The organism is Sphaerisporangium aureirubrum (assembly GCF_042658925.1).
In the GTDB taxonomy this organism is placed as follows: Bacteria; Actinomycetota; Actinomycetes; order Streptosporangiales; family Streptosporangiaceae; genus Sphaerisporangium; species Sphaerisporangium aureirubrum.
Map to the genome: position 1 here is coordinate 1 of NZ_JBHSRF010000023.1, position 111,710 is coordinate 111,710.

The window sequence follows — 111,710 nt, forward strand, 5'->3', positions numbered from 1 at the left end:
GTTCGAGCGCGCCGCCGAGCTGGCCGGGCGCGGCGACGTCAAGGCGGCCCGCCTGGCCGCCGCCGCCCGGCACGCCGCCACCGCAGGCGACCCGCGCCGCGCCCGCGCCCTGCTGGACCGGCTCGGCACGCTGACCCTCACCGCCGAGACCCGCGGCCAGGCCGAGCTGCTGCACGGCGGCCTGGAACTGCGCGGCGGGGAGACCGGCAACGCCTGCGACAAGTTCCTGGCGGCGGCCGGGTGGCTGCTGGACCGCGACCGCGAGCTCGGCGTGCGCGCCCTGGTCCGCGCCGCCGAGGCCGGGTACTTCGCCGGGGACATCCAGCGGTTCCTCGCCATCGCCCACCGCGCCGCCGCGCTGCGCCGCCCCGACGACCGGGCGGCCACTCAGCTGATGTTCGACTACCTGGCGGGCATGGCCGCCACCTTCCGCGGGCGGCACGACGAGGCCGCCGGGCCGCTGCGCCGCGTGATGCGGCTGTCGGCCTCGGTCCACGACCCGGCGATGCTGGTGTGGGCGGGGGTCGCCGGCCTGATGCTCGGCGAGGACGAGCACGCCCTCACCTTGGCCACCCGGTCGGTGGAGAGCGCCCGCAGCCACGGCGCCGTCGCGGCGCTGCCGCAGCTGCTGGAGTCGGTCATCCACGCCGAGTTCTGGATGGGGCGCTACGCCTCGATGGCCGTGCACGCGCTGGAGGGCCTGCGGCTGGCCCAGGAGACCGGCAGGCTCAACTCCGCGGGGCACCACCTGGCCTGGTTGTCGCTGGTCGCCGCCGTGCAGGGCGACGAGGAGACCTGCCGCATCCGGGCCGGGGCCGCGTTCGAGCTCGCCGACGCGCACGGGCTCGGCCTGCCCGCCGTCCTCGGCGACTGGGCGCTCGCGCACGTGGACCTGGCCGCCGGGCGGGTGGCGGAGGCGGCGGCCCGGCTCGGCGCGCGGCGCAGGCGCGACCACCTGGTGACGCGGGTCATGGCCATCCCGACGTTCATCGAGGCCACCGCGCGCACCGGGGACCGGCGCAAGGCCCAGGTGGCGCTCGGCGTGCTGGACCGGTGGGTGGGCAGCACCCGCAGCCCCGACCGCCGCGCCCTGGCGATGCGCTGCCACGCGCTGCTGGCCGGGCCGGGCGAGGCCGAGGCGCTGTTCGGGGAGGCGCTGGAACTGCACCGGCAAGGGGCGTGCGAGTTCGAGACGGCCCGCACGCGGCTGCTGTACGGCGAGGCGCTGCGCCGCGAACGGCGGCCCGGGACGGCGCGGCAGCACCTGCACGGCGCGCTGGAGACGTTCGAACGGCTGGGCGCCCGGCTGTGGGCCGAGCAGGCGCGCGGCGAGCTGCGCGCGGCCGGGCAGTCGGTACGGCCCGCCCGCCCCCCGCTGGCCGAGCCGCTGACCGCCCAGCAGTCGCAGATCGCCCGCATGGTCGCCGAGGGCGCCACCAACCGCGAGGTCGCCGCCCGCCTGTTCCTCAGCCCCCGCACGGTCGAGCACCACCTGCGCAACATCTTCGTCAAACTCGGCGTCCGCTCCCGCGTCGAACTCTCCCGCCTGCTCTCCTGACCCCCGGCGGAGGTCATCCCGCGCGCCGCCCCGCCCGGCATGCCCCGGCCGCGCCGCGCCTCACCTGGCGGGCTCAGGCCTGCAGCGCACCGCACGGCGGGCTCGGGCCGCCGTGCGGTTCTCACCGTGTCGGCGGGAGGCCGGTGATTTCACCGATGCGTGAGTGACAGCGCGATCGAACAATTGCGACCGGCAGCAGTCAACGGAACCCCCGGCACCGTCCCCCCGGTGTCCCGCCCCCTGCCGTACGGCCCTGCGGCCGTCCCGCGGAGTGGTTCCCTCCTACCACCAGGGAGCACACACGTGCAGCCACGCCCCACCCTCTCCCCCCGTTCCCGCGTGATCGCCAAGGTCGGGCTGGTCCTGACGCTGGCCTGCGGCGGCCTGGCCGCCGCACCCGGCGCGCAGGCCGCGGCCGGCCCCTACGAGCGCGGCCCGGCGCCCACCAACTCCAGCATCGAGGCCTCGCGCGGCCCGTTCGCCACCGCGCAGACCTCGGTGTCGTCACTGGTCACCGGCTTCGGCGGCGGGACCATCTACTACCCGACCGACACCAGCCAGGGCACCTTCGGCGCCATCGCCATCTCACCCGGGTACACCGCCCGGTGGTCGAGCCTGAGCTGGCTCGGCCCCCGCCTGGCCTCCCAGGGCTTCGTGGTCATCGGCATCGAGACCAACACCATCTACGACCAGCCGGACAGCCGCGGCCGTCAGCTGCTCGCCGCGCTGGACTACCTGGTGCAGAGCAGCTCGGTGCGCTCCCGGATCGACTCCTCGCGCCTGGCGGTGGCGGGTCACTCGATGGGCGGCGGCGGCACGCTGGAGGCCGCCCGCTCGCGGCCCTCGCTGCAGGCGGCCATCCCGCTCGCGCCGTGGAACCTGACCAAGAGCTGGTCGACCGTCCGGGTGCCCACGATGATCATCGGTGGCGAGACGGACTCGATCGCCCCGGTCAGCTCGCACTCCGAGCCGTTCTACAGCAGCATCCCCGCCTCCTCGGAGAAGGCGTACATGGAGCTGAACAACGCCTCGCACTTCTTCCCGCAGAGCCCCGATACCACCATGGCCAAGTACATGATCTCGTGGATGAAGCGGTTCATCGACGACGACACCCGCTACGAGCAGTTCCTGTGCCCCCGCCCCTCGGGCCTCGCCATCGAGGAGTACCGCGACACCTGCCCGCACGCGTAGCCCGCACCCGGTGACGACGGCGGCCGCGACCCGGCCGCCGCCGTCATGCCCCGCGCCGGCGTTCCTCGCGCTCCTCCAGCAGGCGGGCGGTCTCGTGGGACACCTCGGTCGCCAGGACCGCCGACACCACGTCGATCAGGTGGCTGGTGAACAGCCGGTCGTCCTTGGCGGGGCCGCGGGCACGGCGGGACAGCTCGACGTAGGTGAGCCGGATGGCGGTGAACCGCTGGTGCAGCCGGGCGACCGCCACCGGCGACAGCAGCGGGGCCACCAGCTCGCGCCACCGGTGGATGCTCTGCGCGGGATCGGCGTCCGGCACGCGCCCGGCACGGTGCACGAGCTGCTCCATGATCCGCAGATACGCCCGGCCGCCGTCGGGGTCGGCCAGCTTGGCGGCCATCGGGCGGACCAGGGCGGCCGACAGCGTGCGGCGCGCCTCGCCGTGCGGCAGGGCGCCCCTGGCCTGGTACTCGTCCAGCAGCTGGTGGCGGCGCGCCTCGATCTCGGGCTGGTGCTTGACCAGCACGGCGCGCAGCACGCCGTCGCGGTCGCCGAAGTGGTACTGCAACGCCGTGGTGTTGCGCTGCCCGGCCGCCGCGGTGATCTCGCGCAGCGACACCGCGTCGATGCCGCGCTCGGCGAACAGGTGTTCCGCGGCGGCGACCAGCCGGGCGGCCGTGGTACGCGGATCGGGGGGCATGGGCGTCCTTGTCTGGCGGGGGAGGGACCGTCTTGCCGGTGGGCGGGACCATGGTTATGGTAATCAGGCAATTGCCTTAAATGCTGTGTCGGCCGAATGAAACGGCCGTCGGGCGGGGCGGCGCGGCGGGCGGACCGCCGACGAGAGGAGCCCGATGGCCATCGATTTCACCCTGGCCCCCGAGCACGAGGAGATCAGGCTGCGGGTGCGGGAATTCGTCCGTGACACGATCATCCCCGCCGTCGAGCCGTTCGGCGAGGACCGGCACGGGGCCGTACGCGACGAATACCTGCGGGTCATCATCGGGCTGCGCGGCAAGGCCAGGGAACTCGGGCTGTGGCTGCCGCACATGCCGGAGGAGTGGGGCGGCATGGGCCTCGGCCACGTGGCGCTGGCCATGGTGCAGTCCGAGGCGGCCAAGACCCGGCTCGGGCCGTGGATCCTCAACTGCGCCGCGCCCGACGAGGGCAACATGCACACCCTGCTGCACTGGGGCACCGACGAGCAGAAGGACAAGTACCTGCGGCCCCTGCTCGCCGGCACCGTCATGTCGTGCTTCGCGATGACCGAGCCGGAGGTCGCCGGGTCCGACCCCACGCTGATCCGCACCCACGCGGTCAAGGACGGCGACGAGTGGGTGATCAACGGCCACAAGTGGTTCATCTCCAACGCCCGCCGGGCCGGGTTCGCCATTCTCATGGCCCGCACCGAGACCGACGTGGCCGAGGGCACCCGGGGCGCCACCACCGCGTTCCTGGTCGACCTGCCGCAGCGGGGGTGGGACGACGTGCGCGAGGTGGAGACCATGCACGGCTCCACCGGCCACAGCGAGATCGTCATCACCGACCTGCGCCTGCCGGACGGTCAGATCCTCGGCGGGCGCGGCAACGGGCACCGCCTCGGGCAGTACCGCCTGGGCCCGGCCCGGCTGGCGCACTGCATGCGCTGGATCTCCCAGGCCGAGACGGCGCTGGACATGATGGTCGACCGCGCGCTCAAGCGCTACAGCCACGGGTCGCTGCTGGCCGACAAGCAGGGCGTGCAGTGGCTGATCGCGGACTCGGCGATGGAGCTGTACCAGTGCAAGCTCATGGTGCTGCACGCCGCCTCCAAGATCGACAAGGGCGAGGACTTCCGCACCGAGGTGTCGATGGCCAAGCACTTCGTCGCGGGCAGCCTCAACCGCATCGTCGACCGGGCCATCCAGGTGCACGGCGCGCTCGGCTACTCCACCGACACGCCGCTGGCGTCGATGTTCCAGCACGCCCGCTGGGCCCGCTTCGCCGACGGCGCCGACGAGATCCATCAGATGCGCATCGCGGAGCGTACGATCGCGGCGTACCGGGCCACCGGCTCCACCAGCGCCGCCACCGGAGGACTGCCACTGTGACCGCCGAGATCCCCGCACCCGCCAACGTCGTGCGCGCCGACCGGCTGGAGGGCGTGGTGGCCCTGGTCACCGGCGGCGGCAACGGCATCGGGGCCGCGGTGGCGCGGCGTCTCGGGGCCGGCGGGGCGCGGGTCGTGGTGGCCGACGTCGACGAGGACGCCGCCGGGCGGGTGGCCGCCGAGATCGGCGGCGCGCACGTCCGGTGCGACGTGTCCCTACCGGCCGACAACCAGCGGGCGGTGGCCGCCGCCGTCGACTGGTACGGGCGGCTGGACCTGGCGTTCCTCAACGCCGGGGTCGTCTCGGGCTGCGGGCTCGGTGACGACTTCGACCTGTCGCGCTACCGGCTGGCCATGGGGGTCAACCTCGACGGGGTCGTGTTCGGCGTGCGGGCCGCGATCCCGGCGCTGCGGGCGGCCGGTGGCGGCACCATCGTGGCGACCGCCAGCATGGCGGGCATCGTGGGGATTCCCAACGACCCCATCTACGCCGCCAACAAGCACGCCGTCATCGGCCTGGTGCGCTCCCTCGGCCCCGAGCTGCGGCCGTCCGGGATCAAGGTGCAGGCGCTGTGCCCGTCCTTCGCCGACACCGCGATCATCGGCGACAGCAAGCCTCTGCTGGAGGAGATGGGCTTCCCCATCCTGGAGGTCTCGGCGGTGGCCGACGCGTTCTTCCGCCTGCTCGACAGCGACGGCACGGGGGAGTGCTGGTTCGTGGTGCCCGGCCGCGAGAGCGAGCCGTTCACCTTCCGCCGCGCCCCCGGCCCGCGCGTCTGACACCGGAAATTCGCTGGAGATGGGCGGGCGGACCTCATAGCGTTTCCCGGTCAGGCGCCGCCGGGGGATTTGTGCCCCTATGTGCGCGATGTTCGGTACGGACGAGGTGACACGGTGGAGCACGGCGGATGGGCCGACGAACGGTTCGGGGCGGTCGCGGACGCCTTCGCGCGGAACCTCGCCGAGCACGGTGAGCACGGCGCGGCCGTCACCGTCTTCGCCGGCGGGCGCGAGGTGGTGAACCTGTGGGCCGGGACCGCCGACGAGCGGACCGGCCGGCCGTGGGACCAGGACACGGTCGTCCCGGTCTTCTCCTGCGCCAAGGGCATCGTGAGCGTCTGCGCCCACCTGCTCGCCCAGGAGGGACGGCTGGACCTCGACGCCCCGGTGGCCCGGTACTGGCCGGAGTTCGCCCGCGGCGGCAAGGAGAAGATCACGACGCGCATGGTGCTCGGGCACCGCGCCGGGCTGCCCGTCCTGGACCGCGTGCTGAGCTTCGCGGAGATCACGGCGTGGACCCCGGTGGTCCGGGCGATCGAGGAGCAGGAGCCGCTGTGGGAGCCGGGAGCCGCGCACGAGTACCACGGCCACGTCTTCGGCTTCCTCGTCGGCGAGGTGATCAGGCGCGTCACCGGCCTGACACCCGGCGCCTACTTCCGCGAGGCCGCCGGGGACCGGCTCGGCCTGCGGGCGTGGATCGGGCTGCCGGACGAGCGGACCGGCGACCTGGCCCGCCTCACCGAGGCCCCCGGCAGGCCCCCGATGCCCGGCCCCGAGACGCTGATCACCCGCATGGTGACCATGAACGGCGCCCTCGCCTTCCCCGGCCTGGACGAGCCCCACGGCTGGAACGACCTCGCGCTGCTGCGCGCCGAACTGCCCGGCGCCGGGGCGGTCGCCTCGGCGCACGGCCTGGCCGGGGTGTACGCGGCGGCCGTGACCGGCCTCGGCGGCTCCCCCCGGCTGCTCACCCCCGGCACCCTCACCGGCGCGCTGGCAGAGCTGTCGTCCGGCCCCTCCTGGTCGGGCTTCCCCGACGTCGGCGCCCGCTGGGGATCGGGCTTCCTGCTCGACGCCCCCCGGTTCCGTCCCATGCTCGGCCCGCGCAGCCTCGGCAACGACGGCGCCGGCGGCCAGTTCTCCTTCGGCGACGACGAGCACGGCGTGGGCTTCGCCTACGTCACCAACCACATGATCGGCCACGGCGACGGCCGCGCCTCCCACCTGGTCACCGCGCTACGGGAGTGCCTGACCTGACCGTCTCATCCGGCGATCCGGCAGAGACAGGCGCCATACACGCAGCCCAAGGAGTCCAGTCATGACCGGCCTCGGCGACATCGCACTGCTGGCCGGCGCGGGGCTGCTCGCCGGGGTGGTCGGCACCGCGGGCGGCATCACCTCCTTGATCTCCTATCCCGCCCTTCTCGCGGTGGGTCTTCCCGCCCTGCCGGCCAACGTGGCCAACATCGTCGCGCTCGTCGCCTGCTGGCCTGGCTCGGCCCTCGCCTCACAGCCCGAACTGGCCGGCCGCGGACCGTGGCTGCGCCGCTGGATGCCGCTGTCGGCCCTGGGCGCGCTGGCGGGCTCGTTGCTGCTGCTGTCCACGCCGTCGGGTGTCTTCGCCCGCGTCGTGCCGTTCCTGGTGGCCGCCGGTTCGCTGGCCCTGCTCGCCCAGCCCCGGCTTGCCGCCCTCCATCGGCGCGGCCGTCCTCCGGGAGCGGGCGGCGTGGTCCTACCGCTGGGATTGATCGCGATGTCGGTGTACAGCGGCTACTTCGGTGCCGGGGCCGGCGTGATGGTCCTCGCCCTCTTCCTGATCACCTCCGAGCCCCGTCTGGCCACCGCCAACGCCCTGAAGAACATGGTCCTCGGCGCCGGGACGCTCGTCTCCGCCGCCGCCGTCGCCGTTCTCGGCCCTGTCGACTGGACGGCCGTCGCGCCGCTGGGGCTGGGCATGTTCTTCGGCTCCACGCTCGGCCCCCGCCTCGCGCGCCGCCTGCCGGCCACTCTGCTGCGCCGGCTGGTGGCCTTGATCGGCATCGCCCTGGCGATCCAGCTGTGGATCAACCCGAGCGGCTGACCTGCCACGCCGGCGACCGCACGGACCTTTCCGGAGTCGTGATCACGTGGCTGGAAAAGGACTGGACGGGATGATGTTCGGACTTGTAGCTTGCACCTGACTGCGACACCGCCTGAGGAGGTGAGACCCCATGAACGCTGTAGCGATGTGGGTGCTCCCCCTTCCCGTCACGGTCGGGCGACGAATGACATAGGTGTCGCCGGGAGCGCCGCCAACAAAGGCACTCCCGAAAGGCAACACCTATGCACTCTCAGCGGTTCACCGCCGAGCCGTCGTCGGACGGCACGGCCGAGCGCGACGTCACCGCGGGCCACCTCTCCGAACTCTCGTCGCCGGCCTCCGGCGCCGATCGCGCGCCCCTCATCTTCGATGTGATCATCGCGGGGTGCGGGCCGACCGGTGCGACGCTGGCCGCCGAACTGCGGCTGCACGATGTGCGGGTCCTCGTCCTGGAGAGGGAGACCGAGCCCGCGTCGTTCGTCCGCATCGTCGGTCTGCATATCCGCAGTCTTGAGCTGATGGCGATGCGCGGACTGCTGGATCGCATTCTCCGGCATGGAAGACAGCGTCCGGCCGCCGGTTTCTTCGCCGCCATCGCCAAACCCGCGCCGAAGGGCCTGGATTCCAAGTACGCCTATCTGGTGGGCATCCCGCAGCCGGTCATCAACAACCTGCTCGAAGAACACGCGATCGAACTGGGCGCGCAGGTCAGGCACGGTTGTGCGGTCGCCGGTCTCGCGCAGGACGACGAGGGCGTGACCGTCGAGCTGGCCGACGGGGAACGGCTGCGTACGCGCTACCTCGTCGGGTGTGACGGCGCGCGCAGTACGGTGCGCAAACTGCTCGGCGTCGGCTTCCCCGGCGAGCCCTCGCAGAACGACACGCTCATGGGCGAGATGAAAGCGGGGGCACCGCAGGAGGAGATCGCCGCCAGGGTGAGCGAGATCGGCGAGACCCACAAGCCGTTCTGGCTCAGACCCTTCGGCGAGGGGGCCTACAGCGTCGTGATCCCCGCCGCGGGGGTCAGCGACCGCGCGGAACCGCCCACCCTCGAAGATTTCAAACAGCAGCTGCGCGCCATCGCCGGAACCGATTTCGGCGTGCACTCCCCGCGCTGGTTGTCCCGCTTCGGGGATGCCACCCGGCTGGCCGAACGTTACCGGGTCGGGCGGGTGCTGCTGGCCGGCGACGCGGCGCACATCCATCCGCCCATCGGCGGTCAGGGCCTCAACCTGGGGGTTCAGGACGCGTTCAACCTCGGCTGGAAACTGGCCGCGCGGATCCGTGGCTGGGCGCCGGAGACACTGCTGGACACCTACCAGGCCGAACGTCGTCCGGTCGCCGAGAACGTGCTGGACAACACCCGCGCCCAGAGGGAACTGACGTCTGGCGAACCGGGCCCGCGGGCGGTGCGCAGGCTGCTCACCGAACTGATGGACTTCGACGAGGTGAACCGCCATCTGATCGAGAAGATCGCCGCGATCGACATCCGCTACGACTTCGGCGACGGCCCCGACCTGCTCGGCCGCCGCCTGCGCGACATCGACGTGAAACAGGGCCACCTCTACGGCCTGCTGCGTCGCGGCCGCGGCCTGCTGCTGGACCGCACCGAACGCCTGACCGCCGGCGGCTGGTCCGACCGGGTCGACCACCTCGCGGATCCCACCGCGGCACTGGATGTTCCCTGCGTCCTGCTACGCCCTGACGGCCACGTCGCCTGGATCGGCGACGACCAGCAGGACCTGGACGACCACCTCTCCCGCTGGTTCGGCGAGCCCGCCGACTGATGAAGTAGCACCTGACCTGCGGTGACGGAGGGTCCCGGCGGGTGCGGTCCCGGTTCGATCAGGACGTGGGGCCGGACCGCGCGGCAGGACCGTGGATGATCTGTTCCAGGCAGTCGCGGAACAGATCATCCACGGTGCGGCCGGGTTGGAAGTACTCGGCCACACCGGCCATCACGGTGGGGTACGCCGCGGCGTACGCGGCCATGTCGAAGCCGTCCAGGGCGTCCGCGTCGGGGCGGCCGGCCTGTTCCTCCAGGACGTAGCCGACGGTGAAGCGCAACACCGTCAACACGATCAGGCGAGCCTGCCGCAAAGGAATGCCCCGCGCGACCAGCGTGCTCATCGCCAGTTCGGAGATGGCGGCCATCTTGAGGGACAGCTGGGAGGCCGCGATGATCCGGGCTCCGTCCGGGTGGGCCAGCAACGCGCGCCGCAGCCGCGCGGCCAGGCCGATCAGCCAGTCCTGCCAGCACTCCTCCGGGGCGGGCGACACCATCTCGGGGAACTGCTGCTCGAGAATCGCCTCGGCGATCGCGGTGACCAGCGCCGCCTTGTTCGGGATGTGCCAGTAGAGGGTCGGCGACTGTACGCCGAGCCGGGCGGCAAGTTTGCGCGTGGTCACGCCGTCGAGACCCTCGGCGTCCAGTAGCGCGACGGCCTCGGTGACGATCCGCTGCTTGTCCAGGGCCAATTCCCGGCACCTCCCTACCGGACTCTATCAGTGATAGAGTTCTCTATCAGTGATAGAGAGCTCTGCCATGGGAGGCAACGATGAGACACGGGCACTCGCTCCGCGACCTGCTGCACTGGGCGACCCATCGCATTCCGGGGATTCCCGCGCACACCGAGCAGCCGGCCGGGCACCAGGGCCAGGCCCGCCACGGCCATGGGCGGCGGCACTCGCTCACGCACCACCGTTCGCACCACCGTTCGCACCACCACGGGTTCAACCACGCTCCGGCCCGTCCGCCGCGCGTCCTGGTGGCGTGGCAGACGCGGATCGCCCGCCTGTTCGGTCAGGAGCTGGGATGAAGGCGGCGGTGCTCCACGAGGCCGGCGCAATCCCGCGCTATGAGGACTTCCCCGATCCGGTGGCCGGCGACGGCGAGGTGATCATCGACGTCAAGGCGGTCGCCGTCGAGAACGTCGACAAGGCGATCGCGGCCGGCACGCACTACGCCAGCGAGAAGTACATCGGCCGGTTCCCGGCGATCCCCGCCTTCGACGGCATCGGCGCCCTCCCGGACGGCACCCTCGTCGGGTTCGGCAACATCCGCCTGCCCTACGGCGCGCTCGCCGAGAAGACCGTGGTGCCCCAGGGCTCCTACATGCCGATCCCCGACGGCATCGACCCGGCGGTGGTGGCCGTGATGGCCTCGGCCGTCACCGCGATGTCGATGAAGACGGCCGCGGGGTTCGTTCCCGGGGAGACGGTGCTGGTGCAGGGCGCCACCGGGGTCGCCGGGCGGCTCGCGGTCAAGGTGGCCCGGCTGCTGGGCGCCGGCCGGATCGTCGCCACCGGCCGCGACGACGACCAGCTGCGCGAGGTGCAGGCCATCGGCGCCGACACGGTGATCAACACCGCGGTCTCCGACGAGGCGCTGACGCGGGCGTACCTCGACGCCAGGGAGGACGGCTACGACGTCGTGGTGGACTACCTGTGGGGGAGGCCCAGCGAGATCCTGCTGCGCGCGCTGGTGCCGCGGTCGTTCGCGTTCGGCAAGCCGACCCGGGTGGTCCAGATCGGCGAGTCGGCCGACACCGAGATCGCCCTCGCCGGGTCCAGCCTGCGCACCTCCGGCGTGGAGATCTACGGCGCGGCCAAGGGCCTCGACCCGCAGACCATGGGCGAGGTGTACCAGCAGATCGTGACGTGGACACGGTCCGGCGAGCTCACCTTCGACGTGGAGAAGGTCCCGCTGAGCGACATCGAGACCGCCTGGCAGCGAACCGACCTCAAAGGCAGGCGACTCGTCGTGATGCCATGACCGGCCGCGCCCACGGCACGCCAGCGATGATCAGGAGACCGCCGGAATCCGGTCCGATCCTCCTCGGGTCTAGCGAGGGTGGGGTGAGGGGTGGGGGAGGGCCGCGGCGGCGAGGGAGGCGGAGCGGCCCTCCGCGCGGGCCACGACGCGGCCGGCTCTGACGCGGACGGCTGCCTCGGTGTGGTCGGAGACGGCGGGGATTCCCGCGGCGGCGGCGAGGGCGCCGGTCTCGTCGTGGACCACCTGGAGGGGGGGCCAGGCGTGCGGGGGGAAGGCCTGGCGCAGGGGGGCGCACAGGTCGGTCACGATCAGGCGGGCCAGGGGGGCCAGCTCGCCGGGGGCGCCGCTGACCAGGACGGCGGTGACCTGGGTGCCGGGCGGTGCGGCGCGCACGGCCTCCTCGGCGGCCTCCAGGCGGTGCAGGCCGAGGATCGCCACCACGCCGTCGCCGGTCAGGTCGGCGGGGGAGCGGCGCACCGCGTCCGTCGCGGGCGGCGGGGACCACCGGTCGTCGGCGGCGCGGGCCGGGGGGACGGCGGGTACCAGGAGCCAGCCGCCGCCGAGTTCCAGGTCCGCCAGTTCCCGGCAGACGGTGACGACGTCGAACGGTTCGAGGAAGCCGGGTGCCGCGGCGGCCAGCTGCCCCGCGCCGTGCAGCGTGGTGAGCACGGCCTCGGCCACCCGCACCAGGCGGGCGGCGGGCGCCCCGGCCGGGCGCAGCCGCTCCAGGGCCAGGCCGAGCAGGATCGCGTCGAGCTTCATCAGCTGCGCGAACGACCGCCGGATCCGGTCGTCGCCGAGGATCTCCGGCATCAGGTCCCGCGCGAGCCGCGCGGGACCGTGCTCGTCGGTGGCGAGCGGAAACCGCGCCACCCACTCACGGGCGAACACCCCGATGGCCTCGCGCGCGGTGACCTCCGGCCCATCGGACGGCGCCCCGAAGGCTCCGGCCCGGCCGTCCGGCCTGGGTGTCTCCCCGGCAGGCCGGTGCGGGCCCGGCGTCCCGAACGGGCCCGGTTCCCCTGGTAGCGACTGCTCGGCGTCGGCCTGGTCGGCCAGTACGGCGAAGTACAGGGCCCGTTTGCCGGGGAAGTTGGAGTAGACGGCGCCTCGGGTCAGGCCGGCGCGGTCGGCGATGGCGTCGATCTTGGCGTCGCGGAAGCCTCGCTCGGCGAACTCGTCTCTGGCGGCGGCGAGCACCATGGCCCGGTTGCGCTCCTGAGTCTCCGCCCGGGTGAGCCGCCCCATGGTCCTCCCGCCCCTGTTGTCATCTGTTGTCATCACGCGTCGATCGACGATACCGTCAACCTTTCAGATGATGAGATCATATGATCTGAACATTCGAAAGACGGAGGGCTCATGACCGACGACATCCCGGAGATCGACCTCACCGACATCCAGGTGATCCGCGACCCGTTCACCGCCTACGGGGACGTCAGGGAGCGTTCACCGCTGGCCCGGCTGCGGATCCCGGGCATCGGCCCGGTGTGGACGCTGACCCGGTACGAGGGGGCCCGCGCGATGCTGGGCGACCCCCGGTTCGAGATCAACTCCGGCAGCTTCCTGCGGCCCGGCGTGCCGGAGGACTGCCTGCCGTACATGCGGACCATGTCGGAGATGGAGGGCGCGGAGCACGCGCGGCTCCGCAAGCTGGTCGCGCCCGCGTTCAGCCCGCGCCGGGCCGAGCAGTTCCGGACGAGGATGGAGCCGATCGTGGCGCGGCTGCTGGACGACCTGCCCGGTCACGCGGAGGACGGCGTGGTCGACCTGCTCCGGCATTTCGCCAGGCCGCTGCCCATCGACGTCATCTGCGAGCTGGTCGGCATCCCCGACTCCGACCGTCCGCGGTGGCGGGAGTACGGCGCGGTCATCGCGTCCGGCTCGGGTCAGGGGCTGGCCGAGGCGCTGCCCGGCATCATCGCCGGCGCCAAGGAGGCCCTGGTGCCGCGGCGCGCGGAACCGGTGGACGACCTGCTGTCCGACCTGGTCCGCGCCCAGGCCGACGACGGCGACCGGCTGAGTGAGACCGAGATGGTGACCATGGTCTGGCTCCTGGTCCTGGCGGGCCAGACGCCCTTCAACCTCATCGCCAACGCCGTCGCGGCCCTGCTCTCCCACCCCGGCCAGCTCGCCGCCCTGCGCGCCGACCCCGCCCTCATGCCCCGAGCCGTGGAAGAACTCACCCGCTGGGGCGGCCCGATCCTGCTGGCGGTCCCCCGTTACGCCCGCGAGGACGTGGAGCTGTACGGCGCGGAGATCCGCAAGGGCGACCCGATCACCGCCGCCGTCGCCTCCGCCAACCACGACCCCCGCGTCTTCCCCGACCCCGCCCGCCTGGACATCACCCGCCCCGCCCCCTCCGTCTCCCACCTGGGCTTCTCCCACGGCCCCCACTTCTGCCTGGGCGCCTCCCTGGCCCGCGTACAGACCCAGGCCGCCCTGACGGCCCTGCTCCACCGCCACCCGGACCTGGCCCTCACCACCACGGTGGAGGAGATCCGCGCCCTGGACCCGGGCACATGGCGGCTGACCTCTCTTCCGGTCGCGCTTAACGGCAAATCCACCCATATATAAATCTACAAAGTAAAGGGCTTCGGATTGGTGCAAAACACATAGAAAACGCCCAAACCATTCACCAGGTGGGGAAGAGCCCCGTCAGCGACATAGACGAGTGATTCCCCGCCTCGGTGGCGCTGGCCGACCTCGCCCGTCGAGCCAGTTGCTCCCAAAGCAAACCATCCAATTTTTGGAGTAATTGGCGTACCATGACGGAGACGACCGCACGTGATCATCATCGGTGCGGGGACCGGCGGCCTGCGCCTGGCGCAGAGATTCCAAGGAGCATCGATGATTCTCGTGACCGGAGCGACGGGCAGTGTCGGACGGCATGTCCTCGCCGGCCTGGTGGCCATGGGACACCCGGTCCGCGCGCTGTCGCGCACTCCCGGGCAGGTGCGCTTCCCGCGGGAGGCCGAGGTCGTTCAGGGTGATCTCGGTGAGCCGGAAGGGCTGCGTGAGGCGCTGCGCGGGGTGCGCGCCGTCTATTTGATGGCGATGGGCGGTGTGCCGGTCCCGTTCGCGGAGCTCGCCGAGCGCAGCGGTGTGCGGCGGATCGTCCTGCTGTCCACCTGCGACGTGCTGGACGGCGTCGAGCGGCAGCCGGACGCGGTGGCGCGGGTCCATGCGGCGTTCGAAGAGGCCGTGGCCGGGACCGGTATGCGATGGACGTTCCTGCGCCCCAACGAGTTCGCCGGCAACAGCCTGCACTGGGCCCCGCAGATCAAGGAGGGTGACGTCGTCCGCATTCCGTATCCGCTCGCGTGCACCGCGCCGATCCATGAGCGGGACATCGCGGCGGTCGCGGTGCGTGCTCTCACCGAGGACGGGCATCACGGGGCGAAGTATGTCCTGACCGGTCCTGAGGCCATCACGCACGCCGATCAGGTCGGCGCGATCGGGGCGGCGATCGGGCGTGCCCTGCGCGTGGAGGAGATCCCGGTGCGCGATGCTCGCGAGCAGATGACCCGTTACGCGCCGCCCGCGATCGTCGACGCGGTCCTCGGCCAGCTGGCGGCGGCGATCGAGCGGCCGCCCGTGCTGACCGGCACCGTCCAGGAGGTCATAGGCCGGCCGCCGTACACGTTCGCCGACTGGGCCCGGGAGCACGCCGGCGACTTCGGCTGACCGACTGGTTACGCTGGCGCCGACTCTCTCATCGAGACAGGGGTTGGCGTTGTCAGGCGATACCAGGCGGCAGATGGTCGACCGGCTCATGCTGGCGCTCACCGATCTGCAGAGCGTCTCCGATCAGGTCGATCAGGCCGTCAGTTCCGTTCTGGGCCTCAACCGCACCGACGCCCGCTGCCTGTCGTGTCTCATCACCCGGGGCCCGATGGCGGCGGGCGATCTGGCCGAGGCCGCGGGCGTCGCCCCCACCGCGCTCACTTACGCCCTCGACCGGCTCGCGCAGGCGGGCCATGTGGAACGGGCGCGGGATCCCGCCGACCGCAGGCGTGTTCTCATCACCGCCACCGCCAAGACGCGTCAGTTCGCCGAGCGGATGTGGAGCCAGACGGTCACCGAGACCGAGCAGCAGATGGCGAAGTACACGACGCAGCAGCTGCGGCTTTTGACCGGGTTCGTCGACGAACAGATCGAGGTGCAGAGACGGCAGGTGCTGCGCATCCGCGACGATCCGAGCCCGGGGTGAGGTCTGGCTGTCCGGCGTTGGCGTGTCCGCGAGCGCTGCGGCCCGTGATCACCTACCCCGGTGGCGGGGTGGTGCCGTTCAGGGTGCGGCCGAAGGCGAGGAGGGTGAAGCCGGGGATGGGGGCCCAGTCGCGGTTGGGGAGGCGGGTGAAGCCTTGGGCGAGGTAGAGGCGCTGGGCGGTCTTCATGGCGGGCTGGGTGGACAGCAGGAGTGAGGTGGCGCCCCGGGCGGCGGCGCGGTCGAGGACGGCGCGGATCAGGGTGGCGCCGACGCCCCGGCCCTGGGCGTTCGGGTCGACGGCCAGGGCGCGCATCTCGGCCTCCTTGGGGCCGGTGGCGAGTTCGCTGCCTGGGTGGTAGGGGTCCATCATCGCGGTGCCGAGGATCTGGTCGTCCTCGACGGCGACGAGCACCTCGCCGTGGCCGTTGGTGCCGAGGGCGCGCAGCATGCCGGCGTAGGCGGGGTGCGCGGTGAGCAGTCCCTCGGCCTCGTAGGCGGCGACGCGCAGTTCGCCGACGGCGGTCATCTCCCCGGGGTGGGCTTCACGCACGATCATGAGTCCCATCAAACCAGGTCATTCGCGGGTGCGGGCCGCCGGGCCGCGGCACGATCTTTCCGTGCTGTGGTGCGGCGTATGGGAGGGGATGGGTAGGAGCGGGGGTGGGGTGGGGGATTTCGGAGGGGGCGCGTGATCTTCTTGGTGTCGCTCATGGCGGCATGTCTTCTGGGGCTGGGGTTCGTCGCGCAGCAGCACGCCGCCTACCGGGAGCCGCTGGGTGAGATGCTGCGGGTGCGGCTGCTGGTGCATCTGATCCGGCAGCCGTTGTGGCTGGCGGGCATCGGGCTGATGTTCGGCGGGCAGTTGCTCGGGGCGCTGGCGCTCTGGGAGGCGGACGTGTCCCGGGTGGAGCCGTTGTTCGCCACGAGCCTGATCTTCGCGCTGGCGGCCGCGCACATCGTGTACCAGGAGCATCTCGGTCCGGCGGAGTGGACGGGGGCGGTGCTGGTGAGCGGGGGTGTGGCGTTGTTCCTGGCGTTCGGTGAGCCGCACGGGGGGCGGTCGCCGGCTCCTTCGTCGGCGCACTGGGTGGTGGTGGCGATCACGGTGGTGGCGGCGGTCGTGCTGGTGCTGGCGGGGCTGCGTCGTTCGTTGCCGGTGAAGGCGATGTTGCTGGCGGCCTCGGCGGGCATCCTGTACGGGCTGCAGGACGTGCTGACCCGTAGTTCGCTGCTCACGTTGCGGCTGGGGCCGGGGGCGCTGGCCACGTCGTGGGAGCCGTATGTGATCCCGTGTGTCGCGGTGGTGGGGTTGCTGCTCAATCAGAGCGCGTTCGACGCGGCGCCGTTGCGGATCTCGCTGCCCGCGACGACGGCGGCCGAGCCGATCACCGGCATCGTGCTGGGCATCGTGATCTTCGCTGAGCGTCTGGAGCTGAGCGCGTGGGCGCTGGCGGCGGAGGTGATCGGCCTGATCGCGATGGTGACGGGGATCGTGTTGCTGGGGCGGTCGCGGTTCCTGGTGAAGTCCGGGGCGGGGGATCGGTGATCGCGGTCGTGCTGGCGGTGTTCGCCGCGGCGAGCAACGCGGTGGCGTCGGTGTTGCAGCGGCTCGCGGCGCGGCGGGTGCCGGAGCGGGTGGCGATGCGGCTCGGCCTGATCTGGGCGTTGCTCCGGTCTCCGGTGTGGTTCGGGGGGATCGGGGCGCTGATTTTGGGGTTCGCGTTCCAGGCGGCGGCGTTGTCGCAGGGTGGGCTGGCGTTGGTGCAGCCGGTGCTGATCAGTGAGCTGCCGTTCACGATGATCTTGGTGTCGCGGGTGTTCGGGATCCGGCTGGGCGGACGGTCGTGGCTGGCGATCGGGTTGCTGACGGGTGGGCTGGCGTTGTTGTTGTTCGCGGCGTCGCCGCGGCCGGGTGACGGCGGGCCGGACGTGCTGGGGTGGGTGATGGCGACGGCGGGGACGCTGGCGACGGTCTGCGCGCTGGTGCTGGTGGCGCGGGTCACGGTGGGGGCGGGGCGGGCGGTGGCGTTCGGGGTGGCGGCGGGGGTGGGGTTCGCGTTCACGGCGACGTTCATCAAGCAGGCGACGATGGTGCTGGAGGAGGACGTGTCGGTCCTGCCGGTGACGTGGCAGGTGTACGCGATGGTGGTGGCGGGGTTGTGCAGCCTGTTCCTGCTGCAGAACGCGTTGCAGAGCGGGACTCTGGTGGCGGCGCAGCCGGCGTTGACGCTGAGTGATCCGGTGGCGTCCATCGTGTACGGGACGACCATGTTCGGCGAGGAGATCCGTACGGGGGTGTGGATCCTGCCGGAGCTGACGGGGATCGCGTTGATGGTCTGCGGGAGTTGCCTGCTGGCGCAGTCGGCGTGGTTCATCGGCACGCCTCAAGCAACTCCGGTTGACACTCCTTATTAGTCAACTAAAGTCACTTAAATATTCCTTGTGCTTCCTGCGCCTCCGGCCGGCCGCCACTCGGTTGATCAGTGGGTACGGCGGCGGGGCCACGGCGATGGCGATGCGCGGCCCGCTTAGCTGCGCTATTCGACCGAGGTCGAAACTCCTCGCACTCAGGCAACGGCTTCCACTTCACTAAAGGCTGTGCGCCCGATCCGGTTTGCCGGATCGTGTTCGGATCGTGTGCAGGCAGCCACACCGCCCGGCCGGCCGGCGTGTGGGCCACGGATCGGGGACAGGCCTCGATCCCTCGACCTGGCGAGCGACCCTCGCCGTGAAGGGATACCCGATGACCACGCGCGCCCTGTGGAGAGCGACGTCCACCCTGCTCCTGGCCCTCACCGTCGGGCTGGGCCTGGTCGGCATCTCGGCGAGCCCGGCATCCGCGCACGACGCCGTGGCGGTCGTGTACGTCAACGGCCTGACGGCGGGGAGCAGCAGGGTCTACAACAGCCACCAGACGATCTCGGCCTGCGACACCCGGGGGGACGCGCACCCCGTGATCGCCTGGTACGTGACGAGTGACGGCGTCATCCGCCAGCTCACCGACTGGACGGCCCACGACGGGTGCCCGACGACGAACGCCCCGGCCGGTCTCACGATCGTCCGCAACCAGGTGTGTTACGGCTACCCGGCCGCCGTCGGCTGCGGCGCCTGGGTCAACCACTAGCGGGACCACCTCGACCGGGGACACGTCGAGTGAAGGGGTGCCGGACCGGTGGCGGCCGGCACCCTGCCCGCGCCGCCCGGCGGGACCGCCGGGGTGACCGGCGGATGCTCTACGAGCGCGCACGCACGGCCCACTGTTCCTGACTGATCAACGGTTTCGGGTGGTCCGTGGCCGGGGCGCTTCGGTTTGGAGACCGCTGTGTTTCGCAGCCGTCCGGCCCTGATGGCTGCCGCTTACCCGCCGGCCCGGACGCGGGCGGCGGCTTGCACGGTGTGCGACAACAGGAGGGCGGTCGTCACCGGACCCACCCCGCCCGGGACCGGGGTCAGGGCCGCGGCCACCGCGCCGACCGACGCGGCGTCCACGTCTCCTGCCAGCCCGCCGTCGCCGGTCGGGTTGGTTCCGACGTCCACGACCACGGCGCCGGGAGAGACGTACTCGGCGGTGATCAACCCGGCACGTCCGACGGCGGCCACGACCACCTCGGCCGCGCGGGTGACGGCGGCCAGATCCCTGGTCCGCGAATGGCAGATGGTGACGGTGGCGTTCCGATCGAGAAGCAGGTGCGCGGCGGGCTTGCCGACAACCGTGGAACGCCCGACCATCGCGACGGGCCGTCCGCTCAACTCGATGCCGTGATGATCGAGGATGGCGACGACGGCTTGAGCGGTGGCGGGGGCGAAAGCGGGCAGACCCGCGGCCAGGCGGCCCAGTGAGGCCGGGTTGGCTCCGTCGACGTCTTTGCCTACGTCGATGGCCAAAGCCATCTCCTGGGCGTTGACGCCTTCGGGGAGCGGCGTTTGCAGGATGACGCCGTGTACGGCGTCGTCGGCGTTGAGACGAACGAGCGTGCCGGCGATTCCGGCCGCCGCGGCGTGCGGTCCCACGTCGATCACGTCACAGTGGACGCCGGCCTTCTCGGCGGCCCTGGCGATGGACCGGACGTACCATGCGCTGGACTCGTCGGCCGTGGCGACGACGACCGCGAGCGTGGGCGGTCTTCCGGCGGCGGTGAGCTCGGCGGCCCGGGCCGCCGTCTCTGCTCGGATCTCGGTGGCCAGCTCCTTGCCGGACAGTGCGGTGGCGGTCACCGGACGATCTCCTCGCGGACGGCGGCGGTGACCCGCTCGGCGCGCGTGGCCAGGTCGTCCACCTCCGCGGCTCGGGCCGTCAGGCCGGTGCGAACGGACGCGTCCTTGATCCCGGACAGGTTGACCTCGATGTTCACCCGGGCCGTGGTCGCCGCCGCGCGGGCGGCCTCCGTCGCGGCGGCCACATCGGTGATGACGTTGCGGTTGCCGATCAGCAGGAGCTCCTCGGCTGAGTCGATGACGGCGGATGCCAGGTCGATCACGCCGGCGGGAGGTCGGGCGGCTCCTGCCAGAGCGGCGGCGATGGCGGCCGAACGTACGGATCTGTCCGACTCGCTGTCTTTCGGCAGCTTGTAGGCGTCGGTGACGGCGGTGAACGCCGCCGCGTCGTCCTCGGCCAGCTGGAGGGCCTGGGTGCGGAGCGCGTCGGTCTCGACGATGATCTGTTCGATCCGGTCCTGGTGCTCGGCGTACTTGCCGCCGGTGGTGTAGCGGGCGACCATGCCCAGCAGCGCCGCCGCCTGCGCCGCGTGTAGTGCCGCCGACGCGCCCCCACCTGGAGCCGGTACGCGATCGGCGAGTCTCACGAGGAAATCACCGAGTTTCTCATCGCGCATCATGGGCGCTCGTCCTCGTAGGTAGCAGGGTCACGGGTACAGGTCGAAATCCTGCCACGGGTGACCCGAGACAGGCGGCACAGCCGAGCCGGTGACGGGCTCTCGTTCGATCCGGATGCGTCTGACGGAGCGGGCCGGCGTCCCGCTGATGGGCGTAGCCGGTGTACCGCAGGCGGGCGGGGCGGTGAACAGGGCGGAGGCCGCCGCCACCTGGCGCGCGCGGTGGCGGGGGTCGGCCAGGTGGTCGAGGGCGGCGAGCAGGGCCGCGGCGCCGGGGGCGTGCGTGGTGAGGCCTGCCCGGGCCATGGCCAGGGCGCCGTCGCGGCCGTGGCCGGGGATGGGGCGGTGGGAGACGACGGGCAGGCCTGCGGCGAAGGCCTCCACGCAGGTCAGGCCGGCGGCGTTGTCGACCAGGGCGTACGCCGCCGCCATGAGCTCGGGCAGGTCGTCGCGCCAGCCCAGCACCGGCCCGAGCCCGGCGGCGGCCAGGCGGCGGCGCAGCCGGGCGTTGCCCCCGCACAGCACCACCGGGGTGTAGCGCCCGGACGCCGCCAGAGTCCGGGCGGTGGCGGTGACGTGTCCCGCTCCCCACGCGCCCGCCGACACCAGCACCAGACGGTCGCGCGGCCCGGCCCCGACGCGCGCGCGGATCCCGCCGGGCCGGGCGGGGGCGTGGAAGGCGGGCCGTACCAGCGGGGCGTAGGTGCTCGCGGGGCGCCGGGTGAGCGCGGTGACGCGCGCCGCGGCGTCGGGGGACGGGCACAGGTAGCGGTCGTTGCCGGGGTGCAGCCAGAGCAGGTGGATCGCGAAGTCCGTCACCAGCACCGTGCTCGGCGCGTGCAGGGTGCCGCGGGCCCTCATCAGGCCGGTGACCTGGGCGGCCAGGTGGAACGTGGAGACGACCTCGCCTGGGGCGAAGTCCGCCGCGATCCGCGCCAGCCGGGCGGCGGCCAGCCGGGCCAGCGGGGCGGCGGAGGGGCCGCGGGTGTGCCGCCGGGGGACGAAGAAGACCTGGTAGACGATCTCGTAGATCCAGGGTGTGCGCAGGACCGTGGTGCGGTACCACCAGCGCAGCAGCGGCCCCAGCCGCAGGGGGAGCAACCGGAGGACGTCGATGACCAGTACCCGCGCGCCGTCCAGAGTGAGGCGCCTGGCCAGTTCGCCGGCCACCCCGTCGTGTCCGGCGCCCATGGACGCGGTGAGGACGAGCACCCGCCGGGCGGTCATTCTTCCCTCCCCGGACGGGGGCTGACCGGGTGCGCGCGGTGGCCGCGTGCGCGGCGGTGGCGGGCGGGGCCGCGCTGGCGTACGCGGCGCCCGCGGCGACGTGGCTCGGCGGGGTGCGGCGGCTGGTGCCCGCGCTGGCGGGGGAGGGGGACCGGGGTCATGTGGCGCTGACCTTCGACGACGGGCCCGATCCGGTGTCCACCCCGTGTTTCCTGCGGGAGTTGCGGCGGCTGGACTGCCGGGCCACGTTCTTCGTGCTGGGGGAGACGCTGGAGCGCCATCCGGAGTTCGGCCGCCGGATCGCCGCGGAGGGGCACGAGGTGGCGGTGCACGGGTGGCGGCACGTCAACGCGCTGCTGGCCCGCCCCGGGGCGGTGGCCGGGGAGATGGCGGCGGCGGCACGGCTGGTGCGGGACGTCACCGGGGCCCGCCCGCACTGGTACCGGCCGCCGTACGGCGTGCTCAGCGCCGAGGCGCTGGCGGCGGCGCGGATGCTGCGGCTGCGGCCGGTGCTGTGGACCGTGTGGGGGAAGGACTGGACCGCGTCGGCCACCCCCGGTTCGGTGCTGGCCGCCGTGACGCCCGGCCTGCGCGGCGGCGCCACCGTGCTGCTGCACGACTGCGACCACACCTCCGCCGCCGGGTCGTGGCGTTCGGCGCTCGGCGCGCTGCCCGAGCTGGTGGACCGCTGCCGCGCGGAAGGGCTGGCGGTGGGGCCGCTGGGCGAGCACGGCGTCCGGCGGCGGGATGGCCACGGGTCCTCCTGGAGAAGCGGGTGCCAGGTCACGGTCTCCGCGCCGGGACGGCGATAAAGCCGGGAAACGGGAAATGTTCGGCTAATTGAGGGTCCCGGCGGTACCGCGTGCGATTCGCGGCACGTTATTCCGGTGGTAATGGAAAAGGCTCGTCCTGGAATCGGTAATGAGGCGGTACCCTTGCTGTACCTGGTGCCGGGCGGGATGTGGCCTCCGGCGGGTATGGCCGGTGACCTGGCAGTTTACGGAGCCGTGCGCTGGCAATAGAGAAGCCATGTCATCGGGGCGGGACGTCATTTCGAGAGCGGGCCGGGAGAATTTCCCGGTCGCCTCGCGCGTGCTGACCGGCCGATATCGGGACCATCTTTTCGCCGTGTACGGTTTCGCGCGCCACGTGGACGACATCGGCGACGAGAACGATCCGCGGGACCGGCCGAGGCTGCTGGACGAGATCGACGCCGACCTGCGCCGCCTGTACGCCGGGCGCGGCCCTCGGCACCCGGCGGTCCGGGGCCTGACCCGCACGGTGCGGGAGTGCGCGGTGCCGGCCGAGCCGTTCCACCGGCTGGTGGAGGCCAACCGGCGCGACCAGGCCGTAACCCGGTACGAGACGTTCGACGACCTGCTGGGGTACTGCGCGTTCTCCGCCAACCCGGTCGGGCACATCGTGCTGCACGTGTTCGGCGCCGCCGAGGCCGCCCGGGTGCCGCTGTCGGACCGGGTGTGCTCGGCGTTGCAGGTCATCGAGCACTGCCAGGACGTCGGCGAGGACTACCGCCGGGGACGGATCTACCTGCCCGCCGAGGACCTGCGCCGCTACGGCTGCGCCGAGCGCGACCTGGCCGGGACGGCCACCCCGGCGCCGCTGCGGCGGGTGGTCGCGGTGCAGGCCGCGCGGGCCGCGCGGCTGCTGGACGCCGGGGCGCCGCTGCTGGCCTCGCTGAGCGGGTACGCGCGGGCCGCGGTCGCCGGGTACGTCGCCGGGGGCCGGGCGACGGTCGCGGCGCTGGAACGGTCCGGCCACGACGTGCTCGCGGGAACCGTCCGGCCACGCCGCGCCCGGGTGGCGGGCGCGTGGCTGCGCGCGCTGGTGACGGGGAGGTGACCCGGTGACGGCGTCCCACGCCTACCGGCACTGCGAGCGGATCGTCCGCACCCGGGCCAGGAACTTCTCCTACGGCATCCGCCTGCTCCAGGCCCCCAAGCGCCGCGCGCTGAGCGCCGTGTACGCGTTCGCGCGCCGCATCGACGACATCGGTGACGGGCACGGCCCGGCCGACCAGCGGCTGGCGCTGCTGGCCGCGGCCCGCCGCGCGCTGCACGCCCGCCGCCCGAGGCACGGCGACCTGGTGATGGTGGCGCTGTTCGACGCGGCGCGCCGCTACCCCATCCCGCTGGCGGCGTTCGAGGAGCTGATCGACGGGTGCGCCGCCGACGTGAACGGCGCGACGTTCGCCGGGTTCGACGACCTGCTGGGGTACTGCCGCCGGGTGGCCGGGTCGGTGGGCCGGTTGTCGCTCGGGGTGTTCGGCCCGGCCGACCCCAAGGCGACCGCGCCGCTGGCCGACGCGCTCGGGGTGGCGCTGCAGCTCACCAACATCCTGCGCGACGTGCACGAGGACCGCCTGGCCGGGCGGGTGTACCTGCCGGCCGAGGACCTGGAGCGGTTCGGCTGCACCCTGGCGCTGGACGACGCGGGCCGGTTCACCGACCCGCCGGACCGGCTGGACGCCCTGATGCGGTTCCAGACCGCCAGGGCCCGCGACTGGTACGCCCAGGGCATGCGCCTGCCGCCGCTGCTGGACCGGCGCAGCGCCGCGTGCACCGCGGCGATGGCCGGGATCTACCGCGGCCTGCTGGACCGCATCGCCGCGTGCCCCGCCGAGGCCCTGGCCGGGCGGTCGTCCCTGCCCGCCTGGGAGAAGGCGATGGTCGCGGCCCGCGCCCTGGCCGGAGCCGGACGGTGAACCCCCGCACGCCGGACGGCGGGACACCGCGCGTACACAGCGGGCCGTCCCGCGTCCCTGCCCGCACGCCGGGCGCGGGGACGCCGCGCGTCCGCAGAGGGGCCGGGCGGTGAGCGGGCCGCCGGTCGCGGTCGTGGGCGGGGGGCTGGCGGGGATCGCCGCCGCCGTGGCGCTCGGGGAGGCGGGGCACCGGGTCACGCTGTACGAGGCGCGGCCCCGGCTGGGCGGCGCCACGCATTCGTTCGCGCGGGGCGACCTGATGGTCGACAACGGCCAGCACGTGTTCCTGCGCTGCTGCACCGCCTACCGGGGGCTGCTCGACCGGATCGGCGGGGCCAGGCGGGTGCGGATGCAGGACCGGTTCGACGTGCGGGTCCTCACCCCGGGCGGCCGGGAAGGGCGGCTGCGCCGCGCGGCGCTGCCGGGGCCGTTCCACCTGCTGCCCGCGCTGGCGACGTACTCGCTGCTCGGGCCGGGGGACCGGATGCGCGCGGTGCGCGGGTCGCTGGCGCTGGCCCGGCTCGATCCCGCCGACCCGCGGCTGGACCTGGTGGACCTCGGCACCTGGCTGGACGGGCACGGGCAGCGCGGACCGGCGCGGCACGCGGTGTGGGAGCTGTTCACCGTCGCGGCCCTCAACGTCACCGCCGACCACGCGGCGCTCGGCGCGGCGGTCAAGGTGTTCCGCACCGCGCTGCTCGGCCGGGCCGACGCGGCCGACATCGGCGTCCCCGCCGTGCCGCTCGGCGAGCTGCACGGCACTGCGGCCGAGCGGGCCATCGCCCGGCGTGGCGGCCGGGTGCGCCTGTCGGCGAAGGTCGGCGCGGTGCTGCCCGGGCCGGCGCTGATGGTGGACGGGCGGCGGGTGGAGGCCTCGGCCGTGGTGCTGGCCGTGCCGCACGAGCAGGCCGCCCGGCTGGTGCCCGACGGCGCGGCGCCGGGCCGGGACCGGTGGGCGGGCCTGCGGTCCAGCCCCATCGTCAACGTGCACGCCGTGTACGACCGGCGGGTCACCGGCCTGCCGTTCGCCGCGGTCGTCGGCTCGCCCGTCCAGTGGATCTTCGACAAGACCGGCGTGGCGGGGCTGGACCGCGGGCAGTACCTCACGGTGTCGGTGTCGGCCGCCGACCGGTGGATCGACCTGCCGTCCGCCCGGGTGCGCGCCGAGTTCGACCCCGAGCTGCGGCGCATCCTTCCCGCCGCCGCCTCCGCGCGGCTCACCGACTTCTTCGTCACCCGTGAGCGCCGCGCCACGTTTTGCCAGGGCCCCGGCAGCGGCGCCCTGCGCCCCGGCGCCGCCACCCGGTGGCCCGGCCTGTACCTCGCCGGCGCGTGGACCGACACGGGCTGGCCCGACACGATGGAGGGTGCCGTGCGCAGCGGACTCACCGCCGCCCGCCTGGTCCGGCGCCATTTGCGCGAGGGGGCCGCGTCATGACGCCGCTGGTGCCCCCGGCGTTGCCCGCGGCCCGCGAGCTGGTCGCCCCGGCGCTGCGCGCGGCGGTCGGCCTGCTCGATCCGGTCACCCGGCGGGTCGCCGCGTACCACCTGGGCTGGGCCGACCACGAGGGCCGCCCCGCCGACGCCGGCGGCAAGGCGCTGCGCCCCGCGCTCGCGGTGTTGTCGGCCCGCGCGGCCGGAGCCCCGCCGGATCTGCCGTCCGCGGCGGCGGTGGAGCTGGTGCACGCGTTCTCGCTGCTGCACGACGACATCATGGACGGCGACCGCGTCCGCAGGCACCGCCCGGCCGCCTGGACGCTGTTCGGCCGGTCCGAGGCGATCCTGGCCGGGGACGCGCTGCTCGCGCTGGCCGGTGAGCTGCTCGCCGCCGCGGGCACCCCCGGGCACGCCGCGGCGGCGCACTCGCTGAGTGCGGCGACCCGCCGCCTCATCGCCGGGCAGGCCATGGACCTGGAGTTCGAGCGGCGCGCCGAGGTGGGCCTGGAGGAGTGCCTGCGCATGTCGGCCGACAAGACCGGCGCGCTGCTGGCCTGCTCCTGCGCCATCGGGGCCCTCGCCGCGGGGGCACCCCCCGCGCTGCCGCAGGCCCTAGCGGCGTTCGGCGCCGAGGCAGGGCTGGCGTTCCAGCTGGTCGACGACCTGCTCGGCATCTGGGGCAGCCCCGAGACCACCGGCAAGCCGGTGCTGTCGGACCTGCGGGCCCGCAAGAAGACCCTGCCCGTGGTGGCCGCCCTCACCGGCGGCACCCCCGCCGGGGCACGCCTGGCCGGCCTGCTCGCCGGCCCCGGCCCGCTGGCGGAGTACGAACTACGCGAGGCGGCCCGCCTGGTGGAGGACGCCGGCGGCCGAGCCTGGGCCGAAGCCGAGGCCAAACACCGCCTGGACGTGGCCCAGCGCCACCTCGCCGACGCCGTCCTCCCCCCGTCCGTCCGCACCGAGTTCCTGGACATCGCCGCGTTCATCACCGCCCGGGACCACTGACATGACCGCCGACACAAGCCCGGCGAACACAACCGCGGCACAAACCACTACACCGCCCACCACAGCCGACACGAACGCCGACACGAGCCCGGCGAACACAACTCCGGCACAAACCACCACGCCGCCCACCACATCGGCGCCCCCCACTGCCACCACACACCTCCCCGCCGCCGGATATATCCCCGGCGCCGGACATGTCTCCGATGCCGGACACGCGCTCGGGGCCGCGTGTGAGCACCTGATCGGGCTGCGGTCACCGCAGGGCTGGTGGAAGGGGGAGCTGGAGACCAACGTCACGATGGACGCCGAGGATCTGCTGTTGCGGGAGTTCCTCGGGGTGCGGGACGACGGGGACACCGCCGACGCGGCGCGGTGGATACGGTCACAGCAGCGGGACGACGGCACGTGGGCCAACTACTACGGCGGGCCGGGCGACCTGTCCACCACCGTCGAGGCCTACACGGCGCTGCGGCTGGCGGGGGACCCGCCGGGCGAGCCGCACATGCGGGCCGCGGCGGCGTTCGTGCGGCGGGGCGGGGGGATCGGGGCCGCGCGGGTGTTCACGCGGATCTGGCTGGCGTTGTTCGGGCAGTGGCGGTGGGACGACCTGCCCGCGCTGCCCGCTGAGATGATCTTCCTGCCGCCGTGGTGCCCGCTCAACGTGTACGACTGGGCGTGCTGGGCCCGGCAGACCATCGTGCCGCTGACCGTCGTGGCCGCGCACCGGCCGGTGCGCCCGCTGCCGTTCGACCTGGCCGAGCTGCGGACCGGCCGCCCCGCGCGGCGCGGCGGCCACGGCGGGGCGCTCGGCGTTCTGGACCGCGTGCTGCGCCGCTACCAGCGCCACCCGCTGCCGGGCCTGCGCCGCGCGGCGCTGCGGCGGGCCACCGAGTGGATCGTGACGCGGCAGGAGGCCGACGGGTCGTGGGGCGGCATCCAGCCGCCGTGGGTGTACTCACTGATCGCGCTGAACCTGTCCGGCTACGACGTCGGCCACCCGGTGATGCGGCGCGGCCTCCAAGGACTCGACCGCTTCACCGTCCGCGACGAGCGGGGGCGGCGCATGGAGGCGTGCCAGTCCCCGGTGTGGGACACCGCGCTGGCCGTCACCGCGCTGCTGGACGCCGGTCTGCCCGCCACCCACCCCGCCGTCGCCGAGGGCGCCGCGTGGCTGCTCGGCGAGGAGGTCCGCTGCCCGGGCGACTGGGCGGTGCGGCGCCCCGGCCTGCCGCCCGGCGGGTGGGCGTTCGAGTTCGACAACGACGGCTACCCCGACACCGACGACACCGCCGAGGTGGTGCTGGCGCTGCGCCGGGTGCCGCTGGAGGGAGTACGGCCGGCCGTAGGGCGGGCGGTGCGCTGGATGGCGGGCATGGCCTGCCGGGACGGCGGGTTCGCGGCGTTCGACGCCGACAACACCCGCGCGCTGATCAGGAGGCTGCCGTTCTGCGACTTCGGCGCGGTGATCGACCCGCCGTCCGCCGACGTCACCGCGCATGTGGTGGAGGCGCTGGCCTGCGAGCCGCCCGCCGACCCCGCCGTGCTGCGGCGCGGGGTGGCCTGGCTGCTGCGGGCCCAGGAGCCCGACGGGTCGTGGTTCGGCCGCTGGGGCGCCAACCACGTCTACGGCACCGGCGCCGTGCTGCCCGCCCTCGCCGCCGCCGGCATCCCTCCGCACGCCCCCGCGGTGCGGCGGGCGGTCGCGTGGCTGGAACGGCACCAGAACCCCGACGGCGGCTGGGGCGAGGACATGCGCTCCTACCGCGACCCGGCGTGGATCGGCCGCGGCCACTCCACGCCGTCCCAGACCGCCTGGGCGCTGATCGCCCTGCTCGCCGCCGGTGAACGCTCCCCGGCCGTGGAGGCGGGCGTGCGCCGGCTGGTGAGCGACCTGCGCCCCGACGGCACCTGGGACGAGCCGCACTACACCGGCACCGGCTTCCCCGGCGACTTCTACATCAACTACCACCTGTACCGGCTGGTCTTCCCGATCATCGCCCTGGGCCGCTACCTGCGCGCCGGGCGGCACGACGACCCGGATGCCGTGGATCCGTGTCCACCCGCCACGGGAGACGGCCCGGGCGACGGGGATCCGAACCCGTCCGCCGCGGACCGCTTGGACGACGGGAAAGCGTGGCCGACCGCCGTGGAGGAGGGCGCCGGGTGAACGGTCTGGTGATCTGCGTGGCGCTGGGCGTCGAGGCGCGGGCCGTGGCGCGGGGGCTGCGGCCGGGTGACGGTGTCGCGGTGGTGCGCACCGGGATGGGGCCACGCCGGGCCGCACGGGCCGTGCCCCGGCTGGACGGCTACCGGGCGATGGCCGTGACCGGCTTCGGCGGGGCCTTGGACGACGGGCTGCGGCCGGGGGAGGCGCTGGTGGCGAACGAGGTCCGCTACCGGGACCGGACGCTGCCGTGCCCCCTGGCGGACGAGCTCGCCGAGGAACTCGCCCGCGAAGGGATCCCCGCCCAGACCGGTGCGCTGCTCACCTGCGACCGCCTGGTGACCGGCGCCGCCCGCGCGCGGCTGGCCGCCACCGGCGCCCGGGTGGTGGACATGGAGTCCTGGCCACTGGCGGAGGCGGTCGCGGCGGACCGGCCGCTGGCCGTGGTCCGCGTCGTGGTGGACACCCCCGCCGCGCCGCTGCCCAGTCTCGCCGCCCTGCGGGGCGGGGTGCGGGCCCGGCGCGTGCTGCGGCGGCTCGGGCCCGTGCTCGCGCGATGGGCGGCGTCCGTACACGCCAAGGAGGGACGGCCATGACGATCCCGATCCGGCAGAGCCTGCGCATCGGCGGCTACATCCTGCGCCAGAAGCTGCGCGGCCGAGCCAAGTTCCCGCTGCTGGTGGAGCTGGAGCCGTTGTTCGCGTGCAACCTGGCGTGCGCGGGCTGCGGCAAGATCCAGCACCCGGCCGACGTGCTACGGCAGCGCATGCCGGTGGAGCAGGCCGTGGCCGCCGTCGAGGAGAGCGGCGCGCCGATGGTGTCCATCGCGGGCGGCGAGCCCCTGATGCACCCGCAGATCGGCGAGATGGTCCGGGAACTGGTCGCCCGCAGGCACTACGTGTTCCTGTGCACCAACGCCCTGCTCATCCCCAAGAAGATCGACCAGTTCACGCCCTCGCGGTACTTCTCCTGGACCGTGCACATCGACGGCCTGCGCGAACGCCACGACGCCTCGGTGTGCCACCCGGGGACGTTCGACGCGGCCGTGGAGGCCGTGCGCGAGTGCCGCCGCCGCGGCTTCCGGGTGACCACCAACACGACGTTCTTCTCCACCGACACCGCCCGCACGGTCGTCGAGGTGCTCGACTACCTCAACGACGACCTGGCCGTCGACCAGATGATGATCTCCCCCGCCTACGCCTACGAGAAGGCCCCCGACCAGGAGCACTTCCTCGGCGTCACCCAGACCCGTGCCCTGTTCCGCGCCGCGTTCGCGGGCGGCAACCGCCGCCGCTGGCGCCTCAACCACTCACCCTTGTTCCTGGACTTCCTGGAGGGGAAGGCCGACTTCCCCTGCACGGCGTGGGCGATCCCGTCGTACTCCCTGCTCGGCTGGCAGCGGCCCTGCTACCTGATGGCCGACGGCTACGCCGAGACCTACCGCGAGCTGGTCGAGGGCACCGACTGGGACTCCTACGGCCGGGGCCACGACCCCCGCTGCGCCAACTGCATGGCCCACTGCGGATACGAGCCGACCGCCGTCTTCGCCACCCTCACCTCGCTGCGCGAGTCCCTACGGGCGCTGCGGACCGGCTGACCCGCCGGCGCGGCGCGCGAGCAGGCGGAACGGGCCGGGGGCCGCGCCGCGCAGGCGGGCGGGCAGGCGGAGCCACGCGGGGACGTAGGACTCGGGGCGGCCGCGCTCCACGGCCGCGACGACGGCGCGGGCCACCCGCTCGGCGGGGATCGGCGCCGGGTGGCGGCGGGCGTACGGGGCGCCCCTGCGGGCGAAGAACGGGGTGTCGACGACGCCGGGCAGGACCACCGAGACGCCCGGAGCCCCGGGCCCGCGCAGTTCGTGCCGCAGCGACTCGGCGAACACCAGCAGCCCCGCCTTGGCCGCCGAGTACACCGCCTCGTCCCGCACCCCGACGGCCCCCGCGATCGAGGCGACCAGCACCACATGTCCCCGCCCCGACTCGATCATGCCGGGCAGCAGCAACCGGGTCAGCAGCATCGGCACCGTCAGATTCAGCACCACCAGCCGCTCCAGCTCCTGCGGCGGCATCGCGGTGAACGCCCCCGCCCACCCCGCCCCCGCGTTGGCCACCAGGACGTCCACCGTCCCTGCCGCCGCGACCAGCCCGGCGACCCCGTGTGCCTCCACGACCCCGGCGCTCCCCGCGACCTCCGCGTGCCCGGGTGCCGGGGCGGTGGCGCGGGCCGCCGCGTCCGGGGCGGTCAGGTCGCAGACCAGGGCTCGCGCGCCGGTCTCGGCGGCGACGGCGGCAAGCCGGGTGCGGTCGCGGCCGGTGAGCAGGAGGCGGGCGCCGGTGGGGGCCATGGCGCGGGCGGTGGCGGCGCCGATGCCCGAGGACGCGCCGGTGATCAGCACCCGGGCGCCCGCCAGCCTCGTACTCCTCACCCGGGGTGACCTCCCCCGTCCGGCGCCGCGCACTCGCCGTGACCGAGCATGAACCTCAGGTCGTCGCCCCAGGAGTCCAGGACGGAGCCGTGGCCGGCGGCGCGGGCGTGTGGTTCCAGCTCGGTCAGCAGCCGCCGCACGGCGGGCGCGGCGGCGGGGGACAAGGCCTCGGACAGCAGGCCGAGGAGGTGCTCGCGGGACCACTCGGGGCGCGGCAGCGGGTGGCGGTCCAGCTCCCAGGCCAGGTACTTGTTGTACGGCCGCACCCGCCCGTGCAGCGCGAACACGTAGGTCAGGTGGTGGGGAAGGGCCTCGGCGGCGTCCAGCCGGGCCCCGGTCGCGTCGCCGTCCCGCGCGTTCTTCAGGCAGCGGTACACGCCGTTGAGGAAGGCGTCCAGCGCGGCGGGCGCCACCGCGGCGGCCTCGGACGGCGTCAGGCGGCCCTTCGCGGCGACGAGGCCGCCGACGAGCCCGGCGGCGGTGTCCTTCAGCACCCGGGCGCGCGTGAAGGCGTACCGGTTCCACTCGGTCCCCGACCCGGGCAGGGCGTGCTCACGGAACTCCGCCAGCGGCATCACCGACACGTCCAGGCGCGCGTCCCGCCGCGCCTCCGCCGACGGCACCCCGTCGGCGGTCACCAGCGTCACGTCGTAGTCCGAGTGAGCCGTCGCGACGCCCTCCCGCGCCCGCGACCCGCTCAGCACCACCCCGAGCACCCCCGGGTCGCCGGTCACCCGGCCCAGGAACGCGTCGAACTCCTCCTGTGGCGTCATGATCCAAGCCAATCACGGGGGCTGCCGAACCAGGCTTCAGCAGGCGAGGGGGCCGCCGGCTGCCAGCCTGCGGGCCACGGGTGAGTCCCGGTGTCAGCACTCATGCCGCGACGAGGCCGCACGGCATCCTGTGATGATCTCGGCCATCGCGCTGCGGAAGTGCTCGCGGCTGCCGGGGGTGAGCGGCGCGATGAGGCGGGTGAGCTCCGTGGTGACCTCGGCGTGGAAGGCGAGGGCGGCCTGGCGGCCGGTGTCGGTCAGCGTCACCTGGAGTGCGCGCCGGTCGCCCGGCACGGCCGAGCGCCGGGCCAGGCCGCGCCGCTCGGCCCGGTCGGTGAGCCCGGTGAGGGCGGCCTTCTCCACACCGAAGCAGTGCGCCAGGTCGGCCATGCCCCTGGGGCCGTCGAGCAGGACGCACAGCAGCTTGGCCTGGACGGGGGTCAGGTCGTGGCGTTCGGAGACGCGCGCGTACATGCCCTGCACGAGGCCGGTGAGCTGAACCAGGCCGGTGGCGACGTCCAGCTGGGTGCCGTCGGTGCCGGTGCGCCGGCCATCTGATGCGGCCCCTTGCCCCGTTGCGGTCATGGGCATTATGGTACACGGCAAATATAGTTAACGATACGTACAGTACGCTTCACGAACGATGGCGGGCTGTCCACCACCAGGAAGAGGGCACATGAGCTTCGACACCCCTGCGGGGACCCGCGGTAGCCGCCAGCCCACCGGCTGGGTGTTTCGATCGTTGAACAAGCTGATGGCCAGGCGGATCCGCCGTACGGGCGGCGCCACGTCCATGGGCTTCAACGCCCTGGTCCTGACGAGCGTCGGACGCAAGAGCGGGCTGGAGCGGACGACCCCGGTCGGCTACTTCCCCGGCGGGGACGACAGTTGGCTGATCGTGGCCTCGGCGGCCGGGGCGGCGGGCAATCCGGCCTGGTACCACAACCTCGCCGCGCATCCCGACAAGGTCCGGGTCGAGGTCGGGGGGCGCACGGTGGCGGTGGTCGCCGAGCAACTCCACGGGGCGGAGCGCGAACAAGCCTGGGAGCAGATCACCGCCGCCGCGCCCCGTTTCGCCCAGTACCAGGACAAGACGGACCGGGAACTGCCGATCATCCGGCTGGTGCCCCGATCCGCCCCGGAGACCCCGCACCGATGAAGCCCAGGTAGGCCCTCGGGATGAGCATCCGCTGTTCCTCGGCCCCATGAGAGACGATGATCTCACCGTCAAGGCATCTTGACGTCAAGATGACTTGACGAAATACTCGGAACCATGGTCACTCCCGACATGCTCGACGCGCGGTTCACCCTGCTGACCGCTGCCGCCCGCTACGACGAACTACGCACCCGGGACGCGATGGCGTCCACGGCGGCCGACGAGGACGAGCCGCGGTTCGCGAGCCCGCCGCTCACCCAGGAGGAGGCGCTGGAGCTGCTGGCCCTCGGCGAGGTGCTCGCCCGCAAGGCCGGGTACGGCCGCCAGCTGGCGGTGCGGTCGGCGCGCGGCGCGGGCGCGTCGTGGTCGCAGATCGGGGCCGCGCTCGGCACCAGCAAGCAGGCCGCGTGGGAGGCGCACGGCCGGTGGATCGACGGCCAGGCCGAGCAGTACCACCGCAGCGGCTTCGAGGGATTCGGGCCGGACGACGTGGCGGCGGCCAGGGCATTGGCCGGCGAGATCGACGACGGGCACCCGAGCCGCTGACCGGCGCGAGACCTGAAACGTCGTGGAAAGACGGCGCGAAGTGGCCAACCCGCTGGCGCTGGCCGTGCTCGCCTGGCTGCTGACCGAGCCCATGCACCCCTATGAGCTGGGACGGCGGCTGCGGCGAACCGGGCAGGACAGATATGTGAAGTACAGCCGGGGATCGCTGTACATGGTGGTGGATCAACTGAGAAGGGCCGGGTTCATCGCCGAACGGGAGACCGTGCGCGACACCCGGCGCCCCGAGCGCACCGTCTACACCCTCACCGACGCCGGTCGCGCGGAGTTCCACGAGTGGATGCGCGACCTGATAGGCACGCCGCGGCAGGAGTACCCGCAGTTCGGCGTCGCCCTGTCGCTGCTCGGCGCGCTCGCCCCCGAGGAGGTGGCCGCGCTGCTGCGCCACCGGCTCCTCACCCTGACCACCCTGGCGGGCGAGCTGCGCGCCGGGGCCCGCACCGCGGCCGAGGGCGGCCTGTCCTGGCCGTTCCCGGTGGAGGACGAGTACCGCCTGGCCGTCCTGGAGGCCGAGCGCCGCTTCGTCGCCCGGCTCGTGGACACCCTCTCCGCGGGAGGCCTGCCCGCCGAACAGGCGTGACGGGGATCGGGTCCGCGCGGGCCCGCGCGGACCCGATCCCCCCGGCGGCACCGGGCATCCGCGGTGCCACACTTGGGCCATGAGCAAGCTGGAGCGGTTCGCGACCAACCGTCCTCGCCTGCTCGGCCTGGCCTACCGGATGCTGGGGGAGGCCACCGAGGCCGAGGACGTGCTGCAGGACGCCTACCTGCGGTGGGAGCACAGCGAGGCGGTCGAGGTGCCGGAGGCGTGGCTGACCAAGGTGGTCACCAACCTGTGCCTCAACCGGCTCACCTCCGCCCGGGCCCGCCGGGAGACCTACGTGGGCGAATGGCTGCCCGAGCCCGTCGTCACCGGGGACGGGTGGCTCGGCCCCCTGGAGACCGTGGAGCAGCGCGACTCGCTGTCGATGGGCATGCTGATGCTGCTGGAACGGCTCACGCCCCCCGAGCGCGCGGCGTTCGTGCTGCGCGAGGCGTTCGGGCACAGCCACCGCGAGGTCGCGGACATCCTGGACGTCGACGAGTCCAATGCCCGGCAGCTCTACCACCGGGCGCGCGGCCACGTCGGCGAGCCGCGCAAGCGGTTCACCGTCTCTCCCGACGAGAGCAGGCGCATCATGGAACGGTTCCTGGCCGCGGCCACCGCGGGCGACGTGGCCGGCCTGGAACGGATGCTGGCCGAGGACGTGGTGAACTGGGCCGACGGCGGCGGCAAGGCCGCGGCGTCCGTCCGCCCGGTGTACGGCCGCGCCAAGGTCGCCCGCCTGCTGGCCGGCCTGCTCAGCGGCCCGCGGGGGGTGGGCCTGGAGTTCGCCATCGGGTCGCTGAACGGCGAGCCCGCGGTGCTGACGTCCCTCGGCGGCACGCTCCAGTCCGTCACCTTCGTGGAGACCGGCCCGGACGGCATGGTCACCGCGATCCGCTCGGTCGCCAACCCCGACAAGCTCGTCCACGCCGCCTCGCGACTCGTGTGACGCGCTTCACAAACGGTCGTTGTCACGGATCGCCCCCGCCGCCGGTTCAACAGGCAGCGAAGGGAGAAACGAAATGACACACCACATCGTGGTCATCGGAGCGGGCTACTCGGGAGTCATCGCCGCCAACCTGACGGCCAAGCTCACCGACGCGCGGATCACTCTGGTCAACGAGAGCGACCGGTTCGCCGAACGGGTGCGGCTGCACCAGCTGGCCGCCGGTCAGGTCCTGAAGGACCTGCCGCTGGCGGACCTGCTCACCGACCCGCGCATCGAGCTGGTGGTCGGCAGGGTCACCGGGATCGACACCGGGGCCCGCACCGTGCGGCTGGGCCGCGCCGGGCGGGACCTCGGCTACGACACGCTCGTCTACGCCCTCGGCAGCCGGGCCGACCTGGAGTCGGTGCCGGGGGTCGCCCGGCACGCCTTCAGCGTCGCCGTCCCCGAGCAGGCCGCGCGGCTGCGCGACCACCTGGCGGGGCGGGCCGCCGGCGGGGTGCTCGCCGTGGTGGGCGGCGGGCTCACCGGGATCGAGGCCGCGGCCGAGCTGGCCGAGGCGTACCCGGCGCTGAAGGTCCGCCTGGTCACCGACGGGGAGGCCGGCGAGGGGCTGTCCGAGCACGCCCGGCGGCACCTGCGCGCCACCTTCCGGCGGCTCGGCGTCGAGACGCGCCCCGGCGCCCGGGTGTCCGAGGTCCGCGCCGACGGCCTGCTGCTGGACGGCGGGGAGCACCTCGCCGCCGACACCGTCGTGTGGGCGGCCGGATTCACGGTGCCCGGCCTGGCCCGCGAGGCCGGGATCTCCGTCGACGCCCACGGCCGCATGATCGTCGACGGGACGCTGCGCTCGGTCTCCCACCCGGAGATCCTCGCCGTCGGCGACGCCGCGGCCCTGCGCACACCGGACGGCCGGGAACTGCGCATGGCCTGCGCCACCGGCATCCCGTCCGGCCAGCAGGCCGCCCGCGCCATCGCCGCGCGCCTGTCGGGCCGCGAGCCGCGTCCCCTGCGGTTCCGCTACTTCAACCAGTGCATCAGCCTGGGCCGCGAGGACGGCATCGTGCAGTTCGTCCACACCGACGACACCCCCCGCCGGGCCGCCATCACCGGCCGCGCCGCCGCCCGGTACAAGGAGGCCATCGTGAAGGGCACCATCTACGGGCTGCGCCACCCCTCCATCCCCGGCTACCTGTGAGCGGGCGGCGGGTCAGAAGCCATGGACCCGGCGCCCGGTGACCTGACGCGGGGTGACCCGGACGTAGACGTCGCGCTCGCCGCCCACCCAGGGTTCCACCCCGGGGTCCTTGGGGGACTCGGCGGGGGTGAGGCGGCAGGCGGGGCCCTGGACCAGAACGCTCCAGCCGCCCCGTTCGGCCTCGTCGATGTGGTCGACCTCGAAGCCGATCTCGGCGGGGGTGTCCGGCGGGGCGGCCCGCAGCAGCCGGTCCAGCAGGCCGTCCTCGGCGGTGCGGAAGAAGATCGCCCCGTGGCGGACCATGTAGTTGACCGGCAGCACGGCCGGCGCCCCCGCGACGCCGCCGAACGCGACCCGGCCGATGCCGCCGGGGGAGATCAGCCGCAGGCACTCCCGGGGCGGCAGCGCCCGCGTCTCGGGCAGCCGCGGCGGGCGTCCCTGCCCCGGCGGCCGGTCCAGCCCGCCGCCGAGCAGTTCGTCGGCCGTGGTGTGCAGCGCCGCGGCCAGCCGCAGCAGCGTCCCCTCGGTGAGGGGCGTGGCGTGCTCCTCCAGGTAGGCGATGAACCCCGGCGCCATCCCCGCCCGCGCGGCCAGCTCGGCCCGGCTCAGCCCGAGGTTCTTGCGGTGATAGGCGATGCGCCGGCCCAGATCCCCGGGCGACCCGTGCTCCTGTGCCACCGGATTCCCCCGTTCACAGACGCGACCCCACCGGCCGGGCGGGCGCGCGGGCAGGGCCTCATCGGGCGCCGACCCGGACGCGGCCGGTGAGGGTCAGGTCGCCGAGGTCGCCGACGACCACCCCGGCTCCCGCCTCGGTGAGACGGGCGGCCCTGCCGCCGTGGTCGACCCCGACGATCAGCCCGAACCCGGCACGCCTGCCCGCGGTCACCCCGGGCGGGGCGTCCTCCACCAGCGCGGCGGCGCGCGGCGGGACGTCCAGGCGGCAGGCGGCCTCCAGCGGCAGCGCCGGGTCGGGCAGGCCGGGCAGACCGAGGCGGGAGACGTCCTCGCCGTCCACCAGCGTGTCGAACAGGTGCAGCACGCCCGCCGCGGTCACCACCGCGCGGCAGTGCCCGGCGGGGGAGATCGCCGCCGTACGGCAGCCGCGGCGCCGCAGGTCGCGCAGCAGCGCCACCGTGGCGGGGAACGCGGCGACGCCGTGCCGCCCGGCCTGCTCCAGGAACAGCCGGTCCTCGGCCATGGCCAGCCCGTGCACGGTGGGCACCCCGGCGTCGTCGCCGGGGCCGCCCTCGGGCAGCGCCAGGCCGCGGGACCCGAGGAAGGCCCGCACGGCGTCGGCCCGCGGCCGGCCGTCCACGTGGGCGAGGTAGTCGCGGCGCACGTCGAACGGCCGGAACGGCCCGGGCCTGGCCCGCAGGAAGGTGTCGAACACCCGCTTCCACGCCGCGGCGTGCACGCGGGCGGTGTCGGTGACGACCCCGTCGGTGTCGAAGACGACGGCATTGATCAGTGTGAGGTCGATGACAGGCATGACCGGACCTCCATCCCCCGATGCTGGAGACGTTACCTTCCCCGGTCGCCGCCCGCACGGGAAACCCCTGGTCAGAGCCTCGCGAGTCGCGCCAACGCCATGATCGCGCGCCTCACACGGCGAACTCCGCGCGCGGTGCCGAGCGGCTCAGCACCGCCGTGGCCGGGGTGCCGCCCCACACGGCGGTCAGTTCGGCGGCGAGGGTGGACACCAGCCTCGGGACGTCGCCGGCCGCCGAGGGGTGCATCGCCTCCATGACGATCAGTACGGTGGCGGTGCCGTCGCGGACGGCCGAGTGGCCGCTCTGGCGGTTGGTCCAGCGGCGGGCGTGGGCGTGGCCGGCGGCGTCGGCGAAGATCACCTCACCGGGGCCGGGGTGCTCCACCTGGCCGGACAACGTGTGGTAGACCTCGTCGCCGTGCGCGAGGCGGACGTCCAGGCCCTTGGAGATCCTGGTGACGTCGAGCGCGGCCACCGGGACGGCGTACGCCGTCGAGATCGCGTTGCACAGGTCGATCAGCGGGTGGATCCGCGGCAGGGCGCCCTCCTTGCGCAGGCGCCGCAGCAGCGCCTCGGCGGCGCAGCGGTACTGGGTGGGCTTGAGCCCCATCCGGGAGAAGGCGCGGCGCCAGGCCTGGATCTCGGGGAACTCGCCCTCCGGCCCCGCCGCGAGCCTGGCCCGCGCGGCGGCGGAGAACTCCTCCACCCGGGCGCCGACCTCGGCGTCCGCGGTGATGCCGGTGGCGGCGACCACTCCGGCGACGAGCTCGGGATGGGCGGACCAGATGTCCGCCGAATGCTGGATGTACATCACGGGTTCCTGCCGGTCCGTCGGTCAGCGGTGTTCACGGTCATACTCTGCTGCCACAATGGCACGGTGAGTAGGGCCAAATCACGGCCAGACGACCGGTCCATAACCTCCGGCTCCGATTTCCTGCAGCTCGACATCGCCGACGCCCCGGCGGGCGGCCGGTCCGGCTGGCTGGCCGAGCAGCTGCGGCGCGCCATCGGCGACGGCCGCCTGCCGGTGGGCAGCAGGCTGCCGGCCACCCGGGTGCTCGCCGGGGACCTGCGGGTGTCGCGGGGCGTGGTGACCGAGGCCTACCAGCGGCTCGGCGAGGACGGCCACGTCGCCGGGCGCGGCCGGGGCGGGACCATCGTGGTGGCCGCCCCGGTGAGCGCGCCGGGACCCGCGCCCGCTCCGCCCGCCGCCCCCCGGGCCGGGGCGGTGTTCGGCGGCGAGCCGGACGCGGGGGTGTTCGACGCGCTGCGCGCGGCCAGGGCCCGGATCGACCTGTCGCCCGGGGTGCCCGACCTCGCGGCGTTCCCTCGCACGGCGTGGCTGCGCGCCGAGCGCGCGGTGCTGGCGTCGCTGTCGGCGTCCGACCTCGGCTACGGCGACCCGCGCGGCGCGCCCGCGCTGCGGCGGGCGGTGGCCGACTGGCTGGCCCGCAACCGCGGCATCCGGGTGGACCCCGGCGAGGTGCTGATCGTCGCCGGGGTGGCCCAGGCGCTCGGGCTGGTGGGGCGGGCGCTGCGCGCGGACGGCGTCACCGCGGTCGCGGTGGAGGACCCCGGCTCCCTCGGCACCCGCCAGCACCTGTGGCACTCGGGGTTCACCACCCCGCCGGTCCCGGTGGACGGCGACGGCGTCGTGGTGCGCGAGCTGCGGGCCTGCGGCGCCCCGGCCGCGCTGCTCACCCCGGCGCACCAGTTCCCGGCCGGGGTGGTGCTCGGCGGGGAGCGGCGCCGGGAGCTGATGCGCTGGGCCGCGGACGGCGGCCTGGTCCTGGAGGACGACTACGACGCCGAGCACCGCTACGACCGGCCGCCGGTCCCCGCGCTGCGGGCGGTGCTGCCCGAGCGGGTCTGCTACGCCGGCAGCGTGTCCAAGCTGCTGGCCCCGGCGCTGCGGGTGGGGTGGGTGGTGGCGCCGGCCCGGTACCGCGACACGCTGATCGAGGACAAGCGGTTCGCCGACCTCGGCAACGCGGTGCTGCCGCAGCTGGTGCTGGCGCAGCTGATGGAGTCCGGCCAGCTGGAACGCCAGCTGCGTTTCCTGCGGCGGCGTCACCACCGCCGCAGGGACGCCATGATCACCGCGATCCGCGCGTACCTGCCGGACGCGACGGTGCACGGCGCGGCCGCCGGCCTGCACCTGATGATCACCTTCGCGGGCGGCCCCCCGGACACCGAGCTGGCCGCCGCCGCCCTGGAGCGCGGCGTCAAGGTCCAGCCCCTGTCCTGGCACCGGCAGGTGCCGGGCCCGCCGGGCCTGGTCCTCGGCTACGCCGCCAGCACCCCCACCGACATCGCCGCCGGTGTCGCCGCCATCGGCGCGGCCCGCCGCGCGCCGCTCAGCCGTGGGCCCGCAGCGCGGCGATCACCCAGTGGAACTCCGGGATGACCGTGGGGGAGGGCACCCGGCCGTTGAGCAGGTCCAGCAGCTGCCAGTAGCGCTCCACGTCCGGGTCGGCGAGCATCTCCAGCCGCTCGCGCAGCCCGGCGCGCGCACCGGCCGCCACGTCCGGGCCGGCCACCAGGCCGAGCAGGCGCCCGCCCTCGGCCGACTCCGGCGCGACCCGGCCGGCCAGCGCCCGCCCGGCGTGCTCCAGCACGCGGCCGCGCAGCGCGAAGCCGTCGTCGAACCCCGGGTCCGCCGCGCCGCTGAGCACGATGGCGCGCAGCCGCCGCCGGAAGTCCTGCCCGGCGACCAGCCCGGACAGCTCCACCCAGGCGTCGACCTGCTCGGGCGCCGGGTCGGCGGGCATCTCGGCGGGCATCTCGCGCATCCACTCGGCGACGATCATCGCGTCGTCGCCGGGGCCGATCCCGGCGAAGATTTCGGCGACGAAGCCGTCCACCACCTGCCGCCGTTCGGCGGCGGACAACCGGGCGAGGTCGTTCATGAGCGTCATCTCCTCTGTCGTGCCGCCCCGCTCGGCGATGGCGCGGAGCACGGCGCGGCGCAGGGCGAGCGTGCGGATCTCCGCGTCCAGCGCGCGGGCGTGCAGGCCGGCCACCTCGGCCGGCGTGGCGCGCCCGGCGAGGATCTCCCGCACGGCCGCGATGCCCACGCCGAGGTCGCGCAGCGTCCTGACCAGGTCGAACCGGGCGACGGCCGCCGCGTCGTACAGCCGGTACCCCCCGGCGGACCTGCCGCTCGGCGGGACCAGGCCGCTGTCGGACCAGAACCGGATGGTGTGCGCGGACAGACCGGTACGGCGCGAGATCATGCCGACGGTGTACGGCGCGGTGTCGTCGTTCACGCCCCGACTCTGCACCTTCGAGCCACTCGAAGGTCAAACCGCGGTGCGCGTGCCACGGTCACACCCGGCGGCGCACCCGCAGCAGGTACTCCTTGCGGTCCAGCGGGTCGTGGCCGGTGCGCGGCCGGGACGGCACCTCGCCGTGGACCGGCCGGTATCCCTCGAAGGCGCACTCCAGGGTGCCCTCGCCGCGGGTGAGGCCGGGCAGCCGCAGGTCCAGCCCGTGCACCCGCGCTGCCGGGATCTCGCCCTCCACCACCGACGACGGCCCCGTGGTCGCCGTCGAGCGCGGCACCGCCCGCAGCCGCCCCAGGACCGGAAGGATCACGCCGAGGGTGTCGGCGGGGACCTCCAGCCGGAACCGGTGCATTGGCTCGTACACGACGGTGCCCGCCCGCCGCAGCGCCTCCATCACCACCAGCGGCGTCAGGTTGCGGAAGTCCCCGGCGGTGCTGGACATACCGGCGTCGAAGTCCGCGCCCGAATGGCTCTGCCGCGCCCAGTAGCCCGAGTGCGTCATGGTGACCGCGCAGTCGACGACCTCCCACCCGTGCAGGCCCTGGCGCAGGGTCTCCCGGACGGTCTCCTCCACCGTGCGCATGAACGAGTACGGCAGCGAGCCGAGCTCGACCTCCAGCCCGAACCGCACCCCGGTGCCGGGCGGGGCCGCCTCGACGCGCAGCCCCACGGTGGCGAGGAACGGGTTGGGGTCCATGTCGATGATCTCCACGGCCGCGCCGCCGCCGGCGGGCCGCTCGACGCAGATGGTGGTGGTCTCGCGGAAGGTGACGTCGAGGGCGTAGTCACCGGCCAGCGTGGACTGGATGACCTCCTTCTGCACCTCGCCGTACAGCGACACCGACATCTCCCGCCGCACGTCGTCCTGCCGCAGGCCGATCAGGGGGTCCTGCTCGGCGAGCTGGGTCAGCGCGGCGTGCAGGGCTCCCCGGTCGGCGGGGCGGCACGGCACCACCACGGTCTCCAGGGTGGGCGGCGCGAAGTGGTGCTCACCGGCGGTGGCGCGCGGGGGGCCGATCTGGTCGCCGATCCGCGCGTCGGCGAGCCCTCGCACCAGGCCGATCCGGCCCGCGCCGGCGGACGCGCACCGCACGGCCGCGCCGCGGTCGAAGACGCCGATCGCGGTGACCCTGCCCTCCCGGCCCCGGCCGAGCCGCACCCGGTCGCGCACCCGCAGCGTCCCCGCGAAGACCCGGACGTAGGCCAGCTTCTCCCCGTTCGGCGCGCGCTCGATCTTGAAGACCGTGCCGGACGCCGGGCCGTTCGCGTCGCCCTCCGCCGCGGGCAGCAGTTCCCTGATCCCGGAGATCAGCTCGTCCACGCCCGCCCCGGTGATGGCCGACCCGGCGAACACCGGGTGCGCCAGCGCCCGCCCGGTCTGCGACGCCAGCTCGGCGCGGATCCGCGGGTAGGGCACCGCGGCGGGGTCGTCCAGGCACGCGGCCATGAACGCCTCGTCGCGTTCGGAGAGCAGGTCGACCAGCCGGGTGACGAATCCGGGGTCCCCGGCGGTGTACGGCGTGAAGACCGCGTCCCGCGTGCCCTCGGCGCCGGGCGCGCCCATCGGCACGACGGCCGGGGTCAGCCGCTCCGCCATCTGACGGACCACGCGCGCGTGATCCGCGCCCATGCGGTCGATCTTGTTCACGAAGATCAGGGTGGGGATGCCCAGGCGCCGCAGCGTGCGCATCAGCACGCGGGTCTGCGCCTGCACCCCCTCCACGGCGGGCACCACCAGCACCGCGCCGTCGAGCACGCTCAGCACCCGCTCCACCTCGGCGATGAAGTCGGGGTGCCCAGGGGTGTCGATCAGGTTGACCGTGACGTCGCCTCCGACGACGAACGACACGACCGCCGATTTGATCGTGATGCCGCGCAGGCGCTCCAGCTCCAGCGAGTCGGTCCGCGTGCTGCCGTCGTCCACGCTGCCGACCTCGTCGATGACGCCCGCGGCGAACAGCAGCCGCTCGGTCAGGCTCGTCTTACCGGCGTCGACATGCGCCAGGATTCCCAAGTTCAAAATACGCACAGAACGTCATGTCCTTCATAAGGGTGATGGATTCCTTGTGGAGGGACACAGACGTGCGGCGCATTTCATCTCCTTGGCGGATCGGTCATCGGCCGGAAGTACAACAGATCATGTTTCCCCCGGGCAAGCGATTTACCACCCGCCCGGCGTGGCGCGGCCGCTCCGGCCCACTCGGCCCGCCGTGCCGATCGCGGGAGCCGAGCAGTCGTGATGACCTGCGAGGATTCCTGGTCAGCCGGCGGTCATCCCGCCGTCGATCGCGAGGGCGGCCCCGGTGATGAACCTGGCCTCGTCGCTCAGCAGGAACGCCGTGAACGCCGCGATCTCGTCCGGACGGCCGATCCGCCCGACCGGGTGCAGCGCTCCGGCCTGGCGCACCGACTCCTCCGCTGTCGGGCCCATGTTGCCGCGCAGCAACGGGGTGTCGACGCCGCCGGTGACCAGGGCGTTGACGCGTATGCCGTCCGTGGCCGTGTCGAGCGCCGCCGACCGGGTGAGCCCGACCACGCCGTGCTTGGCGGCGCTGTAGGAGGCCATGCCCGCCGCCCCGGTGACGCCGAGGACCGAGGCGTTGTTCACGATCGCGCCGCCGCCGCTCGCCCGCAGCGCGGGAATCTGGTGCTTCAGGCCGAAGAAGACACTGCTGAGATTGAGCGCCAGGTCGGCGTGCCAGGCGTCGCCGTCCACCTCGCTCACCGGCCCGATCGCGGTGGCGGCGCCGACGTTGTTGAAGACACCGTCGAGCCGCCCGTACAGGCTCACCGCCTGCCGGACCAGCTCCGCCGCCTCGGCCTCCACCGTCACGTCGGCCGCCACGAAGACGGCCTCCCGGCCGTCGGCGCGAAGATCGGCCACCACCCCGTCCCCGGCCTCCTTGCCGCGGGCGGCCAGGACGACCTTCGCGCCCTCGGCCGCGACCCGCTCGGCGACGGCGAGACCCATCCCGGAGGTGGCGCCGGTGATCAGGATGACTTTCTCTGCGAAACGTGCGGACACGATTACTCCTATGTCGGTTTCGTTGGTTTCGTTGGTAAGAACCGGCCGGCGATGTCAGAAGGTGAGCACCAGCCGGCCGCGAACACCGCCGGCCGCGAGCCGCCGGTGCGCGGTAGCCGCCTCGGCGGCGGGGAGGGTCGCCGCGACGCGCGGGGTGAGCACGCCCGACTCGGCGAGCCCGCGGATCTCGTCCAGCTTGTCGGTCCGCCCCGCGTAGTCGAGGACGAAGATCGTCCGCACCCTGACCCCGCCGGTGCCGCCGAAATCGTGGCCGCCGGGTTCACCGCCGCCGCGGAACCGGGCGTAGGCGCCACCGTCACGGACGGCGGCGAGGAGGCGCGGCCCGATCAGCGCCGCGTCGGCGACCGCGTCCACGCCGTCCGGGTACCGGGCCCGGATACGTCCGGCGACGTCGGATCCCCTGGCCACGACGTCGGCCGCGCCGGACAGGCGGACCAGGGCCTCGTCGGCGGGCGCGGCGTCGGCGACGACGGTCAGCCCCGCGTGCCTGCCCAGCTGGACCAGGTAGCCCCCGAGTGTCCCGGCGGCCCCGACCACGGCGAGGGTCGAGCCAGGGGCGAGCGCCAGCCGATCGAGCGTCATCCGAGCGGTGAGCCCGTTCATGGGCAGCGTGGCCGCCTCCGCGTGGCCGGTGCCCGCCGGTGCGCGGACGACCCATCCGGCAGGCAGCACCACGTACTCGGCGTAGCCGCCCGCGGCCGGGCCCAGCGGGATCACCATCGCCATCACCGGCTCCCCGGGGGACAGCTCGGTCTCCGTCCCCGGGCCGATCTCGTCGATCACGCCGGCGATGTCCATCCCGGGGACGTACGGGGCCGCCACCCCGGCGAACGCCTCCGCGTGCACGCCGGAGCGCAGCAGCGTGTCCGCCGGATTCACCGCCGCCGCGCGCACCCGCACCCGCACCTCGCCGGGCCCGGCATGCGGTTCCGGCAGGTCGACGACCCGCAACACGCCGGGTCCCCCGAACTCGTAAAATCCGATCGCCAGCAAGACCGCAGCTCCTCGATGGTTCTCTTTGTATACCTGGTACGTCATCCGTACCCTCGCATCGAGGCGGCGGAGGCGGCAAGAGAGCACTTCGACGTGCCCAGGTATCACCGGGAGAACCATCCCGGGCGGAACCTGGTACCTCTCGTATACTGCTGACCATGGCGCACCCGCTCCCGGACGTGGACGACACCTCCGGCCTGTGCGAGCAGGGCCGCGACCTGATCCGCGACGTACTCGCACGGGTCGGCGACAAGTGGTCGGTGGTGGTCATCTGCCAGCTGGGCGACACCAGCCGGCGGTTCAACGAGCTGCGCCGGATGAGCGAGCCCATCACCCAGCGCATGCTCAGCGCGACACTGCGAGGGCTGGAACGCGACGGCCTGGTCACGCGGACCGTCCACGACACCAAACCCCCGCGAGTCGACTACGCGCTGACCCCGCGCGGCTTCAGCCTGCTCGAGATCGTCCGCGCCCTCGCCGGATGGGCGGAGGACAACGCCGCCGGCATCGTGGACTCAAGGACGGCCTTCGACGCCCGATGAGGCGAGTGCTGCGGCAGAGCCCGGCACGGTGACCGGAAGGCGTACACGGCATGGTTTCGGGGCGCGGCCGCGGCGGGCGGGGGGCCCGCCGCGGCTACGTTCCCGCTAGTCCCCGGCCATCACGGTGAAGGTGAATCCGGCGGTCGTCGTACGGCGCAGCGGAACTTCGGATTTGATCCGGCGCAGTACCTGGTTCCTGCTGAGGCCGAGCCCTTGTGCGATGAGCCGGTCCGGGCGCACCGGTACCGGATCCTCGAAGAGGACCTCCACCCGGACCGGCCACGTCTCGTCGAGCCGTGCCGGCGGGGTGTGCAGCCGCCAGGCCTCCGTCCAGTCAAGGGTGAAGCGGTTGCGCCGGGCGAGCAGCGGATCCAGCAGCCTGGACGCCACCAGTTCCGGATCGTTGACGTGGTAGCCGTGGAGCTCGGCCGGATCGAAGGATCTGACCGGCGCTCGCTCGTGGACGGTGAGCTTGCTCGTCCAGTCGCAGGATACGCAGCGGACCAGCAGCCACACGTCCAGCAACTTGCCGTTGGCGTTGACGCGGAACCTGCCCTCGCCGGCGGTGGCCGACTCCGACGGGCAGTCCACGCACCGCAGTGACAGCAGCGGCAGCCTGGTCCGGCGAACGACCCAGGGCAGCACGATATGAGGTTGTGAAGACATGATCTCTCTAGACCTGACGCGAGGCCGATTACGCGCGACCTCAAACGCTGTATGACCGGACGCACCAGGGCAGCCCGGCGGAACCGACGAGAGCGCCGGCTACAGGTGAGCGGAAGAAAGTGTCAGGTCTGAAGAGCAGGCGGGGTCACGCGGTTGTCCTCTGTCCTCACGGCGACGGGCCGCAGGCAACCTACGGGAACGCGGGAGGAGGGCTCAAACGGTTTTCCGGCCGGAATGTCGTCGGTGCCACCAGGTGAGGGTGTCTACGGTGAGCGCCGGCGTCAGCCCGGGGAGAGGACGCAGAACTCGTTGCCCTCGGGGTCGGCGAGGCACTTCCATGACACGTCGCCCTGGCCGACGTCGACGCCGGTGGCGCCGAGAGCTCCCAGCCGGGCCACCTCCGCCGCTTGATCGTCACCGGGGTACGGCTTCAGGTCCAGATGGACGCGGTTCCACACGGTCCTCACGCCGGACGTGCGAAGGAACTCCAGGTAGGGCCCGACTCCCTTGGCCGAACGCAGCACCGCGGCATCGTCGCTCACCTCGTGCAGGGTCCAGTCCATCGCCTCGCCCCAGAACCGGGCCATGGCCCGCGGGTCCGCGCAGTCGACGACCACCGCGGCGATCGGCCCGGTGTCCCGGTAGATCTCCCGGGGCTCCAGCACGCAGAACACGTTGCCCTCCGGGTCGGCCAGAACCGTCCACGGGACGTCGCCCTGCCCCACATCCGCGGGCGTCGCGCCGAGCTCTTTCAGACGCGCGACCAGCTCCACCTGATGGGCCGCGGAGGTGGTGGCGAGATCGAGGTGCACGCGATACTTCACCGTTTCGGGGTCCGGGACGGTGACGACGTCGACGCAGACGGCGACGGGATCCGGCCAGGTGAAGCCCACGGGTTCGACGTTGGTCACACCGGGTCCCTCGCTGGAGACACCCCAGCCGAGCGCGTCCGCCCAGAACCGGCCGAGGGCCGAGTCGTCCCGAGCCTTGAAATTCACCTGAACAAGCCGCAGCGCCATGCCGCCCAACCCTAGCCCAGGCGGATCAGTCAACGAAGTCGATGTCACCGCCGACCGCCGGTTGGTCCCTACCGGCCGGTCGCGGGCCGCTCGCCGCCGGGTGGCGGGTCCTGCCGGGGCGTGGACGGGCCGAGGGTGATGTCGCCGTGGAAGTCGCGGCCCTGGACGAGCGGGCCGTACACGGTGCCGCCCTCCACGGTGTTGCGGGTCTCGCCGGAGCCGCCCGGCCGCCGGGTGCCCGGCGTCGTCCCGGTGAGCATGGCGTACACGGTGACGGCCAGGCCGGTCAGGCCGACGAACGCGCCGATGACGCTGGCCGTGCGGTCGGCGTTCTCCAGGCCGACGCGGGCGAAGTAGACGCCCATCGCGATCACCGCCCCGGCGAACAGCACGCCACCCGCCCACTTCAGCGCCTTGCGTCCGCGTGCCGCCATGGCCTCATCATCACCTGCGGGCCGGACCCGGGGGAACGCCACACATTACTGGCATGGCACAAGTCACCCGCATGAGATGATTACTCCATCGGTGCCCTCTCGGCCCCCGGTGCGAAAACCCGGGCGAGAGGGTTTTTTCATGCCCGGACGGCGACGGTGACGCGCTTCCCCCGGTCCGGGCACACACCAAACCTCTCGAAGGAGCCTCTCGTGCGACTCGGCCTGACCTGCTCGCGTTTCACCTGGCCCGGTGGCGACGCCGCCATCGCCGCGCGGTTCGCCGCCGTCGCGCGCGGCGCCGACCAAGCCGGGCTGCACAGTCTGTGGGTGATGGACCACCTGTTCCAGATCCCGAACTTCGGCCAGGCGGAGGAGCCGATGCTGGAGGCGTACGGCGCGCTGTCCTACGCCGCCGCCCTCACCACCCGGATCACGCTGGGCACCCTGGTCACCTGTCCCGTCTACCGGGAGCCCGGCATGCTGATGAAGCAGGTAGGCACCCTGGACGCCCTGTCCGGGGGCCGTGCCGTGCTCGGCATCGGCGCCGGCTGGTACGAGCCCGAGGCCCGCGGCCTCGGGCTGCCCTTCCCCGCCCGGGCCGAGCGCTTCGAGCGCCTGGAGGAGACCCTGCGCATCGCCCGCCGGATGGCCGGCGGCGACGACACCCCCTACCGCGGCAGGCACTACACGCTGGAACGCCCCCTCAACGCGCCGCGGGCACGTCCCCCCATCCTGGTCGGCGGCGGCGGCGAGCGTAAGACGCTGCGCATGGTCGCCGAGTACGCCGACGCCTGCAACCTGCTGCACGGCGCCGACGTACGGCACAAGCTCGGCGTCCTGCGCGCCCACTGCGTCCGTCTGGGCCGCCCCTACGACGAGATCGAGAAGACCCTCCACATGCGCATCCCCGACGGCGAGACCATCGAGGAGAGCACCCAGCGCTGCGTCACCCTCGCCGCTCAGGGCATCGACCACGTCATCGTCACCGTCCCCGACCCCTCCACCGGCCACTGGCTCTCCCACCTGGCCGCCCTCGCCGCCCGGATCGCCCCCGTCGTCCCCGCCGGCCGCGCGGAACCCACTTTGGCCGCGCATTGAGGACAGAAAGCGGCCTTAATAGCTCGTAACGTCGACGGTATGACGACCTCTCCGCAGGGCATCAGCGGGCTTCGTCCCGAAATCCCACGGGCGCGGGCGGGCTTCCTCGCCGTGGCGGCGCCGGGCCTGCCGGCCGCAGACGTGCGCGGGTTCTCCGGGAAGGTGCGCGGGACCGCGGGCGGGTTCCCCGGAGAGGTGCGCTGAGGTGGGCGCCCGCGGACCGGCGCGGGGGCCGGGCGTCCAGGTGCTGAGCACGCGGGCGCTCAACCGCGCGGTGCTGGAGCGCCAGCTGCTGCTGCGGCGGGTGGACCTGCCGGTCGTCGCGGCCGTCGAGCGGCTGTTCGGGCTGAACGCGCAGGACCCGAACCTGCCGTACCTGGCGCTGTGGAGCAGGCTCGAACGGTTCGCGCTCCGTGACCTGACCGCGGCGGTCGAGGACCGCTCGGTGGTGCGGTCCACCCTGATGAGGGCCACCCAGCACATGGTGACGGTGCCGGACTTCCGGCTGGTCCGCCCGGCCCTGAGCCCGCTGTTGCGCCGCGCGCGGCGCAACGCCTTCGGCACCCGCACCACCGGCGTCGACCTGGACGCGCTGGCAGCCGAGGCGGGGGAGCTGCTGGCCGGCGGCAGGGTGCTGACCCGCCCCGAGGTCGGGCGGCTGCTCGCCGCGCGGCGCCCCGGCTCGGACGCCGGCGCTCTCGGCTGGAGCGTGCAGTACCTGCGGCCCGTGGTGCACCCGGCCCCGAGCGGCACCTGGAACGTCCGGGGCGCCACCCCGTTCGCCGACGCCGCGTGGACCGGCGTGCGGGCCGAGGCCACCCTTGCGGACCTGCGGCTCCTGGTCCGGCGGTACCTGGCGGCGTTCGGCCCGGCGAGCGTGGCCGACGCCCGCGTCTGGTCCGGCATCGGCGGCCTGCGCGAGGTGTTCGACGGGTTACGCCCCGAGCTGCGCGTCTACGCCGACGAGTCCGGCCGTGAACTGTTCGACCTCCCCGGCGCGCCGCTCCCGGACCCCGGCACCCCGGCCCCGGTGCGGTTCCTGCCGGACTTCGACGCGCTGCTGCTGGCCTACTCCGACCGCACCCGCGTCATGACCGGCGAGATCCGCGGCCGCGTCTGCGTCGGCGCCGGCGTCGCCGCCACCGTCCTGCTCGACGGCACCGTCGCCGCCACCTGGACCCGCACCCGTACCGAGGACACCGTCACCCTCACCGTCCAGCCGATGCGCCCGCTACCCCTGGCCGACCACACCTCCATCGAGGCCGAGGCCACCCGCCTGCTCGCCTTCACCGACCCCGGCGTCGCCGACCGCCGCGTTCGCCTCCTGCCCGGCCCGTGAACCGGCCGCGAGACCTCGGGGTGGTCAGTCACCGTCCTCGTCCATCACCAGGACGACCGAACCCTGCTTGTGCCCGTTGCCGACGCGACGGTGCGCCTCGGCGGCGCGCGCCAGGGGGTAGAACCCGTCGATGACCGGCCTGATGTGCCCCGCTTCGGCGAGTTCTGTGAGGAAGCGCAGGTCGGCGGCCTTGTCGGGTGCCGATCGCAGGCCGGTGAACGCGACGACCGCCCGCTTGCGGCCGGGCCTCGGCTTCCAGAGTGTGCGCAGCAGGACGGAGGCGGAGGGGGCGGTCGTCAGGTAGACGCCGCCGTCGTTGAGCACCTGCTTGCAGCGCGCGAACGAGCTCTTGCCCGCCGCGTCGAAGACGACGTCGTAGGTCCGGCCCTCGCGGGTGAAGTCCCGCGCGGTGTAGTCGACGACGTCGTCGGCGCCGGCCGACCTCACCAGCTCCGTCTTGGCGGCGCCGCACACACCGGTGACCCGTGCCCCGAAGTGCTTGGCCAGCCGCACGGCGGCCAGGCCGACGCCGCCGGAGGCCCCGTTGACGAGGATGTCCTGCCCCTGGTGGAGGCGCGCGTGGTCCCTGAGGAAGGGTAACGCCGTCAGCACGCCGTCGCAGACCGCGGCGGCCTCGCCGTGGGACAGGCCGGACGGCGCCGGCGCCACCGCCCCGTCCTCCGGCACGCGCACATACTCGGCGTGGCCGCCGAAAGCCGGGCCGGTGACCGCCAGGACGCGATCGCCCACCGCGAACCGGGTCACGTCCTTGCCGATCGCCGCCACCTCTCCGGCCACCTCGGCGCCCAGCGTCCTGGCCCTCGGTCTCGTGGGGCCGGTGGCGAGCCTGGAATAGAACGGGTCGCCCGCCCGGAAGGTGACGTCCGTCGCCGTCACCACCGCCGCGCCGATCCGGATCAGCAGGTCCTTGTCGCCCGGGACCGGCGTCTCGACGTCCTCGATCCGCAGGACGTCGGGGGAGCCGTAGCTGTAGTAGGTGACCGCCTTCATGGGTGCCCTTCTCTCGGGTATGCGGCACTCTCGGTGCCACCTGGTCCCAGTGTGTTGCGGCGCGCCCCGCGCCGCGCGGTCCGGAATCGGGCTCAGGGCAGGTGCCGGACGTCGTGCGGCGCGGTGTGCGCGCGCAGGCGCGCGGCGTCCTGGCCGGGCGGGGCGCCGAACAGGCGGCGGTATTCGCGGTTGAACTGCGTGGGGCTGTCGTAGCCGACGAGGTGGCCGACGCCGGCGACGTCACCCGGGCGGCCGACCAGCAGCGAGCGGGCCTCCTGGAGGCGGATGCGCTTCTGGAACTGCAGGGGGCTCATGGCGGTGACGGCGCGGAAGTGCCGGTGGAACGCGGACGTGCTCATCCCGGCCAGCCGGGCGAGGTCGGAGATCCGCATGGCTTCGGGGTAGTTGTCGCGGATCCACTGGATCGCCCGGCTGACATGGGACAGGCCGCTGTCGGCCAGGCCGATCTGACGGACCATTCCGGCGTACGGGCCGGTGAGCAGGCGCCAGAGGATCTCCCGCTCGATCAGCGGGGCCAGCACCGGCGCGTCGGCGAGGTGGTCGAGCAGCCGCAGCATGCGGGCCACGGCGTCCAGCAGTTCGAGGCCGGCCTGGCCGGTGGCGATCGCGGGCGGGGCGGCCGTGCCGCGCGACCATCGTCCGACGGGGGCCTCCAGCAGGAGCGGGGCGATGGCGGCCGGGCGCAGCGTCAGCCCGATGCCGAGCGACGGCGTCTGGGGGCTGACGTCGAAGAAGTGGCCGGTGACGGGCAGGTCGGCGGTGACGACCAGGCACTCTCCGGCCCGGTACTCGAACACCTGGTCGCCGAGCAGGAGGCGTTTGCCGCCCTGGGCCATGACCACCAGCAGCGGTTCGGTCAGCGAGTGGTCCGGCGCCGCCGTCTCCACCCTGGACAGCAGCAGCCCGTCGATCGGCGTCCGCAGGTCCGGCCGGGCATGGGCCGCGACCAGGCCGCGGATCTCGTCCAGCAGAGCGGTGGTGGTGCGCACACTTCACGAAAGCATCCGGCGATGCCGCAGGACAAGCCGATCGCGGCGATGTGTGCAGGATCAGGCAAGAGGTGGCGCGGATCGGTCTACCGCGGACCACACGGCCGGCGCTTCGATTGAAGCAACCAGACAAGACCGTTCCGACACGCATGGGAGCACGTCGATGCCACTCGATCACTACGTCACACTCGGCCGGTCGGGGCTGCGGGTCAGCCCGTTCGCCCTCGGCGCGATGACCTTCGGCGAGGACCCCGGCGGCGCCGGGTGCGGCGTCGAGGAGTCGGAGAAGATCCTGGCGACCTACCTCGACCAGGGCGGGAACTTCATCGACACCGCGAACTTCTACACCAACGGCCACTCGGAGAAGATCCTCGGCGACTTCTTCGCCGCCAACCCCGGACGGCGCGAGCACGTGGTGCTGGCGTCGAAGTTCTTCACCAACCTCTTCCCCGGCGACCCCAACGCAGGCGGCGCGGGCCGCGGCTCGATCATCGCCCAGCTCGACGAGACCCTGCGCCGCATGCGCACCGACCACCTCGACCTGTACTGGTTGCACAATTGGGACCGGAACACCCCGATCGAGGAGACGCTGCGCACCCTGGACGACCTGGTCCGGGCGGGCAAGATCCGCTACATCGGCTTCTCCAACACCCCCGCCTGGTTCACCGCCCAGGCCCAGACGACGGCGCTGCTGAAGGGCTGGACCCCGCTGATCGCGCTGCAGGTCGAGTACTCGCTGCTGGCCCGCACCGTCGAAGGCGAGGTCGCGCCGCTCGCGCTCGACCAGGGCATGGCGCTGGTCCCGTGGAGCCCGCTGAAGAACGGCTTCCTGTCCGGCAAGTACCGGCGCGGCGCGCAGGTCACCGACTCCGCGCGCACGGCCTTCGTCGGCGGCCCCAGCGAGGAGGAGTTCACGGTCATCGACGCCGTCGACGCGGTCGCCGGCGAACTCGGCACCACCTCGGCGGCCGTGTCGCTGGCCTGGCTGCGCGCCCGGCAGGGCACCGTCGTGCCCATCCTCGGCGCCCGGCGCGTGGACCACCTGGAGAAGAACCTCGCCGCCCTGGAGGTGACCCTCACCCCCGAGCATCTGCGGCGGCTGGACGAGGTGTCGGCTCCGGACCTGAACTGGGGTGTCGGTAAGACTCGTGCAACCAGGTACACGCGATTCAGTGTGCCCAGGTCAGCGGTGTCCTACGGGTCGGCGAGAGGCTACTGACGGCATCTTTGAGGTCAGCTCAGGTGGTGTCGAGCCGGGCATCTGAGCGAGGTGGTGCCCAAGGTGTGCCGGAGACAGGGTGAGGGTGCACCGCCGGACACGGGAGTCAGGCCGCAGACCATCAGTGCCCGCCCCCGTATCCCCAGGTCCACCGCGCAGGCGTCGGGGCCGTGGCCGTGCTCGGCGGGCTGGCCTCCTAATCCCCCGCAACAGCACGGTGGAGGTCCGAGGTCAGATAAACGACGAGCAGACTGAGGTCAAGGACGGCGGGCCGCTCTTCAGATCGCGAGCGGCTCGGGCACGAGCATGTCAATCACCGTACTGATGGCCAGCAGCGAGACCAGGTTGGCGATCGGGGCGAGCCAGCGCGGCTAGGCGGTACGCCCGCGGGCGATCGGGTCGGCGAGAACCGGGCCCGCCAGGGCCAGCCGACCATTGGCGCCACCTAACCTTCTTAGGTAAGATAAGCGTCATGGCTGTTCCAGAGCGGGTCACGGGCCCGCTGCTCGACGTCTTGGAGTTGCTGCTCCAAGCATTCACCGATCAGGCCGAACTGCACGGCTGGATCATCGCGAAGACGACCAAGCGTTCCGGTCCCACCATTTACGGCGTGATCGACCGCCTCGAGGACGCCGGGTGGGTCAGCGGCCGGTGGGAGGACAATCCCCAGCCCAACAAGCCACGCCGCAAGCTGTACGTGCTCACCCCTACCGGCGTGGTGGCAGCACGCGCGCTGCTGGCCCAGCGGCGTCCCGCTCCCGTACAGATTCAACCGGGCCAGGCCAGGCTCGGCACGGCCTTCGCCCGCTGGCTGGGTTTGGGCATCCCGAGCACCCCGAGGAGCGACTGGTGAACACCTCGGACATCATCGTCGGCGTCCTATTGGGGCTGGCCGTGAACGAAATGAGCGACGTTTGTCCCCGGCTCGCCGTCCGGGTCGTGGCCCTGGCCGCCCGCCTGCAGTACGGCGACACTCCTCGCGCCGCCGAGCGCGGCGAAGTCGTCGCCGCCTACATCAACGACCGGCCGGGCAAGCTGTTCAAGCTGCTGACCGCACTGGGGTTTGTGACCATCGGGGCGATGGCTGGCCTGCGCAGGCACAACAAGTCCATCGGCCTCGAAGTGCGCTGGCGCACAAGCGAGGGACTGATGGCTACCGCCCTGGGAGGGATGATCTGGGGGGCGGACCCTCTGCTGTGGCAGGATCAGACGATCTGGTCCATGATCGGCGGCGTCATCATCATGACCAGCGGGCTTGTCCAAGTCGTCGTCGCCTACTTCAACCGTCCCTGGTTCACGACAGTCAGGGGAGTAGTGCTGATGGCCTGCTCGGTGGGCTTCGCACTAGGCGCGGTGGCCAGGGCTCTCACCGTCGACGTCTTCCCCATCGCCATCATCGATGTCGCGCTCACGGTGTTCCTGTCCCTTGGGGCGCTGGTGATCTTCGCTATCGGCCTGACACAGATCTCCAGGCCTGCGGACATCCCGAGCATGAAGCAGATCCTCACCTCCGAGGCCGCGCGCCGAGCCGAGCGGGACGATCCGCGATAAGCCACCCGGTGTAATCGGGCGCAGTCCGGCGCAGCCCCGGTCTCCGGTCCTCACCCGGGCTGCACCGCGACGGCTTCGCCAGCTTGGTCGACGGTTCCGACCGCGCCGAAGTAAGAAATATCCCTTGAGTTCCTTGGGGCCTCTTCGGCCGTTCTAACCGCAGGACCTTGGCTTATGCGCTGGTGCTCCGGCTTGTTCAGGAGTTGATGAGACTTCAGGGATTCTGAAGACATATCGTCCTGGTCGCTCGTCTTGCTGTGAGGGTGAAGGCGAGGTGCCCGGAGTTGGCGCTGGCGGTGGTGAAGGATCTGCGAGTGGCCCGTGCCCTGGCTACTGCGGAGGATCTGGAAGCGTTGGAGACCGACGTGCTGGCCGGCTTCGTGCTGGTGCGGGCGGTGGCGGGACTGTCGGCCCCAGCGCGCGAACGCGTCTCGTCCTGGCTGCTGGAGCGCACCGAACTCCTGGAGGCTAAACCTGGCCTGGCCGCCGCCGCAGGTGAGGATGGATTGTGGGTCGGCAAGCGCGGCCTGCTCACCGTCGACGGCATCACCGACGTCGTTCTCGCGGTGGGTGCCGCGACTGGCCGGGACGGTATTCGCCGCCACGCCCTGCGCCACACCTACGTCCCCGGCTTCGGCAAGAAGGTGCCGACCCCGCCCAGATCAAAAGAACTCATGGGTCACGAGTCACTCGACACCACCGCACAAGACTTCCGGCTCTCCGCAAAGAGCTCGCCGACCTCAACAGCGCTCTCGAGTACTGACAGCCGCTGGTAGTGGCCAGCCAGCTCTTTCGACCGCAGGCTGTCTCTATCAAGAGTGTCAGTAAAACTCTTGCGACCGAGTAGCCGCGATTGCCGACCGCCCGCAGCGGATGTTGGATCACACCGGATTCAACGTGGTGTGGCGGGTGCTGGGAGCGTCGTCCGGGATATCTTCCGCGAGGATCAGATGGGGATCGGCGTGCTCGTCGGCCATGACGCGTTCGGCTATTCGAGTCTCGATACTTTCGAGCAGGTCGCGGGCGGCGCGGGCGTTGCTGAAGTAGGGGCCATTGATCCGGCTGTCGAACCAATCTCGCACCCGGTCGGCGACGCCGGGGCCGAGCGTGAGGCCGCGCTCGGACGCAAACTCGGTGAAGATCCCATGCAGCTCGTCGAGACTATAAACAGGGAAAGAGATCCGCAGATGGATCCGGGACGCGAGGCCTGGGTTCAGTGTCATCATCTGCTGCATCTCGTCTGGATAGCCTGCCAGGATGACGAGCATTCGGCCGCGGCGATTGTCCATCTCCTGGACGAGCGTATCGATCGCTTCGTGGTCGGAGTCGGTTCCGCCGCCACGGGTAAGGCTGTAGGGCTCGTCGATGAACAACACCCCGCCCTCGGCTTCTTCGATCATTCTCAATGTCGCAATCGCGGACTGTCCGACATAGCCAGACACGAGGTTCTCCCGCGTCACCTCGACGACATGGCCGCGGCTTAGCAGGCCGAGGTCACGTAGGATCCGGCCGACCTCGCGCGCGACGATGGTCTTGCCTGTTCCGGGCGGGCCGAGGAAGACCGCGTGTGGGATGAGGAGGTCGCCCTGGTCGCGCCGCCGGGCGAGCTCCAGCCGCCACACCAACGAGCGAACGGACTCTTTTGCCGCACGCAGCCCCGTCAGCGACTCCAGCGGGGCGAGCAACTGGGAGAGGGTCGGCGGGGAATCTTGATCTTCGTAAGGATCAAGATTGCTTACGGCCGCAGAGCGGGGACGGACACGGACTTCTTCCAGCGGCGGGGCGGGGGCATCATCCAACTCGATATCGGCCTGGCGGGCGCCAGCGGTGATCAGAACCCGGGCCCACCAGGGCGAGGATGGGTGAATGCGCAGCCAGGGCCGGGTTGGCCGGGCGGCGTTGACCACTCGGGCCAGCACAGTGCCGGGACGGATCTTCACCGGGCCTCCTCTTCCTCCCGAAGGTTACGCCTGCGAGGCTGAGGCAGGCGGGGCCGCGCGGGCGTGGCTGTGGCTTCGGAGGTTGGGGGGACGATTTCGACGCCCGACAGCACGCCGCGGATGGTGGCGGTCGCTCCGACGCCGAAGATGAACGCCGGCCAGGGCCCGCTTATCTGGGCCGAGGCCGCAGCGGCGACCAGTGCACCCAGCAACATCCCACAGGCGAGGACGAACAGCCGGGGGCGGAAGTCGCCCGAGCCCTTCTTGCGCCAGGGCCAGCGGTAGCCCGCGTTCACGATCGCGGTCATCAACGACACCAGCCCAGAGGCACCGCCACCGGCCAGGCCCCATAGGCCCGCCTGCCACCATTGCATGGCAACGACGTTAACCCGGCAGTCGCGGCCAGGGCAGATGTTCACGACGAAGGCATCCATGTCGTGACGAACACGGCTAATACGAGGAGGCTGTTCGCGGGGCCCACCCGCTGGAAGCAGCTACTGCTGTTCAACGACATCCACCGGGACTTCACCCCCTTCGATGAACACACCCCGTCGAACCGGAAACGGACCTGGAGCAATCCAGGCACCGCGCCCGGGCTCGACCCAACACCGTCTCCTGGCTGGCCGGCTGCCGACGCTTACACCGCCGCTACGAACGCCGGGCCGACCACTTCGCCTCCTTCGTCGCCATCGCCGCAGCCCTCATCTGCTACCGCCGACTCACCAAATGAGTCGCCGTCTTAAGGGTCTCGGGTGTACGGCAAGCGGTCGGTGAGTACGGCGGGGCCAGGGGAAAACAGGAACGGGACCTCTGATACACCAGGTGATCGACCAAGATCCACCCGAGTCCCGAGGTCCCGTTGCCCGCTGATTCTGCCACGATCACCTTCACCCGTGCCATCACGGTTGCCCAGGGCGTCTACCCGCCCGGCCACCTGGGCGAACTCACCCAGCACCTGCCCTTCGACCTGGTCGACGCCGTCTTGGCCGAGACCGGTACGACCCAGCGGCGGCTACGGAATCTGCCCTCCCGGGTCGGGGTCTACTTCCTGCTCGCGCTGGGCCTGTTCCCGGAGCTGGGCTACCGGCGGGTCTGGGACAAACTGACCGGCGGATTGCAGGGGCTGGGCGTGCGACACCCCTCGGAGAAGGGGCTGCGGGAGGTGCGTCGCCGCTTGGGAGCCGCGCCGATCAAGGCGTTATTCGAGGTAGTGGCCGGGCCGCTGGCCACCCCGGGCCTGCCCGGGCCTGCCCGGGGTGCGGTATCCGGTGCTGGCGCACGGTCGCCTTCGACGGCTGCTCCTTTGTGAAGGTGCCCGACTCGGCGCGCAACCGGTCCTGGCTGGGGAAGATCAAGTATCGGCTGGCCTGGGCCGGATATCCCACCGTGCTGGTGATGACGCTGGTCGAGACCGGACCCGGGGCCTGCTGGGTGCGGTCTTCGGCCCGGCCACCTGCGGTGAGACCAGCTACGCCGCCCGCCTGATGCACCTGTTGCCGGACCAGATGCTGCTGGCCGACCGCGCGTTCGGCGGCACCGACTTCCTGACCGCGGTCGCCGCCAGCGGTGCGCAGTTCCTGGTCCGGATCAAGGCCAGCCGCCGCCCCCCGGTCCTGACCCGCCTGCCCGACGGCTCGTTCCTGTCGGTGATCGGAGCGGTGAAGGTGCGGATCATCGACGCCGGCCTCACAGTGACCTGCGCCGACGGCAGCCGCATCGCGGGCCGGTATCGGCTGGCCACCACGCTGCTGGGCCCGGTCGCCGACCCGGCGCCCGCGCTGATCGCTCTCTATCACGAGCGCTGGGAGATCGAATCGGCGTACTTCGCGCTGCGCCATACCCTGCTGGGCGGCCGGGTCCTGCGCTCGGGCGACCGGTTCGGCGTGGAACAGGAGCTCTGGGCGCTGCTGACCCTCTATCAGGCGCTGCGGATGGCCATGGTAGAGGCCGCCGCCTCGCGGCCGGGCACCGACCCGGACCGGGCCTGCTTCACCACCGCCGTCCAGGGCGCCCGTGACCAGGTCATCCTCGCCTCAAATGTTCTTTGGGAGCCAGCCGACGGCCCGGTCGCAGTGATCGGCCGGGCGATCCTGGGCGATCTGCTACCGGCCCGCCGCCACCGGGTCAGCATCCGCAAGGTCAAATCTCCCATCTCCCGCTACCACGCCCGGCCCTGCGACGACGACCGCCCACTGACCAGCCAGAACATCACCAGCCTGGCGATCGTCGTCCACGAGGGACAGACCGTCCCGCCACCCCGGCCCACTCCCGAGCCACCTCACCCAGCCGAACACGAACACGAACACCAGGAACAGGAACAGGAACCACCAGAGGAGGTGCGGCCACACCTTGACCGCAAGGAACATGTCCTGGCGCTCCTGCGGGCCGATCCGTGCCGGATCTAGCGTGGTCGCGAACTTGCTCACGCGTTGGGGATCGCCAACCTCAACAGCTTCTGCGTGCAACTGTCGCAGTGGGCCGGCAAAGGCGTGATCCACAAGATCGCCCCCGCCGCCTACGCCCTCCCATCGGAACAGTTCCCACGAAACAGTCCACGACCTGCAGAAACGACCAAATCGACAATGACGCTCACGGCCTAACTACGCGGCCTTGGGCATTGGGAGAGCAGGAAACAGTTGGCGGGCGGCGTACGGTGCTCGAAGTGGCCGGCGCGCTGGCGCTTTCGCGCCTGACAGCGCCTCCCACGTGGCGGGAGGGCAACGACGACGAGGTCCGCCTCGGGGTTGTCATAGACGTTGCCACTCCTCCAGCAGATCGTCGGTCTCCCGTGGGGACCAGGAACATGTCCTCGAGCCGGATCTTCGCATCCTGGGCGGCTTTGATCATGACCCCGGGGGCAGAGCCAAAGCGACACCAACGTTGGGCGCGGAAGGCAATCATTTTCCGCGTTGGGGCTGGCCGGGGCCCGTGGACTCGGACCCCTGCTGGCTGCTGGCGAACGGGTCGGTCGGAATGGTCAGGTGCATGAACGGCGTAAGGTCGGCGAGCATCGGAGTCGGTGGCTGGTTGCTGAGCCGTCCGAAGGTGGGGTTCCTCCCCGCGAGATCGACGGGTCCTGGCAGTTGGCGCTGGTATCGCTGGAACAGCCACTTGACGCCGGCGCCTGGTCGAAGGAGCTCACCTGGCCGAACGTCGAACTCGACATAGGGATCATACTTCTCGAGCGGACGTCGGCCGGCCATCAGGCGACTCCACGTTCGAAGCTGGGATGCCCGCCACGGCAGGACCCAGGTACCCGTTCTACTTCCTTCCACGGCTACCTTTAGGCTGGTCGGGGCGGGTGTGGCGTTGATGGTATTCCTGCTCTCGATACTGGCTAGACGAGCCCTCGTCGTCACGTGAGTGACGCGGGTGACGCCTTCAGTGGGGTTGAGGAACTCGCGGCCCATGGTCGCGATACGTCCCCAGCGGGTACTGAGCGGATCGACTGGGCCCAGCCCTCGAGTGGGTGAGAAGATCGTCCCCTTGCCGAAGGCTGCAGACCTGACGTGCTTCGAGAAGAACGGCACGACCGACAAGACGAGGTCGAAAGCTGCGGTTGCCCGGTTGCCCTGCTCATACTCCTCAGCGGCGCTGACCACCCCCAATCCGGCGAGCGGGATTGCCAACTCGGGCGCGACGACGAGTACCGGTCCGAGGACCGCGCCGGTGACACCCGACCACAGCAACTCACCCACGTCGAACTCGGCGTCGGGCTGTTCCATCCTCCGTATTTGCTGGCGTATCGTGTTCGTGCCGAGCCCCGCGAGGAGGCCGAGCCCAGCTGCGATCGCCAATCCGATGAGCACTGCGATGTCACCGTCAGGGTCAATGTAGTTGAGCGGGTCATGGTGGGTGTAGCCATACCGGTCGGCGCTGTCCACGTAGCCGGACGGGTCTGGCTGCAGGAATCTCCCTGTCGTCGCGTCGTACATTCGGGTGCGAGCGTCGTAGCGCTCCATCGCGAGCAGCGGGAGTCCGGCGTACACGACCGGCCCGACGGTGGTCGCGGTGAGTGGCGTGATCCCGTCGCTCGCGAAGACCGAAGCTTCGCCGAACACGTCGAATCGGTATCGCTCCAGGACGGTGCCGACGTCGTCGGCGTAGCCGAGCACGGACTGGAGAGGGTCGTGGAGAGGGAGCAGGTTCCTTCCCGTGCTGATCATGATGATCTCGTCGGAGCCGGGCCCATTAACGTACTGGCGGGTGGGGCCGCCGCTACCGGTGTTCTGTTCTTCGATTAGTCGGTGTCCAAGATGCACGCGGGTGATCGTGGTGTTGTTCTCTGTGCGCCGCACTACCCGTCCAAGTGGGTCGAACTCCTGGTGTAGGACTACCGCGGCGGCGGCGCGAGCCTCGATCAGACGCCCCAACGCGTCGTAGGTGTAGGTGTATTGCCCGTCGGCTACGAGCCGCCCATCGTTGTCGTAGGTGTAGGGCACCACGCCCGGCCCTTCGGACACGTTCACTACGGCGTATGTCGGGGTGAGCGTGAAATCGCGGACAAGGGGTCCAGTGCCGGAGTCCGTGCTTTCTCGGGTCCGGGCATCGGCGAGGTTGAGTTTGAAAGCCTGGGTCCGCCGCGGCGCGAGCCCTGCCGCTACCGCGATCTGGGCGTTGGCCGCGGTCAGGTCGAGGTGGGTACCGGGGTCGGCGAGCGGGAGCCCTTCACGTACCTCCACCAGTCTGTCGAGGTCGTCGTAGGCGTAGGAAGCGGGCTCCTGCGGTGGATGCTGCGCCCACAGCAGTCGGCGGCGGCCGGCACCATCGTGCACCTGGTGCAACTCCTGCTGAGGCACGCCTGCCTGGTCGAGATAGGCGAGGCCAGTGAGTCGGGCGGCGCCGTCATAGCTCAGCTCCGACGTCCACCCGTTCCAGTGCGTCCGCTCCGCTAGTCGGTCTGGGCCGCGATAGCGACAGCGCGTGAGGACGGCTCCGGCCGCGAGCCTCCCGGTCAGTCCCGCCCCACCTGGGGCGGATAGCCGTACGGATTCCAGCCGCCCGAGAAGGTCAAGCTGGTACTCGTCGACCCGCAGGTCCGGGTAGGTCAGGCGAGCGGTTCCGGTGCTGTCGTCGTAGCCGATCGACGCCGTGCCACCGGAGGTCGTCTCCGACACCAGCCGGAGCAGGTCGTAGGTGCGCTCGACCGCCTCGGCTCCCTGGCTCAGCCGTACGGCGCGGCGGAGCCCGTCGCTGAACACCTCGATGGCGGGTGTCGGCGCGACGCCGGGCCCTGCAGTGAAGTCGATCCGGCTCAGGGCACCATCTGCGCGGTAGGTGTAGGAGCGGCGCGTGCCGCCGGGGCTGGTCTCCGTGGCAGGCTGGATCCGGGCGTCGTAGGTGAACAGATGGGTGCCCCCATCGGGGTAGTGGACGGCGGTGTTCCGGTCGCGGGCGTCGAAATCGTAGATCGTGGTGGCACCCTCGGGGTCGCGGTAGGCAGTCATCCGGCCACCGGCGTCCCAGGTCATCGTGTGCGTCGCAGCGATCGCGAGGGTGAGATCGCGACCGACCGTGACCACCTCGGCGCGCAGACCGAAGGTGCGCCAGGTGACGCGGCCCAGCGGGTCGGTGTCCGACACCGGCAGGTCACGTGCGTCGAATGCTTGGCTGCTCACCCGGCCGAGCGGATCGGTGACTGTCGTGGGCCGGTTGCGGACGTCGTAGTCCACCGTCGTGACGAAGCTTTCGGCGCCCCCGCCGGGCAGCACATCCATCCGCTCGTGCCGCCTGAGGTTGCCGGCGGCGTCGTAGGTGTGGTGCTCCATATTGCCGAGGGCGTCGGTGGCCTGTACGACCCGGCCGATACCGTCATAAACGAACCGGGTGATCCCGCCGCGCTGGTCGATCTGCTGCACCACACGTTCGTCCTGGTCGTAGATGAGATCGACGGATCTGCCGACGATTAGGCGGCGGACCGGGCGGCCACGCTCGTCGTAGGTCGTGGTCGCCTCGAAGAGGGGGCCGATGATGCCCGGTGCGGTGAGGCCGTCGATCCGGAGTCGTTCGAGCCGATCGAATGCGTTGAGTGAGAGTCGGATGCGGGTGCGCTCGGCGTCGGGATGGCCGTGCAGCCTCACCTCGCGCAAGCGGTCCCAGGCATCATAGGCGAAGTCCACCCGATGGCCGGCTGGGTCGATCACAGCGGACTGGTTGCCGTTGGCGTCGTACAGATAGCGGGTGGTGGCCTGTTCGGGCAGGCCGAACGCTTCAGTCTGGCTGAGGAGGAGCCGTCGTTCGTCATACGCCAGAATCGTGCGTCGGCCGAGAGGGTCGACGATGGCATGGAGGGTGCCGGATGGGTCCCGTTGGTAGCGATACTCCAGCGGCTGCGCGGTGTTGGCGCCGTAGCGGGCGATATGCAGCGTGCCGAACTCGTCGTACTCAAAGTCGTGGACGATATACGGGTCGGCGAGGACTTCGTCGGTGAACTCTCCTCGAGGTTGCTCTTGGCGGCGGACCCGCCCGCTCGGCAGGTAGCGGTAGCGGGTTTCCGCAGGATCGCCCCCGATCAGTGGTCGGCGTACGGCTGTCAGGTAGCCAAGCTCGTCGACGTCGTGTTCGGTGCGATTGCCCAGCCCGTCGATGAAGGCCACGGGGACGCCCCAGGCGTTGTACTCAAACGACTGTGTCTGGGCGGCTCCCCCTGCATCGCGCGTGATCTGGCGCAGGTAGCCGACGTCGCCGCCCACAGCGCTGTAGTCGTACTGGTCGATGTGACCTGCGCCGCTCGTGTACTGGATGAGTTGCCCGAAGGCGTTGTAGGCGAGCAGTTCGTGCCGCCGCTGGAGGGCACCAGACGGCAGGGTGGCATCCGGATATTCGATCCGGACGATATCCCCCACCGTGCCGGTGAGCTCCTCGTAGTCGAAGATCCAGGTGGTCAGATTTCCCAGCTCGTCGTGGTGGGTCTTGAGCCGGTGGAAGAACGGCTCGTAGGTGTAGCGGCTGACCACACGTGAAGGGCTCGGAGCCGTGGCTGGCGCTACCAGCTCAAGGCGCAACAAGTTGCCGCGGGCGCGCGGATCCGCCGCTGTTGCGTCGTACCGCATGAGGCAGCCAAACCCGTTCGGCTCATAGCGTTCGGTCAGGTTACCGGCCTCGTCGTATCGGTAGGTGCGCGCCACCAACCGCAGGCTGCCATCGAGCACCAGCCGCACTCGCTGGTCGAGAAGGTCGCCCCGGTAGTTGAAGGTGTAGACGAACAGGTTGTCGGGATCGTCGACTTCGACTCGCCAGGCCGGAATGTTGATGGCGTCCGGTGTGCGCGGGACGAACTGCAGCCGGGTGGTTGTGTAGAGCGTGTTGAATCCGCCGACCTCCTGCCGTACCACGCGCGCGAAGTCGTCGGAGCTTGGATCTTGACCGTAGATGTTCTCGACGACCTCTCGGCCATCGGGGTCGATGACCTTCGTGAGATTGTGCCGTAGGCCTGGTGATTCGCTGAACCTGTCGTCGTACTCATATCGCGTCGTGACGCCGTCGGGGAACGAGGGTGTGGGCGGGGTGATGACGGCGACCAGATGCTCGGCTTCATCGTCGTGGACGTACTCCCAGACACGGCCCGAATGGTCGCGGACTCGTTCGAGCCTGCCGCAGTCGCCGTAGCCGAAGAGGATCGAGCGTCCGGCGTGGTCGGTGACGCTGTCTGGCCTGCCCTGAGGATCGTAGGTAAGCTCGTGCGTGTTGCCGCTGCGGTCCTCGACGCGCACAAGCGGGATCCGGTCGGAGTGCGGGTAGCCCGCGGGTGTATGGAAGATCCGGCGCATGCCATTGAGGTCGGTCAGCACGTAATGGTTGGGCAATGGACCGGCGGCGGGCTGGAATTCCAGCAGCTCACGCCCGCCTACGGGGGCGTCGAAACCGCCAGCCGGTATCGCGGTGTGAACATCTTCACGCAGTTCGCCCGTCCATACGGCCACCCGTCCGTCAGTGAGCTCACGCAGGTACACGTTGTAGTTGTGGTCCCAGTTGTAACCCCACGGTCCGAACCACACTGGCCCACTCCGATAGTGGCGGACCAGGCGCAGCGGGAAGCCGCGCGAAGCGATCTCGACGTCGGCGACCGTCACCACAAACTCCCCCGAGAACAGCTCGACGGGGTCTCTTACCTGAATCTGGTTCTGGGTGTTGCCGATCCCGAAGTCGGGATGCATCGCACCCTCTGGCGCCTCATTCCGGACGACGTGCTGCAGCGCTTCCTCCAGGTCACCTGGGGCGATACCGCCGTCCAGCAGGAGTTGCGCCACGTCGTAGGCGGTGAGCGGGTCGAGCGGCGAGAAGTACTGCTGCGCTAGCAGCCGTCCGTCGGAGCCCCCCGGATCACGCGGTGTGCTCGTGGTTGTGCCTGCGGGCTGCGGGTCAGGGACGCCGAGCGACTGCGGGGTCTCCGGCTCGCCGGATGCGGGTGCACCGCCGTCAGTTGAACCAGGGTCGGTGATCGGCGGCGGTTCCACTGGAGCGTCCAGGACTGGTGATGCACCGTCCGGCCCGCCACCGGATGCGGTGCACTCCTGCTGCAACGCCTCCAGACCTTGGGGAAGCGCGTCGCGCACCGTCCTGTTCGCGGCGGTGACCGCGTTGATGAATCGCACGGTCGTGCACGCGTCATCGAACCACCGGTAGTCTCCGGGGGCCAGCACCACTCGTTCGTCCTCGAAGAGGATGTCGAGCGTGGGACCGGTTTGTTCATAGTAGTACGGCCCGGGCATCCCGTCCCCCTTCCGGTGCAGACCAGCGGTCAGGAGTCGCTAGGCGCGGTCACCGACTCTTCGTCGCTGGCGCCAATGACGAGTACGATCTCGCCTCCCGGGGTGATGGCGGCGCCCGCGGCGGGGATCATCGACAGAACCGTTCCTGCCGGTTCGTCGGTAGTCCTGTGCAGAATGATCACCGGATCTTCGGTGACCCCGGCACGTCGCAGGTCCTCCACCGCTTCGCCCTGCGACCGGCCGACAGTCTCCGGCAGGACCACGCTGAGCCCGCTGGACACCACGAGGTCGATGCTCGGCGTATCGCCGCGATATAGGCCCGGGGCGGGGTATTGTGCCAGCACCGTGCCCTCGGGACGAGGGCTGTCGATCATCTCGACGGCGCCGGATGACATGCCCTGGCCAGCCAGAGTACGGCGCGCGTCGGCGAGCGGTCGGCCAATCAGGTCCGGGATGCTGGGCGGCGGATCGTATCGATGACCCCTCTCAGGGTCGGGACCTGCGACACCGACTACGCTTCGGCGCAGAGCAAGCGTGCCGTCAAGATCGAGGTCGAACCGATCGGAGATCTCATCGAGCGACATGGTGAGCACGCGGCCACGCGAGACCCGCCCAGCCGCACGGCGCAGTAGCTCGCGCACAGCATCCGGCAGATTCCGCAGAGCGGTGACAGGTTGGTTGTCGGGATGCTCGGGCCGCCGGACGAGCTGGCTGAGCAGCCCGCCAACGATATCGGTGTCAGCGAAACCGACGGCTCCGGCCGGGTAGCGGGCCGGATCGTTCAGACTGCGCCGCAGATAGTCACCGATGATGTGACGAAGCTGATTGGCGTTCTTGACGGTCATACTCTGCGCCTGTCCGACGGGGACATCAGCCGGCAGCTCGCGCAACGGCTTCTCCCAGACGACCGAGTCCGAGTTTATGCCATAGTCCCGCTGGTCGCAGCAGCAAACCCCGCGACCAGTGAGATAGAGCGTCTTGGTGTAGCCGGACACGTCAGGTTTCTTTTTACGGATGTAGACGGTGATGACCATGTCGAGGAGCCCGTCGTGGCTGACGTTCCCCAAGCTCCCCCAGGGGCCATCCTCGAACCAGGCACTGACCTTGCCGTAGGCCGTGACATGGTCGGGTTGGACGCTTGCGACGCGCGCCGCTTCGATCCGATCGCCACTTATTGAGTCGATCCTGTATCCACCGCTCCGTTCGACGTCAATCTCCCAGCCGTCGGGCGGGTTGAAGGTCTCGGCGTTCTCAGCGTGAGTGGTGCTCGAATCGTTGCCGAGGCTGCCACCAGTGTCCTCGGCCTTCTTCTCCACATGCAGAGTCAGGGGGCGGGTATCCGTCTGATAATGGAATATCGGGACGCTTGCGATGTGCGAGGTCTCCAGCCAGGCTTCGACGCAGGGTGGGCTGGTGGTTTTGGGGCGCATCACGACCAGGAAGAATTCCTGGATGCCCTCAAGTTCGCGGGGTCCGTTAACGAATCCCGTCTCGGTCTGCACGACATTTGGCCGGGGCAGCAGGAAGAACACAGCCCGGTTCGTGCCGATATGATAACCGTCGAGCTGGTGATACATCTGAGTGAGCTGGGTGGTGTGCGAGAACGTCTCGCGCATTTCGCGCGCCTGGTCGGTCGTCCGAAGGTTCGTGTACTCCGATTGGCTGATGTCCTTGGTGCCCCACTGGCCACTGACCCCGACGCCGCCGCCCGTTCCTGCGACCTCGCCTGCAATGTTGACACCGCCAAAAATGTCGAGCACCTCGTGCGAATCGGTCGTGGTCGTACCCTTGCGAACGTTCACGTTCTCGAGCGAGCGTGACATCATCTCGCCGGTCTCTGAGACAAGCTCGTACAGTTCGCGCTTCTTCGGCTCGAAGTCCGCGAAGTACGGAGAGGAACTCCAGTCGTAGTCGTCGCTCTGATCGCCAGGCGATGGCCCGATGGTCACCTGAACGATGGCGCCATAGCAACCGTAGTACCGGTTGACGACGTCCGTGTAGTTCTCGATGACGGTCGGATCGCTCCACGTGGTGTAGATCTTCCGGTCCTTGACCCCGACCTCTTCCGGGTCGGGCTGATAGCCGGTGATGGAGCAGACCACCTTGAGGTAGGAGACCGTCATGCCCTCGTAAGCCTGAACATCCTCGGGCGGCTCGTAGGAGAAGACAGCGAGGGAGGAGCGCCAGCGCATTGGGAATTCTCGGTCGCAGACCTGCTTGTCGAGCATGTCCTCGCTAACGCAGAGGCGCTTCCAGGGAATATCGACAGGTAGCTGCAGAGCGGTCGTAGCCATGAGCCTCTCCCCTTCAAGGCCGACATCGAAGTCCTGCTATGCGGCTCCCGATTGCGTGCAGGAAGCGCGAGCGCACAGCCGCCGTGCATGTATGTCGCAAAGTCAACTCCGTCCGTGCCGTGCGGGAAACAAGCGATTTCCTATAAGGCCATCACCTCAGCTGATTGCCATGCCATGGGGTACACAACTCGCGTCTTATCGCTGACCTCGACCCGGGCGTCCAGTCGCGCACATGCCCCTCTACGTCCGTCTCAGCCAGCGTGGCGAAGTCGATCTTGTCCAGGTCAGGGTCGCCGGGATCGGGCGGCCGCTGTCCTTGCGCCACCGATCCTCACCAAGGCTGTGGACTCGACAGACCCGGGCGCCCGGTAGGAATGAACGCCCTCCTGGTCAGGGCGCGAACAAGATTCGAGATTCGAGGTCGAGCCGTGTGGTGGGATCGGTGGCCGGCGGGGTGAGGTTGAGGATCCAGTTGCCGAACCGGCGGATGATGTGGGTGATGTAGGGCGAGATGGTGGCCAGGTCATCGGTGTCGACTGGGCGGCCTTCGGCGGCGATGGCGTTGGCGGCGTCGGTGATGTCGCAGGCGGTGGAGTAGATGACGCAGTTGGCCAGCAGCTCGTTGAACTTGATGATCTTCTCGTGGTAGTCGGGATCGTTGTGGCCGATCAGCTTGCCGCCGAACATCAGCCAGTCGGCGAAGCCGTGGAAGGCCTCGTTGCGGTTGGTGATCGCCGTGATCTGCTCGCGTAGATCCGGATCGGACAGGTAGCGCAGGAGCGTGATGGTACGCACCGCGCGGCCGAGCTCACGGAAGGCCCGATAGAGGCGGTTCTTGTGGGAGTGGTTCCCCAGCCGCCGCAGCAGGGTGACTGAGGAGATCCGGTTCTCCCGGATGGAGATCGCGGTGCGCAGCAGGTCGGTCCAGTGCGTCTCGATCAGCCGCCAGTCGATCGCATCCTCGCTGAACAGCGAGTCGATGTGCTGGTAGCGGGTGACCGGATCGGGCCTGTAGAAGATCAGGTCGTGCCAGTTGCGGATGCGGGGCAGCAGGTCGAAGCCCAGGAGCGCGGCCAGGCCGAATACCGGCAGCGATTGGCCTTGGGTATCTGCGTGGATGGTGTCGGGCTGGATCTCCGAGGCCTTCTTCAGCAGCCCCTCGATGCTGTAGACGGCTTCCCAAACGCCGCAGGGGATGAAGTGGCTGAACAGGGCCACGTAGGTGTTGGAGATGTGCCGGTAGGCGAGGCCGCCGTATCCTGAAGCGTGCGGGTTCGCCGATTCCTGGCTTGTGATCGAGCGGAACCTGCACGTGCTTACGCTCATCAGTGACTCTGCAGGTCGGGTTCGCTGGGAGTGCCGCGGCTCACTGCGTTTCGCTAGGCCGCGGCTGCTCTGGACCGTCAGCGGGGGGTCGAGTCCGTCTGTATCGGAGGCTCGCCGCGACACAGCGGGCCGCCAGTGCTGCCTCAGGGTGGTCGAGGTAGTCGGCTGCGGCCGCGGACAGGTCTAAGAGGAACGCTGATGCCGGGGCGAGCGTCCGGCCGATCCAAGGGGATCGGACGCTGGTGCGGCGGGCGGGTTTGGGGGGCGGGGGCTGGTCGTTATCCGTCATGCCTCTAGCCTGTTCCCGTCCCGGCGGCCGTGAGGGCGGTGGGCGGTGATGGGCGTCTGCGGGCTGGGAATGGGCGTCAGTGGGTACTCCAGGCCGTCCAGGTGCGGATCTGCCGGGCGCTGTGCTCCAGGTAGTAGATCTCGACGCTGGGGTCGAAGCCGAGCCGGAGCACCGCGACACGGCCCGAATGCGGAACCGCCCGCCAGGAGGCGATCAATTCATCGATGGCCTGCAGGGCCGAGTCGCGGCCGGGGTGGTTCCGCCATCGAGCACGTGCGAAGCTGCGCCAAAACAACGCCCGGTTGGCGGAGGATACCTGGTGGGCCTCTACGCGGCGCTTGGTGGCCTGCTTGAGATCGGCGACGGTGACGAGGTCGTGGGGAGCGATGCGCCAGCCGTTCTCGTGCAGGATCCGATCCAGTTCGCCAACGAGGTGGCCGGCGGCGTGGAAGTAGTCCTCGGCCTCGATCGTCGGGGCGTGGAGCTCCATTTCGGGGAAGTGCCACAACCCATAGTCGGGCCTGGCCGGGAATTGGCGCGTGACGGCATGCCGATGCTGAGTGACGGGCCCCGTATGGTGCCAGTCGCTGGAAGCCGTGACGGCGGTGTCGCCGCTCCTCCCTGGGGTCGCATCGAGGAAGCTGAGGGTGACGGCGAGCCACTGGTGCTCACTTCGGGCCGAGCGCTCCAGCCACTGCTCAGCCTCATCGAGCCGACCGGCCTCGATGGCCAGCCGTCCGGCCTCGCGAAGCACCCAGGGGTGGTCGACACGGGTCAGTTCGGTGAAGCGGCGCAGCAGATCAAGCATCGTTTCCAGCTCGGCCGGTTCCCGCGCGGAACTGGAGAAGATGAGCAGCGTCTTTGCCAGTTCCGCAATCGCGGTAAAGCTCGGGTAGTAGAAGAATGCCTTCCCGACGCGGTAGCCGCTCAGACTGGCGAACCGGGGTCCGCTGTCTTTGGTGGCATGCCGGTATGGGGGTGGAGTCGGGTGGTGCTGCTGCCCGTCGAGGACGGCTAGCAGCGCCTCCAGCCCGTCCCAGCCGTGCACGAAGGTGTAGGGGCGGTGTCGGGCGGAGGCGAGGACGGCTTCGGAGACCAGGCCGGCGCAGCTGTCCAGAACCATCTTGAAACCTATCTCAACGCCACCGTCATCAGGAGCATGGGTGACGAAGATCAGCAGACCGCGGCTAGGCAGATCGACGATAACGGGTGAGGAGAGCTCCCCCTCCTTTCCGCAGGTGTCGCAGGCGATTAGGTCCTCGATTGGACGGCCAGCCGTCACCATCAGGAACCCATGCCCGATGCTCGCATAGGTTCGCCGGACGGCCGCGCCGAACGCCGGGCATGCCTCGATGTCGGCGTAACGTATCTGGTCGAAGGACAACCACCCCTGTCGGCAGCTCGGGCAACGGCCCCGCATAGCCTGACCGGCGACCTTCTCATGGCGGATGATGGCAGGATCCAGGGGCATCGTCGTCTCCTCGCAGTCGTGCGGCGTGCCGGGCCACCCGCAGCAGCCCCTCGACCGATGCGGCGGGGTAAGGCAGAGTGAATCGCTCGTGCACCTGACGGAGACGGGGGACGCCCAGGTGCTTCCAGCGGGCACGGAGTTCCAGGTCGTAGACATAACCATCGGGCGCGGCCAGTTTGAGGAAGAAGCCGTCGCTGGTGTCTTGCGGAATCAGATGATGCTGGGCGAGCAGCTCGACCGGTTGTAGACGGTCGTCGAGGCGGGCCGATAGCAGGGTCTCGTCGAGCGGTGCCGCGACGGTCGTGCCGACCGTCGCGAGATGGATGTCCCTGCCGATGACAGACAGGACGATCGAGATGACTTTAATGACGGCGGGGGTCTCGTTGGTCAGGGAGAAACGGATCTCGGCCTCGGGGATGACGTAATTCGGCGGTTCGGCAGTTCCGATATCGAGAACGACACCCAGATCGGATGGTTCGCCGCACATGTCGAAAGGAGCAGCGTCTTCCAGATGCGCCGCCAGCCACATTTCCCGAATGCGATTGAGTAGCGCGGGCTCGTTCTTCTTCGCAAGGTCAGCGAGGGCGAGCGCAATGATTTCAGTGATCTTCCAGCTCGCCCGTTCGCCGTTGAGGACCTGGCGGACCCGCTCCCGCCCCACGGGGACCAAACGCCTGTTCTGGCTGCACAGCCGCTCCGCAGCCTTGCTGATGTCCGGATTACTGGGGAGGCCGGCATCTCGGTGGAGTGCACGCAGGAGTTGGGTCAGCTCGAGTTGCGGCCCCGCTGCCGGGAGCGGTCCGCCGGGCTTCCATAATCGGGGCATACATCGATCGCCTTCCACCTCAGCGGCATCCTACAATTACCCCGCCGCATTCGCCCGAGAGTGGAAGCCAGCCTTTCACCACCCGCGCTGCTGAACAACTGGGAAGGACGACCGCGTTGTCGGCCGACAAGATGGCGCTTGCGTTCAGGACAACCGAGGCCCTGCTGGCGGTCGATGCCTCGAGGTGGTCGTAGCGATCTATGTGCTACTTGACGAGCTCGATCTTCTCATGGGGGCCGGGCCGAGGAGGACCGGCGATCGGAGGCATATCTGCCCTGTGAAGCATCTCATCGCTTCCTGTCAAACCCGTCAGCCTCGCGTTAGACGGCTATCGAGTGGCCCGTCGTTCCGGGTGCGCGGTGTAGACGTACTTCATCGCGGTCTTGGCGGAGATGCCGAATACGCGCATGAGGTGGACGGGGTCGGCGGTGTGGCGGGCCTCGTCAAGGATCCGGTCCTGGCGCAGCTTGGACGGGCTGAGCCCGAGCGGCCGGAAGATATCGGTCATCACCATGCTGGAGATCGGCGGGAGGGCGTCCATGACGGCGGTCTGCTGGCTGACCAGCAGATGCGGGTTGGCGGTGTGTGGCCAGCGATGGTGACGTTCACGCATCCAGGTGACGGCGAGGGTATGGGTGAGCTCGTCGAGGTAGACGATATGGCGGGCGGGATCCCGCCGGGCGATCAAGGTCCCCGCCGACAGATCGAGGTCGCCGAGCAGCAGCCGGGCCGTCTCGGCCTTGCCGAGGCCATGGATGGCGACCAAGGCGATGACCAGCTTGGCCATCGGCCCGTCAGCGCGGTCGATCAGGCCGCGGAGCCGGTCGGTAGGGATCGGGACGGGAAGCCGGACGACGGCTGGCATCGTGATCCCGCGGGTGGTGTCGCGGAAGACGAGCCGTTCCTGTTTGAGCGCCTGGAACAGGCTTCGAAGGGCGCTGGCCAGGTCGAGGCGGTTGCCCTGGCCGTTGCTTGAGGACCTTGCGGACGTCCTCAACGGTGATCTCGCGCAGGCTCGTGACCTGTCCGGACCAGAGGGCCAGCACAGGGCTCAGGTAGCCGAGGTATTTGCGGATCGTCTCAAACGGCATCGCGGGATGCGCGCGCCGGCCTTCGCCGCGCAGAACCTGCACCCAACGACGGAGCTCGTTGGCGATGGGAGTGGGGAACTCCTGTAAGCGTTGCTCGATGGCCTGCTGGTGGACGTCGACCTGACGGGCGGGATCGGGAGTGATCAGCCCGCGTTGCTGCAGGAACCCCAGGACATGTCGGGCGCTGGTGCCCGGCCGGTCGGCGGGCAGCGCCCAGATGTCAGCCTCGTGGATCGGGGCATCCGTGCCGATCCAGGCCAGCAGGATCCGCAGGCTGCGGGCGGCGATCCGGCGGACCTGCTCGTCCAGCCCGCGGGCTTGGACGTGCCGCCGGAAGTCCTCCAGCAGGGTGGCAGCGGCCGGGGTGAGGGACGGCAGCTGGTCCAGGGCGCCCTTTTCGAAGCAGCTCCAGTCCCGGCGCGCCTCAAACAGCGTGGTCTGAGCGTAGTCGACCAGGTGGGGTGAGATCGGTGGCGCGGGCGGACGTCGCGCGGCGACCCTGACACGGGCCTTGTGCTGGGGGGCGACATAGCCGAGCGTGCCGGTCCGCAACGCCAGGCGAGGGGCGAGGTCGCCGCCCAGCCATAGCTGGGTCCAAGACTCCGTTCGTGCCTGCGGGCCGTGCTCATCGATGTGCAGGCAGCAGGCTCGGCAGAGCCCGTCGGCCAGCGGGATATCCACGCGGCGGCAGCGGAGGCAGTTCCCGATCGGATGGTTCTGGTTCTTCCAGCTATTGCAACCCTCGCAGGTTCTTCGAAAGCCCCAGCAGTCGCAGTACCGGCAGCTGCGCTGCGGCTTGTGCAGCACGATCGGCCGGGGACGACGCCGCGGACGGAGCATCCCGGCTCCGGTCAAGTCGGTGTGGCGAAGGACATCGGCGACGGCGTTGCGGAAGATGGGCAGGTCGTCGAGAGTCTCCTCGGGGATCAGGTCGTCACCGTCGGCCTCGCGGACGGCGAGGACCAGGCGGAGCATGAGACAGGTGGTCCGCCACCATGCCTTGCTCAAGCCTCGTTCGGCAGTGAGCGCGGCCGCCATCTCGGCCAGGCGGTCGAAGTCGGCGAAGTCCCGGTGCTTGATGCGGCGGGCGTGAGCATCGGTGAGCTGACGACGCGGGCGAAACAGCAGGAGCTGACCGCGGATGGTCGGAGGGCAGACCCGTGGGTCGTCGACGGGTTCGGCGGAAGCGATACGCAGCTGGTCCAGCCACGAGCGTGGCCGGCTGTGATCGGGTGCCTTGCCTCGGTGAGGCTTGTCCAGCGGCTGCGACCGGGGCAGCCGATCTCCGGGCAGGATGAGCATCAGCTGTGACGGCCGCCCGCCGACCTGGGTGAGAATCCATTCCGGATCGTCGAGGCGGATGGTCAGCAGACACAAACCGGCAGAGCCCGTCGGTGTTGATGTGGCTGTCGTGCCCGCATCGTCGGCACGCTGTCCGGTCCGGATGCAGGTGTCGCCAGGAGGAGCAAGCTCGGCAGTCGGCGTACTGCGATTTCTCACCCCACCCAAGGCAGACCCGGCACTGCCCGAACGGCCAGTGAGGCGGCATCGTCAGTTCGGTGGCAGCGAGCGCCGCTGCCCGCTCCGGCGCGGAGTGGGCCGCACGGGCCCGCTGGGTGCTCCGCCGTCGCCGACCGCTCGTTTGGCCTGGTCGCGATTGCCATCGGCGACGGCGACGGGCTCTGCCTCCAGTAGGTCGGCGACGGTGCAGTCCAGGGCGGCGCAGATCTTGTCCAGGTCGTCGAGCCGGACGGAGATCGGCTTGCCGCTCCACAGCGCCGCGACCTTGCTCAGCGACGGAGTGAACCCAACTGCCTCGAACACCGGTAGCAGGTCGCTGGGCCGCCAGATGTCGCGCTTGGCCGCAGCCCAGCGCAGATTCCACTTCACCGTAGGTTCCCCTTGTCCATCTCAAGTCGCTGCACTGCTCGCCCGGCGGCGGCCAGGCTGGCCTTTTCCGGATCGGCGTGGGCGGTGGCCAGGTACGAAACTGTGGTTGTCGGCCGATCATGACCGAGCATCTTCTGCACTTCCCATAGCGACATTCCGCGTTCGTAGTTGTGGGTCGCCGCAGCATGACGGAGCAGGTGGGGATGCAGATGCTGCACCGGCCCGGTCAGAAACCGCTGCCCGGCGATCTTCAAGGCGCGGCGGAACGTTGACGGCGTCACCGCGATGCCCGGCGTTGGCACGTTCAATGCCGATACCGCCGTGGGGATCCGCTCGGACGGAAACAGCGGCGCGTTCGGATCGTCGGGATCGTCGGCGAAGCAGCCGCGGACGTCCTCGATCCACCACCACAGCAGCGCCCGGCCTTCTTCGAACATGTAGGCCTCGCGTGGCCGCGGGCCCGATCCGCGAGCGCCCTTGCCGCTGACCAGGAAGCGGCCCCACTGGCCGGACTCCCAGTGCAGGTCGCCGATCTGTACTCCGCACAGCTCAGCGGCCCGGACGCCGGAGATGTAGGTGAGCTTGCCCATCACGTAGTCACGGCGGGCGATCAAGGGCTTGCGGGCTTGGTCCAACGAGTCCCGCCAGCGAGCGAAGAACTCTCGCGTCGCTCGCTGCGACGGTGGCACCCGCAGCCCGAAGTCCCCGCGATGACGGGGCCGGTTGAACGGATCGATCGGCGACTCGACGGCGACCCCGTAGCGGCGCGCGATCTCGCCCGCGTACCGCTGCTCGAGGAAGGCGAAGTAACTGTCGATCAGATTCATCTTCTGCCGGACCGTGCTGCGGCCGCGCTTGCCGACGACGGCGAAGTACTTGTCGACCTGCCGTGGGGTCAACCGCCACGGCGCCAGCCCGTAGTGCTCGCAGATCTCCAGCACAGGCTTGGTCAGCCGATCCAGTGTGGTCGCGGCCAGCCCGGCGGCGTCCCGGGCCCACTGGTACTCGGCCAGGGTGTCCAGGAAGAAGCTCTCCTCATCGCCGTCGCTGAGCTCAGCAGCCTTGCGTCGCTGCAGCGTGACCGCATCCGCCAGCCCCGGCTCGAGCCCGAGATCCGGGGCCAGTTCGTCCTCGACGTCGCCGCGACGAGGCGGCACGACGGACAGTAGACGACTCCTGGAATCAACCACGGACCGTGAGATTACACGAGTCACTCCTGGAATCCTGGCAACAGCGGCAGAATCCTGTAGGATTGTGATCGGAAGCCGAGGTGAGCAGTGACCTGCTGAGATGCGATTACGCCGCCAGGACCAGACCCGAGGAACCCGTGCGTACTCCAGTTCCATAACGCGAATGCCACTCGGTGAACAGGTTTTGATCCCACGCCCGGAAGTGGGTGGAATCGGAGGCCACCGCGGTCGTGCTCTGGCCCCACAGACCGGTCTCGCGGGCGGCGAAGGTCGCGTTGGCGATCGCGACCGCGATGGTACGCGCCACCTCCGGGACCAGGTAACGGCGGCGCACATACCGCAACTCCTCCTCGGTGTGGGGGTGGCCGCCGGAGACCACCTGAGCGATGCCGCAGTTGGTGCCATAGGCGTAGATCACCAGCATCAGCCGCTCTGCCAGCACCTCGGCACTCAGGTGCCCGCTGCCGGCCGCGGCGCTCACCTGGGCCAGGCAGCCGGTGCGTAGCACCGCCTCCTTGAGGATGTCGATCAGCGGCACCACCTTCCACTGGCGGGCCACCTCGTTTTTGATCCGGCGCAGGTTACGCGGCTCAGGCGCCGCCTCGATCGGGGTGAGCCTGATCGCTCCTGACTTGCGTGCGGCGATGTGAACCCAGTCCAGGGCGGTGATCGTGCCGTTCAGCTCCGCCAGGGCGGCGGTCATCTCCTGGCGCAGCGCCGTGCAGAACTCGGCCGGATCCAGCGGCTTGCGCAACTCGGCGTAGTGCTCAAGGCGCCGGGCGGCGAAGTCGGCAGGCAGGTCCTCATCGGGGTTGCGCCACCGGCCGGCGCCGACGACCCAGATCTCCTTGCACCGCAACTGCTCACGCAGCGCCTGAAAGGTCGCGACCTCGTACACCATGCGCACCACCCGGCGCCGGCCCCGCGTGTCGGTGCGATAGACCAGCTCAGCCCAGTCCCGGTCGGTGCCCTTGTGCTCGGGCGCGTGCTCGGCCAGCGGATAGTAGGTGGTGTTGCCCGCCTTGGCATACCGGGCGACCAACTCCAGCGCCTTGATGACCGGCTGGTGAGCGCTGTTGCTGGAGCGGAACTCCAGCACCTCCAGCAGCTCGATCAACCCGCGCCGGTAATGCCCGGTGTAGGACGCCCTCAACTGCGTCTGCACCGTGCGCCGGTACACCGGCCCCTTGGTCTTGAACTCGCCCACCAACTCGCGCAACGTCTGTTCCCCACCGCGCACCGCAGGGAACACCACCTCCCGCACCCTGCCATCCGGCGCGGCCAGCGCGGCATCGGCGACCTGGAACAAGCCGGCGCAGGTTGCGTGGTTCGGGTGCGGCGTCCAGCGGGTTCAGCTGGATCGCGCCCGCGTTCCGGCGTTCGGCGATCTTCAGCCAGGCCAGGCCTTTGCCGCCCAGGGCGTCGTTCAGCGCGGATAGCTCGGCGTGCATCTCGGAGCGGAGTTGGTCGATGAACACTTGCGGGTCCAGGGGCTTGCGGAGGTTGGCGTAGTTCTCGGCCCGGTGCGTCTCGAAGTCCTTGGGCAGGTCGTCGTCGGGGTTGCGCCACCGGTCGGCGCCGACCACCCAGATCTCCTTGCACCGCAGCTTCTCCCGCAGCGTCTGGAACACCCCGCACTCGTACACGCTGCGCAAGATCCGCTGTCGTTTCGTGCTGTCGGCCCGGTACATCAGCTCCACCAGCTCGGCCGGGACGATCCCCTCCACGGGCGCGTTCTCGCCGAGCGCGTAGCACTTGATCCGGTTGGACTGCTCGGCCTTGTACCGCTTGATCAAGGTGAGGGCCTGCATCATCGGGGCGTGCACGGTGTTCGTCGACCCGAACTCCAGCACCTCCAGGATCTGGATCAGCCCCGTCCGGTAGTGGCTGGTGTAGGAGGCCTTGAACACCCGCTGCTTGTGCTGCCGGTAGGAGGTGCCCTTCGCCTTGAACTCATGCAGCAGCGAGATCAGCGTCGTGTGGCCGCCCGGCACCGCAGGGTAGATCACGTCCTCCACCCGCGACTCGGGCGACTCCAGTGCGGCCTCGGTCATCTTGAACAGGATGTTCTCCTTGCCCGACACCCGCTTCAGCTCCGCCACGAAATCGCTGGTGACCTTGGTGTCGGCGCGGGCGTTGATCCGGTGCACGGTGGAGATGAGCAGGTCGACGAGGGTGTCGGTGATCTCGCGGGCCCGGCAGTGCAGGTAGGCGGCGAGCAGGGTCACCTTGATGTCGTGCGGGTGGGACCGCAGGTGGGACGGGGCCTCGGCAGCGACCCGGGCCCGCCAGGCCGCCAGCACCTTCGGCGCGATGTCGGCGAACACGTCATCGGGGAGGCCGACCGCGCGGATCGCGGTCAGCTTGAACACCTCCCGCTCGATCGTCTTCACGCTCACATTGCCCGGCTCTTCCCGGATCACCGCGAACACATCCACCCCGGCCGCCTCCGCGACGCCGAACAGCGCCCCGTCATCCTCGACCTCCGATCCGGCTTCCCCGCCCGGGTCGGCGCTCTTGGCGATCAGGGCCAGCAGCCGCGGGATCGCCTCGGCCGGAAGCCGGCTGGAGATGTGGGCGGTCTGCGACTGCTCGGACTGCCGCAGCGCCGTCCCGATGATCCGCCGGATCCGGTCGCGAGCCGGCAGCTCGATCCGCTCCTCCCGCAGGTGCGCCAGCAGTTCCGCGCGAACACGGTCCGCCTGCCGCTCCTTGCCGCACACCTTGACGGCCAGCCAGTCCGCGGCCTTGTCGGCATCCGCGAGCGAGCACTCCCGGAACCCGAAGTACCTCCGGATGTCCCCGCGGTGCGCCTTGATCGTCCGGCCGTCCCACTCATACAGCCTCAGCTCGGAGGAGGGAACGTCCACCAACCGCGCCACGTAGGCGACCGCCTGATCGGGGATCTCCGCACGGCCCATCGGGAACCGGCCATGCACCGCGTAGAAGCGCAGCAGCAGCGCGAACCCCAGCTTCGTCGCACCTCGCCGACCTGACAGCTGGGCGAGCTCGTCCCCGACCAGCGTCCAGTTCCCCACGAGCTCGTCCTCGTCCAGCACACGCACCACGCGGCATCCGGCTCTCTCACGAAGTGGGCAGCCAAGCCGCCGCAAACCCCACGAATCCGGATCAATACTGGCCGCATACCACCACGGATACCCGACAGTCGGGGAAAGATCCCTCACCGCCATCTGAGCACAGTTACTGAGCTGGGCGGATTCGATCGCGTGTACCTGGTTGCACGAGTCTTACCAACACCCCGAACTACCCGGCGTCGCTGAACGGCCCGCTCCGCGCGATGCTGCAGTTCGCGGGCACCACCGTCGACGGCGAGACGTCCACCGTGTACCCGCCGCTGCTGCAGAGCGACGTCCGCTACTGAGCCGCGGCCGGCGGCCCGGGATTCGCTGACGGCGGTTCCCGCACGACGGCCGCGATGACGGTGCTCACGAACCTGTGGACGTCTCCGGCCTCCGGCGGCGCGCTCTTGCGGTCGGCGAACAGCATGTGCGCGGTCCCGATCAGCGTCGGAGCGAGCGTGCCGATGTCGGCGTCCGCCGCGACGCGGCCCAGGTCCCGCTCGGCGGCGAGATAGGAGGCGATCATGGCCGCGGCCTCCGTCAGGAGCGGGACGCCGGTCGGCCAGACCTGGCGCAGCCGGGCACGCAGGGCGTCCCGGGAGATGACGAGGCCGACGATCGCCACGGCGACCGACTCGAACAGGTCCGTCAGCGCGCCGGCGAGGTTCCCGGCGACGGTGCCGGTCCCGGCGGAGGCGCGCAGGGCGGCGGACCGGCCGTCCATCCAGGCGACGCGGTCCAGCACCAGCTCGGCGAGGAAGGTGTCGAAGTCGGCGAAGTACCGGTGCAGCAGGCCCTTAGCGCAGCCCGCCTCCGTGGTGACCGCCCTGCTGGTCAGCGCGCTCGGCCCGTCCCGGAGCAGGACCCGCTCGGCGGCGTCGAACAACTGCTCGCGCGCGTCGCGGATGGCCACGCCGGTCGGCACCGTGCCTTCTCCCTTCGCCCGCCCGACCCGGTCGACGAGTGGGCACATGCCCATTTATAGTGGGCACATGCCCACTATATCTCCGGAACCACCCCGCCCCACCGAGCCACACCGGGCCCGGCAGGTGGCGGAGTCGTTCGGTTCGGACCCCGACCGCTACGACCGCGCCAGGCCCCGCTATCCGAGCGCGATGGTGGAACGGATCGTCGCCGAAAGCCCCGGGCCCGCCTTCCTCGACGTCGGCACCGGCACCGGCATCGCGGCCCGGCAGTTCCAGGCGGCCGGCTGCCGGGTGCTCGGCGTCGACCCCGACGCGCGGATGGCCGACGTGGCCCGGCGGCTAGGGCTGGAGGTCGAGGTGGCGACGTTCGAGGCCTGGGACCCGGTAGGCCGGGAGTTCGACGCGGTCGTCGCGGGTCAGGCCTGGCACTGGGTGGACCCGGTCGCGGGCGCGGCCAAGGCCGCCCGGGTGCTGCGGCCCGGCGGCCTGCTGGCCGCGTTCTGGAACGTCTTCCAGTTTCCCCCCGACGTGGCGGACGCCTTCGCCGCGGTCTACCGGCGGGTGCTGCCCGACTCCCCGTTCAACGCGCAGGCGATGATGAGAAAGCCCTTGGACGGGTACCAGGTGATGTTCACCAAGGCCGCCGGCGGGATCGGCGAGGCGGGCGGCTTCGCCGAGCCGCGGCAGTGGCGTTTCGACTGGGAGCAGCCCTACACCCGGGACGAGTGGCTGGACCAGGTGCCCACCACCGGCGGCCACACCCAGCTCCCGCCGGCCGCGCAGGAGGAGGTGCTGGCGGGCATGGCCGCCGCCCTCGACGCACACGGCGGCGGCTTCACGATGAACTACGCCACGGTGGCGGTCACCGCGACACGAACCATCTGACGACGGCCCCTCGACGGGCCGTCGTCAGCGGCGTCGTGCCGCGCTCCTTCCAGGCCCATCCCCGCGACGTGAGCGAGGCGGGGGAGTCACGGGATCACGCCGTCCGTTCCAGTGCGGCGGACGAACCGAGATCATGGTCCGCATGGGAGCCTGCATCTTCTGCGAGATCATCGCCGGGCGAGCCGAGGCCAGCGTCGTCCACGACGACGACCGCGTGGTGGCCATCCTGGACCGCAACCCGGCCACGGCCGGGCACGTACTCGTGATCCCGCGCGTGCACATGGCCGGGCTCGCCGACGCCGACGACGCGACCGGAACGGCGATCTGGCGGGCCGCACGGCTCGTGTCGGGCGCGTTGCGGGCGTCGGGACTCCGCTGTGACGGGGTGCGGTTGTCGCTGGCCGACGGCGAGGCCGCCGGGCAGGACGTCTTCCACCTCCACCTGCACCTGGTGCCGCGTTATCCGGGGGACGGCGTCGTGGTCACCGCCGACCGGAAGAGGCGCCCGCGCGAGGTCCTCGACCAGGACGCGGCGCTGATCCGGCAGGCGCTCCGGGCCGCCCCGTGAGCCTTGGCGGCCTGATCCTGCGCACCGGACCCACCTGACGAGCCCGCGGCCGCTCAGCGGTGGGTGCCGTGAGCGGTGATGACGATCTTCCCTCGCCGGGGGCCCCGCGTGGCGGCCTCGTGCGCCTGGGCCGCCTGGGACATGGGGAACACGTCCCGCACGGGAACCCGGAAGCGGCCTTCCGCCGAGAGGGCTGCCGCGAGCGGGAGCCCGTGGTGCCCGCTGGGTTCGCCGCCGAATTCGCCGAGCGAGATGCCGACCCCGAGGTCCCGGCCGGTGAAGTCCGCGATGGTGAGGACGGACGCCGCCGAGCCGGTGATCGCGACGAGCTCGGCGAGTGAACCGGCACCGGCGACGTCCAGGGCGAGATCGACCCGCCCGGCGTCCAGGGCGCGGACCCGGCCCGCCAGCCCCGGCCCGTAGGGGACGGGGGTCGCGCCGAGCCCGGCCACGAAGCTCTGGTTCTCCGGGCGCACCGTGCCGATCACGCGGGCGCCGCGGGCGGCGGCCAGCTGGACGGCGACGCTTCCGACGCCGCCCGCGGCGCCGTCGATCAGGAGCGTCGTCCCCGCGCGCACGTCGAGCCGGTCGAGCGCCCGGGTGGCCGTCTCGACGCTCGTACCGGCGGCACCGGCTTCCGTCCACGACATCGAGGACGGCTTCCCGGCCCAGAACCTCAGGACGGCGAACTCGGCGGTGGCACCGCCCAGCCGTGACACGTCGACCGCGCCGAACACCTCGTCCCCCACCGCGAACCCGGAGACACCCGCGCCGACCTCGTCGATCACCCCGGCCGCGTCCACCCCCGGGACGTGGGGAAGCGCGACCTGGCGGCTGGACGGTGAGAGGCCGGCGCGCAGCGCGACGTCGACCGGTGAGACCCCGGCGGCCTCGACTCTGATCCGGACCTCGCCCGGCCCCGCGTGCGGCTCGGGGAACGGACCCATGGTGAGCACTTCGGGAGGACCGAACCGGTGGAACTGAACTGCGAACACGTGCACCTTCCTGGCATCTACCTGCAAGACCGTGCCATACGGTAGGCCGGGAAACGGATCGGCTGTTTCGGATCGGGCCGAAGTGAGAGGTGCGCGCAGGACATTGACTCGGAAACCCCGCACGGACGCCGAACACAACCGGCGGCACATCGTGGCGGTCGCGCGCGCCGCGTTCGCCGCGGACGGGCTGGACCTGCCCATGCGCGAGATCGCCCGCCGCGCCGGCCTTGGCGTCGCCACGGTCTACCGGCACTTCCCGTCGCGCCCCGATCTCATCGGCGCCGTGCTCGCCGAGCAGGTGGCCCACTGCGTCGCCGAGATGCGAGCCGCTCTGGACGACCCCGACCCCTGGCGGGCGCTGTGCGCCACCGTCCGCGGCTTCTCCGAACGCCAGCTCCGCGACCGGGGACTGAACGAGGTGCTGCTCGGTTCTCACGCGGCGGCACTGAAGTTCACCGAAGAGCGCCGCGCCCAGGAAAGAGGCCTCGAACTGCTCGTCGAGCGTGCCCGGAGCGCGGGCGCCGTCCGTCCTGACATGTCGGTGGAGGACGTGCGGGTCGGCCTGCTGGCCATCGCCTCCTTTCGGGCCCTGCCCCCCGGGAGGGCGGACGCCGCGGTCAGGCGGCTGGCGAACCTGCTGCTCGCCGGCCTGTCCGCCCGCGAGCGCTCACCCGCGAGCGGATGAACTCCGTCGGGGCTCACCGCCCAGGCGGCTAAGCGCCTCCATGGCCTCGCGCTCTACGCGGGAAAGTTCGCACAGGACGGTGCCCGCCTGTTCGAGGCACTGCGCGTCGCCTGATTCACCGGCCTTCGTGATCAGAGCCGCGGCTTCCGTCCACAAGATGGCCGCCTCGGAGTACAGCCTGTGCCCGGTGCGCAGGTGATCGCTGTCGAGCACTTGGACGCATTCGGCGAGGAAGTCGCGGTAGAGGTTGCGGAACAGGGCGCCGCCGGTGCCGGCCTTCTCCATCAACATGGCGGCCTGGGGCAGGTCCCGCCGCGGGTCATCGGTCCGCTGAAGCCAGGCGGGTACCAGCTTGCCGGCCTTCTGGATGCCGCGGTGGCCCAGGTTGGCGATGGGCGGATCGAGGAAGGCGCCGGCGCAGGCCGTGATCGCGGGAACGATCCGGCCGTCCGGGGAGGGCGGGTTCCCCGGGACGGTGAGGGTGAAGGATCGGTGCCTGGCGGTCATCGGGCCGCGCGCGGCTCTGGCCTGGGCGAGGCTGGTCAGGCTGGTGGACACCGCTCCGCCCTGCTGGTCGGTGTCCACCAGGTAGGCGTCATGGTCGTCGTAGCCGTACATGGCGGCGACATGACCGCCGAAGTGCACCTTCGACCCGAAGTAGTCCAGGTGATAGCTGTCGAGCTGTAGCCCGACGGGGTGGCCGGCGTCGATGAGGGCCGCCACGTTCTCCCATGCCCTGCGCGGGGAGGTGGTCTCCTGGACCACGAGATCCAGCCCGAGCCTGGCGGCGAGGTTCCTGGTGAGGTCGAAAGGCCTGACCCGTCCCCCGAGGAAGGGAAAGCCCATGTTCTTGCCGTCCCAGTAGATGAAGGACAAACCGGAGCCGAGCCCGAAGAGCATGGGCTCCGACAGATCGAGCCCTTGGTGCCGCAGCAGCACCCCCAGCGCCGACGTCTCGCAGTGCTGCGTACCGCGGGCATCGATGTCTCGCACCTTCGTCATGTCATGCCCTCCATGCGTACTGCGGGAGCCACCGGAATACGGTTGAAAACGGGCCGCGGGCTTGATCACCGGTCGTTAAGATCTGAGGATTCGCGCTGATCGGTGACGGTTTCCGGGCGTTCGGGGGACGTCGATCGATGTGGTTCACCGTGTTCGCGGTGCCGCCTTGCGCTCATGCCAGCGGCGCATCATCGCGTGGGTCTCGTCCCTGAGGAACTGGATGAGCTCGAGCGTCTCGTTCAGCCGGTCGGCCGCCGGCGAGTCACCCAGGATGGCGATGCCTTCTCGCAGGTCGGCCTCGCCTCTTTCGAGGAACGGGTTCGCGAGGAACGTGGACTCGTACCACGAGCCGTCCACGACGTAGGCGTGGCGGCGCGTTCCCGGGTCCCGTTCCGTGCGGATGAGACGGATCTGGACCAGGTAGCGGACGGCGCCCGAGACCCCGCCGGTGCTGGCGTGCAGCCATGTCGCCAGCTCGGCCGCGGTCATCCGCCCGCTCTCGCTGGCCAGGAGCGTCGCGAAGACGCGCGCGGCGAGGCGCGGGAAGCCGGCGTCGGCGAGGGTGGAGGCGAAGCGCTCGACGAATCTGCCGAGCTCGTCCATCTCGTCTTCGCGCACGGCGCTCCCTTCGGCCATCTCGCCACAGGGTACCGCAGTAGCATGAACTTTCAGTAATTAATGAAAGTTGGTGTTACTGTGTGCCAAGACGGTGCACAAGGGACACCGCGCATCGCCAGGCACGTGTTGTGATGCGGAGGAGAGAGATGGACCAACGAGCCAAGGATCGGGCGCTCGGGCAACGGCTCGCCGACCTGCTGTGGGCGAAGTACGCTCGGCTGCCCCCTTCGACGAGCGACTACAGCGTGACCCGCGACGTGCGGATCCCGATGAGAGACGGCGTCGAACTGCTCGCGGATCTCCTGGAGCCGAAGGGACCGGCGTCGGGAACGATTCTCGTCAGCTCCCCTTACGGCTACAACGTGATGGGGTCGGCCATGACCGGCGGCATGTTCGCCTGCCGCGGTTATCGGGTCGTGCTGGTCCGGTGGCGCGGCACGTTCGGATCGGGGGGAATCTTCGAACCGCACATGCGGGAAGCCGACGACGCGGCCGACGTCGTCGCTTGGATGCGCGAGCAGCCGTGGTTCGACGGGCGCTTCGCCGCGCACGGCTTCTCATCGGTCGGCTTCGCCGCGTGGGCGTTGCTGACGGATCCGCCTCCAGAGCTGGCCACAGCGGTCATCGCGTGCGCGCCGCACGACTTCGGCGCGTTCGTCTACACCGGCGGGGCGTTCCTGCTCAGCACCATGTTCGAATGGTCGTTCGCCACGACCAAGCAAGAAAAGCCCATCCTGCCTCGCATCTTTGCGGTTCTCTCGTCCCGGGGCCGTATCAAGGAGGCCCTGGCAGCGCTTCCGCTGGCCGACGCCGCCGAAAAGCTGATGGACGGGAAGGCGCCCTGGTACCGCGAGTGGGTCGGCCGGCGGGATCTGGGCGACCCATGGTGGAAGCGCGCCGACCTGACGGAAGCGCTGGATCGGGTGCACGTCCCCGTGCTGCTTCAGGGCGGCTGGCAGGACGGCTTTCTTCGCCAGACGCTGACAGGGTACGCGCGGCTGGCCGAGCGGGGCGTCGACGCCGGACTCACCATGGGCCCGTGGACGCATGCTCAGGGGGGCGCCGAGGGTGCCCGCGTCCTGCTCCCCGAAGCCCTCGCTTGGTTCGACGAGCATCTGGCCGGATCACGCGACCGGCACCGCGCCACCCCGGTCAAGGTGTTCCTCAGCGGCCCCGGCGAGGGGTGGCGCGACCTTCCGGCCTGGCCGCCGGCGACGGTCGAGCAGATCCTGTATCCCCGCTCCGGCGGACTCCTGGCGGCTCAACCGGCCGACGCGGGAGAAGTGAGCGAGTTCGTGTACGACCCCGCCCGGCCGACTCCCACGTACGGTGGCGCGTTCGTCACGCAGGTTTCCCCGGGAGTGACGGCAGGCTACACGGATGACAGCGCGCTCGCCTCGCGTTCCGATGTGCTGGCATTCACGTCAGACCCGTTGACCACGGAGCTCGAAGTCGTCGGCAGCCCGGTCGTAGAACTGGGCCACAGCTCCGACAACCCCTTCGCCGACCTGTTCGTTCGCGTGTCGGAAGTGGATGCCCAAGGCCGCTCACGCAACATCAGCGACGGGTTCGTCCGACTCGATCCTTCGGCGGCCCAGGGCCTGATTCGTATGGAGCTCGACGCCGTGGCGCACCGGTTCTCGCGGAACAGCCGGATTCGGCTGGTCGTCGCGGGCGGGTCGCATCCGCGCTGGGAGCGGAACCTGGGAACCGGCGACGACCCGGCCACCTCAACGAGGATGCTGCCGTCACACCGGACGATCGACCTGTCGATCTCACAGCTCGTGGTTCCGGTCACCTGATCCAAGCCGGTGAAAGCTAGACTGGAGAGTGGCTCTTACGCATAAAGAAGTCTTCGAGCGGTACATGTATGCCGGTGCGATCACCCGGAACCCGGAAGCGATCGCCGCGATGTTCACCGAGGACGGCGTGTACGACTCGCCCCTTGTTCCCGACGGCCATCCGCTCCGGCACCTGGTGGGCCGCGATGCGATCCGGACCGGGACCGGCGTGTATCACCGGCAACCGGCCTACCAGGCCGCGGTGAACCTCGAACGGTCTGCCTACACCCTGCACGACACCTCGGATCCCGACGTTTTCATCGCCGAGATCGACGTCGCCTTCGACGAAGCCGACGGGCGGCGGACGACGATGTCCCTCGTGCAGATCTTCCGCCTCCGCGACGGGCAGATCGCCATGCTTCGCGACTACTTCTCGGAGGTGCCGTCCGCCGCCTACGACGGCGGCTCGAGCTGATCCCTTGAGCCGGGCGGCCGGTCTCCCCACGCGTGCTACGCCTTCGGCGACGCGAGCACGCGCCACAGACCCAGTACGGCCAGCAGGGACGCCGCGCCCGACGCGCCGACGACCAGGCCGGGCGCCGACACCTCGCCCAACGCGCCGCCGCCGGCCGCGAACAGGCCCTGAAACGTCATGGTCCCGGTCAGCGCCAGCCCGAAGGCCTGGCCCCGGTTCGCCTCCGGCACCGCGTTCAGGAAGCGCCGGGCCAGCCCGAGCTGGTACGCGACCCCGAACCCGGACACGGCGAGCAGCAGCGCCGCGGTGACCGGCCCGGGGGAGAGCACGAACCCGAGCAGCGGCGCGCCGAGCAGCAACGCCAGCGGCCCGGTCAGCCGTTCCCTTCGTGCCGGGGTGACCAGCCGGCCGATCACGAGATCGCCGGTGAGCATGCCGAGCGCCACGGCGGTGAACAGCAGCCCCGCCGAATCCGGCACACCGACCTGCGCGGCGTACGGGACGAGCACACCCTCGGCGCCGACTATGAGCGCGGGCGGCAGCCACTGGGCCAGCAGCAGCGAACGGATCGCCGGCCGGCGCAGCAGCTCGCGATTGACGCGCCAGGTCTCGCGTACCGCGTACCCCGCGGCCGTGCCGCGGGGCGGCCGCTCGGCCAGCCGCAGGCGCAGCAGCGCGGCGGACAGCAGGCAGCTCGCCACGGTGATCCAGAGCGCGCCGTACGGGCCGAGCGCCACGATCAGCACCCCGCCCACGGCGAAGCCGATCACCTGCGTGCCGCCGGCGGCCATGGAGAACACGGCCCGGCCGAGCACGTACCGGTCGCCGTCCAGCAGATCGGGCAGCAGCGCGCTGCGGGCCGCGGAGGCGACCGCGCTGGGGATGCCGGTGACGAACACCAGCACCAGCATCGCGGCGGGGGAGAGCACCCCGGCGGCGAGCACGGCGGCGACCGCGGCGCGGACCAGGTCGTAGCCGACCATCACGGCCCGCGGCGGCCACCGGTCGGCGTACGCCAGCAGCAGCGTGCCGCCGAGGGCGTAGGGCAGGAAGCCGGCGACGTAGGCCAGCGCGGCCAGCAGGGACGAGCCGGTGCCGGCGTAGACGGTCACCGAGAGCGCGAGCATCTTCACCGTCTCGCCGCCGAGGAAGAGCGTGTAGCCGGTGAACAGCACGCGGAACTGGCGTACCGCGAACACCTCGCGGTAGGTGGCCCGCACCGGTGCGGCCTGGAGTGTCATCACGCGGGCCAGTCTCGGGGCGGTGCGGACGGAGGCGTTAAGCTTTCGCGTGGAGGCGAAAGATGCTTGCCATCGAAGTCGGGCCGGTCGACGTGGCGCACACCCGGTACGCGATCTCGCCGCTGGGCGAAGCGATGAACGCGCTGCGGGTCGCGTCGGGCAAGCAGCCGGCCGGGCTACTGCGGCCCTGGGCGGAGCGCGTCGCGCCGCGGTACGCGCGGCTGCTCCGCGAGACGCCCGCGGTCGGGGCGCTGACGACGCTGTTCCGCCGCGGCGGCTACAACGCCGACTTCATCCATCCTCCGCCTTCGGGCGTCGGCGGCGACTTCGCCGTCGAACTCGCCGCGGTGCGGGCGACCCCGCTGCCCCAGGTTCGCGCGGAGATCGCCCGCAACCTGGTCGGGCTGCGTACGCCGCCGCGTCACGTCCAGCAGATCCTGGCCGCCCCGGACGTGCTCACCCGGCTCTCGGACGCGATCGAGGCGACCTGGCACGCGCTGGTCGAGCCCGACTGGCCGCGGCTGCGCACGGTGCTGGAGCGCGATCTGGTGCACCGCGCCGGGGGCCTCGCCATGTACGGCTGGGCCGCGGCGCTGTCCGACCTGGATCCGCGGGTGGGCTGGCGCTCCGAGGGGGCCGACGGTGTGATCGAGGTGCGCACCGGCCCCCCGGACGAGTGGGAGCGGCACCGGCTGGGCGGCAAGGGTCTGCTGCTGATGCCGACCGTCTTCGGCACCCTCATCAGCTACGTCGAGCCGCCCTGGCCGTACGCCCTGGTGTATCCGGCGCGTGGCGTCGCGAACCTGCTCGGGCCGCCGCCCCCGCAGGGCGGTGCGGCGGCGCTGGCGCGGCTGGTCGGCCCGCACCGCGCGCAGGTGCTGCGGGCGCTCGCGGTGCCGGCGACGACCACGCAGCTGGTCCGCCAGCTGGGTCTCAGCCTGGGCGCGGTCGGCGGCCATCTGGCCGTGCTGCGCGAATCCGGCCTGGTCACGCGGACGCGGACCGGCCGATCCGTGCGCTACGAGCGCACCCCTCTGGGCGGGACCCTGGCCGGCGACTGAACGCGGCAGCCCGGCCGTACGGTCATCTTCACGGTGCTCGTGACCGCCGTCGGTACCTGTCAAAAGAAATCCAGGCGGCGGTGTCGGATCGGGGCGGAGGTGTTCGTAGTACGGGTGAGCGGTCACCCGCGAGGGGTGTCCCTCGAAGCACAGGAGATGATGTGGGATGCAGTATCTGGTTTCCGTGATCGCGGACACGACCGACCTCGCCACCCCGGACGAGGACGCCGCCATCGACGTGTTCAACGACCGGCTCCAGGCCGAGGGGCACTGGGTCTTCGCCGGCGGCCTCGGCGGGCCGAGCACGGCCACGGTGATCGACAACCGCGGTGCCGAGGCGTTGTTCACCGATGGGCCCTTCGTGGAGTCGAAGGAGTTCCTCATCGGTTTCTGGATCATCGAGGCACCCGACCTCGACGTGGCGCTCAAGCTGGCGGCCGAGGGGTCGAAGGCCTGCAACCGCAAGACCGAGGTGCGGCCGTTCCTGTGAGCGTGATCGACGTCCGGGAGGCGATCACCCGGGCCCACCGCGAGGAGTGGGCGTGGGTGGTCGCGGCCCTGACCAGGCGTTTCGGTGACCTCGACATCGCCGAGGAGGCGGCGGCCGAGGCGTTCGCGACCGCCGTCGAGCGGTGGCCGGCCGACGGCGTACCGCCCAACCCGGGTGCCTGGCTGACCACCACCGCCAACCGCAAGGCCATCGACCGGGTCCGGCGCGAGAACAAGCGCGGCGACAAGCACAAGGAGGCTCGGCTGTTGTACGACGACGAACCGCCCCAGCCGCTCGGCGCCATCGACGACGAGCGGCTCCGGCTGATCTTCATCTGCTGTCACCCGGCGCTGGCGCTGGAGACCCGGGTGGCGCTGACGCTGCGCATGGTCGGCGGTCTGACCGTGACCGAGATCGCCCGTGCCTTCCTGGTGCAGGAGGCCGCCATGGGCCAGCGGATCACCCGCGCCAAGGCCAAGATCAAGGCGGCTCGCATCCCTTACCGGCTGCCGTCCGCGCAGGATCTCCCGGCACGCGTGTCCGGCGTCCTCGCCGTTCTCTACCTCGTCTTCAACGAGGGCTACCTGGCGACCGGCCCCGGCACCGATCCGGTACGTCACGAGCTGACAGCCGAGGCGATCCGGCTCACCCGCCTGATCCGCACCCTCATGCCGGCCGACGGTGAGGTGGCCGGGCTGCTGGCGCTGATGCTTCTCACCGAGGCCCGCCGTGACGCCCGGGTCTCGGGCGGCGGCGAACTGATCGCCCTCAACGAGCAGGACCGCGGGGCCTGGGACGCGGCGCTCATCGCCGAGGGCCACCGGCTGGTACGCGAGCGCCTGGCCACAGGGGTGGCCCCGGGCCGGTACCAGATCCTCGCGGCGATCAACGCCGTGCACACCTCCGCCCGCGACATGCGCGACACCGACTGGTCGCAAGTGGTCGCCCTCTACGACCAGCTCGCCCACCTCGACCCCTCGCCGATCGTCGCCCTCAACCGGGCCATCGCGATCGCCGAGCTCGACGGCCCGGAGGTGGCACTGGCGGCCGTCGACCGCCTCGAGGACAAGCTGGCGGGCTACCACGCCTACCACGCGACCCGCGCCGACCTGCTGCGCCGGCTGGGCCGCGGTCAGAAGTCGCGCGCGGCTTACGACAAGGCCATCGACCTGGCGGGCAACACCGCCGAGCTCGCTTACCTGACGCGCCGCCGCGACCAGCTGAGGTAGCGCCTTCCCGTGTCACCCGGCGTGGCGGCCGGTGGAGTCGTTGAGCGGGCGGTCACGGCTCCCGGGGCGGGGGAGTGGCGGAGGCGGCCTGGAGTTCGGCGGTCACGGCGCGTTCGCGCAGGGCGGCGGATTCCTGGCGCAGGGTGGTGTTCTGGGCGCGGAGGTCTTCGACGCGGGCGCGTTCCACGTCCAGCAGGGCGGAGAGGCGGTCGCGTTCGGCGGTGGCGGCGCGTTCGGCCAGGTGGGCCTGGGCGGTCTGTTCGGTGGCCCGGTCGGCGGCGGCGCGGACGCGGTCGGCGGCGTCCTTGGCGGCCTCCGCGGCGCGGCGGTCGGCCTCGGCGGCCTGGGCCGCGGACTGTGTGGCCTCGGCGGCGGCGCGGGCGGCCAGGGCGACGGCGTCGGCGCGGGCCTGTTCGGCGGTCTCGGCGCGTTGCTGGGCACGGCCGCGTTCGGCCTCGGCGGCCTGGGCGCGGGCGATGGCGGCGGCGGACGCCTGCTCGGCCTCGACGCGGGCCCGGCGGGACATCTCCGCCTCGGTGCGGGCGGTGTCGCGTTCGGCGGCGGCGCGTCCGGCGCGGCGTTCGGCGTCCTCGGCCTGGGCGCGGGCGTCGCGGGCCTCGGCGGCCGACTGCTCGGTCCGCTCGGTCATCCGGCGCACCGCCTGGTCGCGCGCGGTCTCGGCGGCGGCGGCCCGCCGGTCGGCGTCCTCGGCGGCCTGCCGGGCGCGCCGCTCGGTGGTGGCCGCCTCGCGCAGCGCGGCCAGTGCCTGTTCGCGGGCCGTCTCGGCGTCGGACAGCGCCGTGTCGCGTTCCCCGAGGGCCTCCTCCATGCGTTCGCGCATCTGCTCGCGTTCCCCGCGGGCGTGCTCGGTGGCCTCGCGGGCCAGCCGCACCTGCTCGAAGGCCTGCTCGCGTTCGGCGCGGGCGATGGCGACCCGGGTGTGCGCCTCGGCCTGCACCGCGCTGAGCCGGGCCTCCACCCCCGCCGGGCTCAGCTCCTGCGCCAGCACCTGCGCCAGCGGCGCCACCGCCGCCGCCAGCCCCTTCTCCATGCGCTCGTACAGTTCCTCGGCCCGCGCCAGCGACCCCTCCAGCCCTGGCGTGGCCCTGCGCATCTCCCGTTCCCTCTTGGCCGCCGCCTGGCAGTCCTTCTCCGGGCAGTACTCCCGCGGCCGCCCCCGCCCCGCCCCCCGCTCGATCACCGCGCCGCAGTGCTTGCACACCGAAACCCCGCCCCGTGCCTCACCCTCGTTCTCCGTCACGATCACGCAGCCTAGCATTTTTATTTTCTGGAAATAGAAAACCAGAAACAACGATCTGTTGCGTGCCCCGGCCCGCTCGTAACTCACGGGAATGGGACTTCCCGCAAGTTAATTCACCGGCGCGGATCGGCGGCGCGGCTGGACCGTATCGGCGATCGATGTCGGCGGGGCGTCGGCGATACTGTGGGCGTGGAGTACGTGTCCAGAGTGCCGCGACCGCCGCTGGACGGGCTGATCGACGACCTTTACTACCTGGAGGGTGCGCCGCCGTACGCCCGGCTGATGCTGCCGCCGATGCCGTCGGCGTTGCTCATCGTCAACCTCGGGGCGCCGTTCCGCATCCGCGCCGGCACCGACATCGAGACGGCCGAGTACGCCGACGGCTGCGTGGTCACCATGCCCACCCGCGCGCTGGAGTTCAGCTACCCGGTCCGGACCCGGTCCGTCGGCGTGCACGTCAAGCCGTGGGGGCTGGCGCCGTTCCTGCCGATGCCCGCGGCCGAGCTGTGTGACCGGCCGGTGACGATAGAGCAGGTTTGGGGCCGGCCCGCCATCGCTGAGCTGCGAGACCGGCTGGCCACGGCGGACGGGCCGCACGAGATGCTGACGCTGCTCGAGGAGGAGCTGATGCGACGGCTGCGCGAGACCACCGGCCTGGGGCTGGTCCGCCATACGAGCAGCGTCATCGCGGCGGCCGGCGGGGCGGTGACGATCGGCGACCTGAGCGTGGCGGCCGGTGTCAGCAGCACACATCTGACCCAGCGGTTCAAGGAGCTCATCGGCGTCACGCCGAAGCGGCTGGCCCGCACCTACCGCTTCACCGCGACCGTGTTCGCGATCGATCCCGCCGGACCGATCGACTGGGGCGACCTCGCCGGCGGCGCGGGCTACTTCGACCAGGCCCACTTCGGCCACGAGTTCCGGGCGTTCACCGGGCTCACGCCGACCCGGTACGTCGAAGTCCGGCGGCGGTTCCTGCGCGAACATCCCGGCCACGTGCTGGACGGCTGGCCGCTGCCGGCCGATTGATTTCTTACAAGAGCGGCAGCTCACGGCGCGCTAATTTTGGGGCACCCCAAGCAGAGGAGAGCCCCGTGGGCAAGGTGGTCATGTACAGCTCGGTGTCGCTGGACGGCTTCGTCGCGGACGAGAACGACCAGCCCGGACCGCTGTTCGACTGGTTGTCCAGCGGTGACGTCCCGTTGGACGAGAGCGGCGTGGTGAAGGTGTCGCAGACGTCCTACGACTACACCCGGGCGTACTGGGACCAGATCGGAGTCACGATCGCCGGCCGCCACGTCTTCGACCTGACGGACGGCTGGGACGGGAAGCCTCCGAGCGGGATCGACCACGTGGTCGTCGTCTCGCACCGGCCGGAGCCCGAGGGCTGGGACCCCGAGGCGCCGTTTCACTTCGTCGACGGCGTCGAGGCGGCCGTGGCCAAGGCACAGGAGCTTGCGGGTGACCGCATGGTCGAGGTCGCCGCCGGCGACGTCGGTGGCCAGGTGCTCGCCGCGGGCCTGGTCGACGAGGTGCGCATGGACGTCGTACCCGTCGTGTTCGGTTCCGGCAAGCGCTACTTCGGGTCGGTCCACGCGCAGCACCTGCTGGAGGATCCTGACGTGGTGATTCAGGGCAACCGGGTCCTTCACCTGCGCTATCGGGTGCGCTGTTGACACCCGCCGCGCCTACGACCACGAGGGTCAGAACCAGGACGGTCCGGCGTTGACGTAGGCCCGGAACTCCTAAAGCTACGGCGAGCCGCAAAGTAGCGGTGAGCTATCTTTCGGGTTCGTCGCGTAGTGGCTGCAAGTAGGTCAATGCCGGTGAAATGGGCGACCTTTCCTTGATCGTGAGCCATGTCCTGGTGGTGGTCTCGGTCTGGGAGTGGTGGGGATGCGCGCGGAGTGGGAACCGGATGAGCTGATCGGTTCGTGGACGCTGGTCACGGGTGATTGGAAGCTGATCCGTAACAAGTCGGGCGCGACGCGGTTGGGGTTCGCGTTGTTGCTGAAGTTCTATGAGCTTGAGGGCCGGTTCCCGGACGGTCCGCAGGCGGTTCCGCTGGTCGCGGTCGACTATGTGGCGTCGCTGGTGAAGGTCGACGCCGGGGAGTTCGCGAAGTACCGGTGGACGGGGCGGACGATCGAGTATCACCGCAAGCAGATCAGGGAGGCGTTCGGGACGCGGCCGGCGACTGAGGAGGATGAGGACCGGTGGGCACGGTGGCTGGCGGAGGAGATGTGCCCGACGGAGACGAGTCGCCGGCGGCTTGCTGAGGCGCTGCGCCGCAGATGCCGGAGCGAGGATGTGGAGCCGCCGACGCCCGGCCAGGTGGAGCGGGTGGTGGGGTCGGGCCTTTCCAAGTTCGAGGTGGCGTTCTCGGAGGGCGTGGTGGGCACACTGGGGTCGGTGGTGTGCGGCAGGTTGCAGGATCTGCTGGACCGTCCGCATGTGCTGGCGGAGTTGAAGTCCGACCCGGGTCCGCTGGGGCTGGACACGTTGCTGGCGGAGATCGGGAAGCTGGCGACGGCTCGGTCACTGGGGTTGTCGGACGGGGTCTTCTCCGGGGTGTCGGATCGGATCGTGGCGGCGTGGCGGACGCGGGCGATGCGGATGTACCCGTCGGACTTCGAGGACAGCTCCGAGCCGGTGCGGTACACGCTGCTGGCGACATTGTGCTGGACGCGGCAGGCCGAGCTGGTCGACGGGCTGGTCGGGCTGCTGATCGACCTGATTCACCGGATCAACGCGCGGGCCGAGCGGCGGGTGGAGCGGGAGCTGGTCGGCGAGTTGACGAAGGTACGGGGCAAGCGCGGCATCTACGTCAACATGATCGAAGCCGCGATCGAGCGCCCCGACGACACGGTGCGGGAGGCGGTGTATCCGGCGGTGCCGGGTGGGGTGGGAACGCTGAAGTCGCTGGCGCGGGAGCTGATGGCCACCGAGCGGGCTGTCTCCGAGCGGATCCGCTACCAGCTGCGCGGCTCCTACTCCCACCACTACCGGCGGATGCTCGGGCCGATCCTGGCGGCGTTGGAGTTCAAGTGCAACAACACCGCCTACCGACCGGTGATGGACGCGATCGACTTGCTGTCTCGGTACGCGGGGGTCACGGCGACCGAGCGGTACTACGCCGAGCCAGAGCGGGTGCCGATCGAGGGCGTGGTGCAGTGGGCGTGGCGGGACGCGGTGGTGGACGCCGAGTCCGGGCGGGTCGAGCGGATCCCGTACGAGCTGTGCGTGCTGATCGCGTTGCGGGAGGCGCTGCGGCGCCGTGAGGTGTACGTGCAGGGCGCTGGCCGGTGGCGCGATCCGGACAAGGACCTGCCCGGCGACTTCGAGACCAACCGCGACGTCCACTACGCCGCCCTGTCCAAGCCCCTGGATGCCACCGAGTTCATAGCCGACCTCAAAAGCCGCCTGACCGCGGGCCTGGACCGGCTGAACACCGGCCTTGTCGAGGGCACCACAGGAGGCGTGAAGATCACCACCCGGAAGGGCAAGCCGTGGGTGTCGGTCCCGAAGCTCGACAAGCTGCCCGAGCCGAAGAACCTCACCGCTCTGAAGGCCGAGGTGCAGCGCCGCTGGGGCACCATCGACCTGCTGGACATCCTGAAGAACACCGCGTTCATCACCGACTTCCCCGACCTGTTCACCTCGGTCGCGACCCGCGAGGTCCTGTCCAAGGAGACCTTGAGCAAGCGGCTTCTGCTCGTGTTGTTCGCGCTCGGCACCAACATGGGGATCCGACAGATGTCAGCGACCGGTGAGCACGGTCACACCGAGGCCGAGCTACGGCACGTCCGCCAGACCTTCATCACTCGGGAGAACCTACGTGCCGCGATTTCTGGGTCCACATCAACCCCTACGGCCGGTTCCGCCTCGACATGAACACCCGCCTCGATCTCAGTCTGGCCGCCTGAGGACGAGTTCATGCCGATCCCCGGTCGTTCCGGGGCGCGCGGATCGGATGTCCCAGGTCGGCTCGTGGAGCTGATCGTTGTACACGATGATGTCAGCGTGATCGGTCGGGCGGGCTGTCGCGAAGTAGAGCTGTTGGGATGGGATGTAGCGGTGGCGCCAGGACCGTTCGATCTCGGCGGCATCGGCGGATCCGGCCATCGCCATGCTGCGGGTCAGGGCGCGATCTATGGTCTGCTCGAAGTCGACGGACACGAAGATCCGCAGATCGATCGAGGTGGGCCCGAGTCCTATGACGTCGGCGCGGCCCGCCAACCCCGGAGACTCTGATGTGCTGATGTCCTACCCGGCGGGCAGGATGGGCGCGGGAGGTACAGATGAGCGACATCGCGGACGTTCCACCCGCCGTTGTGGGCCGGCTCCGGGTGATCTGCGGGGAGCTGCCCGGGGCGTACGAGGAGCCGGCGTGGATCGGCCTGCGGTGGCGGATTCGCCGGCGGACGTTCCTGCACGTCTACACCACCGACGAGAGGGGGTCGGCGTACATCGATATGGACGATCCGGCCATCCTGATGACCTTCCGGGCGCCGCCCGGGGAGTTGGCCGCGCTGGCGCATGCCGGCCCTCCGTTCTTCCGGGCCGACTGGGGTGTGAATGTCGTGGGAATGGTGCTGGACGACGAGACGGACTGGGCCGAGGTTGCCGAGCTGGTGACGGACAGCTATCGCGTGCAGGCGCCCCACCGCCTCGCGTTCCGGCTGAAGGCAGGTGGATGAACCGCCGGCTACCTCCCCACGTTGCCGCTTATCCAGGTTCGGTGCTGAGAAACATTCCTATTCACGGTGGGATAGGTCGGGTTGCCGCACTGGCCAGAGATATTTCAGGAGACGATTCCGATGACGACATCACCCAGTGCCGCATGCTCCGGCCGTCTGGCCGGATTTGCGGGTGCAGTTCATTCCGGGCGTGATCGGCTTCACGAACTGGTAGATGCCTTCGCAGGTCCACCGCGGCGTGACATCGAGGAAGACCTCGCGTCGTTCGTTGGGGAAGCCCGCATTGCTGGTCTTTCCGTAGCCGGTCGTGACTACCTCGCCGGTCGGCACCGCGCCCTGGCTGGGCAGTGCGGGTGCGATGAGGGGCTCCGACAGCAAGATGGGCTGGTCAAGCGCAGGATCGCGAGATCGCCGTCCATTGCCGGGACGCGCCTTCACTCGGTTCGGGCACCGGCCTCGAGCACGGTGAGGTCGCGGACCGCATACCGGTGATGCTCGGCCTCTTCCTTGCACACCACCATGAGGCAGCGGCGCATGACGTACTCCCGGTCCGGATATGAGTCCGCCGGCTTGCGACCACACACCCGATCGAGCTCGGCCTCGGTGAGCTCGTCGACGACCCGGCGCATCGTGGCCATGCGGGCCAGCCGCGGCGCGAGTACCTCGTCGAGCGTCGGGGTGGCATCGAGGGTGAGCCCGAGCTTCGCCGATGCTTCGGCCGGCATCCCGCCGCCAGGAAGGCCCAACGGGTGGTACGGCGCGTCCTCCTCGAGCACGGCGTTGCCGATCCAGGCATCGCCGGCCATCAGCAGATGCCGCTGCGTCTCGACGAACGACCACTCGCCGTCGACCTGCTCGTGCAGCTTCGCCTCGGGTAGGCGCCTGGCGCGGTCGAGCGTCTCCTCCCATTGCTTCTCGATGGCATCCCAAGCGGCCCGGTATTCGGCGGCGGACGTGGCCTCACGGGCCAGCACCCGGTTGGGATGCAGCCGGTCGAGCTCGGCCTCGACGTAGGCGGTCACGTCGACGTCGTTGACAACGACACGCTCGAAGCCGCCACCGAGGGAGACGTTGCCCCCATAGCAGTCCACGATCTTCAGGCCGGTGACGTCGCAGTCGCGAATCTCGAGGCCGGAGAGGTCGCACAGGTGGATGCGGGCACCACGGAACTGGTCACTATGGGTGTACTCAGCAGGCATCGGGACAGTTTCCCGTATCCGTCCCGCCCGCGCCAGTGAATGGCACAACGTGAGGGTTGCGTGTTGCGTCCGGGTGGGGGAGTGCGGGATCGAGCATCTTGGCGAGCGCTCGACGATCGCTCCGGACTCAGGCGGACCGGGCAATCGCCCGATACCGGAAGCGGGGCCGCGTCCCTAGCTTGGAAATCAGCAAGAGATCACGACGAACTTGGAGTGAAAGATGAAGATCGACCACCGCATCGTCATCGTGGGCGCCGGTTACACGGGCATGTTCAACGCCATCCGGCTGGCGATCGAAGCCGGCATGACCTTCGCACTCCCTGTCATCTGTGACCTCGGGCAGGGCCGTGCCGCCTTCGGGGGGACCGTTCTGGTGGAATGAGATCTGTCCTCGAGGACGCGGTTCACACCCAACCGCGCTCTTGGCCAGGGCGCGGGGGTGGACCTGCAACGGAACCGTTTCTCCTCTTACAGCGATCGCGAGCCTGGTATCCGCGTGAGCCTTGGAGGGCCGACGACGACAACGCAGTGCTTCATAGGTGGTCACTTATGAAACAGAGAGCACCCGGCTCCGGCGATAGGCGCCGACCAGGGCCGCCCGGGCGAGAATCGTTTCACGCCGTGTTTCAAATCGACTCATGAAACGATTTTCGGGTGAGTGACACCACGGAAGCGTTCCTGCGGGTGGAGACCTTCGCCTGCCCGATGTCGACGTGCGGAGTCCCGGCTGGATCACCGTGCCGGACGACCAAGAACCGGGTGGCCGTCCAATACCACACCGCCCGGTTCAAGCTCGTGCCCGCGCTGGCGAAGGTGCTGAACGTGCTGACCCCGGCGCTACGGCGGCCGGGCACCGCCTGGACCCGGCTGCCCGCACCTCCCGCAGCCACCGCGCCGACCGGGCACGCCAAGATCGGCTACGCACGCGCCTCCACCGCCCGCCAATCCCTGGATACCCAACTCGACGCCCTGAAGACGGCTGGGGTACCCCGCGTCTTCTCCGAGAAGGTCTCCACCCGCATCACGACCCGCCCCGAACTCGAACGCGCCATCGCGCACGCTGCGGACCTGCGCGCCTCCGGCGTCGCCGTCACTCTCGTCGTGCACGAGCACAAGCGGCTCGGCCGCGGCCTGGAACTCGCAGAGCTCGCCGAACGGCTGCGCGCCGGCGACATCGGCCTGGAATTCCTCACCGGCGAACTCCAAGGCCACCACGACCCCGGCGGTATCGTGTTCACCGTCCTGGCCGCCCTGTCCGGCATGGAACGCGAGTACATCCGCGACAAGACCCTCGACGGCCACGAGTCCGCCCGAGTCCGCGGCAAGAACATCGGCGGCGCCACCGTCACCGACCCCGCCATGCTGTCCATGGCCCTGCATCTACGCGACCAAGGACAGAGCCTGCGCGACATCGCCGCCCAACTCCTCATCACCCAAGGCAAGAAGAAGGGCAAACGACCCTCACCCGCCACCGTCATGCGAATGCTCCGCGACCACGACGAACACGCCACAGCGGCCGAGACCAACGAGATAGAGCTGGCCCGCTGACGAGCACCAAAGCTCTACCTTGCGGCTCGCCGTAGCTTCAGGAGTCCTGGGCCGTCACAGTGGGTGGTCGGCCGGGTGGTCGTCGTCGTGATCTAGGAGTGCTGTGATTCGCGGCCAGGCGTAGTAGACCTCGGCGGGGGGGACCTCTCCGGCGAGGACGCCGCCGAGGGAGGTGTAGAAGGCGCGGGCCCGTTCGTTTACGGCCAGTACACGGATCACCAGGGAGCCGTGTCCGTCGGTGTGCAGGTCGGCTGCCGCCGCCCGCACCAGGGTGCGGCCGTGGCCTTGGGCCTGACGAGCGGGACGGACCGCTAGTGCGTAGATCTCGGCGTCGAAGCCCAGCTCCGGAGCCGCGGGGCCTCCCATGACCAGGCCGGCGATCGTGCCGTCCGGCAGTTCGGCGATCCTGGTGTGATGGGGGCGGGGCCGTTCGGCCGCCTCCTTGAGGAGAGTCCGGCGCCAGTTGGCGGCGGATTGCTCGCGGGTGACGTCGAAGTCCTCGAACTGGGCGAACGCGGCGCAGGTGATCTCGGCCATGACGTCCGCGTCGGGCGGGAGGGCGTAACGGATCGGCATGAGCGGAGACTACGGCGAGGTTCCGGTCGCCGTGGGAGACGGCGGGCCTGGAGCGCCCGGCGTCACCAGGGGATGACGCCGGCGTCCTCGAAGAACGAGCCGGTCGGGCCGCCGTCGGGCAGCGTGGCGAGGCGGATCGCGGTGGCCGCGCCCTGTTCGGGGGTGCGGGGCCCGTAGAAGCCGGTGAAGTCGGTGGCGACCAGGCCGGGGCAGGCGGCGTTGATCAGGATGTTCGTGCCGGCGAGCTGCCGGGCGTACTGCACGGTGACGGCGTTGAGGAAGGTCTTCGACGGTGAGTAGGCCGCCATGACGGGGCCGATCTCGATGTCCGGGTCCGCCTGCCGGGTCAGGGAGGCGACGGCGCTGGAGACGTTGACGACGCGTGGCGACGCCGAGCGACGCAGCAGCGGCAGCATCGCGTTGGTCACCCGGATGACACCGATGACGTTGGTCTCCACGACGGCGCGGACCACGTCCAGGTCGAGCGTGGTCGGGTCCTGCGCCCATCCCGGGCCCGTCTCTCCCGAGATGCCGGCGTTGTTGACCAGGACGTCCAGGCGCCCGGCCCGCCGTTCGACCAGTTCCGCGGCATCGGTGACGCTCCGGCCGCTGGTCACGTCCAGCGGCACCCCGAACGCGTCCACCCCTGCGGCGCGCAGCTTCTCGACGGCGGTCTCGCGCCGGGCCTGGTCGCGGGCCCCCACGCCCACGCGGTACCCGAGGGCGCCCAGCCCGGCCGCGATCTCGTACCCGATTCCCTTGTTCGCGCCGGTCACCAGCGCGATCCTCGTTTCGCTCATGCCGTTGATGCTGGCTCGCGGGCGGGGGACGCATCCAACACCGATACGGTGCCCTGTGATACCCGGCAGGTATCACGGGGCTATGCTGTGGCCGTGGACACCTTGGAGACACGCGAGCTGAGATACTTCCTGACCGTCGCCGAGGAACTGCACTTCGGCCGCGCCGCCGAGCGCCTCGGCATGGCCCAGCCACCGCTGTCCCGGGCGATCCAGCGGCTCGAACGGCGCCTCGGCGTCACCCTGCTGCAACGCAACCGCCGCGGCGTCTCCCTGACCGGCGCCGGAGAGGTGCTGCTGCACGAGGGCCGCGCGGCCCTCGACGCGACCACCGCCGCCGCCCGCCGCACCCGCCGCGCCGGTGGCGCCGACGGCCCGGGTGGCTCCCGCAACCGCCTGGTGCTGGCGGTGAAGGCCGCCGGGTCGCACGAGCTGCTGCAGAAGCTCCTCCACGCCTACGCGGCCGAGCCCGGCGCCGCCGAGATCGAGGTGCTGCCGTGCGGCATCTGCGAGCAGGAAGGGCTGCTGCGCGACGGCAGCGCCGACGTGGCGCTCCTGCACACGCCGTTCAACTCCCTCGCCGGGTTCGACAGCGAGGAACTGATGACCGAGGGGCAGATCGCCATCCTTCCCGCCGGGCACCCCCTCGCCGCGCGCCGGACGTTGTCCCTGGCCGACGTCAGCGACGTCCCCGATCTTCCGCTCGCCCGCTGGCCCAGCGACGGCATCTACCCACCCGGCCCGGGCCCCGAGATCCGCGACCAGACGCAGCTGGCCCAGCTGATCGCCCTCGGACGCACCGTGAGCGTCCTGCCCGACTCCGCCCGCGCCTGGCTGTGGGCCGAGCACGCCGCCGTCCCCTTGACCGACGCGCCCCCCGTCGTCACCCACATCGCCTGGCCCGCGCACAGCCGCTCCCTGGCCCTGGCCGGACTGATCCGCACGGCCGCACAGCTATGACCCTCGCGCACCACCGGCACGACCCGACGGCCCGGTTAGGAAAATGTCGGTGCGGCGTGGCACGATTTCGCAGGTGACGAGCAGAACCACCGCGGCGCAGCACCTGCGTGACCTCGCGCTGCTGCGGCGCGTCCGTGACCGGATCGACCGTGAGTACGCCAAGCCGCTGGACGTCGAAGCCCTCGCCCGCGGCGTGAACATGTCGTCGGGGCACCTCAGCCGCGAGTTCAAGCGCGCCTACGGTGAGTCGCCGTACGGTTACCTGATGACGCGGCGCATCGAGCGCGCGATGGCGCTGCTGCGCCGCGGCGATCTCAGCGTCACCGAGGTGTGCTTCGAGGTCGGCTGCTCGTCGCTCGGGACCTTCAGCACCCGTTTCACCGAGCTGGTCGGCGTTCCCCCCAGCACCTACCGGCGCCGCGCGGCGGGGGCGGCGGCGGGGATGCCGTCGTGCGTCGCCAAGCAGGTGACGCGACCGATCAGGAATCGAGAAGCGCCGGTCAGCGAGCCGCAACTAGCCTGACGGGCATGGACATAACCATTCATTTCAGCTTCCTGCCGCACACCGACCCGGACGCCTCGCTGGCTTTCTACCGCGACACCCTCGGCTTCGAGGTCCGCAACGACGTGGGATACGACGGGATGCGCTGGATCACGGTCGGCCCTCCCGGCCAGCCCGGCACCTCCATCGTCCTGTCGCCGCCCGGCGCCGACCCCGGCATCACCGCCGACGAGCGCCACACCATCCTGGAGATGATGGCCAAGGGCACCTACACCAGCATCGTGCTGGCCACCGCCGACCTCGACGGCACCTTCGAGCGCGTGCAGGCCAGCGGCGCCGAGGTCGTCCAGGAGCCGATCGAGCAGCCCTACGGGGTCCGCGACTGCGCCTTCCGCGACCCCGCGGGCAACATGGTCCGCATCAACGAGCGCCGCTGAGCCGTCCGGCGACCACAGCCGCGACCTGCGCATAAGCTCACCAGCGACCAACACCCGGCGGACCGGCCCGTCCGCCACCAAACCCGGCATCACATTCACGACAGGAGTCGACCATGACCACCCCGGCGATCAAGACGGTACTGCACCCGGTGTCCGACCTGGCGAAGGCCAAGGCGGTGTACGCCGCCCTGCTCGGCGTGCAGCCGCAGACCGACTCGTCCTACTACGTCGGCTTCGAGGCCGGCGGCCAGCAGATCGGGCTGGTGCCCGGCAGCGGCATGACCTCGCCGGTGGCCTACTGGCACGTGCCGGACATCGAGGCCAAGCTGGCCGAGGTGACCGCCGCGGGTGCCATCGTGAAGGAGGCCGCGCACGACGTCGGCGGCGGCCGACTGGTGGCCACCGTCACCGACCCCGACGGCAACGTCCTCGGCCTGCTCCAGGACAGCTGAGCGCTCGCCCCCGGGCACGACGAGGACCGCGAAGGCAGCCCCCCGTAACGATGGAGAGACGATGAGCATGGCCACCAGCGCGGACGGGCGGCCGCCCGCGCCGCACCACGCCGACAGCCACGACCTGATCCGCGTGCACGGCGCGCGCGAGAACAACCTCAAGGACGTCAGCGTAGAGATCCCCAAGCGCCGGCTGACGGTGTTCACCGGGGTCTCCGGGTCGGGCAAGAGCTCGCTGGTGTTCGACACGATCGCCGCCGAGTCGCAGCGGATGATCAACGAGACCTACAGCGCCTTCGTGCAGGGCTTCATGCCGACGCTGGCGCGGCCCGAGGTCGACGTGCTCGAAGGGCTGACGACCGCGATCATCGTCGACCAGCAGCGGATGGGTGCCGACCCCCGCTCCACGGTCGGCACCGCCACCGACGTCAACGCCATGCTGCGCATCCTGTTCAGCCGGCTGGGGCAGCCGCACATCGGCTCGCCCCAGGCGTTCTCCTTCAACGTCCCCTCGGTCCGGGCCAGCGGCGCCATCACCGTCGAGCGCGGCGCCGGCAAGACCGTGAAGCAGACCTTCACCCTCACCGGCGGCATGTGCCCGCGCTGCGAGGGCCGGGGCAAGGTCTCCGACATCGACCTCACCGAGCTGTACGACGACTCCAAGTCGCTCAGCGGGGGTGCGATCACCGTCCCCGGCTACAAGGCGGACGGCTGGTGGACGGTGCAGATCTTCACCGCGTCGGGCTTCTTCGACCCCGACAAGCCGATCCGCGACTTCACCGAGACCGAGCTGCACGACTTCCTGTACCGCGAGCCGACCAAGGTGAAGGTCAACGGCGTCAACCTCACCTACGAGGGGCTGATCCCCAAGGTCCAGAAGTCGTTCCTGTCCAAGGACCGGGAGGCGATGCAGCCGCACATCCGGGCGTTCGTCGACCGGGCGGTCACCTTCACCGCGTGCCCCGACTGCGGCGGCACCCGGCTCAGCGAGGCGGCCCGCTCCTCGAAGATCGGCGGCGTCAACATCGCCGACGTGTGCGCGATGCAGATCAGCGACCTCGCCGGATGGGTCCGCGGCCTCGACGAGCCGTCGGTGGCGCCGCTGCTCACCTCGCTGACCAGGACCATCGACTCGTTCGTGGAGATCGGGCTGGGCTACCTGTCGCTCGACCGCCCCGCGGGCACGCTGTCGGGCGGTGAGGCGCAGCGCGTCAAGATGATCCGCCACCTCGGCTCCTCGCTCACCGACGTCACCTACGTCTTCGACGAGCCCACCATCGGGCTGCACCCCCACGACATCCAGCGGATGAACGACCTGCTGCTGCGGCTGCGGGACAAGGGCAACACGGTGCTCGTCGTGGAGCACAAGCCGGAGACCATCGTGATCGCCGACCACGTCGTCGACCTCGGCCCCGGCGCCGGCACGGCGGGCGGCACCGTCTGCTTCGAGGGCACCATCGACGAACTGCGGGCCAGCGGCACCGTCACCGGACGTCATTTCGACGACCGGGCCTCCCTCAAGCAGACGGTGCGGACGCCCACCGGCGCGCTGCAGATTCGCGGCGCCACGGCGAACAACCTGCGCGACGTCGACGTCGACGTCCCGCTCGGGGTCCTCACCGTCATCACCGGCGTGGCGGGCTCGGGCAAGAGCTCGCTGGTGCACGGGTCGATCCCCGCCGGCGCGGGTGTGGTGTCCATCGACCAGAGCGCCATCCGCGGCTCGCGGCGGAGCAACCCGGCGACCTACACCGGGCTGCTCGACCCGATCCGCAAGGCGTTCGCCAAGGCCAACGGCGTGAAGCCCGCGCTGTTCAGCGCCAACTCCGAGGGCGCCTGCCCCGTCTGCAACGGTGCCGGCGTCATCTACACCGACCTGGCGATGATGGCCGGCGTCGCCAGCACCTGCGAGGAATGCGAGGGGAAGCGTTTCCAGGCGGCGGTGCTGGACCACCACCTCGGTGGCCGCGACATCAGCCAGGTGCTCGCCATGTCGGTGACCGAGGCCGAGGAGTTCTTCGGCGCCGGCGACGCCCGCACCCCGGCCGCGCACGCCATCCTCCGCCGACTGGCCGACGTCGGGCTCGGCTACCTCAGCCTCGGCCAGCCGCTCACCACGCTGTCCGGCGGCGAACGGCAGCGGCTCAAGCTGGCCACCCACATGTCCGAGAAGGGCGGCGTCTACGTGCTGGACGAGCCGACCACCGGCCTGCACCTCGCCGACGTCGAACAGCTGCTCGGCCTGCTCGACCGGCTCGTCGACTCCGGCAAGTCGGTCATCGTCATCGAACATCACCAGGCCGTCATGGCCCACGCCGACTGGATCATCGACCTGGGCCCCGGCGCCGGTCACGACGGCGGCCGGATCGTCTTCGAGGGCACCCCCGCGGCCCTCGTGGCCGCCCGCTCCACCCTCACCGGCGAGCACCTCTCGGCCTACGTCGGCGCCGCCGTCTGACCGGCGGCCCGCCGCGCCGCCGCGTCCGGGTCGCGGGTCCGCGACACGGTCAGGCGGTGCGGCGGGAGCGGGCCAGAGCCAGCCCGCCGAGGACCATGGAGATCAGGCCGATCACCAGGGCCACGTAGCCCCCGACTATCCCGTAGCCGGTGCCGGGACCGCCTTCGGCGGCGGCCACGACCAGCCCGCCGCCGGCCGCGCCGGCCGCGCCCGCCGCCAGGGCCGCCACGGCCCCCCTGCCTCTGCTCCTGGTGCCGGTGCGACCGGTGGCGCGGGCCAGGGCCAGGCCGCCGACGACGACACCGGCCAGCCCGAGCGCCGCGGCCACCAGGGACCAGAAACGACCGGCGGTCAAGCCGGTGGTGCTGACGGGGTCCGGCTGGACCAGGACGTACGCGGCCGCCGGCGTGGCGAGCCCGGGCAGGGCGGCCGCGGCGGCGAGCAGGTTACGGACGGACACGAGGTGCTCCTTCTACGACTGGACGTCGTCCGAGCATGTCCGCCGGACCCGCCGCGGGGCGTCCTGCCGGCGCAGGCACTTCGCGCTGCCGCCGGAGGCGCACCCGGCGGCCCTCGGATGCCGCGGGCGCCGCGGAAGGTACCGCGGGCGCGGTAGGCGGCCGATCGTCCGTGCGCAGGAGTCGCCCGTGCGAACCTGCGGTTAGGGTGCGCGCATGAGAACGGTACGGGCCGGTGTCAGGGACTGGGCGATCGCCGTCGGCGTGGCGGCGGCGCTGGTGCTCGCCGGGCTGTCCGGGCGGCACCCCGCCACGTACCTCGACCTGCTCGGCTTCGTGCTGCCGGTGGCCGGCGGCCTGGCCCTGGCCGCGCGCCGCCGGGCTCCGGTCCTCGTCCTGGCCGTCACCGGGCTGTGCGCGGCGGGTTACCAGGCGGCCGGGTTCGACGTGCCCGCGGTCGCGTACCTGTTCGCGGTGTACGCGGCCGTGCGGGCGGGGTACCGCACCGTCACGGTGGTGGTGAGCGTGATCATGCTGGCCGTTCTCCCCCTCGCGGCCCTGGCTTCGGGCCTGCACGACATCGGCGAGGCGTTCGCGCAGGCCAGGGGCGCCCTTGAGCTGGCCTGGCTGATCGCGGCGGGTGCCGCTGGTGAGGCGCTGCGGCAGGCCGAGCGGCGGGCCGACGAAGCCGAGCGCACCCGGGAGGAGACCGCGCGCCGCCGCGCCGACGAGGAGCGGCTGCACATCGCGCGGGAGCTGCACGACTCGCTCACCCACCAGATCTCGATCATCAAGGTGCAGGCCGAGGTCGCCGTCCACGTGGCCCGCAAGCGAGGTGAACAGGTGCCAGAGGCCCTGCTGGCGATCCAGGAGGCCGGGCGTGAGGCGACCCGGGAACTGCGCGCCACCCTGGAGGCGCTGCGCGACGACGACACGACCCCGCCGCGTGGCCTCGACCACGTCGCCGAACTGGTGGAACGGGCCCGGACGACCGGCCTGGACGCGACACTGACGATCGAGGGACGACGGCCCGACGTGCCGGCCGCGGTGGACCGGACCGTGTACCGGATCGTCCAGGAGTCCCTCACCAACATCACCCGTCACGCCGCCGCCGCGACGGCGTCGGTCCGCATCGACTACCGTCCCGGCACCCTCGCGATACGCGTCGACGACGACGGCAAGGCCACGCCGGGCACCGCCCCGGTGCCCGGCGTCGGGCTGCTCGGGATGCGCGAACGGGTCACCGCCCTCGGCGGCCACCTGCGGGCGGAACCGCGCGGCGACGGCGGCTTCACCGTCCAGGCCGAGCTTCCCGTGGACCGGACGTCGTGATCCGTGTCCTGCTGGTCGACGACCAGCCGTTGCTCCGGAGCGGATTCCGTGCGCTCCTCGACCTCGAAGACGACATCGAGGTGGTCGCCGAGGCCGCCGACGGGCAGCAGGGGGTGGCTCTGGCCAGGGAACACCTGCCCGACATCGCGCTCATCGACATCCAGATGCCGATCGTCGACGGCATCGAGGCGACCCGGCGCATCGCTGCGGACCCGGCCCTGGCCGGGGTGCACGTCGTCATCCTGACCAACTACGGCCTGGACGAGTACGTCTTCGACGCTCTGCGCGCCGGGGCGGCCGGATTCCTGGTCAAGGACATCGTGCCGGAGGACTTCCTCCACGCCGTACGCGTCGCGGCGCGCGGTGACGCCCTGCTCGCACCGTCGATCACCCGCAAGCTGATCAACCGGTACGTCAGCCAGCGGCCGGACACCGGCGCCCGCACGGCGCTGAAAGAGCTGACCAACCGCGAACGCGAGGCCGTCGCCCTGGTCGCGCAGGGCCTGTCCAACGACCAGATCGCCGACCGCATGGTGATCAGCTCACTGACCGCGAAGACCCACGTCAACCGGGCCATGACCAAGCTCCACGCGCGGGACCGCGCCCAGCTCGTGGTCCTCGCCTACGAATCCGGCCTGGTGGTCCCGCGCGACGCCTAGGAACTCGCCGGTCCGCGTCGGGCCACAAATGGCAAAGGCAAGGAGGTTACGCACTCCTTGCCACTTTCAATCTATAGCGCACCGGGGGGCTTGCGGCAAGACCCGGGTCGTGCCGCAGAATCGTCGGCCGAGGTCGCGACGCGGGTGCGCGCCGCCGGACCGCGTGGAGCGGCCGGCCGGAAGGCGACCTCGCCGAATGGGGGATTACATGATCGACGTGATCATCGCCGGTGGCGGACCGACCGGGTTGATGCTGGCCGGCGAGTTGCGGCTGCGCGGCGTGCACGTGCTGGTGCTGGAGAAGGACGCGGAGCCGACCAAGGTCGTCCGCGCGCTCGGCCTGCACGCGCGCAGCATCGAGCTGATGGACCAGCGCGGTCTGCTGGAGCGCTTCCTCGCGCTCGGTACGCGGTACCCGATCGGTGGTTTCGCCGGCATCGCCAAACCGTCGCCGGACCGGCTGGACACCGCGCATCCGTTCATTCTCGGCATCGCGCAGCCCGTCACCGACCGCCTGCTGGCCGAGCACGCCACCGAACTCGGCGCCGAGATCCGGCGCGGCCGCGAGCTGGCCGGGCTTGGCCAGGACGACCAGGGGGTGACCGCCGAGCTGGCCGACGGCACGCGGCTGCGCGCGCGCTACCTCGTCGGCTGCGACGGGGGGCGCAGCACCGTGCGCAAGCTGCTCGGCGTCGGCTTCCCCGGCGAGCCCTCCAAGGTCGAGACGCTGCTCGGCGAGATGGAGGTGACCGAGGATCCGGAGACGATCGCCGCCGTCGTCGCGGAGGTCCGCAAGACCCAGCTGCGGTTCGGCCTCATGCCCCTCGGCGACGGGGCGTACCGCGTCGGCGCGCCCGCCGCCGGGGTGGCCGAGGACCGCGCGGTCCCGCCGACCCTCGAGGAGTTCAAGCAGCAGCTGCGGGCCGTCGCGGGCACCGACTTCGGCGTGCACTCACCGCGCTGGCTGTCCCGCTTCGGCGACGCCACCCGGCTGGCGGAGCGCTACCGGACCGGCCGGGTGCTGCTGGCCGGCGACGCCGCGCACATCCACCCGCCGGCCGGCGGGCAGGGGCTCAACCTCGGTGTCCAGGACGCGTTCAACCTGGGCTGGAAACTGGCCGCCGAGGTCGGCGGCTGGGCCCCGGATGGGCTGCTGGACAGCTACCACACCGAACGGCACCCGGTGGCCGCCGACGTGCTGGACAACTCCCGCGCGCAGATGGAGCTGATGTCCACCGAGCCGGGTCCCCAGGCAGTGCGCCGGCTGATGGCGCGGCTGATGGACTTCGAGGAGGTGAACCGGTACCTGATCGAGAGGAACACCGGGATCGGGATCCGCTACGACTTCGGCGAGGGGCCCGAGCTGCTGGGGCGGCGGCTGCGGGACGTGCGGCTGAAGCAGGGCCGCCTCTACGAGCTGATGCGCGGCGGCCGCGGCCTGCTGCTCGACCAGACCGGCCGGCTCTCGGTGGCGGGCTGGGCGGACCGGGTCGACCATGTCGTCGGCACCAGTGAGGAACTGGACGTGCCCGCGGCGCTGCTGCGGCCGGACGGCCACGTGGCGTGGGTGGGTGAGGACCAGCAGGATCTGCTCGGCCGGCTGCCCAGGTGGTTCGGCGCCGCCGCCAGCTGAGCGTCGCGGCACGGGCCGCCGAGGGTCATGGCTGTCCGGGTGTCCGGGGGACGAGCAGCCGCCGGTTGAACGCCTCGGTGACGGCGGCGGCGCGGTCGTTGACGCCGAGCTTGGCGTAGATGTTCAGCAGGTGACTCTTGACCGTCGCCTCGGTGATGAACAGCCGGGTGGCCGCCTCACGGTTGTTGTTCCCGGCCGCCACGAGTTCGAGGACCTCCAGCTCTCGCGGGCTGAGCAGTTGCGGGGCGGGCGTCCTGACCCGGTTCATCAGCCGGGCCGCCACCGAAGGGGACAGCACGCTCTCGCCCCTGGCGGCGGCCCGCGCGCCTCGCAGCAGGTCCTCCCGGGGGGAGTCCTTGAGCAGGTAGCCGGTCGCGCCCGCCTCGATCGCCGGAAGTACGTGAGCGTCGGTGTCGTAGGTCGTCAGGACCAGCACCCGCGCGACGACGCCGAGCCGGGTCAGCTCGGTGATCGCGGTCAGCCCGTCCATGCCGGGCATGCGCAGGTCCATCAGGATCACGTCGGGCCGGAGCTCCTTGGCGAGCCGTACGGCCGCGGCGCCGTCCGCGGCCTCTCCCACCACCTCGAATCCGGGTGCGGAGTCGAACATGCCGCTCAGCCCGTCCCTGACGACGGGATGGTCGTCGGCGATCAGCAGCCGGATCGGGGTCTGGGCCGTGTGGCCGGTCATGCGTGGCTCCCGGCCGGAACGGTGGGGATGGAGGCCGAGATCCCGGTTCCGGCGCCGGGTTCGGACTCGACCTGAAGGCTCCCGGACAGCTCTTCGAGACGCTGCCGCATGATGGTCAGCCCGAACCCGCCACCCGAGGGCGAGGTCGGTGACGCGCCGAGGTGTGCGGGGTCGAAGCCCTTGCCGTCGTCACGCACGTCCAGCGCCACCTCGTGGTCCAGGTAGGACAGCGTCACCCCGGCCCTGGTCGCGCCCGCGTGCTTGGCCACGTTGGCCAGCGCCTCCTGTGCCGTGCGCAGCAGCGCGAACTCGGCCTCCGGCGCCATCGGCCGCACCGTGCCGGTCGTGGTGACCTGAACGGCGAGCCCGTGCAACCTCGACCACCGGCCGGCGACCTCGGCGAGCGCGTCGCCCAGGCGCGTGGTCTCCAGCGGCTCGGGCCGCAGCGCGTCGACCGAGCGACGGGCCTCGGACAAGGTCTCCCTCGCCAGTCCTTTCACGGCCGCGAAGGGCCGCTGCCACTGGGCCGGGACCTCGTGCATCTGCTCGGCCGCCTGG

110 protein-coding genes and 1 pseudogene (1 of these 111 running past the window's edge) are annotated in these 111,710 nt (G+C 71.2%); 62 read left to right on the forward strand and 49 right to left on the reverse strand.

The genetic code is table 11. The annotated features are described in order from the left end of the window. Together ACFP1K_RS17340 and ACFP1K_RS17345 are read left to right on the forward strand one after the other, a co-directional pair. Positions 1 to 1,558, forward strand: a 1,558-nt coding sequence (locus tag ACFP1K_RS17340; RefSeq protein WP_380754022.1) for a LuxR C-terminal-related transcriptional regulator, incomplete at its 5' end; no start/stop codon positions are given. Between the two features lie 303 nt (positions 1,559 to 1,861). Beyond that, on the forward strand, positions 1,862 to 2,749 hold the full coding sequence (locus tag ACFP1K_RS17345) for an alpha/beta hydrolase family protein (protein WP_380754025.1): 888 nt from the start codon (positions 1,862 to 1,864) through the stop codon (positions 2,747 to 2,749). A 43-nt stretch (positions 2,750 to 2,792) separates the two neighbouring features. Here ACFP1K_RS17345 and ACFP1K_RS17350 read toward each other — a convergent pair whose 3' ends face one another. Continuing rightward, entirely contained in the window at positions 2,793 to 3,449 is a 657-nt protein-coding gene (locus ACFP1K_RS17350; RefSeq protein WP_380754028.1) for a TetR/AcrR family transcriptional regulator, read from the reverse strand. A 154-nt stretch (positions 3,450 to 3,603) separates the two neighbouring features. Here ACFP1K_RS17350 and ACFP1K_RS17355 point away from each other — a divergent pair, with 154 nt between their 5' ends. The 5 genes from ACFP1K_RS17355 to rox (ACFP1K_RS17375) all read left to right on the forward strand — a co-directional run bounded on the left by ACFP1K_RS17355 (position 3,604) and on the right by rox (ACFP1K_RS17375) (position 9,485). After that, the gene (locus ACFP1K_RS17355; RefSeq protein WP_380754031.1) at positions 3,604 to 4,839 is read left to right on the forward strand and encodes an acyl-CoA dehydrogenase family protein; all 1,236 of its coding nucleotides are present in this window, start codon (positions 3,604 to 3,606) and stop codon (positions 4,837 to 4,839) included. After that, positions 4,836 to 5,618, forward strand: coding sequence for an SDR family oxidoreductase (locus tag ACFP1K_RS17360; protein WP_380754034.1), 783 nt, complete (start codon positions 4,836 to 4,838; stop codon positions 5,616 to 5,618). The genes ACFP1K_RS17355 and ACFP1K_RS17360 overlap by 4 nt, the downstream gene beginning before the upstream one ends. Positions 5,619 to 5,732: 114 nt before the next feature. Beyond that, on the forward strand, positions 5,733 to 6,875 hold the full coding sequence (locus tag ACFP1K_RS17365) for a serine hydrolase domain-containing protein (RefSeq protein WP_380754037.1): 1,143 nt from the start codon (positions 5,733 to 5,735) through the stop codon (positions 6,873 to 6,875). A gap of 61 nt (positions 6,876 to 6,936) precedes the next feature. Continuing rightward, positions 6,937 to 7,698: a sulfite exporter TauE/SafE family protein gene (locus ACFP1K_RS17370; protein WP_380754040.1), complete on the forward strand. Its 762-nt coding sequence runs from the start codon at positions 6,937 to 6,939 to the stop codon at positions 7,696 to 7,698. Between the two features lie 362 nt (positions 7,699 to 8,060). Further along, entirely contained in the window at positions 8,061 to 9,485 is a 1,425-nt protein-coding gene (rox, locus tag ACFP1K_RS17375) for a rifampin monooxygenase (protein WP_380754316.1), read from the forward strand. 58 nt (positions 9,486 to 9,543) lie between these two features. Here the strand turns inward: rox (ACFP1K_RS17375) and ACFP1K_RS17380 are convergent, their stop codons facing one another. Then, positions 9,544 to 10,176 carry a TetR/AcrR family transcriptional regulator C-terminal domain-containing protein gene (locus ACFP1K_RS17380; RefSeq protein ID WP_380754043.1) on the reverse strand — a complete coding sequence of 211 codons (633 nt, stop codon included), beginning with the start codon at positions 10,174 to 10,176 and terminating at the stop codon, positions 9,544 to 9,546. An 80-nt stretch (positions 10,177 to 10,256) separates the two neighbouring features. On the opposite strand from ACFP1K_RS17380, the gene ACFP1K_RS17385 reads away from it, so the two are divergent. Together ACFP1K_RS17385 and ACFP1K_RS17390 are read left to right on the forward strand one after the other, a co-directional pair. Beyond that, a complete protein-coding gene (locus ACFP1K_RS17385) occupies positions 10,257 to 10,517 on the forward strand; it encodes a hypothetical protein (RefSeq protein WP_380754046.1) in 261 nt (86 codons plus the stop codon). Next, a complete protein-coding gene (locus tag ACFP1K_RS17390; RefSeq protein WP_380754049.1) occupies positions 10,514 to 11,473 on the forward strand; it encodes a zinc-binding dehydrogenase in 960 nt (319 codons plus the stop codon). Before ACFP1K_RS17385 ends, ACFP1K_RS17390 begins: the two co-directional genes overlap by 4 nt. Positions 11,474 to 11,542: 69 nt before the next feature. Here the strand turns inward: ACFP1K_RS17390 and ACFP1K_RS17395 are convergent, their stop codons facing one another. Beyond that, positions 11,543 to 12,754, reverse strand: a complete 1,212-nt coding sequence (locus ACFP1K_RS17395; RefSeq protein ID WP_449329155.1) for a TetR/AcrR family transcriptional regulator — start codon at positions 12,752 to 12,754, stop codon at positions 11,543 to 11,545. 78 nt (positions 12,755 to 12,832) lie between these two features. Here ACFP1K_RS17395 and ACFP1K_RS17400 point away from each other — a divergent pair, with 78 nt between their 5' ends. The 3 genes from ACFP1K_RS17400 (at position 12,833) to ACFP1K_RS17410 (ending at position 15,683) form a co-directional block, all read left to right on the forward strand. Beyond that, complete coding sequence (locus ACFP1K_RS17400) at positions 12,833 to 14,047, forward strand: cytochrome P450 family protein (protein ID WP_380754052.1); 1,215 nt, start codon at positions 12,833 to 12,835, stop codon at positions 14,045 to 14,047. A 273-nt stretch (positions 14,048 to 14,320) separates the two neighbouring features. Next, the gene (locus tag ACFP1K_RS17405; RefSeq protein WP_380754055.1) at positions 14,321 to 15,157 is read left to right on the forward strand and encodes an SDR family oxidoreductase; all 837 of its coding nucleotides are present in this window, start codon (positions 14,321 to 14,323) and stop codon (positions 15,155 to 15,157) included. Positions 15,158 to 15,230: 73 nt separating this feature from the next. Then, positions 15,231 to 15,683: a MarR family transcriptional regulator gene (locus tag ACFP1K_RS17410; RefSeq protein WP_380754058.1), complete on the forward strand. Its 453-nt coding sequence runs from the start codon at positions 15,231 to 15,233 to the stop codon at positions 15,681 to 15,683. A 52-nt stretch (positions 15,684 to 15,735) separates the two neighbouring features. Here the strand turns inward: ACFP1K_RS17410 and ACFP1K_RS17415 are convergent, their stop codons facing one another. Next, the gene (locus ACFP1K_RS17415) at positions 15,736 to 16,239 is read right to left on the reverse strand and encodes a GNAT family N-acetyltransferase (protein WP_380754061.1); all 504 of its coding nucleotides are present in this window, start codon (positions 16,237 to 16,239) and stop codon (positions 15,736 to 15,738) included. 132 nt (positions 16,240 to 16,371) lie between these two features. Here ACFP1K_RS17415 and ACFP1K_RS17420 point away from each other — a divergent pair, with 132 nt between their 5' ends. The 3 genes from ACFP1K_RS17420 to ACFP1K_RS17430 all read left to right on the forward strand — a co-directional run bounded on the left by ACFP1K_RS17420 (position 16,372) and on the right by ACFP1K_RS17430 (position 18,807). After that, positions 16,372 to 17,229, forward strand: coding sequence for a DMT family transporter (locus tag ACFP1K_RS17420; RefSeq protein WP_380754064.1), 858 nt, complete (start codon positions 16,372 to 16,374; stop codon positions 17,227 to 17,229). Beyond that, positions 17,226 to 18,098: a DMT family transporter gene (locus ACFP1K_RS17425; protein ID WP_380754067.1), complete on the forward strand. Its 873-nt coding sequence runs from the start codon at positions 17,226 to 17,228 to the stop codon at positions 18,096 to 18,098. The genes ACFP1K_RS17420 and ACFP1K_RS17425 overlap by 4 nt, the downstream gene beginning before the upstream one ends. Before the next feature lie 328 nt (positions 18,099 to 18,426). Further along, positions 18,427 to 18,807 carry a hypothetical protein gene (locus ACFP1K_RS17430; protein WP_380754070.1) on the forward strand — a complete coding sequence of 127 codons (381 nt, stop codon included), beginning with the start codon at positions 18,427 to 18,429 and terminating at the stop codon, positions 18,805 to 18,807. Between the two features lie 233 nt (positions 18,808 to 19,040). Here the strand turns inward: ACFP1K_RS17430 and ACFP1K_RS17435 are convergent, their stop codons facing one another. The 3 genes from ACFP1K_RS17435 to ACFP1K_RS17445 are packed head-to-tail and all read right to left on the reverse strand — an operon-like array spanning position 19,041 to position 21,742. Next, positions 19,041 to 19,898 carry a bifunctional 5,10-methylenetetrahydrofolate dehydrogenase/5,10-methenyltetrahydrofolate cyclohydrolase gene (locus ACFP1K_RS17435; protein ID WP_380754073.1) on the reverse strand — a complete coding sequence of 286 codons (858 nt, stop codon included), beginning with the start codon at positions 19,896 to 19,898 and terminating at the stop codon, positions 19,041 to 19,043. Further along, the gene (locus ACFP1K_RS17440; RefSeq protein ID WP_380754075.1) at positions 19,895 to 20,518 is read right to left on the reverse strand and encodes a cyclodeaminase/cyclohydrolase family protein; all 624 of its coding nucleotides are present in this window, start codon (positions 20,516 to 20,518) and stop codon (positions 19,895 to 19,897) included. Before ACFP1K_RS17440 ends, ACFP1K_RS17435 begins: the two co-directional genes overlap by 4 nt. Before the next feature lie 27 nt (positions 20,519 to 20,545). After that, entirely contained in the window at positions 20,546 to 21,742 is a 1,197-nt protein-coding gene (locus tag ACFP1K_RS17445) for an MGDG synthase family glycosyltransferase (protein ID WP_380754078.1), read from the reverse strand. Positions 21,743 to 21,780: 38 nt separating this feature from the next. Between ACFP1K_RS17445 and ACFP1K_RS17450 the strand changes: the two genes are divergently transcribed. The 8 genes from ACFP1K_RS17450 (at position 21,781) to hpnH (ending at position 30,667) form a co-directional block, all read left to right on the forward strand. Continuing rightward, on the forward strand, positions 21,781 to 22,554 hold the full coding sequence (locus ACFP1K_RS17450; RefSeq protein WP_380754081.1) for a polysaccharide deacetylase family protein: 774 nt from the start codon (positions 21,781 to 21,783) through the stop codon (positions 22,552 to 22,554). 217 nt (positions 22,555 to 22,771) lie between these two features. Then, complete coding sequence (hpnC, locus tag ACFP1K_RS17455; RefSeq protein ID WP_380754083.1) at positions 22,772 to 23,602, forward strand: squalene synthase HpnC; 831 nt, start codon at positions 22,772 to 22,774, stop codon at positions 23,600 to 23,602. A 4-nt stretch (positions 23,603 to 23,606) separates the two neighbouring features. Continuing rightward, positions 23,607 to 24,464, forward strand: coding sequence for a phytoene/squalene synthase family protein (locus tag ACFP1K_RS17460; protein ID WP_380754086.1), 858 nt, complete (start codon positions 23,607 to 23,609; stop codon positions 24,462 to 24,464). 109 nt (positions 24,465 to 24,573) lie between these two features. After that, positions 24,574 to 25,902, forward strand: a complete 1,329-nt coding sequence (hpnE, locus tag ACFP1K_RS17465; protein ID WP_380754088.1) for a hydroxysqualene dehydroxylase HpnE — start codon at positions 24,574 to 24,576, stop codon at positions 25,900 to 25,902. After that, positions 25,899 to 26,906: a polyprenyl synthetase family protein gene (locus ACFP1K_RS17470; RefSeq protein ID WP_380754091.1), complete on the forward strand. Its 1,008-nt coding sequence runs from the start codon at positions 25,899 to 25,901 to the stop codon at positions 26,904 to 26,906. The genes hpnE and ACFP1K_RS17470 overlap by 4 nt, the downstream gene beginning before the upstream one ends. Positions 26,907 to 27,084: 178 nt before the next feature. Continuing rightward, on the forward strand, positions 27,085 to 29,073 hold the full coding sequence (gene shc / locus ACFP1K_RS17475; protein WP_380754321.1) for a squalene--hopene cyclase: 1,989 nt from the start codon (positions 27,085 to 27,087) through the stop codon (positions 29,071 to 29,073). Then, positions 29,070 to 29,666 carry a phosphorylase family protein gene (locus ACFP1K_RS17480; protein ID WP_380754093.1) on the forward strand — a complete coding sequence of 199 codons (597 nt, stop codon included), beginning with the start codon at positions 29,070 to 29,072 and terminating at the stop codon, positions 29,664 to 29,666. Before shc ends, ACFP1K_RS17480 begins: the two co-directional genes overlap by 4 nt. Continuing rightward, on the forward strand, positions 29,663 to 30,667 hold the full coding sequence (gene hpnH / locus ACFP1K_RS17485) for an adenosyl-hopene transferase HpnH (RefSeq protein ID WP_380754094.1): 1,005 nt from the start codon (positions 29,663 to 29,665) through the stop codon (positions 30,665 to 30,667). Before ACFP1K_RS17480 ends, hpnH begins: the two co-directional genes overlap by 4 nt. On the opposite strand, the gene ACFP1K_RS17490 is transcribed toward hpnH, so the two are convergent. The 3 genes from ACFP1K_RS17490 to ACFP1K_RS17500 form a co-directional block, all read right to left on the reverse strand. Beyond that, positions 30,644 to 31,495, reverse strand: coding sequence for an SDR family NAD(P)-dependent oxidoreductase (locus ACFP1K_RS17490; protein ID WP_380754097.1), 852 nt, complete (start codon positions 31,493 to 31,495; stop codon positions 30,644 to 30,646). The two genes, hpnH and ACFP1K_RS17490, sit on opposite strands and share 24 nt — an antisense overlap. Further along, on the reverse strand, positions 31,492 to 32,268 hold the full coding sequence (locus ACFP1K_RS17495) for a hypothetical protein (RefSeq protein WP_380754099.1): 777 nt from the start codon (positions 32,266 to 32,268) through the stop codon (positions 31,492 to 31,494). Before ACFP1K_RS17495 ends, ACFP1K_RS17490 begins: the two co-directional genes overlap by 4 nt. 93 nt (positions 32,269 to 32,361) lie before the next feature. Next, positions 32,362 to 32,853, reverse strand: coding sequence for a MarR family winged helix-turn-helix transcriptional regulator (locus ACFP1K_RS17500; protein WP_380754102.1), 492 nt, complete (start codon positions 32,851 to 32,853; stop codon positions 32,362 to 32,364). Between the two features lie 91 nt (positions 32,854 to 32,944). Between ACFP1K_RS17500 and ACFP1K_RS17505 the strand changes: the two genes are divergently transcribed. The 5 genes from ACFP1K_RS17505 (at position 32,945) to ACFP1K_RS17525 (ending at position 36,718) form a co-directional block, all read left to right on the forward strand. Continuing rightward, the gene (locus ACFP1K_RS17505) at positions 32,945 to 33,427 is read left to right on the forward strand and encodes a nitroreductase/quinone reductase family protein (RefSeq protein WP_380754104.1); all 483 of its coding nucleotides are present in this window, start codon (positions 32,945 to 32,947) and stop codon (positions 33,425 to 33,427) included. Positions 33,428 to 33,541: 114 nt separating this feature from the next. Then, a complete protein-coding gene (locus tag ACFP1K_RS17510) occupies positions 33,542 to 33,970 on the forward strand; it encodes a hypothetical protein (protein ID WP_380754107.1) in 429 nt (142 codons plus the stop codon). Positions 33,971 to 34,010: 40 nt separating this feature from the next. Next, complete coding sequence (locus tag ACFP1K_RS17515) at positions 34,011 to 34,568, forward strand: PadR family transcriptional regulator (protein ID WP_380754109.1); 558 nt, start codon at positions 34,011 to 34,013, stop codon at positions 34,566 to 34,568. 79 nt (positions 34,569 to 34,647) lie between these two features. After that, entirely contained in the window at positions 34,648 to 35,523 is an 876-nt protein-coding gene (gene sigJ / locus ACFP1K_RS17520; RefSeq protein ID WP_380754112.1) for an RNA polymerase sigma factor SigJ, read from the forward strand. A 73-nt stretch (positions 35,524 to 35,596) separates the two neighbouring features. After that, the gene (locus ACFP1K_RS17525) at positions 35,597 to 36,718 is read left to right on the forward strand and encodes an NAD(P)/FAD-dependent oxidoreductase (protein ID WP_380754115.1); all 1,122 of its coding nucleotides are present in this window, start codon (positions 35,597 to 35,599) and stop codon (positions 36,716 to 36,718) included. Between the two features lie 12 nt (positions 36,719 to 36,730). On the opposite strand, the gene ACFP1K_RS17530 is transcribed toward ACFP1K_RS17525, so the two are convergent. From ACFP1K_RS17530 to ACFP1K_RS17540, 3 genes are all read right to left on the reverse strand, one after another. Beyond that, positions 36,731 to 37,396 (reverse strand): helix-turn-helix domain-containing protein, encoded by a 666-nt coding sequence (locus ACFP1K_RS17530; RefSeq protein ID WP_380754118.1) that lies wholly within the window; start codon positions 37,394 to 37,396, stop codon positions 36,731 to 36,733. Between the two features lie 58 nt (positions 37,397 to 37,454). After that, entirely contained in the window at positions 37,455 to 38,210 is a 756-nt protein-coding gene (locus ACFP1K_RS17535; RefSeq protein ID WP_380754121.1) for an HAD family hydrolase, read from the reverse strand. Between the two features lie 112 nt (positions 38,211 to 38,322). Then, positions 38,323 to 39,021 carry a B3/B4 domain-containing protein gene (locus tag ACFP1K_RS17540; protein WP_380754123.1) on the reverse strand — a complete coding sequence of 233 codons (699 nt, stop codon included), beginning with the start codon at positions 39,019 to 39,021 and terminating at the stop codon, positions 38,323 to 38,325. 66 nt (positions 39,022 to 39,087) lie between these two features. On the opposite strand from ACFP1K_RS17540, the gene pdxR reads away from it, so the two are divergent. Continuing rightward, positions 39,088 to 40,617 carry a MocR-like pyridoxine biosynthesis transcription factor PdxR gene (gene pdxR / locus ACFP1K_RS17545; RefSeq protein WP_380754126.1) on the forward strand — a complete coding sequence of 510 codons (1,530 nt, stop codon included), beginning with the start codon at positions 39,088 to 39,090 and terminating at the stop codon, positions 40,615 to 40,617. Here pdxR and ACFP1K_RS17550 read toward each other — a convergent pair. The 4 genes from ACFP1K_RS17550 to ACFP1K_RS17565 all read right to left on the reverse strand — a co-directional run bounded on the left by ACFP1K_RS17550 (position 40,568) and on the right by ACFP1K_RS17565 (position 45,536). After that, the gene (locus ACFP1K_RS17550) at positions 40,568 to 41,479 is read right to left on the reverse strand and encodes a helix-turn-helix domain-containing protein (RefSeq protein ID WP_380754129.1); all 912 of its coding nucleotides are present in this window, start codon (positions 41,477 to 41,479) and stop codon (positions 40,568 to 40,570) included. The two genes, pdxR and ACFP1K_RS17550, sit on opposite strands and share 50 nt — an antisense overlap. 58 nt (positions 41,480 to 41,537) lie before the next feature. Then, a complete protein-coding gene (locus ACFP1K_RS17555) occupies positions 41,538 to 43,526 on the reverse strand; it encodes a GTP-binding protein (RefSeq protein WP_380754132.1) in 1,989 nt (662 codons plus the stop codon). Positions 43,527 to 43,757: 231 nt separating this feature from the next. Next, entirely contained in the window at positions 43,758 to 44,522 is a 765-nt protein-coding gene (locus ACFP1K_RS17560) for an SDR family NAD(P)-dependent oxidoreductase (protein WP_380754135.1), read from the reverse strand. Between the two features lie 54 nt (positions 44,523 to 44,576). Continuing rightward, complete coding sequence (locus ACFP1K_RS17565; protein ID WP_380754138.1) at positions 44,577 to 45,536, reverse strand: NADP-dependent oxidoreductase; 960 nt, start codon at positions 45,534 to 45,536, stop codon at positions 44,577 to 44,579. Between the two features lie 158 nt (positions 45,537 to 45,694). On the opposite strand from ACFP1K_RS17565, the gene ACFP1K_RS17570 reads away from it, so the two are divergent. Next, positions 45,695 to 46,078: a winged helix-turn-helix transcriptional regulator gene (locus ACFP1K_RS17570; RefSeq protein WP_380754141.1), complete on the forward strand. Its 384-nt coding sequence runs from the start codon at positions 45,695 to 45,697 to the stop codon at positions 46,076 to 46,078. A 105-nt stretch (positions 46,079 to 46,183) separates the two neighbouring features. On the opposite strand, the gene ACFP1K_RS17575 is transcribed toward ACFP1K_RS17570, so the two are convergent. The 3 genes from ACFP1K_RS17575 to ACFP1K_RS17585 form a co-directional block, all read right to left on the reverse strand. Next, complete coding sequence (locus ACFP1K_RS17575; RefSeq protein ID WP_380754144.1) at positions 46,184 to 46,723, reverse strand: DUF1062 domain-containing protein; 540 nt, start codon at positions 46,721 to 46,723, stop codon at positions 46,184 to 46,186. A 302-nt stretch (positions 46,724 to 47,025) separates the two neighbouring features. Next, positions 47,026 to 47,763, reverse strand: a complete 738-nt coding sequence (locus ACFP1K_RS17580) for a VOC family protein (protein ID WP_380754147.1) — start codon at positions 47,761 to 47,763, stop codon at positions 47,026 to 47,028. 68 nt (positions 47,764 to 47,831) lie between these two features. Beyond that, positions 47,832 to 48,197, reverse strand: coding sequence for a hypothetical protein (locus tag ACFP1K_RS17585; protein WP_380754150.1), 366 nt, complete (start codon positions 48,195 to 48,197; stop codon positions 47,832 to 47,834). A 210-nt stretch (positions 48,198 to 48,407) separates the two neighbouring features. Here ACFP1K_RS17585 and ACFP1K_RS17590 point away from each other — a divergent pair, with 210 nt between their 5' ends. The 3 genes from ACFP1K_RS17590 to ACFP1K_RS17600 are packed head-to-tail and all read left to right on the forward strand — an operon-like array spanning position 48,408 to position 50,634. After that, positions 48,408 to 49,295: a TIGR03560 family F420-dependent LLM class oxidoreductase gene (locus ACFP1K_RS17590; protein WP_380754153.1), complete on the forward strand. Its 888-nt coding sequence runs from the start codon at positions 48,408 to 48,410 to the stop codon at positions 49,293 to 49,295. A gap of 39 nt (positions 49,296 to 49,334) precedes the next feature. After that, positions 49,335 to 49,499 carry a hypothetical protein gene (locus tag ACFP1K_RS17595; RefSeq protein WP_380754156.1) on the forward strand — a complete coding sequence of 55 codons (165 nt, stop codon included), beginning with the start codon at positions 49,335 to 49,337 and terminating at the stop codon, positions 49,497 to 49,499. Between the two features lies 1 nt (position 49,500). Then, entirely contained in the window at positions 49,501 to 50,634 is a 1,134-nt protein-coding gene (locus tag ACFP1K_RS17600; protein WP_380754159.1) for a winged helix DNA-binding domain-containing protein, read from the forward strand. A 24-nt stretch (positions 50,635 to 50,658) separates the two neighbouring features. Here ACFP1K_RS17600 and ACFP1K_RS17605 read toward each other — a convergent pair whose 3' ends face one another. Continuing rightward, positions 50,659 to 51,645: an NAD(P)-dependent alcohol dehydrogenase gene (locus tag ACFP1K_RS17605; RefSeq protein ID WP_380754162.1), complete on the reverse strand. Its 987-nt coding sequence runs from the start codon at positions 51,643 to 51,645 to the stop codon at positions 50,659 to 50,661. A 92-nt stretch (positions 51,646 to 51,737) separates the two neighbouring features. Continuing rightward, positions 51,738 to 52,655 (reverse strand): AraC family transcriptional regulator, encoded by a 918-nt coding sequence (locus ACFP1K_RS17610; protein WP_380754165.1) that lies wholly within the window; start codon positions 52,653 to 52,655, stop codon positions 51,738 to 51,740. 163 nt (positions 52,656 to 52,818) lie between these two features. Here ACFP1K_RS17610 and ACFP1K_RS17615 point away from each other — a divergent pair, with 163 nt between their 5' ends. The 4 genes from ACFP1K_RS17615 to ACFP1K_RS17630 all read left to right on the forward strand — a co-directional run bounded on the left by ACFP1K_RS17615 (position 52,819) and on the right by ACFP1K_RS17630 (position 56,201). Continuing rightward, positions 52,819 to 53,874 carry an aldo/keto reductase gene (locus ACFP1K_RS17615; protein WP_380754168.1) on the forward strand — a complete coding sequence of 352 codons (1,056 nt, stop codon included), beginning with the start codon at positions 52,819 to 52,821 and terminating at the stop codon, positions 53,872 to 53,874. Positions 53,875 to 54,346: 472 nt separating this feature from the next. Next, a complete protein-coding gene (locus ACFP1K_RS17620) occupies positions 54,347 to 54,727 on the forward strand; it encodes a PadR family transcriptional regulator (RefSeq protein WP_380754174.1) in 381 nt (126 codons plus the stop codon). Further along, positions 54,724 to 55,425, forward strand: a complete 702-nt coding sequence (locus tag ACFP1K_RS17625; RefSeq protein WP_380754177.1) for a hypothetical protein — start codon at positions 54,724 to 54,726, stop codon at positions 55,423 to 55,425. Before ACFP1K_RS17620 ends, ACFP1K_RS17625 begins: the two co-directional genes overlap by 4 nt. Before the next feature lie 284 nt (positions 55,426 to 55,709). Further along, the gene (locus ACFP1K_RS17630) at positions 55,710 to 56,201 is read left to right on the forward strand and encodes a hypothetical protein (RefSeq protein WP_380754180.1); all 492 of its coding nucleotides are present in this window, start codon (positions 55,710 to 55,712) and stop codon (positions 56,199 to 56,201) included. Between the two features lie 105 nt (positions 56,202 to 56,306). Here the strand turns inward: ACFP1K_RS17630 and ACFP1K_RS17635 are convergent, their stop codons facing one another. Both ACFP1K_RS17635 and ACFP1K_RS17640 read right to left on the reverse strand, forming a co-directional pair. After that, entirely contained in the window at positions 56,307 to 57,365 is a 1,059-nt protein-coding gene (locus tag ACFP1K_RS17635; protein ID WP_380754183.1) for an AAA family ATPase, read from the reverse strand. Next, positions 57,362 to 57,799, reverse strand: coding sequence for a hypothetical protein (locus ACFP1K_RS17640; RefSeq protein ID WP_380754186.1), 438 nt, complete (start codon positions 57,797 to 57,799; stop codon positions 57,362 to 57,364). The genes ACFP1K_RS17635 and ACFP1K_RS17640 overlap by 4 nt, the downstream gene beginning before the upstream one ends. Before the next feature lie 134 nt (positions 57,800 to 57,933). Between ACFP1K_RS17640 and ACFP1K_RS17645 the strand changes: the two are divergent. The 3 genes and pseudogenes from ACFP1K_RS17645 to ACFP1K_RS17655 all read left to right on the forward strand — a co-directional run. Then, positions 57,934 to 58,095, forward strand: a pseudogene (locus ACFP1K_RS17645) (IS5/IS1182 family transposase); the annotation flags it as partial. A 129-nt stretch (positions 58,096 to 58,224) separates the two neighbouring features. Beyond that, entirely contained in the window at positions 58,225 to 58,674 is a 450-nt protein-coding gene (locus tag ACFP1K_RS17650; protein WP_380754188.1) for a transposase domain-containing protein, read from the forward strand. Beyond that, complete coding sequence (locus ACFP1K_RS17655) at positions 58,634 to 59,770, forward strand: transposase (protein WP_380754191.1); 1,137 nt, start codon at positions 58,634 to 58,636, stop codon at positions 59,768 to 59,770. The genes ACFP1K_RS17650 and ACFP1K_RS17655 overlap by 41 nt, the downstream gene beginning before the upstream one ends. Positions 59,771 to 60,262: 492 nt before the next feature. Here the strand turns inward: ACFP1K_RS17655 and ACFP1K_RS17660 are convergent, their stop codons facing one another. The 12 genes from ACFP1K_RS17660 to ACFP1K_RS17715 form a co-directional block, all read right to left on the reverse strand. Next, positions 60,263 to 66,076: an RHS repeat-associated core domain-containing protein gene (locus ACFP1K_RS17660; protein WP_380754193.1), complete on the reverse strand. Its 5,814-nt coding sequence runs from the start codon at positions 66,074 to 66,076 to the stop codon at positions 60,263 to 60,265. 29 nt (positions 66,077 to 66,105) lie between these two features. Then, on the reverse strand, positions 66,106 to 68,370 hold the full coding sequence (locus tag ACFP1K_RS17665) for a PASTA domain-containing protein (protein WP_380754196.1): 2,265 nt from the start codon (positions 68,368 to 68,370) through the stop codon (positions 66,106 to 66,108). A gap of 390 nt (positions 68,371 to 68,760) precedes the next feature. Beyond that, complete coding sequence (locus ACFP1K_RS17670) at positions 68,761 to 69,696, reverse strand: Tn3 family transposase (RefSeq protein ID WP_380754198.1); 936 nt, start codon at positions 69,694 to 69,696, stop codon at positions 68,761 to 68,763. Between the two features lie 365 nt (positions 69,697 to 70,061). Next, positions 70,062 to 71,456 (reverse strand): hypothetical protein, encoded by a 1,395-nt coding sequence (locus ACFP1K_RS17675; RefSeq protein WP_380754201.1) that lies wholly within the window; start codon positions 71,454 to 71,456, stop codon positions 70,062 to 70,064. Further along, on the reverse strand, positions 71,425 to 72,282 hold the full coding sequence (locus tag ACFP1K_RS17680) for a hypothetical protein (RefSeq protein WP_380754202.1): 858 nt from the start codon (positions 72,280 to 72,282) through the stop codon (positions 71,425 to 71,427). Before ACFP1K_RS17680 ends, ACFP1K_RS17675 begins: the two co-directional genes overlap by 32 nt. 328 nt (positions 72,283 to 72,610) lie before the next feature. After that, positions 72,611 to 73,069 carry a hypothetical protein gene (locus tag ACFP1K_RS17685; RefSeq protein ID WP_380754204.1) on the reverse strand — a complete coding sequence of 153 codons (459 nt, stop codon included), beginning with the start codon at positions 73,067 to 73,069 and terminating at the stop codon, positions 72,611 to 72,613. 7 nt (positions 73,070 to 73,076) lie between these two features. Next, positions 73,077 to 74,873 carry a hypothetical protein gene (locus ACFP1K_RS17690; protein ID WP_380754207.1) on the reverse strand — a complete coding sequence of 599 codons (1,797 nt, stop codon included), beginning with the start codon at positions 74,871 to 74,873 and terminating at the stop codon, positions 73,077 to 73,079. A 51-nt stretch (positions 74,874 to 74,924) separates the two neighbouring features. Continuing rightward, positions 74,925 to 75,263, reverse strand: a complete 339-nt coding sequence (locus ACFP1K_RS17695) for a helix-turn-helix domain-containing protein (RefSeq protein ID WP_380754209.1) — start codon at positions 75,261 to 75,263, stop codon at positions 74,925 to 74,927. Beyond that, positions 75,260 to 76,420, reverse strand: a complete 1,161-nt coding sequence (locus ACFP1K_RS17700; protein WP_380754212.1) for a tyrosine-type recombinase/integrase — start codon at positions 76,418 to 76,420, stop codon at positions 75,260 to 75,262. The genes ACFP1K_RS17695 and ACFP1K_RS17700 overlap by 4 nt, the downstream gene beginning before the upstream one ends. Before the next feature lie 139 nt (positions 76,421 to 76,559). Beyond that, positions 76,560 to 77,354 (reverse strand): Tn3 family transposase, encoded by a 795-nt coding sequence (locus ACFP1K_RS17705; RefSeq protein ID WP_380754323.1) that lies wholly within the window; start codon positions 77,352 to 77,354, stop codon positions 76,560 to 76,562. A 46-nt stretch (positions 77,355 to 77,400) separates the two neighbouring features. Continuing rightward, positions 77,401 to 79,521, reverse strand: a complete 2,121-nt coding sequence (locus ACFP1K_RS17710; protein ID WP_380754214.1) for a DUF4158 domain-containing protein — start codon at positions 79,519 to 79,521, stop codon at positions 77,401 to 77,403. A gap of 307 nt (positions 79,522 to 79,828) precedes the next feature. Continuing rightward, entirely contained in the window at positions 79,829 to 80,458 is a 630-nt protein-coding gene (locus tag ACFP1K_RS17715; protein WP_380754325.1) for a TetR/AcrR family transcriptional regulator, read from the reverse strand. A gap of 67 nt (positions 80,459 to 80,525) precedes the next feature. On the opposite strand from ACFP1K_RS17715, the gene ACFP1K_RS17720 reads away from it, so the two are divergent. Together ACFP1K_RS17720 and ACFP1K_RS17725 are read left to right on the forward strand one after the other, a co-directional pair. Further along, the gene (locus ACFP1K_RS17720) at positions 80,526 to 81,344 is read left to right on the forward strand and encodes a class I SAM-dependent methyltransferase (RefSeq protein ID WP_380754216.1); all 819 of its coding nucleotides are present in this window, start codon (positions 80,526 to 80,528) and stop codon (positions 81,342 to 81,344) included. Positions 81,345 to 81,486: 142 nt separating this feature from the next. Continuing rightward, positions 81,487 to 81,912, forward strand: a complete 426-nt coding sequence (locus tag ACFP1K_RS17725; RefSeq protein ID WP_380754219.1) for an HIT family protein — start codon at positions 81,487 to 81,489, stop codon at positions 81,910 to 81,912. Between the two features lie 53 nt (positions 81,913 to 81,965). On the opposite strand, the gene ACFP1K_RS17730 is transcribed toward ACFP1K_RS17725, so the two are convergent. Continuing rightward, positions 81,966 to 82,907 carry an NADP-dependent oxidoreductase gene (locus ACFP1K_RS17730; protein ID WP_380754221.1) on the reverse strand — a complete coding sequence of 314 codons (942 nt, stop codon included), beginning with the start codon at positions 82,905 to 82,907 and terminating at the stop codon, positions 81,966 to 81,968. Positions 82,908 to 83,010: 103 nt separating this feature from the next. Between ACFP1K_RS17730 and ACFP1K_RS17735 the strand changes: the two genes are divergently transcribed. After that, the gene (locus tag ACFP1K_RS17735; RefSeq protein ID WP_380754224.1) at positions 83,011 to 83,592 is read left to right on the forward strand and encodes a TetR/AcrR family transcriptional regulator; all 582 of its coding nucleotides are present in this window, start codon (positions 83,011 to 83,013) and stop codon (positions 83,590 to 83,592) included. On the opposite strand, the gene ACFP1K_RS17740 is transcribed toward ACFP1K_RS17735, so the two are convergent. Both ACFP1K_RS17740 and ACFP1K_RS17745 read right to left on the reverse strand, forming a co-directional pair. Then, entirely contained in the window at positions 83,575 to 84,594 is a 1,020-nt protein-coding gene (locus tag ACFP1K_RS17740; RefSeq protein WP_380754227.1) for a BtrH N-terminal domain-containing protein, read from the reverse strand. The two genes, ACFP1K_RS17735 and ACFP1K_RS17740, sit on opposite strands and share 18 nt — an antisense overlap. A 144-nt stretch (positions 84,595 to 84,738) precedes the next feature. Continuing rightward, entirely contained in the window at positions 84,739 to 85,230 is a 492-nt protein-coding gene (locus tag ACFP1K_RS17745; protein WP_380754230.1) for a GbsR/MarR family transcriptional regulator, read from the reverse strand. Positions 85,231 to 85,358: 128 nt separating this feature from the next. On the opposite strand from ACFP1K_RS17745, the gene ACFP1K_RS17750 reads away from it, so the two are divergent. Both ACFP1K_RS17750 and ACFP1K_RS17755 read left to right on the forward strand, forming a co-directional pair. Beyond that, positions 85,359 to 87,014, forward strand: a complete 1,656-nt coding sequence (locus ACFP1K_RS17750) for a CocE/NonD family hydrolase (RefSeq protein WP_380754233.1) — start codon at positions 85,359 to 85,361, stop codon at positions 87,012 to 87,014. A 64-nt stretch (positions 87,015 to 87,078) separates the two neighbouring features. After that, positions 87,079 to 87,468 (forward strand): nuclear transport factor 2 family protein, encoded by a 390-nt coding sequence (locus ACFP1K_RS17755; protein ID WP_380754328.1) that lies wholly within the window; start codon positions 87,079 to 87,081, stop codon positions 87,466 to 87,468. 35 nt (positions 87,469 to 87,503) lie between these two features. Here ACFP1K_RS17755 and ACFP1K_RS17760 read toward each other — a convergent pair whose 3' ends face one another. Further along, positions 87,504 to 88,709, reverse strand: a complete 1,206-nt coding sequence (locus ACFP1K_RS17760) for an MFS transporter (RefSeq protein WP_380754330.1) — start codon at positions 88,707 to 88,709, stop codon at positions 87,504 to 87,506. A gap of 62 nt (positions 88,710 to 88,771) precedes the next feature. On the opposite strand from ACFP1K_RS17760, the gene ACFP1K_RS17765 reads away from it, so the two are divergent. The 3 genes from ACFP1K_RS17765 to ACFP1K_RS17775 all read left to right on the forward strand — a co-directional run bounded on the left by ACFP1K_RS17765 (position 88,772) and on the right by ACFP1K_RS17775 (position 91,489). Continuing rightward, on the forward strand, positions 88,772 to 89,770 hold the full coding sequence (locus ACFP1K_RS17765) for an ArsR/SmtB family transcription factor (protein WP_380754236.1): 999 nt from the start codon (positions 88,772 to 88,774) through the stop codon (positions 89,768 to 89,770). A gap of 166 nt (positions 89,771 to 89,936) precedes the next feature. Further along, on the forward strand, positions 89,937 to 90,260 hold the full coding sequence (locus tag ACFP1K_RS17770) for a YciI family protein (RefSeq protein ID WP_380754239.1): 324 nt from the start codon (positions 89,937 to 89,939) through the stop codon (positions 90,258 to 90,260). Further along, the gene (locus ACFP1K_RS17775; protein WP_380754242.1) at positions 90,257 to 91,489 is read left to right on the forward strand and encodes an RNA polymerase sigma factor; all 1,233 of its coding nucleotides are present in this window, start codon (positions 90,257 to 90,259) and stop codon (positions 91,487 to 91,489) included. Before ACFP1K_RS17770 ends, ACFP1K_RS17775 begins: the two co-directional genes overlap by 4 nt. A 52-nt stretch (positions 91,490 to 91,541) precedes the next feature. On the opposite strand, the gene ACFP1K_RS17780 is transcribed toward ACFP1K_RS17775, so the two are convergent. After that, on the reverse strand, positions 91,542 to 92,750 hold the full coding sequence (locus ACFP1K_RS17780) for a hypothetical protein (protein ID WP_380754245.1): 1,209 nt from the start codon (positions 92,748 to 92,750) through the stop codon (positions 91,542 to 91,544). A gap of 189 nt (positions 92,751 to 92,939) precedes the next feature. Between ACFP1K_RS17780 and ACFP1K_RS17785 the strand changes: the two genes are divergently transcribed. The 3 genes from ACFP1K_RS17785 to ACFP1K_RS17795 all read left to right on the forward strand — a co-directional run bounded on the left by ACFP1K_RS17785 (position 92,940) and on the right by ACFP1K_RS17795 (position 96,644). After that, positions 92,940 to 93,779, forward strand: a complete 840-nt coding sequence (locus ACFP1K_RS17785; protein ID WP_380754248.1) for an AraC family transcriptional regulator — start codon at positions 92,940 to 92,942, stop codon at positions 93,777 to 93,779. A 65-nt stretch (positions 93,780 to 93,844) separates the two neighbouring features. Further along, positions 93,845 to 94,426, forward strand: coding sequence for a dihydrofolate reductase family protein (locus ACFP1K_RS17790; RefSeq protein ID WP_380754251.1), 582 nt, complete (start codon positions 93,845 to 93,847; stop codon positions 94,424 to 94,426). Between the two features lie 220 nt (positions 94,427 to 94,646). Next, positions 94,647 to 96,644, forward strand: a complete 1,998-nt coding sequence (locus ACFP1K_RS17795; RefSeq protein WP_380754254.1) for a DUF4158 domain-containing protein — start codon at positions 94,647 to 94,649, stop codon at positions 96,642 to 96,644. Positions 96,645 to 96,659: 15 nt separating this feature from the next. Here the strand turns inward: ACFP1K_RS17795 and ACFP1K_RS17800 are convergent, their stop codons facing one another. Continuing rightward, on the reverse strand, positions 96,660 to 96,989 hold the full coding sequence (locus ACFP1K_RS17800) for a hypothetical protein (protein WP_380754257.1): 330 nt from the start codon (positions 96,987 to 96,989) through the stop codon (positions 96,660 to 96,662). Positions 96,990 to 97,051: 62 nt separating this feature from the next. On the opposite strand from ACFP1K_RS17800, the gene ACFP1K_RS17805 reads away from it, so the two are divergent. Further along, the gene (locus tag ACFP1K_RS17805) at positions 97,052 to 97,450 is read left to right on the forward strand and encodes an MmcQ/YjbR family DNA-binding protein (protein WP_380754260.1); all 399 of its coding nucleotides are present in this window, start codon (positions 97,052 to 97,054) and stop codon (positions 97,448 to 97,450) included. A 129-nt stretch (positions 97,451 to 97,579) separates the two neighbouring features. Here the strand turns inward: ACFP1K_RS17805 and ACFP1K_RS17810 are convergent, their stop codons facing one another. Both ACFP1K_RS17810 and ACFP1K_RS17815 read right to left on the reverse strand, forming a co-directional pair. Next, on the reverse strand, positions 97,580 to 97,828 hold the full coding sequence (locus ACFP1K_RS17810; RefSeq protein ID WP_214324877.1) for a trypsin-like serine protease: 249 nt from the start codon (positions 97,826 to 97,828) through the stop codon (positions 97,580 to 97,582). Positions 97,829 to 97,884: 56 nt separating this feature from the next. Next, a complete protein-coding gene (locus ACFP1K_RS17815) occupies positions 97,885 to 98,649 on the reverse strand; it encodes a DinB family protein (RefSeq protein ID WP_380754264.1) in 765 nt (254 codons plus the stop codon). A gap of 220 nt (positions 98,650 to 98,869) precedes the next feature. Between ACFP1K_RS17815 and ACFP1K_RS17820 the strand changes: the two genes are divergently transcribed. Together ACFP1K_RS17820 and ACFP1K_RS17825 are read left to right on the forward strand one after the other, a co-directional pair. Beyond that, positions 98,870 to 99,031, forward strand: a complete 162-nt coding sequence (locus ACFP1K_RS17820) for a hypothetical protein (protein ID WP_380754267.1) — start codon at positions 98,870 to 98,872, stop codon at positions 99,029 to 99,031. Between the two features lie 272 nt (positions 99,032 to 99,303). Beyond that, the gene (locus ACFP1K_RS17825; protein ID WP_380754270.1) at positions 99,304 to 100,197 is read left to right on the forward strand and encodes a recombinase family protein; all 894 of its coding nucleotides are present in this window, start codon (positions 99,304 to 99,306) and stop codon (positions 100,195 to 100,197) included. A 54-nt stretch (positions 100,198 to 100,251) separates the two neighbouring features. Here ACFP1K_RS17825 and ACFP1K_RS17830 read toward each other — a convergent pair whose 3' ends face one another. Next, on the reverse strand, positions 100,252 to 100,773 hold the full coding sequence (locus ACFP1K_RS17830) for a GNAT family N-acetyltransferase (protein ID WP_380754273.1): 522 nt from the start codon (positions 100,771 to 100,773) through the stop codon (positions 100,252 to 100,254). Positions 100,774 to 100,835: 62 nt separating this feature from the next. Then, complete coding sequence (locus tag ACFP1K_RS17835) at positions 100,836 to 101,573, reverse strand: SDR family oxidoreductase (protein WP_380754276.1); 738 nt, start codon at positions 101,571 to 101,573, stop codon at positions 100,836 to 100,838. A gap of 93 nt (positions 101,574 to 101,666) precedes the next feature. On the opposite strand from ACFP1K_RS17835, the gene ACFP1K_RS17840 reads away from it, so the two are divergent. The 5 genes from ACFP1K_RS17840 to ACFP1K_RS17860 all read left to right on the forward strand — a co-directional run bounded on the left by ACFP1K_RS17840 (position 101,667) and on the right by ACFP1K_RS17860 (position 106,379). Further along, positions 101,667 to 102,530 carry a LysR family transcriptional regulator gene (locus tag ACFP1K_RS17840; RefSeq protein ID WP_380754279.1) on the forward strand — a complete coding sequence of 288 codons (864 nt, stop codon included), beginning with the start codon at positions 101,667 to 101,669 and terminating at the stop codon, positions 102,528 to 102,530. Positions 102,531 to 102,573: 43 nt separating this feature from the next. Then, on the forward strand, positions 102,574 to 103,053 hold the full coding sequence (locus ACFP1K_RS17845) for a helix-turn-helix domain-containing protein (protein WP_380754282.1): 480 nt from the start codon (positions 102,574 to 102,576) through the stop codon (positions 103,051 to 103,053). A 5-nt stretch (positions 103,054 to 103,058) separates the two neighbouring features. After that, complete coding sequence (locus ACFP1K_RS17850) at positions 103,059 to 103,469, forward strand: VOC family protein (protein WP_380754285.1); 411 nt, start codon at positions 103,059 to 103,061, stop codon at positions 103,467 to 103,469. Between the two features lie 113 nt (positions 103,470 to 103,582). Further along, positions 103,583 to 103,921: a VOC family protein gene (locus ACFP1K_RS17855; protein WP_380754288.1), complete on the forward strand. Its 339-nt coding sequence runs from the start codon at positions 103,583 to 103,585 to the stop codon at positions 103,919 to 103,921. A 61-nt stretch (positions 103,922 to 103,982) separates the two neighbouring features. Further along, positions 103,983 to 106,379, forward strand: coding sequence for an ATP-binding cassette domain-containing protein (locus ACFP1K_RS17860; RefSeq protein ID WP_380754291.1), 2,397 nt, complete (start codon positions 103,983 to 103,985; stop codon positions 106,377 to 106,379). A 49-nt stretch (positions 106,380 to 106,428) separates the two neighbouring features. Here the strand turns inward: ACFP1K_RS17860 and ACFP1K_RS17865 are convergent, their stop codons facing one another. Beyond that, positions 106,429 to 106,839 (reverse strand): DUF6223 family protein, encoded by a 411-nt coding sequence (locus ACFP1K_RS17865; RefSeq protein ID WP_380754294.1) that lies wholly within the window; start codon positions 106,837 to 106,839, stop codon positions 106,429 to 106,431. Between the two features lie 214 nt (positions 106,840 to 107,053). On the opposite strand from ACFP1K_RS17865, the gene ACFP1K_RS17870 reads away from it, so the two are divergent. From ACFP1K_RS17870 to rox (ACFP1K_RS17880), 3 genes are all read left to right on the forward strand, one after another. Then, positions 107,054 to 108,169, forward strand: coding sequence for a histidine kinase (locus tag ACFP1K_RS17870; RefSeq protein WP_380754297.1), 1,116 nt, complete (start codon positions 107,054 to 107,056; stop codon positions 108,167 to 108,169). After that, positions 108,166 to 108,828 (forward strand): response regulator, encoded by a 663-nt coding sequence (locus ACFP1K_RS17875; protein WP_380754300.1) that lies wholly within the window; start codon positions 108,166 to 108,168, stop codon positions 108,826 to 108,828. Before ACFP1K_RS17870 ends, ACFP1K_RS17875 begins: the two co-directional genes overlap by 4 nt. A 208-nt stretch (positions 108,829 to 109,036) precedes the next feature. Further along, entirely contained in the window at positions 109,037 to 110,461 is a 1,425-nt protein-coding gene (gene rox, locus ACFP1K_RS17880; RefSeq protein ID WP_380754303.1) for a rifampin monooxygenase, read from the forward strand. Between the two features lie 25 nt (positions 110,462 to 110,486). On the opposite strand, the gene ACFP1K_RS17885 is transcribed toward rox (ACFP1K_RS17880), so the two are convergent. Further along, positions 110,487 to 111,152, reverse strand: a complete 666-nt coding sequence (locus tag ACFP1K_RS17885) for a response regulator (protein WP_380754305.1) — start codon at positions 111,150 to 111,152, stop codon at positions 110,487 to 110,489. Next, a protein-coding gene (locus ACFP1K_RS17890) for a sensor histidine kinase (RefSeq protein ID WP_380754308.1) crosses the window boundary here: on the reverse strand, positions 111,149 to 111,710 show its end. 722 nt of this gene lie beyond the right edge of the window; the window shows 562 of its 1,284 coding nt (coding positions 723-1,284); its start codon lies beyond the right edge, outside the window; its stop codon occupies positions 111,149 to 111,151. Before ACFP1K_RS17890 ends, ACFP1K_RS17885 begins: the two co-directional genes overlap by 4 nt.

What these genes read in the sequence shown, in the direction of transcription:
- ACFP1K_RS17350 (WP_380754028.1), bottom strand. Translation starts at nt 3,449, where the DNA reads ATGCCCCCCGATCCGCGTACCACGGCCGCCCGGCTGGTCGCCGCCGCG.
- ACFP1K_RS17355 (WP_380754031.1), top strand. Translation starts at nt 3,604, where the DNA reads ATGGCCATCGATTTCACCCTGGCCCCCGAGCACGAGGAGATCAGGCTG.
- ACFP1K_RS17370 (WP_380754040.1), top strand. Translation starts at nt 6,937, where the DNA reads ATGACCGGCCTCGGCGACATCGCACTGCTGGCCGGCGCGGGGCTGCTC.
- ACFP1K_RS17385 (WP_380754046.1), top strand. Translation starts at nt 10,257, where the DNA reads ATGAGACACGGGCACTCGCTCCGCGACCTGCTGCACTGGGCGACCCAT.
- ACFP1K_RS17390 (WP_380754049.1), top strand. Translation starts at nt 10,514, where the DNA reads ATGAAGGCGGCGGTGCTCCACGAGGCCGGCGCAATCCCGCGCTATGAG.
- ACFP1K_RS17395 (WP_449329155.1), bottom strand. Translation starts at nt 12,754, where the DNA reads ATGACAACAGATGACAACAGGGGCGGGAGGACCATGGGGCGGCTCACC.
- ACFP1K_RS17400 (WP_380754052.1), top strand. Translation starts at nt 12,833, where the DNA reads ATGACCGACGACATCCCGGAGATCGACCTCACCGACATCCAGGTGATC.
- ACFP1K_RS17405 (WP_380754055.1), top strand. Translation starts at nt 14,321, where the DNA reads ATGATTCTCGTGACCGGAGCGACGGGCAGTGTCGGACGGCATGTCCTC.
- ACFP1K_RS17410 (WP_380754058.1), top strand. Translation starts at nt 15,231, where the DNA reads ATGGTCGACCGGCTCATGCTGGCGCTCACCGATCTGCAGAGCGTCTCC.
- ACFP1K_RS17415 (WP_380754061.1), bottom strand. Translation starts at nt 16,239, where the DNA reads ATGATCGTGCGTGAAGCCCACCCCGGGGAGATGACCGCCGTCGGCGAA.
- ACFP1K_RS17430 (WP_380754070.1), top strand. Translation starts at nt 18,427, where the DNA reads ATGACCACGCGCGCCCTGTGGAGAGCGACGTCCACCCTGCTCCTGGCC.
- ACFP1K_RS17440 (WP_380754075.1), bottom strand. Translation starts at nt 20,518, where the DNA reads ATGATGCGCGATGAGAAACTCGGTGATTTCCTCGTGAGACTCGCCGAT.
- ACFP1K_RS17445 (WP_380754078.1), bottom strand. Translation starts at nt 21,742, where the DNA reads ATGACCGCCCGGCGGGTGCTCGTCCTCACCGCGTCCATGGGCGCCGGA.
- hpnC (WP_380754083.1), top strand. Translation starts at nt 22,772, where the DNA reads ATGTCATCGGGGCGGGACGTCATTTCGAGAGCGGGCCGGGAGAATTTC.
- ACFP1K_RS17470 (WP_380754091.1), top strand. Translation starts at nt 25,899, where the DNA reads ATGACGCCGCTGGTGCCCCCGGCGTTGCCCGCGGCCCGCGAGCTGGTC.
- hpnH (WP_380754094.1), top strand. Translation starts at nt 29,663, where the DNA reads ATGACGATCCCGATCCGGCAGAGCCTGCGCATCGGCGGCTACATCCTG.
- ACFP1K_RS17495 (WP_380754099.1), bottom strand. Translation starts at nt 32,268, where the DNA reads ATGACGCCACAGGAGGAGTTCGACGCGTTCCTGGGCCGGGTGACCGGC.
- ACFP1K_RS17500 (WP_380754102.1), bottom strand. Translation starts at nt 32,853, where the DNA reads ATGACCGCAACGGGGCAAGGGGCCGCATCAGATGGCCGGCGCACCGGC.
- ACFP1K_RS17505 (WP_380754104.1), top strand. Translation starts at nt 32,945, where the DNA reads ATGAGCTTCGACACCCCTGCGGGGACCCGCGGTAGCCGCCAGCCCACC.
- ACFP1K_RS17510 (WP_380754107.1), top strand. Translation starts at nt 33,542, where the DNA reads ATGGTCACTCCCGACATGCTCGACGCGCGGTTCACCCTGCTGACCGCT.
- sigJ (WP_380754112.1), top strand. Translation starts at nt 34,648, where the DNA reads ATGAGCAAGCTGGAGCGGTTCGCGACCAACCGTCCTCGCCTGCTCGGC.
- ACFP1K_RS17525 (WP_380754115.1), top strand. Translation starts at nt 35,597, where the DNA reads ATGACACACCACATCGTGGTCATCGGAGCGGGCTACTCGGGAGTCATC.
- ACFP1K_RS17535 (WP_380754121.1), bottom strand. Translation starts at nt 38,210, where the DNA reads ATGCCTGTCATCGACCTCACACTGATCAATGCCGTCGTCTTCGACACC.
- ACFP1K_RS17540 (WP_380754123.1), bottom strand. Translation starts at nt 39,021, where the DNA reads ATGTACATCCAGCATTCGGCGGACATCTGGTCCGCCCATCCCGAGCTC.
- ACFP1K_RS17570 (WP_380754141.1), top strand. Translation starts at nt 45,695, where the DNA reads ATGGCGCACCCGCTCCCGGACGTGGACGACACCTCCGGCCTGTGCGAG.
- ACFP1K_RS17580 (WP_380754147.1), bottom strand. Translation starts at nt 47,763, where the DNA reads ATGGCGCTGCGGCTTGTTCAGGTGAATTTCAAGGCTCGGGACGACTCG.
- ACFP1K_RS17585 (WP_380754150.1), bottom strand. Translation starts at nt 48,197, where the DNA reads ATGGCGGCACGCGGACGCAAGGCGCTGAAGTGGGCGGGTGGCGTGCTG.
- ACFP1K_RS17595 (WP_380754156.1), top strand. Translation starts at nt 49,335, where the DNA reads ATGACGACCTCTCCGCAGGGCATCAGCGGGCTTCGTCCCGAAATCCCA.
- ACFP1K_RS17605 (WP_380754162.1), bottom strand. Translation starts at nt 51,645, where the DNA reads ATGAAGGCGGTCACCTACTACAGCTACGGCTCCCCCGACGTCCTGCGG.
- ACFP1K_RS17615 (WP_380754168.1), top strand. Translation starts at nt 52,819, where the DNA reads ATGCCACTCGATCACTACGTCACACTCGGCCGGTCGGGGCTGCGGGTC.
- ACFP1K_RS17620 (WP_380754174.1), top strand. Translation starts at nt 54,347, where the DNA reads ATGGCTGTTCCAGAGCGGGTCACGGGCCCGCTGCTCGACGTCTTGGAG.
- ACFP1K_RS17640 (WP_380754186.1), bottom strand. Translation starts at nt 57,799, where the DNA reads ATGGATGCCTTCGTCGTGAACATCTGCCCTGGCCGCGACTGCCGGGTT.
- ACFP1K_RS17660 (WP_380754193.1), bottom strand. Translation starts at nt 66,076, where the DNA reads ATGCCCGGGCCGTACTACTATGAACAAACCGGTCCCACGCTCGACATC.
- ACFP1K_RS17665 (WP_380754196.1), bottom strand. Translation starts at nt 68,370, where the DNA reads ATGGCTACGACCGCTCTGCAGCTACCTGTCGATATTCCCTGGAAGCGC.
- ACFP1K_RS17670 (WP_380754198.1), bottom strand. Translation starts at nt 69,696, where the DNA reads ATGAGCGTAAGCACGTGCAGGTTCCGCTCGATCACAAGCCAGGAATCG.
- ACFP1K_RS17675 (WP_380754201.1), bottom strand. Translation starts at nt 71,456, where the DNA reads ATGCCCCTGGATCCTGCCATCATCCGCCATGAGAAGGTCGCCGGTCAG.
- ACFP1K_RS17680 (WP_380754202.1), bottom strand. Translation starts at nt 72,282, where the DNA reads ATGCCCCGATTATGGAAGCCCGGCGGACCGCTCCCGGCAGCGGGGCCG.
- ACFP1K_RS17685 (WP_380754204.1), bottom strand. Translation starts at nt 73,069, where the DNA reads ATGGCCAAGCTGGTCATCGCCTTGGTCGCCATCCATGGCCTCGGCAAG.
- ACFP1K_RS17705 (WP_380754323.1), bottom strand. Translation starts at nt 77,354, where the DNA reads ATGGTGTACGAGGTCGCGACCTTTCAGGCGCTGCGTGAGCAGTTGCGG.
- ACFP1K_RS17720 (WP_380754216.1), top strand. Translation starts at nt 80,526, where the DNA reads ATGCCCACTATATCTCCGGAACCACCCCGCCCCACCGAGCCACACCGG.
- ACFP1K_RS17725 (WP_380754219.1), top strand. Translation starts at nt 81,487, where the DNA reads ATGGGAGCCTGCATCTTCTGCGAGATCATCGCCGGGCGAGCCGAGGCC.
- ACFP1K_RS17740 (WP_380754227.1), bottom strand. Translation starts at nt 84,594, where the DNA reads ATGACGAAGGTGCGAGACATCGATGCCCGCGGTACGCAGCACTGCGAG.
- ACFP1K_RS17745 (WP_380754230.1), bottom strand. Translation starts at nt 85,230, where the DNA reads ATGGCCGAAGGGAGCGCCGTGCGCGAAGACGAGATGGACGAGCTCGGC.
- ACFP1K_RS17750 (WP_380754233.1), top strand. Translation starts at nt 85,359, where the DNA reads ATGGACCAACGAGCCAAGGATCGGGCGCTCGGGCAACGGCTCGCCGAC.
- ACFP1K_RS17755 (WP_380754328.1), top strand. Translation starts at nt 87,079, where the DNA reads ATGTATGCCGGTGCGATCACCCGGAACCCGGAAGCGATCGCCGCGATG.
- ACFP1K_RS17760 (WP_380754330.1), bottom strand. Translation starts at nt 88,709, where the DNA reads ATGACACTCCAGGCCGCACCGGTGCGGGCCACCTACCGCGAGGTGTTC.
- ACFP1K_RS17765 (WP_380754236.1), top strand. Translation starts at nt 88,772, where the DNA reads ATGCTTGCCATCGAAGTCGGGCCGGTCGACGTGGCGCACACCCGGTAC.
- ACFP1K_RS17770 (WP_380754239.1), top strand. Translation starts at nt 89,937, where the DNA reads ATGCAGTATCTGGTTTCCGTGATCGCGGACACGACCGACCTCGCCACC.
- ACFP1K_RS17795 (WP_380754254.1), top strand. Translation starts at nt 94,647, where the DNA reads ATGCGCGCGGAGTGGGAACCGGATGAGCTGATCGGTTCGTGGACGCTG.
- ACFP1K_RS17805 (WP_380754260.1), top strand. Translation starts at nt 97,052, where the DNA reads ATGAGCGACATCGCGGACGTTCCACCCGCCGTTGTGGGCCGGCTCCGG.
- ACFP1K_RS17815 (WP_380754264.1), bottom strand. Translation starts at nt 98,649, where the DNA reads ATGCCTGCTGAGTACACCCATAGTGACCAGTTCCGTGGTGCCCGCATC.
- ACFP1K_RS17820 (WP_380754267.1), top strand. Translation starts at nt 98,870, where the DNA reads ATGAAGATCGACCACCGCATCGTCATCGTGGGCGCCGGTTACACGGGC.
- ACFP1K_RS17830 (WP_380754273.1), bottom strand. Translation starts at nt 100,773, where the DNA reads ATGCCGATCCGTTACGCCCTCCCGCCCGACGCGGACGTCATGGCCGAG.
- ACFP1K_RS17835 (WP_380754276.1), bottom strand. Translation starts at nt 101,573, where the DNA reads ATGAGCGAAACGAGGATCGCGCTGGTGACCGGCGCGAACAAGGGAATC.
- ACFP1K_RS17845 (WP_380754282.1), top strand. Translation starts at nt 102,574, where the DNA reads ATGTCGGTGCGGCGTGGCACGATTTCGCAGGTGACGAGCAGAACCACC.
- ACFP1K_RS17850 (WP_380754285.1), top strand. Translation starts at nt 103,059, where the DNA reads ATGGACATAACCATTCATTTCAGCTTCCTGCCGCACACCGACCCGGAC.
- ACFP1K_RS17855 (WP_380754288.1), top strand. Translation starts at nt 103,583, where the DNA reads ATGACCACCCCGGCGATCAAGACGGTACTGCACCCGGTGTCCGACCTG.
- ACFP1K_RS17860 (WP_380754291.1), top strand. Translation starts at nt 103,983, where the DNA reads ATGAGCATGGCCACCAGCGCGGACGGGCGGCCGCCCGCGCCGCACCAC.
- ACFP1K_RS17870 (WP_380754297.1), top strand. Translation starts at nt 107,054, where the DNA reads ATGAGAACGGTACGGGCCGGTGTCAGGGACTGGGCGATCGCCGTCGGC.
- rox (WP_380754303.1), top strand. Translation starts at nt 109,037, where the DNA reads ATGATCGACGTGATCATCGCCGGTGGCGGACCGACCGGGTTGATGCTG.
- ACFP1K_RS17885 (WP_380754305.1), bottom strand. Translation starts at nt 111,152, where the DNA reads ATGACCGGCCACACGGCCCAGACCCCGATCCGGCTGCTGATCGCCGAC.